Genomic DNA, 115343 nt, shown 5'->3' with positions numbered 1-115343 from the left:
TTTTAGCTGCATTTCATAGTCTTTGATTACTTTGATTGCTAGCTTTGACAGTAGTACCAGAGCAATGATGTTGACAAGAGCCATCATCCCCATAGAGGCATCTGCAAGGTTCCAAACCACTGGCAGGGAAGCAACAGAGCCAAACATTACCATAGCCAGAACAATCAGACGGAATACAAACAAGCCCTTTTTAGTGTTGCCGTTAAGGAACATGATGTTTGTTTCTGCGTAAGTGTAGTTCGCAATGATAGACGAGAAGCAGAATAGCAGAATAGCTGCTGCCATAAAGTAAGTCGTCCAGCCACCAAGCTCATTGGTTAGCGCCTGCTGTAGTAGACCGATACCTGACGCAGCATCTGGCTGGTCCATGACACCTGATAGCATGATCATTGCAGCAGAAGCCGTACAGATCACTAGCGTATCTGCAAATACACCAAGCATCTGAACAAAGCCCTGAGACGCAGGGTGGTTAGGGTTTGGTGTTGCACTTGCTGCTACGTTAGCAGCAGAACCCATGCCGGCTTCGTTTGAGAACAAACCACGTGCAATACCACTCTGCATAGCTTGTGCGATAGTGTATGCCACACCACCTGCCGCAGCTTCCTGCCAGCCAAATGCACTCTTAACAATCAGAGCGACTACTGCTGGTAGTTCAGTAATGTTCATCACTACAATAATCAGAGCGATTGCAAGATAACCAATTGCCATCACTGGAACAATACGTGCTGATGCAGCGGCTACTTTACGTAGGCCACCCATGATGAAGAACGCTGAGGCCGCGACAATGATCACGCCCATTACAGTTTCGTCAAAACCGAAAGAGTGGTTCAGGGCATCCGTGATCGTATTGGCCTGTACAGCGTTGAATACTAGACCAAATGCAATGATCAGGCACACCGAGAATAGAGAACCCATCCAGCGCATACCCAGGCCTTTTTCCATGTAGTATGCCGGGCCGCCACGGTATTGGCCGTCAACGTCTTTGGTTTTGTAGATCTGAGCCAGTGTTGATTCGATAAATGCAGTCGACATACCGAACAGGGCAATAACCCACATCCAGAAGATAGCACCTGGACCACCAACGGTTAGGGCCACGGCGACACCGGCCATGTTACCCGTACCTACGCGGGCAGCCATTGAAGTACAAAATACCTGGTACGAGCTGATGCCGTTATCGACATCTTTGCCGCTTTTAAGAACAGCAACAGCGTGCTTGAACTGGCGGATTTGAATGAAGCCTAGCCGTAAAGTGAAGTATACGCCTACTGCAACCAGTAGGTAAATAAGTAGCCAGCCCCATAAAACACCATTAACTTCGCCGATAACAGCCAACAGGCCATCGTTTAGCGATGTTAACCAAGTTTCGTTAGTAACACTCATAAAATTTTCCTGTATATCAGGCTCAGCCAAGTAGAACAGACTGAGCGAACCGGAACGTCCATTTATGTGACAGTTCTTGAATACGATTCTGGATTTATATTTTTTTTTGCTCACAAATGCATCAGTATCAGTAACTTGTTGCATTCACAATTGTGAAACATAGAATCGGATGTATTGCCCAAAGAAGGCGCTGCAAGTTAGCACGAAATTCTTTGAATGCAGCGTGATCTTGCTCACGTTTTTCAAATGAGATTTGTGACTTAGAAGCTTACAGAATGCCAGTCTATAAAAATTGTCTATAAAATTCATGCAATTATATTTGGTATGGCGATAATAATTATTTGCAATTCTGTACGCTGTTCAATATTGCCGAAATAGAGATTTAACCTAAATTTAACTTAATCTGTAGAAAATTTAACTGATTTGACGTTGCTGGATTTCAAGAAAAATTAACAACTGTTTGATTCTTGTGCGAAAAACACATGGGCTAATCTCCAATTAGGTGCTTTGAGCAAATGAATAGCGAGTTAATAACTATTCTAATGAAGTATTGAAGAGGAAGAATGAGCAGCTCCCGGGCCGGGAGCTGAACTTAAGAAGGGCAGTAAAGCGAGAAAATTAGAAAGGTTGTGTTGTTAGCTTTATATAGGTGCAAATATCAGTGCATGTAAGCAGGCTTTTGCAGGTGTTGGTAATGCTCTTCGGCTGGTTGAAGAACTTGAACACTCTTTATCTCATCAATCTTTGTACACTTGTGACCACAAATACAGATATACACATCATCTTCAGTGATAAGGAACTCATCAGACTGTCCGCACTTACTACAAGTTGGATTGATTTTCATTATTGTCTCCTCAAAGTCTTACCTGGCTATAGTACTTTGATACAGATCAATTGCATATCATATGAAATAGAAAATTGGATTCATCGCAAGTTTTTGACCGCTAGCACATAACTTTCATTTGAAAATCACCTCAGTTTGGTGTTGGTAACAAGCAGGAGATTCGTGTAGTTTTCGGAGAGATGGCTCGAGAGAAGTGATGTTTACAGGATATAAAAAATGGCCCTTTGGTCGGACATACTGGATTCGAACCAGCGACCCCTACTCCCCCAGAGTAGTGCGCTACCAAACTGCGCTAATGTCCGCCAAAAGGCCATTATATTCAAAACCTTACTAACGACGATAAGGTTAACAACAAAGTCCGTTTAAAGCAAAATCAAAATATTGATCGGTATAACAGAAATAAGAAAAGAGTCGCAGTGGTTACAAGTTCGCCATCTTCACTCTATTTATTACCTGCTTCCTCTATATATAGAAGCTTGATGCAATAGCCACGAAATGGTCCCCTAGCTGTGGCTACATTCAGCTTATCAGTAAGGGGGCATATTGTTCGAACTCTTTGCTCAGTTTGAGCCTGATTTTCTGTAGGTAGCGCTCATTACTACATGAAAGCTGAATTTTACTTGTGGCGTTGACTCCTAGTGAACACTATTAATGTGTTGCGAAAAAGCTCGGAACTGATCGCTGAACAATATTCACGGCAGTTTTGAAATAAGCATCATCGCTTCTGGCTTGGCATGTGGCTGCTTTAGCTGAACCCAGTTCTATTTTTCTTTATTTACTGAGATTGCCTTGTAATCTTTACCGGGTTGAACAGATATGTTTCCAAGATTAGTTTTACAGATTGACTGATATGTCTGATAGCCTTTTGTTGCGGAAAATGTGCCTTCAATCTTGATGGAGGCATGTGAAGAAGTGGGGGAGAAACAGGATCACAAGGAAAAGCCATTCCTACCGTCATTTTCCCTAAACTGAGCTCGCTGGTCTCACTCTGAATCCTGCATCTTGAGGTAGCTTGGGTATATCTCGCAATTATATTGCGTTATCGACCATTTGACTCACTGTTGACGAAAGGAAATTGTTACTTTTATTAATAGCAGCTGTTGCTAAATGGCTGCTATTGAACCAAAATATCAATGTCACTCTGAGTAACGACTTCGCGATAGGGCATTTCGCTCGCGGAATTGATGTTTTTGTTTAAAATTGAGTTCACAAGATCGCTTTCTAGAGGTATTATTTGCCTGTTAAACTGTCTTGCGGGCCACATGTGCCGTCAATTTCCATTATAATTAGAGTGTGAATAGATATCGCAATCGTTACTGATGTTAATTGACAGACAGTTGCCGACCTCTACGATTCCTTTGAGGTTGTTTTCTTTTTTGAGCTGAAAGTATCAATTGCCCGGCTATTGCATATAGGCTAAATAAATCTTGTATTGGTTTTCCATACAGAAGCCTGAGTAATAACATGCTGGTATATGATTTAAGAGGTATGTTTCATGGATAGTTTTGCAGCTGCTGAAAAAGCACTGACCGCAATGTTAAAGAACGTTGATTCAACAACGGGTACGATTAAAGAAGAGCGTGTTGATTATCGTCAGATGTTAATTGATTTTGCTGATGAAGTGCCAGGACGCCAGAAAGCCGTTATTAAACGTATTCCACTTCAAAAAATTAATGATCTAATTGCAGTATTGCATGAGTTTAAAGATGAAGCGCGCCAAGTTCGTATGACTGAGATTCTGGCATTGATGGAAAAAGATGGCGTTCATCCAGAAGATTTGGTCGAAAAAGAAGAGTAATGCATAAATAGCATTATATCATTATCAAACTAAACACATAACCGCTCGATATTCGAGTGATGGATAGGTATGACATTCAGGAAGCGCATCATATGTGCTACTGAGTGATAGGATTCTTTTGTCTTAAAAATATAATTGCTTATTAACATCGTGATGCCATGCATTAAGAATCTCTACCTGGTTGGGGAGCATAAACTTTCTTTCGTTTGAATAATGCGATATTTATCATGAATACCATTGCCTTAAACAGAGGTGATCAATAAGCCTTTAGTATTGTTTTCTGAATTTTCAGCTCGAATGAGAAAGCATTGTTAAGCAGTTATTCAGTGTCAAATTTATGTGCCTTGCTTTGAATATGCCAAGTCGGTTCGCCTTGGCTATTGCTTGCCTGTATTCCATTTCTTTAGCTCGTTACCGAATGAAGCGCTAGCTATATCCAAGTCATTCTCACTGCACCCTGTATTTTGAGATAGTTTGGGTATATTCAGTTGGCGCTTATTCTTTCTCCTTTTCGTTTGGTATCATTTCCAAACTGAATACAATCAATCTGCAATAGGTAGATCTCGTGGGAATATTGATCAAAGCTGAACGGCTATATAAGTCATATCAGCAGCATCAGGCGCTACATAATGTTAGCTTTGAGCTCCATACTGGCCAGATATTTGGTTTATTAGGGCATAATGGCGCTGGAAAATCGACGTTAATCAAATCGCTGCTAGGGACACAGGCATTTGACGGAAAGTTATCCGTATTTGGTCTCCATCCGCAAAAGGAACGGGTAAAAGTAGTTAATGATCTGGCCTATATTTCTGACGTGGCTGTATTGCCAAATTGGATGACAGTAAAGCAGATCCTGAAATATATGGCGGGTGTTCACCCTTCATTTGAGCGGTACATTGCTGAACAGTATTTGAATGACACCGATATTCACTTTTCGGCTAAAATTGCAAGCTTATCCAAGGGAATGAAAGTCCAGTTGCACCTGGCTATCGTGATGGCAACAAATGTCAGAGTTCTAATTCTTGATGAACCAACGCTCGGCCTAGACTTGATGTACAGAGAAGTATTCTATCGCAGTTTAATGTCGTGGTTCAGAGAGGGTGAACGGGCATTGATTATTGCGAGCCATGAAGTTGCGGAAATAGAACATTTGCTTACTGATGTTTTGGTACTGCGAAAAGGAAAAACGGTTCTTCAGGCAAAGGTCGATGAGCTTGAGTCTCGTTTTGCAAAGCTGACTGTTATCCCTGAAACATTGGATGCAGCTTTATCATTGGCTCCACTTTATCACAGGCCGGGAAGCAACAAGCATGAATTGATATTCGAAGCTACCGAACGATCAGAGCTTGAGTCTCTGGGTGAAGTATCGTCTGCAAGCCTGGCAGATATATTTATTGCTACTCAGCAGGAGGTCAGACTGTGAGAGCTCTACTACATCTGCTCGAAAAAGAGTTGATAGAATATCGTATCGTCGTAAAGTTACCGCTTTTTATCGCATTGTTTGCCGTATTGAATTTTGCATTGCTAATGAGCGGTGACAACGTTAGTTTCTATATTCAATCTTCGGGAGCCGGGGAGTGGGTGCTAGGGACTGACTCGCTCGGTTTTGCCAGTTATGTCGGAAAACTCAATGAAGTTGTTGCCGGTTGTGTTTATATATTGCTTTTCCTGGTTTATGTTCCCAAAACTTTACGTAAAGAGCGTAATGAAGGCAGCTTAATGTTCTGGCGTGCCGTCCCTGTTTCTGATCATCTGGCCATTGCCGCAAAATTACTGTTTGCGCTTGTGATTATTCCACTCATTACATCCATGCTGCTGCTTTTTTCTGATGTACTTGTTTGGTTACTGGCGAAGCTATGGATGCCTATGGATACGATGGTGTCTTTTGCGATAACTGTTCCTGACATGCTTTGGCACTGGTTTGGTTTTATCGGCAGGGTAACATTGATGAGCTTGTCTTTATTGCCGATAGCTTGCGTATTGTTGGTTGTGTCTCAGCTGATATCTTACCCAATGGTTGCGGTTGTGGTTGCGGTAATAGCGATAAAAGTCATGTCCTATTTAGTATTCGGTACGAGTGAAATTGGTGATTTTTTGAGTGATATTTACTCACTGCCTCTGACTATCCTGACCGATGAGAATCCGTTAGATGCCTATCTGAGTTTAGGTATATTGACCCACTTAGCTCTGTTGCTGGTAAGTGCAGGATTATTTCACCTGTGTAGCAAACAGAGATCAACGGATGAGAGTGCTTTCAGCATGTTGTTCAGTAGCCTGAGTCGGACTAAATAGGTGGGTATAAAAACGGAGAGCAACGCTCTCCGTTTTTGATTACGGTATGTAGAAATGATTACGCAGCAACAATGTTCTTAAGGTAATCGACTTCGTTTTTATACTTTCTGACGTTGCGAGAAAGTGTTCCCTTTGGAACATCGAAGCGCTTCTCAGCTTCATAGCTGGACAAGCCGTCAAAGATCACCGCCTCAACAGCGATGCGCTGATTTTCTGATTTAAAAATCCGCTGAGCAATTATCTTATATTGGGTACGGTTCATTGTAATACTCACTAGGTATATTGCGTTCTCTGCATGAATACCGTGGCAGAGAATATGAAATACTTTATAAAAATGAGATTACCAGCCTATACCCTAACAGAACCTTAATCGATTAGCCGAAGCCCTGTCGGTAATGCATCCCCGAATACTCGCTTGGTTTCAGCCTCTGTAAGTACTTTTACTTCCGAGACCATCTGAATCCAGCTATCCGGAGCCTTGCTTGCCTTTAGTTTGGCGATGACATCGGCACGGTTCTGATCGTCAATATCTAGAGTGCGGTCACCTGTCATTCTGCACATCATAACAGCGGCAAAAGCGATGTTTGGATCTTTGCGCCAGTCGTAATCCATAAGCTCGGGCAAACAGTAGGCGACATGCTGTGGCGTCAGCAGGTTATGCGCACTGCCATAAAACGGACTGCGGCTTGCGATACGCCCGATGGCCCACCAGTGCGCCTGAGAGTATTGGGCCTTTTGCAGACGTCCAAAGATCCACTCGATAAGCTGCAGCTTCTTCTCAAAAGGTAGATGCTCAAGTGTGGCTGCAAGGCGGACCATATCTTCATAGCTACGCTCTTGAAGCTCTTTGTTCAGCTTGCTGTTGCGTGTTGCGCCAGGATTTATGTATTTGGCGATATCCTTAAAAATCACCAGTTGCTGCTCTTGGCTAAGGCCACCGGCTATACGACGCCAGAATGTCCACCAGTCGCTCCACGTCTGCGTTTTGCTGTCAAACTGGAGCCCGTGCTGGTAGAGAGCCCAAACTTGTTCCATTCGCCAGTCATCGGATGGGTAGCCAAAGCCTGGTCGCATCGCAAAACCCGTCAGCTTGAGCCAGTTTCGTTCATGAATATCTGAACGACGACGGCGTTTCTTACTTTCAAGCAGGGCATTAGCCAGTTCGCGCAGACAGGGCGTTTCCCAGTTGTCGCGTTTACCCAGCATTTTTTCAAGACTGTTTCGAAGGGTTTTGATGGCTTTGTCATCGGCATTTTTGGTGCTACCACCGTAAACTTGCTTAATCGCACTGATAGCATCATCCATACGAGCTGGCAGAATAGACTCCGCCATGGTGGCGTCATCGCTACCACGATTAAGCTTGGCTAAATCCTTGCGGATAGCAAATTCTACTTTCCAGCGCTTGCTGTCATCGTTCACACTGACACATTCAATCTGCAGGGTACCCACTTCGGTCAGCTGACAAGCTAGCGTGACTTCTTCGCGGTCCTTTTGGTTGGCAGCCAGTTCGGCACGATCACGATCGCTGTCCAGCGTTGCAATGAATGGGGGGAGGGTAACGAAGCTGTCAGAGTCGATAGCAAACAGTTCACCGGCTTCAGTGTGGCTGTCATCGGTTGATGAAACAAGGTTAAAGCGAACCGGTTCCCCAAGCGTCAGGGCAAACTTGCGATCGGTTAAGTGTATCTCTGTGCCTTCATCGATCCCTTTGGGCAGGATGCAGATCCCTTGTTTGCTTTTTTTCTTGTCTTCAAGCGTCAGGAAGAAAGAGCGGGCAGAACCACCACCGATTTTCAGTTGTGCGCCATGACGTGCCTTGGCATAGGCGACAGCCCCGTATGCCACTGCAAGATCTGGGTGAGGGTTTTGAAGCTCAGTGACGGTGTCACCTCTCCAGTGGGTGAATGTAGAGAGTACACGCTCAGACAATAGCGGGCTGTTGAACACTCCTCCATTAAGCAATACAGCGGAAGGAATTGCCGGAAGGCTTGCCTCGAGATCCGCGCCATTGTTTTCCAGAGCCTCACGGCAGACTGAGTCATGCAGGTCAATAAACTGAGCCAGATGCTTGCTGATTGCCGGATCGGCTGCATAGGGCAGGCCAAACTCGACCACAGCGGCCTGGCGATGACTTGGCTGATCACTGTATTCCGTTTTAGGGAAGAAACCGTCGAGTGCTATGCTGTGAACTTCCTCTCGGGTTAGCTCGATACTTTTCGAGCCACCGATAAGGCGAGATCCGCTACCCAGCAAGGTGACTTTGGCCGACTCCGGGGCATTACCGGAAAGCAGCTGTTCTTTCACTTTGCGAGTTTGCTGTATAAGCTTTGACAAGCCTGCAGCACTAAGCTTCTTGGTGCCACCGTGAAGGCGCTGTTCAGCTTTGTGGGCAAGAGCCAAATCCAGGTTGTCACCACCAAGCATAAGGTGGTCACCAACACCGATACGATCAAGGGTCAGCTTGTCATTTTCTGTGCTGACCTTGATAAGGCTGAGATCAGTGGTACCACCGCCAACATCACACACCATCAGTAGCGGAATATCTTTAAGCTGAGCTTCGGCAGTGTCTTTGTTTTTTGCGTACCAGTCATAACAGACGGCTTGAGGCTCTTCGAGTAGCAGAATCTTTGGTAACCCTGCCATTGCTGCGGCTTCCAGCGTCAGTGCGCGTGCTGCTTCATCAAAGGACGCAGGAACAGTCACCACAACTTCCTGATCGGCAAGTTTGGCATCCTGATGGTGATAGTCCCAAGCTTGTCGAACATGGTTAAGATAGCTGGCACTGGCTACTACCGGCGAGACTTTCTCGACACTGCTATTTGACGACCATGGCAGAATGGCCTCGCTGCGATCAACACCAGTGTGCGAAAGCCAGCTCTTGGCACTGACGACCTGACGGCCTTCAACCTTGGCGCCAAGCTCGCGGGCAAATTCACCGATAATAGCATTGCTGATATCGCCTTTAACCGGTTGGATATCCCATGGCAATACCAGTTCTGACGGGCTTATTTCACCTTCTGCAGGGTGATAGCGAAACGAAGGCAGCAGTGGTTTGCGGGCAACTTCACCCGGTGCGATAAGCTGGTCAATTTCAAAGATGTTGATTGGGCTTGTTTCGAGTTCGTCGGTGATTGGTGTATAAGCGACAACAGTGTGGGTTGTACCTAAATCGATACCGACTAGATAACGAGGGGAAGACATTGGTTACTCCGTTAAAATTACGGCGCATCATGGATGCGCCGTAACAGGGTAGGGATTACTTTTCGCGAACGTCGAATTCGACCTGCCATTTCTGGCCGCCATCGGTAGGGATGGCTTCAAGGCATAGTGTACCAAGTTCGGTAACACGGGACGCAAGACGTACAGGCACAACCTCACCCGCAGTACGACCGTCAGAAACAGGTAGTGTTACCTGAATAGCTGGTAGTTCTTCCAATTCTTCCGGCTGCCACCAGTCAAGGTGGGTGCCGGCCGGGTCTTCACGGCGAACTGTGGAACCAAAGAACTTGAACTGTACCGGTTGGCCGATGACCAGACCAAACTCGCGGCTTGGAACGTCAGCGTGAGTACCTTCTTCCATACCGAATGGTGCGACACACAGTGCCTCCAGAGGCGGTTCCATACCTGGGATTGCCGGCATAGAGCTTTCGATACCCACGTAGTAGCTGCTTGCAATACCACCGCGGATTCGAACGCCTTTACCTTTACGTACTGAACCGTAGTAAGAAGCACCGCTTGCAACAGCCAGATCAAGGTCTAGGCCTTCAAGCAGTTTAGCTTCGTTACTGCCACCCGCCGCTAGCCAGCTGTTAATGATAGACAGCAGACGCTGAGAAAGCAGGTCTGACTTCAGTACACCGCCGTTAAACAAAATTGCTGTCGGACGGATGAAGTCTTCATGTAGCTGGTCGTATTTTTCAAACAGCTCGTCAACAGCTGAAGACTGGCGACTCAGGAAGCCGGCAACATGACGCGACACGGCTGCATCTTGTGCGTATGGCAGGCCCATCTGAGTTAGGGCGCCGCGCTGCATTTCAACAGGGTGCTCTTCAATGCTGTTCTGAGGGAAGAAGCCTTCTACCAGTGTTTGCTGGACTTCTTCTTGTGTCAGTTCGGTCTGCAGCGTGCCGCCAAGAAGCTTGGAGCCACGGCTTGGTACAACAATTGGTACTGCCTGTAGCTCTGCATCACTTAGCAGGGCTTCTTTGGCATCACGGCAAGCGTGAGTAATCGCCTGTATTTGCCATGGCTGAAGCTGTTTACCTTCCTGAGCTAGCTTCATCTTCAAGCGATAAGCCAGCGCCAGATCCATGTTGTCACCACCCAGAAGGATGTGATCACCAACCGCGACGCGGTTCAATGTCAGGTTACCTTCTTCTTCGGTTACCGCAACAAGTGAAAGGTCTGTGGTACCACCACCGATATCAACCACCAGAATCACATCACCGACAGACACTTGGTCGCGCCAGGTGTCATCGTTATTCTTCAGCCAGCTGTATACGGCTGCCTGTGGCTCTTCTAGCAGGGTCATATGCTTGAAGCCAACGCTACGTGCCGCTTCTGCTGTCAGTTCGCGGGCTGCAGGGTCGAAGGAGGCCGGAACCGTGATGGTGACATCCTGATCAAACAGCGGCATTTCAGGGTGCTGGTTGTTCCAGGCTTCTGCCAGATGCTCAAGGTAGTTACGAGTGGCATCGATAGGGGATGCCTTTGCAACTTCTTCAGGGCTGTTTAGCGGCAGGAAAGCATCACGACGGTTTACACCACCGTGGCATAGCCAGCTCTTAGCACTGGCGATAAGGCGGATTGGCGTTTTGCTGCCAAGCGTTCGTGCCATTGCGCCGACAATTGCTTTTGGTTGCGCATTCCATGGCAGGGCGGTATCGCCTTCTGCGAGTTCAGACTCGTGAGCCTGATACATAAATGATGGCAGCTGATCTTTTTCTTCAACATTACCCGGTGTGGTTAGTTGGGCGATCGGCATGACGTTGACTTTTGCTTCTTCATCTTGCAGATCGACATAAGACAGTACGCAGTGAGTGGTACCTAAGTCGATACCAACGCTAAAACGATGTTCTTGTGTATCTTGCATTACAGTTCTACCTCAGCGGCGGCTACAATACTTGCATCATGACCGTCTGCCAGCTTAGGCAGTTTAACGTCGGTCACTTTCCAGCCGCGATGGATAAGGGTTCCAGTGAAAGGTGCTTCGCCAATAACATTACCTGTTAGGCGCACTTCTGAGGCATTGAAGCCTTGTGGCAGGGTAATGCGTGTCTCTTCGTCTTCAGAACGAACAGGGGCAAAGCTGAAGTATTCGTTTAGGACTTTCTGGCCACCTTCGTGAATAACACGAGCGGCAGCGCCGATTTCTGCATCAGCAAAACCTTTCAGGTCTTCCTGCATGAAATCAATAAAACGGGCTTCTTGTTGAAGCAAAGAAAGTAGCTGAAGGGCTGCATCCGGAGTTGCTGTTTTTAGCTTCGGCTCAACTTCAACAATTTTTTCAACGATCTTTTCAACTTCAACGATCTTCTCTACAGGTTTTTCAACCTCAACGATTTTCTCTACTTCGACTTCTTTCTCGACAACTTTCTCGACTTCAACTGGTTTGCCTTTTTTGGCGATATATAAAACCAGTAACACTAATACCAGACCGCCTAACCAAGCGTGTCCCATATCAATTGTTGTCGGCATTGCCGATAAATCCACAGTCATTTTAGAAAAATCAAAAGCCATATCCGTCTTCTCTTTACAGTGAAAAATCGATTCACTATGAACAATTTGGGCTGAATACTAACATACTCATCCTGCATTACATCTAGGGTGGACCTTTTTTTACTTCAAATTATGCAAGAATTGATGCCTTAGATTAATTTGCAACCAATCAAGGGTTTGACATAACTCTGTCATTGTATGTCTATCAAGATGTTATTCTACAACGCCCATATTAATATTGATGAAATCTTTGATTGCTTCCTTTCATTTTTAGTCTATTTTTCACGACTTTGTCAGTATTCTGCTGATCCCTTGGCTAATTTTGTTCAATCAGGCTGAGCCGAGGCTGGCTTCATGGGGCGTTTTGCGTAATTATGCGCCGGAAGTGGTGCGTATCGGTAACCAGAGCCAGTGGAAAATCATTACAATGTGTGTTTTGTCCGGTTATTGCGATGTATTTTGGGTACACTTGCGGTAGATTTAGATAATTGCTTTAACGAACCATCAGGCTGAATTATGTCATCAGATTATTACGGCACTAGTGCCGCTTATGCCCGCAAAGAACAAGGTTACCGTGAAAAAGCGCTGAAGCTTTATCCTTGGGTTTGCGGTCGTTGTACCAGAGAGTTTGTTTACTCCAACCTTCGTGAACTGACGGTACACCATGTCGATCATGATCATACCAATAACCCGGAAGACGGCAGTAACTGGGAGTTGCTATGCCTGTTTTGCCATGATCACGAGCATGAAAAATATACCGAGCATGATCAGCAGACAGGCAGTGTGATCAAAGCAGGTGAAGATGATCATGAAGCGGCGACGTTTAATCCATTTGCTGATTTAAAAGCAATGATGGAGAAAAAGAAGTAGGTTCTTGTTCCCTCTTCTTATGAAGGGGAGGGCTAGGGGGGGTGTTATGTTAACCCCCTCTCAGCTTCCCCCTTGAAAAGAGGGAGGAGTATTCCAATCTAAGATCCCAACACTTTCAGTGGCAGCCCTAGCATGGCGTCGCCTGTGCCTGCGAAATACCAGATTATTCCAACCAATGCACCGACCAGCCCGACATACCACACGAAGGAAACGATTTGCCCATAACGATCAAGCGGGAGAAGGTGGCTATTGTGGCGATATTTCCATTCGATCAGGATCTCGATAGAGCCCATGATGAGCAGAAAGCCGAACAGTGCCAGCCCCAGAGAATAACTCAGACAAACGCCGCCTACTGCCGCCAAGGCACATAAGCTGATTCCCACCTTACTATTCATTGAAAAGCTGATGCTTTTTAACACATGCCCGCCATCTAGCGGCAAGATTGGCAGTAGGTTAAACAAGTTGAGCAGGGCATTAAATACAGCCAGACCAGCAAAAAACATCTCGCCGGTTGTCCAGTAGGCCAGGGTGCAGATGAGAGACATAATAAGGCCAAATAACGGGCCCATGATCGAAATGACCACATCTTGCCATCGCGTATTTATCTTTTCGTCACTCAGTGCCAGTCCGCCAAGAAAAGGTATCAGGTAAATACCTTTGGTTTTCATGCCAAAGTATTTCATTGCCCTGATATGGCCATACTCGTGAAAGACCAAGCAGGCAACCAATGCGAGGGCAAATTGGACGGAAAATAGCCAGGAGTAGGCAGCGAGACTGGCTGCAGCTAATACTCCTTTGATTACCTTGGCACTTTTTAGCAGCTTCATGCCCAGAGACGCCAAGCCGATTAAGCTAAACTTTCGCTCGGGAGACGGTAGGGCTTCCGGCGTCTGTTGCTCAATATCTTTGGTGTTTCTTGAGCCGTCGGCAATGAGTTGTTCGTTGGCACTCAGGCGATATTCCATCAAGAATGGTTGCCAGCTTAATGCCACCTCGACACGACATTGAATCACTTCTTCGTCATTACTCAGTTCGAACTGATGTACATGCTGGTTGGTATGATCAGCATCGGCATTAATTTGGGATACCAGTGTATTATTCCAGAAAAGCTGCTGCCAGCCCGCCATCGACCCTTCCAATCGCAATGGGCGGCCAAGAAAATCAATTGATAGTAGTTCCAAGGAAAATTCCGTTTGTGCAGAGTAACAATAGATCCGGGATTATGCTTTCCGACAACAGACACGTAAAGAGGATAAACATACTTGGTTACGTGTTACTTGAAGGGCAAGCTTATTAGGTGGTTCATGTCTTAGGGGTAGTCGAGGACCAGTTTTATCTCTGTCAGATTATCGATAATCCATTGTTTGTTAATCGCTCCCCAGTCAGTAATCTTATAGTGGCCGCTGCGGTTACGTTCCCCCTTGGTTTGGACGAAGGTACAGATGATATCCAAGTCAGCAAGGCTTTTAATGGTGTCCTGGGCTGTTCGTCTCGGCATGCCGGTGTATTCGAGAATGCCGGGCACTGTCGAGATGCCGCTGTCAATCAGGTGAGCAAGATACAGGCGGCGATAAAAACTGCTTTTCGTTTTGCTGGTAGCCATAGACGTCACATAAATCCTTTTATTTTGTCCTCACCTTCGAGAGTAACATTAAAGGGGGGCTGGCAACAGCCAGCAACTGCGTGTATCTCCGGACTTCAGCTTCCTCTTCAATAGTTTCCGATACGATGTCTGTTTTTCTTACCATTTTTATGACGCCTCCTACTACTGTCAGAGTTATCAATTTCCCAGAAGCTGACTAGAGTTAACATATCGAAATAGTCTTGGAGTAGGCGGATGGAACATGAGAATCAACGCCGAGCTGAGCTCAAAGCTTTCCTGTTTATTACCGTAATCATGTTTCCGATTCTAGCTGTAGCCGTTGTGGGCGGTTATGGCTTTTTGGTGTGGTTTTTACAGGTGCTTACAGGCTAATTACCAGTTAAAACAGGCCGCGTTGTAGAGATGGCCGAAACAGTGAAGTATGCAGAGAGGTCGTAATGAAATGTTCACGACGGAAGTTTATTAAAGCGCAGGCCGTAGCATCTGCAGCGGCAGCGATTGGAATGACGATCCCGGTGAAGGCCAGTAATGTGGTGACGGATGCATCAAAAACTCAGTTGAAATGGCAAAAAGCACCGTGCCGTTTTTGCGGAACAGGGTGCTCGGTAAACGTTGGGGTGAAGGATGATAAAGTTGTTGCGACTCATGGTGATATCAAGTCGCCAGTGAACCGTGGCCTGAATTGCGTGAAGGGTTATTTCCTCTCTAAGATTATGTATGGTGATGATCGCCTGACTCAGCCAATGCTGCGTATGAAAGGAGGTAAGTACGACAAGAACGGAGAGTTCATCCCGGTGAGTTGGGATCAGGCCTTCGACATTATGGCCGAGAAATGGAAAGCGACGCTGAAAGAGAAGGGCCCGGAAGGGATAGGAATGTTTGGCTCGGGCCAGTGGACGGTTTATGAAGGGTATGCCGCATCGAAACTGATGAAAGCAGGGTTCCGTTCCAATAACATTGAACCTAATGCCAGGCACTGTATGGCGTCTGCCGTTGTTGGCTTTATCAGGACGTTTGGTATTGATGAGCCGATGGGGTGTTATGACGATATCGAAGCGGCTGACGCTTTTGTTCTCTGGGGCTCTAATATGGCGGAAATGCACCCCATTTTATGGACCCGGGTAACTGACCGACGTTTGTCGAGTCCGCATGTAAAAGTCTCGGTCCTATCGACTTTTGAGCATCGTAGTTTTGAGCTGGCAGACATCCCTATTGTTTTTACTCCTCAGTCTGATCTTGCCATTCTTAACTTTATTGCCAACTACATCATTACCAACAACAAGGTAAACCAAGATTTTGTCAGCAAGCATGTTAACTTCCGCCGGGGGGCGACAGATATCGGTTACGGACTGCGCCCCGAGCACCCACTGCAGCAAAAAGCGAAGAACCCGGACAGTGGCGCCTCTGATCCAATGACATTTGACGAATTCAAAGAGTTTGTTTCGGAGTATACGGTAGAAAAAGCTAGTGAACTCTCTGGCGTGAAACCGGATAAGCTTATTGAATTGGCAGAGCTTTATGCAAACCCCGATACTAAAGTAGTGTCATTCTGGACCATGGGTTTCAACCAGCATACTCGTGGGGTTTGGTGTAATAACCTGGTCTATAACATTCACCTTCTGACCGGGAAAATTTCCACTCCAGGTAACAGTCCATTTTCATTAACCGGTCAGCCATCGGCTTGTGGTACTGCCCGTGAGGTAGGTACTTTTGCCCACCGTTTGCCTGCAGACTTGGTGGTTGCCAACCCTGAACATCGTAAGACAGCGGAAAAGATCTGGAAACTACCAGACGGGACTATCCCGGGTAAAGTTGGTGCTCATGCGGTATTGCAAAACCGTCTATTACGCGACGGAAAGATCAATGCCTATTGGATCCAGGTGAACAACAATCTCCAGGCGGCGGCCAATATCAACGAGGAGACCCTGCCGGGTTACCGTAATCCGGATAATTTTATTGTTGTTTCCGAGGCGTATCCAACAGTGACGGCTCAGGCTGCCGATTTGATCTTGCCCACTGCGATGTGGGTCGAGAAAGAAGGTGCGTATGGTAATGCAGAGCGTCGAACTCAGCTGTGGTATCAGATGGTCAAGGCGCCCGGCGAATCCAAGTCAGATCTCTGGCAGTTAATGGAGTTTTCAAAACGGTTCAAAACGGAAGAAGTATGGCCGAAAGAACTGCTGGATACGAACCCGAGTTACAAGGGTAAAACGCTATTTGATGTGTTGTTCATCAACGGCCAGGTCAACAAGTTCCCGCTGTCCGATCTGCCGGAAGGACAGATTAATGATGAAGCGACAGAATATGGCTTCTATGTGCAAAAAGGGTTGTTTGAGGAATATGCCGAATTCGGCCGTGGCCACGGCCATGATCTGGCACCGTTTGAGATGTATCACCAGTCTCGCGGGTTACGTTGGCCGGTTGTCGACGGCAAGGAAACCCTATGGCGCTATCGTGAAGGTTCGGATCCGTATGTAAAAAAAGGTGCGGGCTTTGAGTTCTACGGCAAGCCTGACGGTAAAGCGATCATCTTTGCACTGCCTTTTGAGCCGGCGGCTGAAGCGCCGGATAAAGACTATGACCTCTGGCTTGTTACCGGTCGGGTGCTTGAGCACTGGCACTCCGGTTCTATGACGCAACGGGTTCCAGAGTTATTTAAGTCTTATCCGAATGCACAAGTGTTTATGCACCCTGAGGATGCAAAATCCCGCGGATTACGACGCGGCGATGCGGCCAAGGTTGTTTCCCGGCGCGGTGAAATCATCACGCGAGTGGAAACCCGGGGCCGTAATAAGCCGCCGAAAGGTTTGGTGTTTGTACCCTGGTTTGATGCCAGTCAGCTCATTAATAAGGTGACATTGGATGCAACCGATCCGCTGTCCAAGCAGACTGACTTCAAGAAGTGCGCAATTAAAATAATGAAAGCATAGGAGTCTGAATAATGAAGGGTTTAATTTCCGTACTTCTTTTGCTAACGGCCGCTTTGTCACTTTCTGCCGCGGTAGTGGTTGCGGCTACTGCGATTGTTGATGAGGAGTTGGCGACACTGCGTATGTCGGCGCTAGATACTCAGCCCGAGCCTCCGGTGATGAGCCATCCTCTCAATACTGACATTATTCCGAAGCGAAGTTATCCGATGCAGCCGCCAGTTATTCCGCACAAGATTGACAATTACCAAGTCGATCTGAATGTGAATAAGTGTATGTCTTGCCATGCTCGGAGCCGGGTAGAGGAAACGCAGGCCCGCATGATCAGTGTGACTCACTATATGGATCGTGATGGTAACTTCCTAGCAGAGCTTTCTCCGCGAAGGTACTTCTGTCAGCAGTGTCATGTGGTACAAACCGATGCGAAGCAACTGGTCGGTACTGATTTCACAGATCTTGACACCTTAATTGATCAAGAGCAGTGAGGAGGTAGCCAGCATGTGGAACTGGATAAAGAAATGGTGGCAGCTGGTTCGTTCTCCATCGAAATATTTCAGTCTTGGGTTTTTAACCCTGGGTGGATTTATTGCCGGGATCCTTTTCTGGGGTGCCTTCAACACAGGTATGGAATTTACGAATAGTGAGCCATTTTGTGTGAGCTGCCATAGAGATAATGTCTATCAGGAAATTCAAGGCACCATCCACTTTACCAACCGTACCGGTGTGCGGGCTATTTGCTCTGATTGTCATGTTCCTCATGACTGGACAGATAAAATGGCGCGTAAGATGCAGGCTTCAAAAGAGGTGTATGCTTGGGTTACCGGCGCAATTTCGACGCTAGATAAATTCAACGAAAGGCGACGGCATATGGCTGACAGAGAGTGGGCAAGAATGAAGAAAAACGACTCACTGGAATGCCGGAACTGTCATGAGTTTGTTTATATGGATTTTACCCGCCAGTCACAGCGAGCAGCCAATCAGCATTCGACGGCGTTAGCTGGTGGGGAGAAAACCTGTATTGACTGTCATAAAGGTATCGCCCACAAGCTACCTGATATGCATGGCGTTGAAGGGTTTTAACTCTTCTGTCGTGATATAGCCAAAGGGTAACAAGATACTTGTTACCCTTTTTGGTTTCGAGCTGTACAGGCACCTTAAATAGATTTTACTGGTGTAAAAATCGTCAAAAATGGCTACATCTTTCCTTATTTTTTCTGAAAAGGTGACATCAGGTCAATAATTGTTATGAAAAGTAAATATCTCTATTACTTATAAAGCAGAGGTAATAAAATGCTTTGCTTTTTATAGCATGGGTATCCATTGTTTTTACAGTGTGTACATAACAACAATTAGCACTGCGAACAATAAACGCTATGAGCAAATCTGAAGCACCAACTTTTAGTTATAAGTTTCTCCTGCCTCGCTATTGGCCAACATTAGTGATGGTATTGATCATGTACCTGCTTAGCTGGCTGCCATATTTTATCCAGTTTCGCCTAGGGCAATGGATTGGGCAGGCAGTTATGCGGGTTTTGCCGAAACGTCGCCAGACCATTGAGAAGAACCTTTCGCTTTGTTTTCCTGACATGCCAGAACAGGAACGTAATCATCTTGTTGAAATGAATATCAAGAATGCCGGGCTGGCACTGTTTGAAACCGGAATGGCCTGGTTTTGGCCTGATCTGCGTGTTCGCCGCCACGTAACCCTTGAAGGCATGGAGCATATATACAAGCTAGAAAGCGAAGGGAAGGGGATGTTGATGATGGCGGTTCACTCAATGAACCTGGAATTGGGGGCACGTGCGTTTGGGATAACTAAAGCGGGGACGGGGGTTTACCGACCGAATAGCAATCCCTGTTTTGATTATTTCCAGTATCAAGGCCGTTCTCGCTCAAACCGCACCTTGATAGATCGCAGAGATGTAAAAGGGATGATCCATGCATTGCGTACCGGTAAAGTCGTATGGTATGCCCCGGATCATGACTATGGTCGTCGTCGTTCAACCTTTGCTCCGCTTTTTGCCGTTGAAAAAGCGTGTACGACAACGGGAACAAGTTTATTGGCTGATGCATCTGAATGCGCTGTAGTGCCGTTTACAATTGTCAGAAATACAGAATCCGGCCAATACACCCTGAAAATTCATGAGCCTTTGGAAGCCTTTCCTCATAAAGATGAACAGGCTGCGGCAGAGTACATCAACAAAGCCGTTGAGCGTTCCATCATGGAAGCTCCCGAGCAATATATGTGGCTTCACCGTCGCTTTAAGACTCGCCCGGAAGGAGAGACTTGCTTATATGCTAAATCATCGTCCCAGTGAGAGATTTATTGCCTAAGTAGGCCTAACGCGTCCATCTTTCAAAAAGCCCACTGAATGTGGGCTTTTCTTTCCTCGTCAAGCATGTCATTCATTCCTCTTGGGTATTACTCGTTGCTATTTGTTCTCTGTAATGTTGTAAGTTTACAGAGCTAACTATTGGATTTAAGAATAGTTTTCTTAATATAGCCTGTATGGATAGCTAGAAGTCTTGTTACAGTCTTGCATGATTGGTTACTAATTAATAAAATACGATGTTCGATAGGGGTACTCCCTTGCTTTTATTGACCATGATGAAGCCAAAATAATAACCATGGGAATGTTTTTCTGATATGAGTAATTTAACAGCGCCTACGTTTAAAAAAGCGTTTCTTCATCCACGCTATTGGCTAACGTTGACCATGATTGGTGTGATGTATCTAATCAGCTGGTTGCCGTATTTTATCCAGTTCCGCCTCGGCCAGGGGCTTGGGCGCCTTGCAATGGTAATAATGAAAAAGCGCCGCAAGACGATTGAACGTAATCTTGAACTTTGCTTTCCGGATATGTCAGCTGACGAACGCGAGACGTTGACGCAAAAGAACATCGACAATACAGGTTTGGCCATGTTTGAGACGGGCATGGCTTGGTTCTGGCCTGATTTGCGTGTTGAGCGCCACGTGACGTACGAAGGTTTGGAGTATCTTCATCAACTTGAAGAGCAGGGAAAGGGTGTTCTATTGATCGCGGTGCACTCGCTGAATCTTGAACTCGGTGCTCGGGCATTTGGTTTGAAGACTCCGGGCGTAGGTGTCTATCGACCAAATACGAATCCTTGTTTTGATTATTTCCAGTTTAACGGCCGTATTCGCTCGAACAAATACATGGTTGATCGCCGGGATGTCAAAGGAATGCTGCGTGCATTGCGAAGAGGTGAGCGCGTTTGGTATGCACCCGATCATGATTATGGTCGACGCCGTTCGACTTTTGCCCCGCTATTTGCGGTTGAAAAGGCTTGCACCACAACAGGTACGAGTTTGCTGGTGGATGCTTCAGATTGTGCCGTTGTGCCATTCGCGATGGTCCGCAATACGGATACGGGGCGTTATACACTTAAGGTCTTCCCACCTCTGGAAGAGTTTCCTCACAATGATCCTGATGCTGCCGCTGTTTATGTAAACAAGGCCATCGAGCGCTCAATTATGGAAGCGCCGGAACAGTATATGTGGCTTCACCGCCGCTTTAAGACTCGCCCGGAAGGCGAAGAATCGCTTTACTAATCTTGCCCAAGCGCAAATAAAAGAAAGTGTAGGGAAGAGCACGGCGATCGCTTTCCTTACACTTTTTTTTGCCTGTGGCTCATTGATCCAATGAGCTAATCTTCAAATAAATTCGCTTTCCGGCTTTAACCAACCAGCTTACCTTGCTGATAATCAGATATCGCCTGCTCAATCTCTTCCATGCTGTTCATCACAAAAGGACCATAGTGAACAACGGGCTCATCGATGGGCAACCCAGAAAGAAGCAAGATGCCAGTATCCTCTGTTGCTTTGATCGACAGACCTTCACCGCTTTCGAGAATAGCCAGCTGACCTGCCCGGGCTGTGACGCCGGCGATCTCAATAGCCCCTTTGTAAACATACAGCATGGCTTGAAAATCCGGGTTCAGGCAACTGTTGAATGATTCGCCGCTGGCTGCTCGCCAATCGGCAACCGTTGTCGGAACGCCGGTTTTTTGTAAAGGGCCGGTTAATGTCTCACCCTTGATGGTCAAATCGCCGGAGATAACACGGACCAGGCTATTTTCAGAGAGTGATTTTTCCGTGATCACCTCGGGCTGGAAATCATGATACTGTGCCGGCTGCATTTTCTTGGTTGCTGGTAGGTTTATCCATATTTGAAAACCATGCAGGTTGCCATCGGTCATCATGGGCATTTCACTGTGAATGACCCCTCGTCCGGCTGACATCCATTGCGCGCCGCCATCACGCAGTTCACCGGTGTTTCCCATATGATCTTTATGTTGAAAGTGACCTTGCAGCATATAGGTAAGGGTCTCGATGCCTCTGTGCGGATGAGGAGGAAAACCGCCAATATAATCTTCGGGGCTTTCTGATTTTAGCTCGTCTATCATCAGAAATGGTGAGAACTGGCTGTTGTTAAAACCATGTGCTCGTTGAATTTTTACGCCATCGCCATCGGACGATGGGTGAGAATCAATGATTTGCTTAATACGTCTGATAGCCATATGTCCTCCGAATACAAACCCATTCAATGGGGAATGTTGCTAGTGTAGGAGGGTGGCCTGATGGTTAACAGAGGGTAAAGGTGAACAGCTTGTTTGAAAAAACTGAATGACTTTGAGGCGCTATACCTAGAACCTAGAACCTAGTCTTTGCCATGCTTCACAAACTTTACGGAATTGTTCTGCATCACCATTAGGTCTGTCAGGGTGCCAGCGCAGAGCGAGCTTGCGCCATTGACGGCGTATTTGACCAGCCGTCGCATCTGCAGGGAGTTCAAGCAACGCGAGATCCTGATGATTGGCACTGGATAGCGGTGCCGATGAAGCGCCCTGCGAAGAGCCGATGTGGCTCTGATAGCGTCGCCAGAACGAAGATAGCAAGGCCTTAACGGCTTCGGCATCTGTGTTGTAGTTTCGCCAGTCAAGATAGTAATCCCTTAACGGATCATTGATGTCGATTTGATTATGGTCTGATGCCATGTTGTGGGATAGACGAATGTCCATCGCCTGAGCCTGAAGCCATTGTTTTGGCAATAACATCTCCTGAAGTTGATACAAGGCATTCATCAGGAGGAAATTACGTTTAAAAAGGTCTTTTTCGGGATCGTCGTCGAGTGTTTCGAGAAGGTTTTGTTGCCTGAGCGCATCAGCCAGCGTATGGATCATCCAACCGGTAGGTTTTACTTGCAACAGCGATATAATCGGCCAGATCAAAGGATTATCGTATTCGGTGTACTTATCTAGATCCATTTCTCAAATACTTCTCATTGAATATAAAACCAGCCTAGCAGAAAAATGAAGGATGAAGAAGCTAGCTGCTTGATTCTGAGTAGTTTGGGTATAAAAGAGGCCATCAATTGATGGCCAAATATCAGATTGAAACAAGCGTTACTGCGCCAGCGAATAGAAAATGGCAGAGATTGAAATTAGGCCAATTATCATTACGAAAACGTTGCTCAATGCACCGGAGTATTGTCGCATGCTAGGCACTTTCTTGATGGCGTACATCGGCATAATAAAGAGCAGCATAGCGATGATTGGGCCACCAAGGCTTTCGATCATACCCAGAATGCTTGGATTGATAGTTGCAACAGCCCAGGTTGTTACTAGCATGAACAACGCTGTAAATGTATCAAGCGCTTTGGGTTTAATCTTTTTGCCTTGGCTACGAGCGACTTTGATGACTAGACCGTTAAAGCCCTCACTGGCTCCCAGGTAATGACCAAGAAAAGACTTGGTAATTGCAATAATGGCAACGATTGGAGCTACGTAGGCAATTACCGGCGTGTCAAAATAGTTTGCAAGGTAGGTGAGAATTGAAACATTTTGCGCTTTGGCCTCTGCCAGGTTTGCCGGAGAAAGGCTTAGCACGCAGCTGAAAACGAAAAACATAACAGTGGCAACCATCATTACATGGCTACGAATAAGAATACGCGAACACTGCTTTTCGGCATTTTTTCCATACTCTTTTTGTTTGGCTACGGCGAATGAGGAAATAACCGGTGAATGGTTAAATGAGAAAACCATAACAGGAAGGATTAACCATACTGCCATGAAAATTGTATAAGCACCGCCTTCAGCCGGTATTACCTGATCGAAAATTGCACCGTTCCAGTGGGGAACTAGGTATAAAGCCAGCATCAGCAGTACAGCAACGAAAGGAAAGACTAATACACTCATTGCTTTGATAATTAGCTGCTCACCAAGACGCACGATAGCCATCAGGCCAACAATGAGAGCTAATGCTAAAACGGCACGAGAGGGAGGAGCGACATTTAATTGGTGTTCCATAAAGCTTTCTACCGTATTGGTGAGTGCAACACTATAAACCAGCAATATTGGGTAGATGGCAAAGAAATACAGCAGAGTAATGACCTTACCCATCCCTGTACCAAAGTGCTCCTCAACAACCTCGGTGATATCTGCACCGGGATTAGAGCTGGAAAGTACAAAGCGAGTCATGCCTCGGTGAGCAAAGAAAGTCATTGGCAGAGCTAAGATTGCCATAACGACAAGAGGGATCAGGCCACCAACACCGGCGTTAATGGGTAGAAATAATGTACCTGCACCCACAGCCGTACCATAAAGCCCCAGAGCCCAAACAGTATCGTTTTTACTCCAGCCCATTTTGGCTGATTTTCTTGCAGAATGATTAGCAGTATTGTTTTTCACAGTGTCCATAATGGACATCTCCTTTTAGGTATAATGTCTATAGCCTTCAAAGGGTTCAAGTCGTATATCTTCCATGCTTCGCGAAACGCGAAGGAATATAGGCAGAGCGCAGTTAGTTCTCTTTACCCTTTATTGGGGTATTTAAAGAGAGCGATTCAAATTAGTTCGAATGAACAAAGAAATTAAGCTGAATGATATCAGTGTCTGCTATATCGCTAAATTAATAAAACCTTATAAATACTTTGGAACCCTAGACGACGAAAGGAGTATAGGGGATTATTTGTGGTACAACTATTTTTTTAATCTTGTGGTTGTTTGTTTGGGTAAAGAATATGCATTTGTATCAATACCTAAAAAGAGTAGTTATGAAATAGCGTGAGCGATGGTGAAGAGTTGTTACAAGTTAGAATAATTAAATTAGTAGTTGCTGTATTCTTGAGTCATTAATTATTGGTGTTGCGAATATAACAAATACACCGATACCGTCTCAAGCAGAGGAGGAACGGTGTATAATAAGAAAAATTCAGTGTGGAAAATTAATTATCTTTAACCGAAAGAATAAATTTCCCTGGATTACGAGCACCAATACTTTTTAGGATCTTTCCGTCCATTTGCATATGTGCAAACCAATATGGGGCTTGATCGGTTAGAAATGCGTTACTCTTTTTCATCATATCGTAGATAGCATAGGATCTTGCCTGACCAAGTGCGACTCCATGCAGGCTACGGTCATAGATAGAGACATCATTGATATCTTCAAGTAGGGCATTTTTCAAATGCAAGTTTCTAGGGCCCCAATCGATATAGTCAACAATACGCTGAGTAAGTCTTTTTTCCCACTTTTCAAGTACAGCAGGCAGAAATCCCATGGAGTAGCTAACATCGGCGCAGGCAAAATACTCCTCACGTTGCTCATTTTCTCGGAACCTTGTCATGACCAGCTCCAAAGCGTCATCATAGCAGCTTGTATAGTGGTTACATATGGCGAATTGGCTGATGCCGCGTAACATTCCCAGCAATACCCCTTCGTCAGGCTCTTTATAACCGGCGTCACTTAAACGCATACGAGTCACGTTGGCCATTGTGATCGCATGCTGCCACATTTTCGGGGCGATAAGCTTTGTATTGCTGTCTGCCCACTTAAGGAGTGGCTTTGTCATCAGAACAGGGTAGAGCATCCGGCAGTTATCAACTCCGATAAAGCCGATGGCTGTCTTGGGATCGGATATTTTTCTCGGCGTCTTCCCCATTTGCTTACAGAACTGTGTGTTATTCACAAGTTCAAGAATGTTCGTGCCCAGGGAATTGTAGAGAATCGCAAGTGAGCCAAGTTTTTGAAAGTTAAGTGTGGGTGTATATGCAAACGAGGCAAAATCGGCAAAGCCAGAGTGAAGGTTCAGCAGTCGTTCAATTTCCATTTTTTCAAAGCGGGATTCCATGACATTTTCCGCTGTTTTCTGAACCAGTTCGAGGATCTTTTGGTGGCGCTGCTGTTTGACGATATTTTCAGCTCGGCGCTCTAGAACTTTATCGGTTTCACAGTTAAGCAAAAGACGTTGGTTATCTGTAACACGTTCTTTTTCGTAGAGAATAATGGTCTCACAAAATTCGCTCTCGCGGCTTAATACATGATCAACATCATCTTGGTTGACCAAATATTGTAAGCTCACCATCCACTTAGCGTGTCGGCTATTTACCTGGCGACTAATTTCTGATGCTGCGGCTTGTGCTTCTTTGGTGTAGCGCTTGTCAGAAAAAACCGACTCTATCACGTATTCCCCCTAGATGGTGCTATATCTACAACGCTAGAAAATCATTTCTTATAAGTATGGCGCTACTATATGCCATAGCCAAGAAATATGGAATATTGGTTCATCGTTATTGTTCGATATATCAGCACCTGCAAAGAGAGGATGATTAATGATTGACCAGTCAAGGGCCAGCCAGGTAATAACCATAAAAAAAGGAAGGCTTATTGCCTTCCTTCATGAGGTCGTAAACTTAGCTGTTGGTTTAGTCGCGGAAGTTATCAAACTGGAAAGGCTGGTCGAGTTCAGCACCGCGAACAAGTGCCATCGTTGCCTGAAGATCATCACGCTTCTTGGCTGTGACGCGGACTTTGTCACCCTGGATTGAAGCTTGTACTTTCAGCTTTGAATCCTTGATGAGTTTAACCAGTTTTTTCGCAACGGCAGTTTCAATACCTTGTTTGAAAGCAACACTACAGGTGAAAAATTTGCCCGAACGAACTGTTTCTTTCTGCTCCATTGACTGTGCATCAACATAGCGCTTGGCAAGGTTGCTACGGAGAATTGAAACGAGCTGAGTGATTTGAAAGTCAGACTCAGACGTGACTTTTACAACTTCTTTATCCAGCTCGAAGCTAGCTTCGACACCTCGGAAGTCAAAACGGGTATCGAGTTCACGTGACGAGTTGTCTACTGCATTTCGTACTTCAACTAAATCGACTTCAGAAATAATATCAAAAGATGGCATTTGCTCAATCCTAATCCGTAATTGTCATATTCACCGGCGAGTATATCAAAATTTAGTCATCAGTGACGGATTCGCCGATATATCCGGTCACTGTACTTGTTAAGTTATAGCTTAGTTGCGCGCTTTGATAGCGTCTGCCAGCATATCAAGCATGGTGACGGTATCCGTCCAGTTTATGCATGGGTCTGTAATTGATTGACCGTATGTCAGTTTATCAAGATGCTTGATATCGACTGCCTGCGTACCTTCTTCGATAAAGCTTTCGGCCATGATGCCGGCGATGAAGTTGCTGCCAGACTTTATCTGCTCACAAATATCGGCAGCAACATCAAGCTGGCGCTTGTGTTGTTTCTGGCAGTTGCCGTGGCTGAAATCAACAACAAGCCGAGTCGGCAGGTCAAAGGAGGCCAGTGTTTCACACGAGGCACTAATATCTTCTTGATGGTAGTTTGGCATTTTACCGCCCCGAAGGATGACGTGGCCGTATGGGTTACCCGATGTGCGATAGATAGTCATCTCGCCATTCTTGGCCGGCGAGCAGAAAACGTGAGGCTCTCGGGTGGCACGGATAGCATCAACTGCAATTTTGATATTACCGTCGGTACCATTCTTAAAGCCGACCGGACAAGAAAGGGCAGAGGCCATTTCTCGGTGAATCTGAGATTCGGTAGTACGGGCTCCAATTGCACCCCACGAAATTAGATCTGCCAGGTATTGTCCGGTGATCATATCCAGAAACTCAGTGGCTGTTGGCATGCCGAGCTTGTTGATATCGACCAACAGTTTACGGGCAGTATGTAAACCTGTTACCAGATCCAGACTACCATCCAGATGCGGATCGGAAACCAGCCCTTTCCATCCAACCACAGTGCGTGGCTTTTCAAAGTAGGTGCGCATTACGATACACAGTTCGTCTTTGTATTTGTCTTGAATACGCATTAGACGCTGTGCATAGTCGAGAGCTGCTTCAGGATCATGTACCGAGCAAGGACCAACGATTACCAGCAGCTTAGAATCTTGTCCCGTTAAAATCGCTTCGACCTGGCGGCGAGAGTTCGCGACATGCTCTGCAATTTCATCTGTAATCGGGTAAGCGGCTTCAACCTCTGCAGGAGTTGGCATTAGCCCTAGGCTAACCGTGCGGAGTTCATCTGTTTTCATTGGCATAATACGTTTGCCTATCTCGGTAACTCAAAAAATAACGACGCGTAAAGATAGCCCAAAAGACAGCAGGAATAAACCAAACTTGTGATATGACTTAAGTTTTTATCTCATTTGACTGCGCTTTTGTAAGCATAGAGGGTGTCATGCTGTGTGATCGTTACCAAGCTGAGAAGAATTGGTCGAAATAATGTGTCTCACCCCTTGAACCGGGATGTAACAGGAGTGAGAAGTGGTTTGATATAACTTATGCAGTTTTAGTAAATATCTTTTCAGTTTTTTGTGTTTCTACTTGCCATGCAGAGAATGAAAAAGTAATGTCGAACATGACACAAGGAAGATTGTTAACAGGCACTTAGTGGTGGTTATGTTGATTGGCCAGTATTAGCTTGCATAATTTGGCTGGGCTGGCTTTTTAGTTATTCATTCACTGCAGGCAGTATTGTTTGAGCCTGCGCGTATTTGATACAACTTCCTGACTTTGGCGTAATTTTGTAGTAGTGGTGCCGTATGACAAACAATAATCAGTCTGGATTTTCTTTCACCGAATTATTATTAGATCCCGCTCAGCTGGAGCAGTCGACTGCTACCATTGGCTTAGTGTCGATGGATGGCCTTATTAATAGCGCGATTTGTATTCACCCCTATGCTGTTGCAGAAACAACCAAGCTTACTGAGCAACTGCAGCAAGTCGTGTTGGAAGCGGCAGGTGATTATGAATCACCGGCTGAATGGTATGTGACAACATTGACGAACATATTGGTCGAGGCAGCCAAGAAAGCAGATAACAAACCACTGCGAGTTAGGTTGTCAGGCGCGGATTCCCATTATCGACGAACACTGCCTGGCAGTGAGCTGGAAGCAATGGAAGTGAACCCTTTAATTGGGCTGCGTGGCGTTTCCCGGTTTGCTGATCTGTCGCACCGAAAAAGTTTTAATCTCGAATGCGAAGTGATTAAGCGAGCAAGAAACTCGGAAGGGATGGCCAATATCGAGCTGGTGGTGCCTTTTGTTCGAACGTGCAGTGAGGCTGCAACTGCGATTGACTTGCTGGCAGAGCAGGGTCTGTGCCGCGGAGCAAATGGCCTAAAGGTTCACCTGATGTGTGAACTGCCAGCCAATGCCTTGATGAGCGATAAATTCCTGCCGTATTTTGATGGTTTAGTGATCGATATTGATCAGCTGGGCCAGTTTGCCTTAGGACTCGATCAAGAGCATGACTCTTTGAACTATTTACATGATGATCAGAATGAAGCGGTATTGCAGCTAGTTAAACACGCCCTTAAAACGGCAGAAAGTGCCGGTAAAGTGTGTGAGGTTGTTAGCCATTACATTCATAAGGCACCGAAGTTGCAAAAATGGCTGCTAGAGCATGAGGTGAAATCGGTGATCAGCCAGTAGGGGCATGTCATTGTCGATAGTAAGTCGATATTAATACGTAACATCAAGCCGGCATTTTCTCTGCCGGCTTTTTCGTATTGTTAGGTTGGTTATGAAGAGCAGCTCACTTCAAGCTCTTTTCCCCACTGTGGCGGCAGTGCTGCGAAGTTCTCATACTCAGGATGTTCAGAAAACGGGTTACCCAACACCAACAAGAGTTGGTCAACCATACTGAAATCACCTTTGTCAGCAAGCTCAATGGCTTGCTGGGCCAAGTAGTTTCTCAAGATATATTTAGGGTTCGCTGCTTGCATCTGATTGAGCCTGGTCTGATCGCCTGCTGACTCAAGCTCCAGGCGCTCTGCATAATGCTGCAACCATTGTGATAAGGCTGCTGTACAAGTAAATAGCTCTTCAAACTGCGTGATGCTGCTGGTCAACGCATCTTTTGGGATCGTTGAAAGCGTTCTGAAAAACAAGGTGTAATCGACCGCCTGGCTGGTCAACAGGCTAAACATTTCACTGTACAACGCAGAGTCCTGCTCAAGCTTTTCCGCCAACCCGAGTTTGCTACGCATTTTTTGACTGTAATATTGCTGGAGCTGTGGTTGATAGGTATTCAGTGCTTCATCAATCAGAGCTTTGTCGATGAGCGGTGATAAGGCATAACCTAATGCCGACAGGTTCCATAGTGCAATGGAGGGCTGCTGGTTGAAGGCGTATCTGCCGGTATAATCAGAGTGGTTACAAATAAAGCCCGGGTTATAGTCGTCGAGAAATCCGTATGGACCGTAATCAAAGGTCAGTCCCAGCACCGACATATTATCGGTATTCATTACTCCGTGAGCAAACCCAACGGACTGCCAGTCAGCAATCATTTCGGCGGTCAGGCTGACAATTCGGTCGAACATCGCCGCATAACGGTTCGGCGTGCTGATGTCGTCCTGCTGAAGATCTGGAAAGTGGTGCTTGATCAGATAATCGGCCAGAAGTTTCAGTTCGGCATGTTGGTTGGTGTAAAACAGGTATTCAAAGTGGCCAAATCTCAGGTGACTCTCGGCTACCCGGATCAAGGTCGAGCCACGTTCGATATGCTCTCGATAGACAGGAGTTGCGCTGCTGAGTATGGCAAGGGCATGAGTTGTTCTGATACCAAGTCCATGCATAGCGGCACTGGCTAGGTACTCGCGTATACTTGAACGCAATACGGCCCGTCCGTCACCTTGTCGAGAGTAGGGGGTAGTGCCCGAACCTTTAAGGTGGATATCCCACTTGCTGCCCTGGCTGGTCATTACTTCCCCCATGAGAAGGCCCCGTCCATCACCGAGGTCCGGGTTGTATTGACCAAACTGGTGTCCGGTATACTTCATGGCGATGGGGCAGAAGCCGGGGAGTTCATCATTACCGGTAAACAGGTTAACAAAGAAATCAGTACTTGCCTCGCTGACATCAAGTTCAAGTAAGTCGCAAATTCCCGGATTGACACTAACAATAAACGGGTCAGCCAGCGGTTGCGGGTTGACCTGGGTGCCGAAAACTGAAGGTAGTTCACTGTAGGTATTGTTGAACTTAAGTTCGGTAAGAGTTCGCATCGAGCCAGCCTAGTCTTGTGATTTATTACTGACAGACTAGCAACTTGCCCGTCGGTAACAAGAGACAAAAAGTAGGGCTATTCGAAATGGCCCAGGTAACAACCAAGGGCGTTGTATCAGCTGACCAACGTTAATCGCGATCTCATCGACTAGCCCTGTATCATTTTAAGAATAGTCCGGCGAGATATAAGTGGACAGTTAGGTGATTGCTTCAATATCAACCACTTTTGAGCGGTTCATGATGATCTTCCAGCGCTGGATCCGTACGGTTTTATCTTCATCCGTTTCTCGTGTGATCAGGTTGATCAGGTGGCGTTTTTCCACGGATTCTTTCGAGACCTGGCCGTCTTTTAGCTGATAGATTTTTTGTGAGCCTCGCTCCATCAGTTTGGTCACCACTCTGAGGTCGAGAATAATCGACTCACGGCTTTGTTCGTAACCTGTCATAAACTTGGTGGTCGACATACGGGTAGTACTTTTGTAATGCAGGATGGTTTCTTCCCGTTGCGATACCTTGTGTTTTCTGACTTTCTTTATTTCGTCATCAATCTTGCTGTAATTAATGTATTCCAGCCACTCGAGCTGACGTCCAATTAACCGGTTTGAGTTAGCGTCAAAAAACTGCTTACGCCATTTGGGTTTTCCTTTTCGCACCCAGCGCCAAAGCATGACCTTGAGATCGTCCTTAAATACTTCGCGGGCAGCGTAGATAAAGGCCAGTACAAGAATGAACGACGCTGTAATGTCGCCCAGTACACCACGAGCCTGGATCAACATCAGGGTGACAAAGATCATCACAAAGCCTGCAGCAAACCCTGTCACAACTTTTTTGGTGTTTTTACCCAGCTCAATTGTTTTCTCTTTCATCGTTACCGGATATTCAATCAGGCGTCTTAACAAGCGCATTTTATTGGACATCCGGGTTTGGTCTTTGGTTGCCTTGCTAGAATTGTAATTATTGCCGATGCGGTGTTGGGTTTCCTTCTCGCAAATTGCAATCAGCATTGCTTTAATCTCCGAGTAGTCGCTAGTGCGAGGCAGGTGGGAGATCAACGACAGGCAGCGTTGTTCGGTAAACCACGACAGGTAGTTATCAATGTTCTCGTAGTATTTCAGCAACTTTTTATCGCTAGGTACGTTACGTCGTAACCTTTTCAGAATGCGCACCGCAAGCTCGGCAACCTCTTCGACTTCGCCGAGTGTTCGTTCCTGTTTTTCTTCCAGTAGCTGGTGGGCAGTTTGCTCAAGAGCCAAAGCATACTGGTAAGCATATAAACTTAGACTTAGGCGGTATTGTTCCGTCGAGAGCTTGCCGCGGCTGGCAAGCCGGCTATGTACCAGAGGAAGGTGGTTCACATCACTGTAATAGGTACGTTTGCCGAGAATGGCATTATGGTAGAACTCATCTTCCGAAATAATATTGGAGTTCAGGCCTAATTCGCCAGGCACAAAAATGTAGAGATCAAGCTGTCGATTGGTTGTTTCTTGAATCACATGGGAAATTTTAACTTTATGCCCGTCTTTCTTTTCAACAGTGATCACTATGTTTTAATACCTCGAGGAGAAAATAATCTTGTGGTTTGGGTTAACTGGTCGCTGAGTACCACTCATGTTTGACAATGATATCAGCGATGAGACTAATTTTAGATGAATTAACAATTTATTAGCAGAGCTAATAACGAATTACCACGTTGAAAGGATGAAAAGTAGTCAATTTAGTGAAGATAGGTCAGGCGTGATGAACCAACATCACGTATAATGCGCGGCCTAAAGAATATGAAGATAGCGATTACCGTGTATTGGCAACATGTGGGCCAGAGATGCGGATTTGATAATCGAGTTTTATTTACCCAGAGAGTGTCGAAGAAATGATTAAAGTAGGACAATACAACACGTTAGAGGTCGTCAAGCGAGTAGATTTTGGCGTTTTCCTTGATGGTGGTGAAGACTTTGGCAATATCTTGTTGCCGAAATCCTCTGTTCCGGCAGGCACTGAACTGGGAGATAAACTGGAAGTCTTCATTTATTTTGATTCGGAAGATGACGTTATCGCGACGACTGAACAGCCATTGGCACAGGTGGGTGATTTTGCATTGTTGCGTGTTGTTGGCATCTGTGGCGTTGGTGCATTTGTTGACTGGGGTCTGAACAAAGATTTGCTGGTACCATTCAGCGAACAGCGTCGCCGCCTTGAAGTCGGTCAGGACATCATGGTCCGTATTTATACCGACAAGGCATCCGGCCGCATTGTGGGTTCGACAAAGTTCAACCGCTTCCTGGACAAAACGCCGGCAAACTACAAGGTTGGTCAGGAAGTGCAGGTGATGATTGCTGAAGTGACCGATCTTGGCTACAAGGCCGTGATTGAGGAAGCGCACTGGGGCCTGATCTTCAAAACTGAAGCATTCGGTAAACTGTTCCCGGGCAAGAAACTGAAGGCCTACATCAAAGAAATCCGTCCGGATGGTAAAATTAACCTTTCTCTGCAGAAAGCAGGTAAAGGCAAGGTTGACGATTTGGCCGATAAGATCCTGACGACGCTAGAGCGCAAAGGCGGTTTTGTTCCGTTAAGCGACAAGTCTTCACCGGACGCTATTTTCAAAGAATTCCGTACCAGTAAGGCTACTTTCAAGAAAACGATCGGAGGCTTGTACAAGCAAGGTCTGATCGTTATCGAGAAAGAAGGTATTCGATTGAACGACAACTAAAGTTATTTCTAAGCCGGTGATATTCACCGGCTTTTTTGTGACTACTGGCGTATTATACTGCCAATTATGCATGTATGTTTGTAGCAACTAATAGAAGCCTACAAACGAGGGCATAATATGCAAGGAAGTAGATTGTCAAAGCTCGCAGCTTTGATGGCGTTATCGGTTGCAGCGCCGGCGATGGCGGCAGATGTGCCTGCTGGTGTGACCTTAGCAAAAGTACAAGAAATTGTTCGTGGTAACGGTGACGAGGTACCGACACTCGATCCTGCATACTCTTCAGATAACGCCAGTTCCCGAGTCATTCAGGACATGTTTGAAGGCTTGGTGACACAGGATCTCAATGGCGACATTGTTCCTGCGCTGGCAACCCGTTGGCAGGCTTCAGACGATCGTAAAGTCTTCACGTTTGAGTTGCGTGACGATATTAAGTGGTCAAACGGCGAGCCGATTACGGCTCATGACTTTGAGTACAGCTTTAAGCGAGTTATCGATCCGAAAACAGCTGCACCGTATGCCTGGTATTATTCAACCGCGCATATCGCCAATGCGGACGCTATTAGTAGTGGCGAGAAGGCTGTAGAGAGCCTAGGTGTCAAAGCCATTGATGACAGAACGTTACAAATTACCCTCGATAAGCCGGTGCCGCATTTCACGAAAATGCTGGTTCATGAGTCGATGTTTCCGGTAAACCGTAAGGCAGTTGAGGCCTATGGAGACAGGTGGACCAAGCCTGAAAATATCGTCACCAGTAGCGCTTACAAGCTCTCGAACTGGGTGGTTAACGAAAAGCTTGTTCTGGAGCGAAGCCCGTCTTACTGGAATGATACTAAAACGGTCATTAATAAAGTCACTTACCTGCCAATCCAGGATCTCAAATCAGAATACAACCGTTACCTCACCGGCGAAATTGATATTACCTCTGCCTTCCCGTTGGAATTGTACAATACCATCAAGAAACAGCGTCCGGATGAGCTGCTGACGGTACCTTCCTTAGGCACCTATTATTACTTATTCAATATCGATCAAGCGCCGTTTGATGATGCGCGAGTACGTAAAGCGCTTGCCTATGCCCTTGATCGTGATGTGATCACGCAAGTTATTCTCGGTCAGGGCCAGCCTCCTGCCTATGGTGTGACGCCTGGTTCGGTCGCCGGTTTTGATGCTCCTGAATTAGCATGGAGTGAGATGAACCAGAAAGAGCGAATTATTAAAGCTCAGCAGTTAATGGCAGAAGCCGGCTATGACAAGACGAACCCGCTTAAGTTTGAGTTAGCGTATAACACTAACGAGTCACATAAAAAGCTGGCAATAGTAATGGCTTCTATGTGGAAGAAGACTTTGGGGGTAGAGGTAGAACTGGCCAATCAGGAGTGGAAGACATTCTTGCAGAAGCTTAGCCAGAAAGACTTTACCGTTGCTCGTTATGCCTGGATGGGGGATTACAATGAAGCCTCGACATTCCTGTCTTACTTTGAAACAAGCGGCATGAATTATTCGAAGTGGAGTAATGAGGCCTTTGACAAAGCGATGCAGCAGGCATCGACAGCCTCTTCTGATAAGGAACGTAACAGCTATTATCAGCAGGCCGAAAAAGTCTTTGCTCAGGAGATGCCGGCAATACCTGTTTATCACTACACACGGACAGTGCTCAAGCAACCTGAGGTTGGTGGTTATTCGTTGAAGAATGCCTCGGAAAGTCGATACACCCGTGATTTGTATATCACGAAGTAACGCTTTTGCTGTTTAACAAGCGATGAAAAGCTGGGTATCACTGCTCAGCTTTTTTCTTTGTCTTTTCCTCTCTATTTTACTTATAACAATGTCAGCGGCCGCTTAGTTGGGTACATTATCGATTCTTCTGAAACTCTTGCGTTATTAACGACATATGTTGTGAAGTATCTCCATGATAACTGTTTCTGACCACGAAGGATCTTTGCGATTTGATAGAGTTGCCAGTGAATAAGTTGGATAGGGTTAGGTTCATGCATAAAGCGAAAATTGCCATTTTGTTTTTGATGTCGGCACTGCTGGTTGGCTGTGCGTCGAGTGGACAAAATGAAGTATCCCAAAGAAAAGTTGATGCCTTTTTGAATAAGACTCAGGAGCAGCTTGAGGACTTTATTACGGCCGAAGAAGGTAAAGTAAATAGAGAAGAGCAACAAGTGATTGTAATTCTCAGCGGTGATAAGAGTTTTCGTCATGGAAGTTCAGAGGTAAGGACTAACGGATTGGCCGTACTGGAAAAGATCTCGAACTATTTGTCGGAGAACCAAAAGTCTACCATCTTTGTTGTCGGCCATACTGACAGTACGGGGTCGGCTGAGTTTAACCAGCAGTTGTCAGAGGACAGGGCACTTGCGGTGACTGAGTTTTTTATCTCGCAGGGAATTGATTCAAAGAGGGTTAACAGTTTCGGCGTAGGTGAGTGGAGCCCAATAGCAAGCAATGAGCAGGCATCGGGACGACAGGAGAACCGTCGTATCGAAGTACGAATCACACCAAAATTTGACTTGTTCAAGTAGTCAAACAATAAAACGCTAACCGTATAAATGAAAAAGGAAGCCATCTCATCGGCTTCCTTTTCATTATGCGGCTATTCACTACATACAGAACAGTGAGGTTGTCTGCTGAGCTTCATTTCCCGCCAGCTCATACTCATAGCGTCGAGCATCAGAATTTTCCCGCTGAGCGGCTGACCCATGTTCGAGACGACCTTTATTGCTTCCATCGCCTGAACAGCGCCGACAATGCCGACAACAGGCGACATAATACCGGCTTCCACACAGCTCAGAGCCTGCTCGCCGAAGAGGGCGCTCAGACACTGATAGCAAGGCTCGTCAGTGTGATAGGTGTAGACACTGATCTGGCCTTCCATACGAATCGCTGCACCAGAGACAAGAGGTGTTTTGCTCTGAAAGCACAGACGATTGAGTTGGTTGCGAGTGGCTACGTTGTCGCTGCAGTCGAGAACAATAGAATGTTGCTCAATCAGGGCTAGTAGTTCCTCATCATCGAGACGTTTTGCAATTGTATCAATCTGAGTATTAGGGTTGATAGTTGCCAGCGCCTGCTTGGCAGATTCGACCTTCAAGCAACCCACTGTACTGTCGTTATGTAGTACCTGGCGCTGAAGGTTCGATACCTCGACCTTGTCGTCGTCGATCAAGGTCAGCTTCCCGACACCGGCGGCGGCCAGGTATTGGGTAGAGGCACAGCCGAGGCCGCCAGCACCAAGGATCAACATCGATGAAGCTTTTAAAGCTTCCTGACCGTCAAAATCAAACTGCTTGAGAATGATTTGACGGTTGTAACGCAGCATTTCTGCATCGGTTAGTTCTACCACCGTGTGTTCCTGTTCGGTAAAGGTTAATACATAGTGTGGTTGAATAGCTCGATTGTTACCTCTTCGCCAGGCATGACGCGACCGCGTTCCTGCTCGAGAACAACAAAACAGTTAGCCTGATGCATCGAGCTGAAAGCCCCCGAACCTTGGTTACCCGTTGTGGCAACTTCAATCTGGCCCTCAGGGCTGATTTGGTAAATACCACGTTGAAAATCAGTTCGGCCTGGGCGTTTTTTGAATACTGTTGTCGCTTTGGCTTTCAGGCGCTGAGGAGGCTGATACTGGCTGTGGCCAGCAAGCTTGGCGATCATTGGCTGGACTAGCTGATAGAGCGTCAGCATAGCTGAAACCGGGTTACCCGGCAGTCCGCAGAACCAAGTGCCTTTAATAGTGCCGAAGGCGAAAGGTTTACCCGGTTTCATGGCAATTTTCCAGAAACCAATTTCACCTTGCTCGTCGAGGATATCTTTGGTGTAGTCAGCTTCACCCACACTTACGCCACCAGAAGTAACCAGTACATCGGCTTTGGTTGCTTCATCAAAGGCTTCACGCAGTTTTTCCGGGTTATCCGGAATGATGCCAAGATCAATGACATCGCAGCCAAACTTTTCTAGCAGCGCACGGATACCATAGCGGTTGCTGTCATAGATCTGACCGGCTTCAAGCGGCTCACCGACAGAACGCAATTCGTCACCGGTTGAAAAGAACGCAACGCTAGGGCGACGGTAAACACTGACAGTAGCAATGCCCAGTGAAGCCAGCAATGGCATTTCGCGAGCAGTTACGCGATTACCCTTGGACACAACCACATCACCTAAACGGACGTCATCACCGATAGGGCGGACGTTATCGTTGGCTGGTGGCTTAATCAGAAATCGAATGGAGTCACCGTCACCGTCGACTTCGGTTTCTTCCTGCATGATAACCGTATCGGCACCTTCAGGCATTTGGGCACCCGTCATGATGCGGATACATTGCCCTTCGCCGCAAACACCCTCAAACGGGATACCGGCAAAAGATTTACCCGTCATCGTCAAAGTGTCAGACTTTTCGAGGTCAGCACTGCGTAGCGCATAGCCGTCCATTGCTGAGTTAGCAAAAGGCGGTACGTTGATTGGAGAGAGAATATCTTCGGCGATCACCTGTCCCATCGCTTCAGACAACGAAACAGTTTGTACTGTTTCCAGTGGCTTAACTTCTGCCAAAATCTTGGTCAGAGCAGTTTCAATAGGCATCAAGCCTGGCGCGTCACAACATCCCATAAGTGGTATCCGTTATAAGTCATTAGCTTATTATGATTTGCATAAGGAATTATTATGACAAAAAAAACGGTTCATCACTAATACCTTAGTAAATTCGTAGTGTATTTTGTGTCATTTACAGGTATCCTGCGGGCTGAATTATCGCTGGCAGTTGATTTCGGGCATTTAAACAGCATTACGCCCAGGCCGGTTGGAGGGAAAGAATGACAGCATTAAGTGAATCTGCACTGAAGGTGCGCCAGGCACTTGAAGAACGCGGACTTGAGACACCTATGACTGACAAGGTGGTAAGTCGCGAGGAGAAGAAAGAGCGAATTGAGTATCACATGCGTGAGATCCTGGAGCTGCTTTCGTTAGACTTATCAGATGACAGCCTGATGGAAACGCCGCAGCGCATCGCCAAGATGTATGTGGATGAAGTCTTCTCGGGTCTGGATTATGCCAATTTCCCTAAAATCACCGTTATCGAAAACAAGATGAACTGTGATGAGATGGTTCGAGTTAAAGATATTACGCTGACCAGTACCTGCGAGCACCATCTGGTAACTATCGACGGCAAGGCGACAGTGGCCTATATTCCTCGCGGAAAGATCATCGGCCTATCGAAGATCAATCGTATTGTCCGCTTCTTTGCCCAGCGTCCGCAGGTACAGGAGCGTATGACGCAACAGATTCTGGTTGCTCTTCAGACATTGCTGGAAAGTGATGATGTGGCGATTACCATGGACGCAACGCATTATTGCGTGAAAGCACGCGGTGTTATGGACGCAACCAGTTCGACCACTACGACTGCGCTAGGTGGTATTTTCAAGCGCAACCCAGCGACTCGTGCGGAATTTCTGAACGGCCTTCGTTAGAGTTAGACATGACCGTCTAGCATGAATTTACTAAATGCCAGCTGGGTTACCAGCTGGCTTTTTTGTCTCTGAGCCTTGTTTATCTATGGATTTGATTAAGCTTTCCCGAATCAGTATGAAACACCTGGTCACGCTGCATGTAATGTTGGATACGCTGAGCGTAACAGCCAGTGCAGAACGTCTGTGCCTGAGTCCTTCCTCCGTGAGCAAAACCTTGACGCAGCTCCGGGAAAGTCTCAATGACGAGCTCTTTTATCGCCATGGTAATCAGCTTGTGGCCACGCCGCTGGCGCGTCGGTTAGGGCCAACAGTCCATCAGATGATCAACGAGATGAACCAGATGCTGACTCAGGAAGCGTTTGATCCGTCCCGTTACGAAGGGCGCTTTTCTCTTGCGATGCGGGAAAGTACCTTTGAGCTGCTTGCTGCCAAGCTGAGTGCCAGAGTGCTGGCACAGGCTCCGGAACTACGGTTGGAAATCTGGTCGAAGGACAGCATGGGGTTTGAGGGGCTGACAAAAGGCCAGCTTGATTTCATTATGTTGCCGCATGATCGCAGTCAGCCGCCAAGCTCCCAGAATAACCTGGTGTGGGAAACCTTGATCGATGATGAGATGGTTTGCCTGATGAACCCGGCGCACCCGTTGGCGGAGCAGGTATTAACGATTGATGACTACCTCAGCTATGGTCATGTCAGCATCATGGATCATGATTTGAGTGTCCCTTTCTTTGAAATGCAACTGGCGCAGCAGCACCGCAAGCGCCGGGTAGCCATTACCGTTGCCGATTTCGGTAATGCGGCCCTAATGTGCCATCATAGCGATCTGTTGTTCACATGTTCAAAGCGGTGGGCGAGTTCTGCGATGCAGGCAAAAGGCCTGATCACCAAACCTCTTCCGTTCAATTATGGCGAGGTGTCATATAGTTTGGTGTGGCACCAGCCCAGTATGAATGATCCCGCTCATCGCTGGCTGTATGAACAAATCCTGGAGTGCTGCCGGGAGGTGGAGGGTGAGTGATGCCACTTTTGCTTACAAGATAAAGTGTTTGATCAAGGCAGCATAAGCTGCCTTTTTTATATCTTTTTGTAGAACACTGATATCAATCATGGTTATATGAGCGTGGTTTGCTATACCATTGGCTGACAGTGATACTCGAACAATGTTTGCCGAGTGTAATGTTCAATCAATGATTATGGAATAAAAGGATTTTATTCAGTGAAACGTATAACCGCATCTTTGATTTGGCTGTTGCTATTAGGGTGTAACTCTTCTGGTAGTAATCATCAAGAAAGTAAGAGTGACATTTCATTGTCGAAGTGGAATGAAGCATCAGTGTCATCATATAGTTTTCATTATGAGGAAAGAGGCTTTTCACCACTAAAAGGACTATGGGAAATTCAAGTCCAAGATAGCAAAGTCATATATGTTAACTATATTGGTGATCAAAACCCAATAGCACTCTTAGATCTAGAAAGTGCACCTTCAATAGATACATTATATAAAAAGCTGGCAGCCTGTGAGGCTAACAGTTCATGCACGATAGTCGAGCTAGATTTTGATGATAAATACTCATTTCCTAATAACTATTATCAGACGACAGGCGAAGAAGGATCCGGATTTGCGCTGACCAATTTTGTTGTGCGATAAATTAAGAAAGGCAACATGGCTTTTTGTTTCGTTCTCTTTTCTTGAACCAGTCTTATGTTTTGGATAAGACAAAGGATGAGAACATTCGTACATCATACTAGATGACAAATGTTTGATGTTATTGACAAGAATTAACTAAATTCAAACTTGTGTATATGGCCCAGTGTATGATGTATTTCATATGGTCGAGTGATGGTTCCGCTAGGGGTATGTTGGTGAGGTTATGTCTGACTTTAGTTTAAATGTTAGAATTTGTACAAGGAAGAAAGATGCGTAAGATATCTTTAATATCACTGCTTTGCTTAGGCTTGTTTGGTTGTAATGGCGATAATGGCGATGAGCTCCCCTCTACAGAGTTTTCAGGAAGTTATAAGCTTTCAGATTTTACCTTAAATGAAAACTATGCTTACTGGGAGGTTCGACAAGGTAACATGTCACACCAGGAAAGTAGTGAAGATATAGTATTAAATAAATTTGACGATGATATATACAGTAATTTATCCACTGAACAAGTTAATTTACTAGCAGAGGCTGACACCAATTATGGGTTTGACAGTCGATGTGCTCCTATGTACTGCCCGATTTACGGTGTTGCTATTTTAGGTACTCAAGTTACTCTTATTGAGTCAAACACTGATCTTATCAGTTTCTTTGGTGAAGTTGATACTGAAGCTGAGTTATCTTATTTACTGTCAGTTGGATACGCTAATGCTAAATACTATGAGAAAAATGAAATTGGTTATAAAGTCATTATTGAGTGGGATAATTTGTGTGGTACACGTGGTGAAAACTTAATCCAAGTACATAAAAACGGCACTGTAGAGCTACTCAAAGAACTAAGCACTGAAGAATATCAGGGGTGTGTGTGAAGTTAACAATAAACCAACTATAAGGCATTACTGAGCTGAAAAAATACACGGATATTTGTTTGTTACACTTAGCAAGCTTATCTCAAGTAGTTGGTATTTATTGAGTCAACTTTCATGCAAGGTGCTATATCTAAGGATTATTTATGTACAGAAATATTATTGCAATTATGCTGTTGATTGGTATTTGTAGCTGTTCTTCAGAAAGTTCTCAGGGAACGGAAAAAGTGCTTACCATAGATTCTTATCAAAGTACTTGCCAGAGCATGTTTCAGCAATTATGTATGAGAACAAAGGCATTAGGTAGCGATGTGTTCGAGTTGTTTTATGATGACATTGCAGGCTTCTCTTATAGTTGGGGCACCTTGTACGAGGTTAAAGTAAAAATTACAAATATTGATAATCCGCCAGCGGATGCCTCTTCTCAAAAATACCAGCATATTGAGATTCTATCTTCAACTGAAGATCAGGTAGGTACGTCTTATGAGTTTAACGGAATAGAAATGTTGAACTCAACGTTTACAAAAACTGATGGAAACTATTACTTCTTGGGTAAGAATTTCGAGTGTGGGTCTGGAACAGACTGTGATGCACTAGTCGCTCTTAACAATTCAGGTGGCTTAGTTAACGTAACCTTTAAGTATCTAGGAAATACCAAGATTCAATTGGTTAGTTGGAGCTAGGCCTCAGGAGTAGATAAGTTTATTGTTATTTGTGGATATTAAATAAATCAGAATTATATATGCCAACAATTGTTGGCATTGCATAGTCAATTCCGAATAGCTTTATGTGCCCATCAGCGGTGGCAAAACCACATTTCTCACGCTTAACTGGGTAAGTTGCTCGGCAAATGCAGTTATCTCTTCTTTGCTACATGTGGGCCAACTTAGTGCTTCGCCCGTTACGCCATGATGCTGGAAGGCATTGAGGCGGATGCGGGTATTCTCATCAGGTAACATAACGAGATAGTCAGCCAGCGCAGCAATTTCTGATTCGAAGTCGGTAATTGTCGGAATGACTAATAACCGAAGCTCGTGCAGTTTGTTGTGATGACTAAGCAAGTGGATGGACTGAAATACCCTGTGATTATCACGGCCGGTTATCCAGCGGTGAGTCTCTTCCTGCCAGGCCTTCAAGTCGATCATCGCACCATCAATATATGGGATAACTTTTTTCCACCCGGTTTCGCTCAGGCTGCCATTACTGTCAATCATGCAGCTTAGATGCTGAAGATCCGAATTCGATTTTATCGCCTGAAAAAGCTCAATGATGAAATTAAGCTGTAAGGTCGCCTCGCCGCCTGTAACCGTAATACCGGTAATGAACAGGCTATTTTTGCGGATGACCGCCAGCATATCATCAACGGTATACTGCTGTGTTTTCGGGCTCGACTGGTTAGGGCAGACAGCAAGGCAGGTATCACAATGGGTGCAGGCATAGGCATTCCAGCGAATTTGGTTTTTACCTTTTGCGCCTGCAACCATGCTAAGCGCATTGGCTGGGCAATGCTCGATACAGTCGCCGCAATGGTCACACAGCCCGATAGTATGCGGGTTATGGCAATTCTTGCAATCGAAGTTACAGCCCTGCAGGAAAATGACGAGCCTGTTGCCAGGCCCGTCAACGCAAGAGAAGGGTAGTATTTTACTGACCGTTGCAGTAGTAAGGCGACTGTTCATGCGAAACAACTCTTGGTTTTCGGTTTAAGATGCCAGTATTGCTGGCTGCCTCTGCGCCAAGACCGGTGGTGTTGGTGCGCGAGCCGTTTTCTTTGAACTTGGCAATATCCGAAAGTTTGATCATATAGCCTGTTACTCGAATTAAATCGTTCGAATCAACGTTGGCGGTAAACTCACGCATCCCCAGGCCAAGTGCGCCCTTACAAAGTTGGTACATTGCCTCGGGGTTGGACTTCACCGTTTCATCGATAGTGATAATATCGCTGATACCGGATGTGTAATACTGGTGGTGTTCGGCCAGAGCCTGAATATGGCTGACAGGATCCGGCTCTGTGCCGTAAGGTATGCGGACTCCCGGTGTGACATCAAGATCCAAACTGATCCCACCTTGAGCGTGTAGCAGCGCGCGATCATTGTAGCCGTATGTCACTGGCGTTGTTTTGACGATCTTATTCAGTGCTGATGAAATCTGATAACCAAGCTGGTTGGCCACTTCGTCATGGCCATAGCTCGCCTGTGCCTGTTCTTTCTCTAGTAAAATATTAACGGCCTCGGCCATACCGTATATTCCGAACATAGGGGTGAATCGGGATTCATCGATTAGCTGCTCTTCGACCAGGAAACTGTCAAAGAAGTGAGAGTCTTGGTGCAAGAATGTCGAGCGGGCCTCAATCAGCTCATACATAAGAGAAGCGTAGTGAGGCAGCACTTCTGAGAAAAAGTCTTCTTTGCTCTGCGCTTTGAGGGCGATTTCTTTCAAGTTCATTCGAACGAGAGTATTGGCACCACCAGCCAGCGGGAGCGAGTTGTAGCAGCTTACAATGCCAAACCCTTTATCGTCATAGGCATTGGCATGTACCGGATAATTAGCGATATGTGGCTTGCTGCATTCGCAGATATTCTTTGTTGCAATTCGCAGTAGCTCGTCAGGTGTAACTGACGGGTCGTACATAAAGGTTAAATTCGGGGCTACCTGTTTTAGCTCGGCATCAATGCGCAGAATAGTCCGGCAAACGATATTGTCTGTGGGGCCGATATTTACATGCATGAAGGCATCGGGTAGGGTGCGATCGAGCATGATCCAAAATAGCTTTAGTTTCCGATAAAGGGTGTCTTCATCGACTCCCTCGGCAAAGGGCATCAATATGTCATCAAGTTGCCCGAGGTAAACCGGAATGTTGGTCACTGATGGAACATGGTGGTAGAGAATTGTCAGGGCATTGAGTGCTTCATCGAGATCTTTAGGTGCCGATAGCTCTAAATATCGAGAACCTTGTTGAAGGAACTTAGCATAATCAGGCAAAACATAACGAGGTTTGAACGGCGCGTTGCCTTCGAACATATCACAGATGATGCCTTCATCCATTGCGGCCTTAACTGCGTAAGTAACTGGAACATTGGGAAGACTGGCATCGGCCTCCAAAGCCAGATAGGAAGATTTCTGCTTTGGTGTCAGTGTAGGATCGGTAACGATTTGGTGGAGTTTTGCCTGAATGGTCATAACATATACCCATTTGAAACTTATGGTTACCACACTACCGTTTTTGAGTTATTTCCTGAAGTGAAAGTCTGAAAAGTTTGTTTTTGCAAAATGGAAATCCGCGTTCAATGGTCACAAATTAACTTATACCCAAGCTACCTCGTACTGGTTGTTATTTTTTAAATGAACAGGGAAAAATAAATAAAAAATCTGTGTCATATAAACCGTATTTAATACTAATGAGCCTTTTTGTAACAGAAATGAATGGCAATAATTAGTTAAAAATTACTATTGGTCATATGAGTAATAATAAAATAGTGCTAGTAATCAAAGTAAATCAATAAAGTCGTCTTTCATGGTAAATTATTGATATTTAATAGAAATAATTATTAATCTCGAAGGTGGGAACACTATAAACTTGTCATGATGTGATTTTATTGACTAAATTTTAACATACAGGCTAATTATATAGGATGTCGTAATTAGACTGGTGATATAAATGATTAAAGCAATCATGGACTGAGAGCATTAAGCGCATTCTTCCTTAAACTAAGGACTGTATATAATGTTCAAAATGATTCGGACAGCTCGACTTGGATTTAGCTTGCTTTCCCTTATGATGGTAACCAGCCCAGTGGTGATGGCCGTTCAAAGCCAAGCAGGCGAAAGTCTAACCGGTCAAACTCAGGCTTCTCGCAGTCAGTTAGATTGGCAGCTGCTTAATAAGTACGAATTAACCAGTCAAAATCAGCTATGTCGGGATTCCATCCAGTCTAATCATTATGCCTACAACGTCTGCTTCCCTGCTGCTGTTGCAACAATCTATGAGGAAAATGACTACTTTCCAATTTGGGCAGACGACGCATCACGTCAAGAACTCTTGGTTCAGTTAAAGTCATTGGTTTATGCCGACCTGGTTCCGGGGCTGGATAAGCGTCTTTACGAACTTGAAAGTCTTGCTCAACGCCGTGAACTACGAAGCTTTGATCTTCTTGCCACGGATTCTCTGTTGATCTATCAGGCAATCATTGCCCAGATACAAGCTAACCCTGGTTTGCTGTTCAAGCACCATTACTTAACGGTTCCTACGGGCATATCTATTGAGCGACATCATTCACTATCTGCTGCATCGATAAAGGGTGAGCTCAATCGTCTTCGTCCTCAAATCAAGCGCTTCGAACGCTCGGTTGCACTTGCTGAGCGGCTTCGTAGCCAGACTCCTCACCAATTGAATTTCACCGGGAACAAGCGTTTGATCAAAGAGGATCAACCCATCATTCAAGGTCATTTGTTGCTTGATGTGCTCTATAGCTATGGCGATATTAGCCAAATTGATTATGAGGTACTGAGTGATCATGAGGAGGTCAGGAATACAGGAGAGGTCACCTATGCTATTAAAGCGTTCCAGCGTCGGAATGGGCTCGAAGATGATGGTGTTATCGGTCCGGCGACAGCGAGACAGCTTGCCTTGCCTTATTCAGAGGTTGCCCGGGTAATTGCCTTGAATTTACAGCGAAGCCGTTTCGGAACCAAAGCGGCGGACAAGCCGTTAATTCAAGTTAATATACCGGACTATATGTTAAGGATGACTCAGCAAGACCAGGTGCTTTTCGAATCCAAGGTGATCGTAGGCAGAACAAGTCGGCCAACATATTTGTTTTCATCCTCGCTTAATACCATGGTCGTTAACCCTTACTGGAATGTGCCCACGACCATTAAGCAGGAAGATGTCATTCCGAAGGTGAAAGAATCAGTCAATTACCTGGCTGAGAAGAACTTAAAGATAGTCAAAAGCTGGCGAGATCGCAGCGTTATCTTGCCAGAGCAGATCGAGTGGAGCACGGTGGATCCTGAAACCTTCCCCTACGAGTTTCAGCAAGGGCCAGGACCGGCCAATGCATTGGGAAAGGTGAAATTTCTGATGCCTAATGACTACTCCGTGTTTTTGCATGATACGCCCGCACGAAGCCTGTTTAACAAGAAAAGGCGCAATTTTAGTTCCGGTTGCGTAAGAGTAGAGAAAGCCGATGAACTGGCAGAGTTAATCTTGCAGCATCAACGTCGTGAAGGAATTGCGCCTTACCACCAGATGGTTAGCGATGAACAACAAGACACGGTGAGTCTGGCACGAAGGGTAAATGTTGACTTCATGTATCTGACAGCCTGGGTTGATGAAAATGAGCAGCTCCAGTTACGTGAGGATATTTATGGCTATGATCGTCCCGGAGAGAAGAGTGTCGAGCCGCAATATATCACCTTGAAAGACTTCAGGTATTAGTTAGCCTGAGTTGACCAGGGAAAAGTAAGGAAAAAGCCTGACCCCTTATTGAGTTCAGGCTTTATTGTGTGCCCTAGCTAGTCTCTTATTACGAAGCCGTCGCGGTTCGTGTTTTCCATAGCGAGCCAATTATCGCTGTTGATATTGTCAGAATGATGACAAACAACGAAACAGGTGTTGGGATAGCCCAGCTTGTTTCCATCAACAGCATTTTGATACCAATAAAGCTGAGGATGAAAGCAAGCGCCGGACGCAGGTAACAAAACCGTGTCAGCATACCTTCTAGAACAAAGTACAATGAACGCAGGCCGAGCAGGGCAAACACGTTTGCAGTTAATACCAGAAATGGCTCCTTGGTTACCGCAAAGATCGCCGGGATCGAATCCAGAGCAAACATAACATCTGTCAGTGCAATAACGGCGATAACAATCATTAGCGGTGTCGCTATCCAACCTTTGTTATCCCTGACAAGGATTTTCGTACCCTGATAGTTATCACTTACCCGGAAGCATTTCTTAACCAGCCTAACTGGTGCCGAATCCGAGAAGTCTTCTTGCTCGTCGTCATCTTCGCGCCATAATTTATAGCCCGTATATAGCAGGAATGCAGCAAACACATAGAGTACCCAGTGGAACTGGGTTAATAGCTCGGCACCGACTGCAATCATGATCCCGCGAAGGATTAGTGCGCCGACCACGCCAAGCATCAGTACCCGGGGACGAATCGCTTCAGGGACGGCAAACTGACCGAAGATCAGGGCAAATACGAACAGGTTGTCGACACTGAGCGACTTTTCCAATAGATAGCCTGTCAGAAAAGCCGTTGCAGCCTCACTGTTGGTATAACTACTGTTTGGGGCCATTTGCTGCCAATACAGATAGAGCACAACATTAAAGGCCAAAGCGAGTGCAACCCAGAATAGGCTCCAGATAGCGGCCTTTTTGATAGTGACCTTACCGCCACGGGTTTGGTACAAGTCCAGCGCCAGCATGATGACAGTTAGAACAGCGAACCCTTCATAGCTAAAAAGGCTCATGGTTTTCTCCTTCCGAATGCGCGCGGAAGGATCGGGTGACGTAAGAAAAGCCTGACCTTCCGCGCATTACAACACAGCACAAGTGTGCATAAATAATGGCGTTGGTCTCGTCAGAATGGTGCTAAATGTCATGAAATAACAAGCAAATCCATTCTCGACTGCCGGAAGCATGATGCTTCGGGATGACGACAGGCGAACAATTGGTGACTACTCCCCAAACAGGGGCATTTTATGAGAACTTCGGTGTGAGCGCTATCATTATTTCTCCTCTATCACACGTTTTCTTAGCGGCAGAAAGAACAAACTGAATGTGCATAGGAAAGCATTCCAATGCGTCAGGAAAAGCTGATAAATAACTGTGACATTATTGTTCGTGATGTTGATCATAATTTCAATAAATAAGCACTCATTCTTATTCGGATAGCTAATTGGTATTTATGGATTTACTGTTAGTATTCTTTGTAATTGTTAGGGGATTAATAATTACATATCTTCAACCTTTTCCCTAACAATTATACGCGGCATGCTCCTTAGATGTTTTTCGGCTATTTATTTTGAAGGTGAAGGCTTAGAAATGGCAAGTTTATCTCTTGTTAAGAAAATAATAACGGGTGTTTCGTTGTTGGTCTTACTCATTGCATCAATTGGTACCTGGATGGCGGTGAATAAAATTTCAGACTTAACACAAACAAATATTCGCAACGGGCTGGCGACACAAGTGAGTGAGAAAGCTCAGTTTGCAAAAGGTTATATCCTTAAATATCAAGCTATTGTAGATACATTTCTTAATGGTCCAGATTTGCAGAATTTTATTGAGCAAAGAAATGACCATGAAGAATTATTGGATTCAAAGGAATACAGTTCAATCTTGAAATACATAAACAGGATGAATGAAGTTGACTCTAATTTATTCAGCTTGTTTTTCTCTTTGGATAAAACGGGAGAGTATTTTGATTCCTCTGGGCGATATTTTGATCCAAGTGTTGATTTAAAACAGCGGCCATGGTGGAAAACAACGCTAAATAATAAAGGTCCCTGGTTGACAACGGCGATCGATGTGCGAAACGGTAATCTAAATGGTGCTATTTATATGCCTATTTATGATGAGTCAGGTGAATTAAAATTCATTGGTGGTGCCGATATAAAGATTACCGCTTTGCAAAAAGCCCTGTTGGATGAAACGCGTTATTTAGGTCAAGGAACGCCTTTCCTGTTTAACGGAAATGGCGATGTGCTGCTTTTCTCCGGTATGGACACAGAGCAAATTAAGGAACTCACGTTAGAAAAGCTTGATCGAGAAAATGCAGGGTTCTCACAGTTGCGCCTGGCTGAACACAATACGTCCACCTGGTTCTCGGAAGTCGAGTGGCAGGGACACAAGCAGCTGGTGGCCATTCAGGATATTGCTCTTGACTACCCGAAAATGGACTGGAAACTTGCTCTGATGGTGCCTATGTCTATGGTCGAAGAACCGGTCAGTGCCGCCAGAATGCAAGCAATTATATTCGCAGTATTGGGCGTAGTGGTGCTGGCGGGTGCGTTGGGCTTGTTCTGCATGAAATCTTTGGCTCCACTGAATCAAGCGGCGATGGCTATGCGGGATATAGCTCATGGTGACGGTGACTTAACCCAGCGTCTGAGCATGGAGCGTGAAGATGAAATTGGCCGCGTTGCTGTGGCATTTAATGATTTTGCCAGCAAGATCCAAGGTTTGATTAAACATAGCCGTGAATTAGCCGGTCATGTAGAGCAGAACAGTCGCGGGATGGAACAGACTATCAAGGCAACCAATGATGCTGTTCAGGTGCAAAAAGATGAGTTGGACCAGATTGCTACCGCCGCTACTGAAATGGGGCACGCCGTTCGTGAGATTTCCGCAAACGCCGAGCAAACGCGTACCATGACCCAAGATGCTGAAGGGCTGGTCTCTACAAGCCATAGCACAGTGCTGTCGGCTATCAGGAATGTAGAACTGTTGTCGGAAGAGATCTTCAATGCCGAAGAACTCGTACTGAATCTTCGTCATGACGCTGATCAAATTGGTCAGGTTCTAGGTGTTATCAGTGATATTGCCGACCAGACGAATTTGCTGGCGTTGAACGCGGCGATTGAGGCGGCCCGTGCGGGTGAATATGGCCGGGGTTTTGCCGTTGTTGCCGATGAGGTACGCAGCCTTGCCAGCAAGACGCAGCAGTCGACGGTTGATATTCGGAAAATCATCGAGCAATTGCAGTCTAATACTCAAAACGTGGCTTCTGTGATGGGGCGTAATCGAACTCAGGCTGAGCAGACAACCACGGAGTCACGAAACGTCGGTGAGGTACTGGATCAAATTATGAGCGCCATTTCAAACATCCAGGCACAGACAGAGCAAATTGCCTGCGCGACCTCCGAACAGACCGAAGTGGTCCAGGAAATCGGTCGCAATGTGAATCGTGTTAATGATATGGCCGATGAAACCAGTGCCCAGATGGAGGTTGCCGTGAGTGAAACTCAGCAGCTTAATCATAATAACGGTGAGCTACAGAAGGCGATAAACCAATTCAAGGTGTAGGTTACTTGTTCCTCTGCGTATAGAAAACCTATAAACGGAAAGCCCGTGACTGTCATCGTTGCGGGTTTTTATCTTTCTGGGAAAGGTGTTTTAAACTGGCAAAATTTCAAATTGATACAATACTTAACCGATACTGAATGCTAGTTTTTTAATCAGTGCAAAAAAAGATTCTTGAATAGATAGCCGCGTTTTGATCCATTCAAATTGATATTGTCATAATGAGCCTAATTTCATAGGGAATAGATTATGGAAAGAAAAATGCTGATTCGGAATATTTCTTATATGGAGCGCGAGCTATCTCAAATGAAAAAGGAGCTGGCATCGCTTGATGCAAGGTGGGAGCAGCAGGAGAAAGGTGACTACCGGCATATTGAAGATGATGTAATGTCGGATGACCGACGATAGAGCTCAGCACAGGTTGAATTAACGTAAAGGGGATGGTCAAAGCCATCCCCTTTGCTTGTGAGGAACAAGTCAGCAGCCTGGTGAGCGGTGAACGTCCATAAGCGCCACGGTACCAATACCAACTCAAATTCAGCCTCTGGATCATCATGATGCAAAGAGCTTTGCTCTATCTTACTCAACTCATAGCGCTCCAATTAAGTGCAATGCACTATTGTCATCCCAGTAATGGTGCAAAGTAATAACGTGCTTGTTTGCCGTGTATCCGCCATAAACGGAACTGGAGCAGGAGGGGAGAAAGGTTGTGGTTAAGTCGAGGAGGATTCAAATACTGGCTTGATCCTTGCTGATAATGTTTCAAGCCAAACTAAAAAGGGGATATCCGATGAAAGATGAGACCATAACAGTTATTCTGGCTGGTGGAGAAGGGAAACGCTTGTCACCGCTTACAGATAATCACGCAAAACCTGCGGTACCTTTTGGCGGTAAGTATCGGATTATCGACTTTACCCTGGCGAACTGTCTGCATTCGGGGCTAAGGCAGATTCTGGTTCTGACACAATACAAGTCCCATTCACTTCAAAAACACCTCCGTGATGGTTGGTCAATTTTCAATCCTGAGCTGGGTGAGTATATTACTGCAGTGCCGCCACAGATGCGCACCGGTGATAGCTGGTATCAGGGGACAGCCGATGCTATTTACCAGAACTTGTACTTGCTTTCGCGAAGTGCTGCCAAGTATGTTGTTGTGCTCTCCGGTGATCATATCTATCGCATGGACTATGCCCCAATGCTGAAGCACCATAAAGAATCAGGCGCCGAGCTGACAGTCGCCTGTATGGAAGTACCCAAAGAAGAGGCGAGTGCTTTCGGCGTGATGGCGGTGGATGAACAATACCAGGTAACACAGTTTTCCGAGAAACCTGAGACTCCGGCAGCCATTCCTAATAAACCGGATTCCAGCCTAGTTTCTATGGGGATTTATATCTTTTCGATTGATGCTCTGATCAGTACGTTAGAGAGTGATGCTATCAACCCGCATTCTAGTCATGATTTTGGTAAAGATATCATTCCGGGGCTAATCGACAATCAAAGTGTCTTTGCATATCAGTTTGGTGGGGAAGAGGGACGTGTAAGCCAGGACGCCTACTGGCGTGATGTCGGCACTATAGATGCGTATTATCAATCAAATATGGATCTGCTAAAGGTACAGCCTCCATTGCAGTTGTATCAGCAAGACTGGCCGATCCGCACTTACGAGCCTCAGCTACCTCCGGCACGTACCGTTTCATCGGCGGCTGGTAACGAGGGTATTTTTATTAATTCGATTATCTCTAGTGGCGTCGTTATATCCGGCGGTTCAGCACAAAATTCAATATTATTTCCAAAGGTTACAATCGAAAATTCAGCAGTGGTGATAAACAGTATTTTATTTGAAGGCGTTACCATTGGGGCTGACTCACACCTTGAAAATTGTATTATAGACAAAAATGTTAATATTCCTCCAGGTACCATAATTGGTGTAAATAAAAAGCAAGATAAAGAACGATTTCACGTGTCAGAAAATGGTGTGGTTGTTATTTCTGCGCCTCAACAATTTTCCTAGATAACACAACTATATGGATGCTTGCAGGGAATAAACTCTTGTTAGCATCAAATTATATTAAGCAAAGTAATAATAGACAGAACATTAATTGTTAATCATATGTTTTGTCTGTGTTGCTTTGTTTGTGCTTGTTATGCGGTTTCGCGAAAGAAAGTGAAGAAAATTGTAGGTTAGGTCAATATTTCAGCAACGTGAAGCATGTGTTTTGAAAGTTTTGTTGATGTTAATCAATTGTTTGATAGGTATTTTAATATTGGTTTTTAGGCTATAAAAGTAAGATCAGACGCAAATTTTGAAAAATAAACAATTCCTCAGAAACAAGTTAGTCGTATAGTTGAATACGGTTACAAGTAGATGCCAATCGTCACACTGAGTCGTAACAACAGTGGTTATGTTTCTTTTAAGGATGATTATGGAAACATCAGTTGAAATCTCAAAAAATAGTAACGTCGTGTTTGATTACACATCGTTTTTATCTGCATCTTGTAAACATAGGATGACTTTTAGTGATGCATTAAAGGCGTTAATTCCGGCATTTGAAATTTCATGGACATCTTCATTGCCAAAAGAATTAACCGAGTCAGAAAAATTACAGATGCAGGCATTAAAAGTGCTGTCAACCAATACCAGTGATTCGAATAATTTGATCCGTTTGCTGCGCTTGGCACGAGCTGAACAGATTGATGAATTATTGATTACTTTGCCGTATGCCCTGGAAAGTGAGCAGCTTGATCAGATTGAAAGCAGAGCCAGTTGTAGGATTACCATGGCGTCTGATAACGGTGAGGAACTGAGAGTCCACATGGTTGAGCCTTAAATGCCGAGTCGTTTGAAATCCAATAAAAAGCCAGCTGTTAAGCTGGCTTTTTTCTTGATTGGTGATAACTCAGATCATTCCCTGCCATAGCATGCCCACTGCAAGGCATGCTGCGACGGTCAGGAGGCTGGCTGCTGCTTTCTCAGAGCCGACAAAGATATCTGTGTTTTGTTCTCGCTTAGCCTTGATATAGAAATATAATCCAGGCAAGTACAGCAACGCGGACAGTAGCAGGTAGTTCAGGCCAGACGCGTAGAGTAACCAAATACCGTAAAGGCTTGCACCCAAACCGACCCAAAACAGTGAGCCTCGATCCTTGCGCTCGATAGCCAGTTTCAGCGTATAGGCACCAACGAGGAAGTAAGGAACCAGAATCATTTCAGATGCGATTGCCAGCAGCATATCGTAGGTACTACCCGCAAAAACAACAAAAAACAATGAAATCTGAACGCAGCCGTTTGTCAGCAGCAGGGCATTCACCGGGCTGCCGGCTTTGTTTTGCCGGGCTAGGCTTTTCGGGAACATGTTGTCTTTTGCGCCCAGGTAAGGGGCTTCAGAAGCCAATACTGTCCAGCTCAAGAAGGCGCCACAAACAGAAATCAATAGCCCACAGCCAATGATGACTGAACCCCAGGGGCCTAAAATTTCTGTCAGTACTCGCGCCATGGACGGGTTCTGATAGGTAGCCAGCTGTTCGGTACTGATCACGCCCATAGAAAGCAATGTTACCAGCACATAGATAGTAAGGGCGGTCAGTAAACCTAATATTGTTGCACGGCCAATATCTTTGCGGCTCTTAGCTCGGCCTGAAACAACAACCGCACCCTCGATACCGATAAATACCCACACTGTTATGAGCATGGTGCTTTTAACCTGAGACAGCAAATCATGCTGCTCGCCAAAATGCATGCCGGTGAAGTCAAAAACAAAGGTATCCCATTGGAAGGCAATCAGAGCACAGAAAATGAAAAGAAATAGCGGGATCAGTTTGGCTATGGTTGTGATCATATTGATCGCCGCGGCTGTTTGGACACCGCGTTGTACGAGAGCGTGAACTACCCACAGCAGCACAGATGCTCCAGCGACGGCTAGCCAGGTATTGCCATCACCGAATAATATCATGTCTGGCTGGTCAAACAGCATTCCGAGCGTACTGAATACAATGACTAGGTAGGAGACATTGGCAAGCATGGCGCTCAACCAGTAACCCCATGCTGAACAAAAGCCAATGAAGTCACCGAAACCGGCTTGAGCATAGCCAAATACGCCACTTTCTATTTCTGGTTTAAGTCTGGATAAATGTTGAAAGGAGAGTGCGAGAAAAATCATTCCGATTCCCGTGATTGTCCATCCAATCATCACGGCAGCAGGGCTGGCCACGTTGGCCATATTTTGGGGAAGGCTGAAGACTCCGGCTCCAATCATTGAACCGATAACGAGCGCTGTTAATGCACCCAACCCTAGTTTCTTTTCCATTTTATAGATCCGGTTTAAATGACTAACATTTTGTACGTGCTAGGCATTTTATTATGCTTTTACTTCTTATTGCACAAGAATTGCGACGCACATTGTGCAAAATGTAGTTAAAAGCACTGTTTTTTGTACTGGATCAAAAAAGCCACCAATAATAATTATTTAGTGGCTCCTTACTGGTTGGATTTTGCACAGGTTAACTAATGTATGGTCACTTTAGATTTGCTGTGGCGATTGATGACAAAAGCATAAGATGAACCAACTTCTGCTGCATGACGGATGTCCTCGCACTCGAAATCTTCAACATCACCTGTTGCAATAACAGCACTGCAATTTCCTGTATGTAGTGCCTTTTCCATCAATGCCTGATCAGACAATCCTTTTTTATTTTTTAACAGCAGCACTTTGTTCAAATCGACACCAGCGCTTTGAAGCAGGTTTTTGTCAAGCATGGCTTCATCACCGATAAACATGATCCAACGGCTTTGTTGACTGGCCTGCTTCAAAATACGGAGGAAGTAGGCCAGTTGGGTCTGTTTTTCATCAGAGAAGCAAACCTCTATAGGACACTTAACCGGTTGGACAAGCGTTGGTGAACTAGTAAGGGTTGCAAAAGAAGATTTATAGACTTGTGATGCAGAAACCGATTGTAGGTTGTCAAATAGTGCTGTCATTGTTCGTCATCCTTACTAGTGGTTATTTATACATGCTGTATGTCTATACAGTAGTTTTATTCAGACAGGGTTGCAAGCACTTTTTGTCGTTAAAGTCGCAATCAATGGATAAGAAAGTTTCGCCCTAAGACTGGTTTTTAATATAAGTCACTGTTTATTAATGAATATTAGCACTAGCTCAAATTGAGTAGGTGTCTAAGTGAAAATGGGCCGGTTATGTATTGAGTTGAAAATATTGAGGTATGTCACACTAATGACAGTGGTTTATACAGTGGTTTATACAGTGGTTTATACAGTGGTAATTGGTTTTATATCTGTTACGGGGCGCTTGTCTATGCTTGCAGTAAGCAGAGGGTGTCAAACATCACAATTGCTGACTGATAATTCGGCTTTTTTGACTGATAAATTAGACTCAAATCAAGTTGCATATTGAGACTATTGGTATTATTAACATACTTATTTTTAGCATGAATGCGTGGTAAGCAGTTGGCAATAGCCGAGTGATGTCATTTGGAGTGCAGGACTCTTGTGAATACCAGAGTGATTTTGATATCGCATTATATTTACGGAACGTCGTTATGTATGTACTGCAGCATGTTTAGATTGAGAAAAACACAAGCACTAATAGTTAGTGTTCGCTCAATGATCAATAACAAGGAGTTTTTTAGGTGGAAAAAGCAAGAATGAATGTTGGTATTCCTGAAGGAATGACCATTAATTCGGGCTATGATGGACTAACAATTGAGCGTAGGTGGTATACAAGTAAAACGTTATTTTATGCGGGATTTGCGGTTATTTGGAATGCTTTTCTGTTTAATTGGTACAGAGAGTTTCCGGGATTTGACGCGTTGACTGAAGATAATATAATTACTTATCTATTTCCTGTGGGTCATGTGGCAGTTGGCGTTGGCTTAATATATTACGTTGTTGCAGGTTTTTTGAACAAAACAACTGTTACTGTTAGCCACAGTAATGTTGAGTCGAAAATATCACCAATACCTTTTGGTTTAAAAAAAGTTATACCAGCACCTTCAATTGAGCAGGTTTACTGTAAAGAGGTGACGAAAAGCTCTAAGAACGGTGAGAGTGTGACATTTGAGGTCAGAGTAATACAAAAGGACCGTAAGAATACGTGTTTAGTCTCAGGGCTGGAGACAAGTGAACAAGCGCTTTTTTTAGAGCACGAGATAGAGTCATACCTTGGAATAAAAGATGTAAGTGTAAAAGGTGAATTGGGATAATCACAGAAATGGAGCAAGTGTCGGATTATTATCCGGCACCTATCTAGAGTTATTTAGGATTTATAGTTTTAATATCAACTAACTCTTCTCTCTTTAAGTAAATATGTAGAGTAGGATAAATTATTCAGTTTGCTGGTGACCAAACTATAACTCTATTTTTTGTCTTTATCTTATCACTATTAATCCCTCCTTTGTAAAATCACTTGTGTAATAATGTGTAATGGTTTTTTGTCGCAGACTGTTTATTATTTTCATAAGCAATGATATTTGACGGCGAATCAATTTGCTTTTTATATCAATATGTTGATGGTCTTACAAAATACTAAGGTGTACATAATGAGCAGAATATCAAAGATGGAAAAGTCGGAGATTTTAAATAATATAGGTGTCTCTGAAGGCTATAAGTCAACGACGCAAGATACACTTTATTCTAGCGTAATTTCAAGTGCTAAGTTTGGTGAGAAAGCTGACGATGATTATGGGCATGGTATTAGTGTTATTGGTGTGATTGCCAATATATCGGCAAAGCACTTTTTGACAAGAATTGCGATGAAGCATCAATCAGGCAAGGCTTGGTCGGATAGTGCGTGTATTCCGCCTAATCCTGAAATGGCACCACTACAAACCACACCTTTTTTTCATGCTAAGTCGGACGGAGCAGCTACGGGCACGCGTGGAGGGTTTACATATCAAGTTGAAGATGCTGAGGGTTATATAAAAGGCTATGTTCATATCGCGTGGGAAAACCCATATAGTTCTAAGTTTGTAACTGCAATTATTGTATCAAAAGATGACGACGATAGTTTGTCGAAAGCTATGAAGCACTGTGCAAATAATAGTGATCCGTTACTAGATGTTAAAGGTGGTCGCCAGGAGCTCAAACATGGCCTAAAACAAATTATAAATGTTTCAACTTATGCTAAAAATGGTTACGCTGCACAATTTTTAGTTGGGGTAAAACTATCCGATCTTGTTAAGAAAGTATTGGATGAAATATAGCATTACAATAAAGCTTTGATGATGGCATAGTGAAGATTTATATGCGCTAATTATCATTTTGCTTTTATATATCAAATACCTCGGTAGTTAAGTTGGTAAAATAGCTGGCAGTCATTGAATAAGCAAGTTGATTGTCAGCTATAATTTACTACCTTTAGTTAAATTGAGGCAATTTTATGCTTGCTTTGAAAATTGCTCTTCAATCTTCAACAGATGGCAAACGATACTCTCGACGAGCTTTTGCACTTCATACTCGTTGGTCAGAGAAAGCAGTACAGGATCGGTATCAAAAGCGTCTCCAAATTCTGCGAACTTAACGATGGGTTGTGTTGTTTGCTCATCATTGTAGTAACAGGTAATCCAGTCATCTTTCTTGCTGTTAACAGCGTTTCCAGTAGGGAGGAGAGGAGCGATATCGTTTTTGATGTCGCGTCTGCTGACAGCATTTCCATGTTCGTCACAAACACGCAGCCCATAATGAACCCAGCTATATAGATTGATATACATGTATACGTTCATATCGGCGTATTGCCCAACAGGGTACTTGAGTCCGATATTTTTGTTACCTTTGCTATTTTGATAGTAGTTCTTCGATATATCCTTTATCGATTTACCACCATAGACTGCTACGATTTTTTCCTGACTCTCCAAGGCTTGCTTGAGCGTTGTCCAGAAACGCTCCTGAAGCATTATCTTACTTTTTACAATTGCATGTTCGATGGCAAGAGCTGCTTGTAAGTCATTAGGGTTTGATGCCAGTTGTTTAGCCAATTCCATCTTAAATTCCTGTCGTTGCCCGGTTAATTTCTCAATGAGAAGTTTGTATTGAACTAATGCTTCCCTAAGGACTGGCTTCATTGCCGCCTCTTTAATACAAGCCGTGAGCCAGTCGACGATGTGGCTGCTAAATGCAATAAGCTCATATTGTTTATCAGTAAGGCTATTGAGGCTGCCTGTACTTGGTTGAGTACCGAAGAGGGTGAGATAATAAAGACGCACTTCTTTATTGGTTGCTCTTTTCTTTAGCTCTAGAAAGTAGTCATACAATTGGTTGTGTTGATCGGCAGCATCAATCTTCATCTCAATGCCAATCATTGAGTCTGCTGACTCAATGGTAAAGTCAATTCTGCGGCCTTCATCAGTACCGTCTTCACGTTTTACCGTGTACATACCACGCTGATTGTCTAGAGAGAGGGCATCTGTGATAAACAATTCCAGAAAAGTTGTCCCCATTCCGTGGCGCCCATGAGGGTTGAGTAACTCATAGATAAATCTCGAATGGGTTTCAACTTCTTTTCGTTCCATTTTTAATATACTGAAGATATTAAAACGCTCTCCTTGCTGATTAGAAAATGCTCGATGTTGTTCAAGCAATAGGTGAGTGCGATGCAGTAGATTGGTTTTGTTAATTGGGCTGTTAGCGTTGTTCTGCAAGTTCGGAAGTTCCTTTTTGTTTACATAACAGGCAGGTGTCAGTTCTTGTGAGCTTCATTGAATGGTTGCCCATGCTGGTAGATTTTATGCCTGAACATTTAATAGAGTCTTTGTCGTGCATCACAAAGTTACAGGTGCGAGCTTTAGAGTATAAGGGTGAGGAATGGACTTGAATGAGAAACAATCAAAATTGCTGAAAGAAGTGAAATGTTTGCTTAAGGATATTGATGGTGAATTACACTTTTGCTTGCCTCATTCCTCCAAGCGAACTGATATTCGGGATATGCTGGAATGGCTGGAGACCGGCGAGCCTGTCGGCAGCTTTGAGGTTCTGTACGATAATGAACAAGAAAGTGAGAACACAGAGGGTGCAGATAATAGAGAAGGGTTTTGGAGCTCTCCGCTAGAGAGTATCTTGGATCAACCTGACATGGTGACTCAGACTATGCTGAAGCTGGATCAGCATCATGGTGAAGAGTTGATTTACGAGCCCTTAATCTGCGAAGTGGGCAAGCCTTTTTACTTCACTCTCCCCAAACATCGGTGCCAGGGCGAATTCGAAGCCTTTGTGATTCTGTTCTGCCATTATCTCAGGTATATGGAGGAATTGAGCTGGGAGGAGATACGTCCTGAAACTGTAGATAATTTGATTGACGACAAGCTTATCTATTCAGTGGCAATGTGCTGCGAAAGTATCGTTCCGGCAGAAGCTGTAAAGAGTGAAACTCATTGGCATATAAACGTTGCATTAGACGATATTTTAATAAACTCTGGCAACCCAGATGTTGGGATCATACATAATGGAATAAGGCTTGAGATTGATGAAAATTATGAGCCTCCCATTAGTCCCTTAATCCATAATGCTCTTCAGCTCGAGCTGGACAATGATAACCCGTTGTTCTTTTTCGAGACCGAGAATGAATATGTGCTTTTTGGGAGTTAACGGATGAATCGATGCACATTGACCCTGATATCTTTGATGCTAGTTAGCCGAACCATGCCAGTACTAGCTTCAGACAGTCAGATTTTACGGCACATTGAAGCCCTTAGCCGAGATTATTACTACGTGCATATCGAAAAGCCTGCACGGCCGTTTCAGGTTAAGGATATAGTCGGAGGCGAGCATGAGAATAAGTACCATATCCTAGGTTTTAAAGGTGATTCCTTTATTATTTCGCTCGAGTCAGCAGAAGGTGAGGCAGGGTACTCGTTGTATGGCGATGGGTTTGAAAGAGTAAGGGAAAAGCACGGTGATAGGGTAACCGTTCAGGGCACCCAAATCTGGATTAGTATTGGTGTGTCAGCAACGCCTTATGCGGAATATATATTAACGGTAAAAAAGCATGAGCAATAAAATCGTTCACCAACAACACACATTTCGAGTTCAAACAAAAGCCTTGCTTGATTTATTGCCAACACTTAAGGCTGAACTGTATTTTGCGGGATGTGATGAGAAGTCTCGTCTCCTGCAGCGTATCGATCAGGTATACGGTGAATTAACCCAGTTTCAGGCATTACAGCCAGAGATACTGGGCTCAGATTCATGTAATGGTGATGATCCCATCCACTTACTGCAGCAATATGAGTTTAGCGAACCGGTTTATCACTCTGATGGGGTGGGGCATATTCAGGTACAGGAAAGCGCCCCGCCATATCCTTTGGAAGCGTTATTACAACAAATAGAAGAAAGGAAAGAATGGGATGTTTGTTTCTTGATGTTCGAATCTCAGTCAAAGAAGTGGTTGTTGGATTTTGCGGAGCACCTGGAAAATACTGCGTCATATCATACCGATTGCAACATTGTAATTAGTCAGATTTTAACGGATAGAAATGATGTCATTACTTTGCTGCAAAATGCCGATAGATGGTATTGGGATAATGCAAACAGGCACTTAATCCCTGCTTTGACTAAATCTGTCGATGCATTGCTAAGCTACCATGAGTCAGATGTTCTACAACGGGAAATTGATAACAGCATTTTAACTGGATTGAAGAGCCGTTTAGATAGGCTCTACATGAAGGAGAATCCTTAATTATTCCCATAAACACCTTGAGGTTGCTTGGGTATAAAGGATTACGATGGTGTTATTGTGACCTCTGTTGCTTATCATTTGGATAGTGATGTAGTAGGCTAATTGTTACGATATTGTTTTAACAGGGAAAGGTATTGTGAATGACCTGAGTTTAACAAGTATTGCAGCCAGCCACCTCTTAACCCGTCTCACCGATGGGGTGCTTATCATGACAATGAACCGACCAAAGAAACTCAATGGTTGGACATTGGATATGATGGATGCACTTGGTGAAGCCTTTGTAAAGGCGAATACTAGCGAGGCCGTCAAAGCCGTTGTTCTGACTGGCTCCGGCAATTATTATTCCGCCGGAGTTAACCTGGGGGGCTCTCTTAAGCTCATGCACCCCAAAAAATTGCGCGAGTTAATCGTAAAAAATAATAAGGCTCTATTTGAGCTTTTCCTTAACTGTGAAAAGCCTCTGTTAATTGCTGTGAATGGCCCGGCAATTGGTGCCAGTGTTACTGCATCCACCTTGGCAAATAGTATCATTGCGTCCGAAAATGCGACTTTCTCAACACCATTTGCGGCACTGGGTATCACACCGGAAGGGTGCTCAAGTGTTCATTTTCCCCGTCTAATGGGAGAAAAGAATGCACAGCGCATGTTGGGAAGCGAAGGCTGGAAACCTAAGGCCACGGAAGCGTTAGAAGCCGGTTTGGTTCAAAAGGTTGTACCCCATGAGCAATTAATGAACGAAGCTGAACGCATTGCACGAGGCTGGGTGACTAACCAAGAACCGCGACAATTTATGGCTGGAAGTCAGTTGGACGAGCTGAAAAAAGCTAACGCTCGGGAATCTGAGCAACTTGCTGATGCTTTTCTCGGTGCAGACTTTCTAAGAGAGCAATCACGTTTTTTATGGAGCAAGAAAAAGTATGCCCCGTCGGTGATGTTCTTTTCGCTATGGAGCTTAAGACCCTTTTGGGCCCGTTTAATATAGCTTTCCATTAACGATTGGCGGCCAGATAGTGCCGCCAGCGCTTGATTTCGTTATTGAAATCAAATTTTTCTCTTTCTATTTCACCAGTTTGTAAGACTAATAAGAGCTTCGTCAAATTAATATTCAACTAGCTTGATATTATGATGAGCCTTCAAATGTAGAAGGTAATAATAGATTGGTAAATAAGGGAGCTGCGTAATGAAATTTGTCGCTTGTTTCGTGCATATATTGCTTTGGCTGAAAGTCGCGGTATCGCCAGCCTTATTAGGGGCGTTTTTGGGTGGGATGATTTGTTTTGCACTGAATGAAATAGTTCTCCCCGTCATTGCTATCTGTACCGGATTTGGTGTCGTATTGGGTATTATTTGGGCAGAGAAAACACGCCGAACGGTAGGGTTGTCTAAGTTCCATGGTCGGTTAATTGGCCATCCTGAAATTGATGGTTCAAAAAGCAAATAAAGTCGCTGTTTGCTGGCTTGGTTGTTACGTTTAATTAATGCTTGAAATAAAGTATTACAATTGTCGCCTATCGTATAGGTTGCGTTCACATTATTGGTTGATGTTAGACTTTTTTATTCGCTAGTGTTGCAGTATTGATTTAGTATTTGCACGTGAAAAGTTTCAGATCTTAAATAGACTCCCAATTAAATTCAGTCTTTTATGGTGTAAATTCCTCCAGAGACCGATGATTTATCGGCTAGAGCAATTTATAGCTCTGATTGGGCGAATATTGGGTTTAATCGTATTTAATTTGGCGAGTGTATTCTTCGCATCGCTCATGCTGGCGATAAAAGCTATAGGGTAAACGGTGAGTAAGCGAATAATAGAAGTAGTTGACTATGATCCTAAGTGGGTTGAGTTGTATGAATTAGAAGCGACGGCGATTAAAGATGTACTAGGAAATGCGGCTGTCAACGTTCACCACATTGGTAGTACGGCGGTAAAGGGGTTAGCGGCTAAACCCATTATCGATATTCTTGTAGAAGTGACTGATTTGAATTATGTGGATTTACTTACTTCAGAGTTGGTTTCACTTGGTTATGAAGCTATGGGTGAATTTGGGATAGCTGAGCGCCGTTTTTTCCAAAAGGGTGGAAATAATCGTACCCATCATATCCATGTCTTTAAGGCTGGTGATGAAAACGGCAAGTTGCACATTACGTTCAGGGATTACCTGATTGCTCACCCTGAGATAGCAATCGAATATGGTGAACTAAAGAAGAAGGTTGCACTTGAGTGTGATAATAATCCTGATCGCTATAGTGCAGGGAAAAACTATTTCGTGAAGTATCATTTGCTACAGCTGCTTAAACTCCGTAAATAGCGTTAAGGGTAGCAAACTAAAAAGACGAAGCCACCTTCAGCGAAGGTGGCCTGTAACGATTACCAAATCTTTAGATCACACCTTTTTCCAAGGTCCTGAAGCGCTGCTGGTTTCGGGGTTGTCACCTTGCGTCCACCACTTGGCTTCGTAGGTCACACCATTCACAACCACGCGATCGCCGGTATTGTAGACTTTATTTGAATCCCAGGCATTGCCTATAGGATCTGTCGGATCTGTGCCAGGATCTGTTGGCGGCATGGTATCGACGACACGTACCTGAGGCCAGTTGGCATGGGACTCATAGAAGTTGGTAATACACTTCTCGTAGTCGCCGGGAACCAGCGCCGAATAGGCCGTTTGATACCCAACCAGTTCACACTCGAAAGAAACCCCTTCAGGGCGATCCGGGTAGTATTTCCAGTTAGCCTCCCAGTTAGTGTAAAGCACATCTGTTGAGCCATTCAGGTTCAGGCTGCCATAAGGCGTCTGTTGCCAGCAGGTGTTGCTTTCATCCGCTTCGATAGGAATATTGTAGTGTGCAGATAAGCCTTCCCAGTAACGGATCCGGTTTACAGGCTGGCCTTTATATCTGTTTTGCTCGCCACACTCGATACCGCCGTTAATGATATTGATTGTGGTACCAAACCCGTAGCCAATTCCGGCTTCTTTCTCGGCTTTGGATGGTACCCAGGTACGGTCGATAACGTGCAGCATTGCAGGTTTAGGGGCCTGAGGAGTAAGGAAGAACCAGATAGCAGAAGAGAGGTTGAGCCAGGTATCAGCAACGAGAGCGGGGTTATTCAACAGTACCGTGGCATCGCCGTCGTACATGACTTCAGAGAAGGGCCCATAGTTGAAGTGGTAGGATAGCTGCTTGGCACCGCGACCAAAGTATCCCTGTCCTGGTGAGCAAGGCCAGCGCTTATTTTGCCAGTCATTCTGGCCGCAGCCTGTGGTATAGCCCGGTTGGCCTTCCTGCCAGCCCATTTCACGAACGTGAACCAGCGCTTGTTGCCACTCCTCAAGTCCAAGTGGGTTGTCCCAATAGTTGTCCTTCGCTATGTGACCACCCGTTTCCTGTGCGAAGTGGGCAAATGCAGTGATAATTGACTTCTTACAGATCGCGTCAGAATCACGGCCATCGGTATACTCACCACAGAATGCCGGGAACTTACCTATAGCGCGCAGGAAGCGGGTATAGGTGTATTCGGGCGCTGCCATATGAGTCAGGAAGTCCCAATCTGATTGGGGGAAAACGCGTTCAACGCGTTTGACATTTTCAGGGTTGCTGGCAAGACCGGGTTCAATGGCTTCTACTATTGTGTTCGGACGGGTCGCAAGCGCCTTAGCCCAGACTTTATACATAGGATCTGCCGTTTTAGCTTGTTCTGCGGCTACGACATCAGCTTTCGATACAATATAGCCAGTGGGGTTTTGCGGGTCGGGTTGGGGACTCATGGCATAACTGCTTGCCGCTATACTGCAGCCGATTAAGGTAGACAGAAGCTTTAGCTTTAACATGTGAAACTCCTTGTAAGGGACAGATATTGGATGTGTTATTACTACGATTGACAGCAGTACCTATACCTGAGGAGAGGATGAGTTTGTGACACACAGTAAACCAAGGATTAAAAGCATTTCCTTTTATTCATCATGTTCGCCTTTGGTAAAGAGACTGAATATCACTCACAGCTTTCAGTCTTAATTACTGTCTAACCACGCAGCGACTTCACTATAGAACTTAAAATTGAATATTCTCAATATTTTGTTCTTCATTAAAATCATCTTCAAAGGACCAAGTTAAAAGTTTATTTGTCTAAATGTTATAAGCATGAAAAGAAAGAGTAGTGTGAAATTTAATCCGTTCTAATAATTCAGATTAATATTCTGATGGGGTGAAGGTGTGCTTGTTTCTGTATCTGCGAGTGAATTCAAATGAATAATTGGGAAGTTGTATTGTTTTTATAGGTGAATGTTATTTGTGTTGATTTTTTGCTTAAGAGAAAAGCTTGAAAGCTATCAATGTTCAGTGGTTTGCGGTGGGGGAACTATATAGCGTGTGATAGTTTGTCTCTAATATAGGCTGAAAATGAAGCCGCTTAATGAGCTGGTAGAATACTTTATTGTCAAAAGGCATTGCAATAGTGCTGAAACAATGCCTTTCTGTTATATCGCTTAGTTAGCTATTTGCTGATTAAGCTGGATGTATTGATTGGATAGTTTGTCTTCTTCGGCGCAGACACTTAACAGATCGTCGATAAAGTGGTTAAGCGCTCGTTGTTCAATCTGTCTGATCTTCTCTTGCTGTGTTTCAGTGAGCATGTGGTACATGGTCGCGGCACCGAAATCTCCAAAAATGATGTTGGCTTCTTCGTCAAAAAGCGTGTTGTGCGCGTACAAGTCGCCATGACTCACCTTATTGATGTGCAAATGGTCAAAGAGATCCTTCATTTGAGCAACGATCTTATCTATCTCGTTTATAGACAGCGTAAAGCCGGGAGGGAAAGTATCACGGGTGCAACTGTCCAGGCATGGCGGAAAACCCAAGTTGCTGTAATGCGACGGGATCAGCCCCATAATCAGTGCCGAGTAGTCTTCTTCGTTGACCTGAGCCAAAGACTGGACCAAATTAGGGTGTCTGCCTACTTTCAGGCAAGCTTTTAGTTCATCCTCAGGGTAACCGTCACTAGTGACCTCACCCTTAAAGACTTTTACGGCTATCTCGCTTGGGAATTCGGCTTGAGGCTGGCTCCACACGGCTTTGGAAATAACACCGGATGCACCTTGACCGAGCACTTCTTGCAAGTTATAGCTGGATGAAGCCACTTCAGGGACTGAGTGCATATCGAGATCTGATTGGCTGAACGGGTTCCCCGAAAAAGCAAGCCAGGCAAGCTTCGGCAGGTTTAGTAGATGCTCAGGGCATTCAACCAGTTGGTTTGCCGAGATACGAACCAGTTCGAGGTTGGTTAACTGAGCCATGGTCTGTGGTAATTCTGTTAACCGGTTACCGGCAAGGGCCAGCTTCTGCAGTCGAGGGCGCTCGCCCAGTGAATCGGGCAGTGTCTCGACACAGTTATCCGTCAGGATAAGCCAGCGCAGTTTTTCCGGCAGGGCGTTTGCCGGAACGTTAGAGATTTTGTTTGCCTTGAAACCAACCATTTCGAGGTTAGGGCATTTGCCGAGTACTTCGGGCAGAGTTTCAAACTGGTTGTTCGAGGCAAAAATAATTTTAAGCTTCTGAAACTTGGCCAATTCATCAGGTAATGATGTTAATTGGTTACCCGATAAATCAAGGATTTCTAAACTGTCAGCCAAAGAGAATATTTCTTCTGGGAAAGTTGTTAGGTTTTCTGATAGTTTTAAGTGCTGAGTGCCTGATAATTCACCAGATTTTAGCTGAGATAGAGTATGCAAAATGATGGACCATGAATGAGAGGGACATAAAACGGCTCGTAGTCTACAAGAAAGTAAAGCAAATGGTAAGTTGGTGTTGCTAACTTGCCATGAATTCAATACTTAATTACCTGTAAATGATAAGGAGTGGACTGTATATGCAGAGTGAGAGAATCAAACTAGTACCACCTTCAATGGATTTGGCCCAGCCAATGTTAGAAGCTATTCGAGCAAGCCAACACGAGCTTAGCGAGTATTTGCCTTGGGTACCACATGCGCTAACTGAATCCGAGTCTATCAAAAACATGCAAGAAGCGATTGATAAGTATGAGCGCTTTGATGGTGAGCTTCGGTTATCCATTCTGCGAAATAGTGATTCGAAGTTTCTTGGTGCGATTGGGCTAATTATTCGCGATAAATCGGTGCCATTTTTTGAAATTGGCTACTGGCTAAATACCAAAGAAACAGGCAAGGGGTATATTACTGAAGCGGTTTCCCTGATAGAAGACTATGCATTTAACGAGCTGAAAGCGTTGCGTTTGGAGATTCGGGCTGCTGAAACCAACAGTAATAGCCGTGCGGTTGCCGAAAGGTGTGGTTATCATCTTGATGCCACTTTGGTAAATGATCGTCGGCTGCCTTCCGGAGAGCTGTCCAGTACGGTTATCTACAGTAAATTGGCTCGGTAAAAAGTCTGATTTGGCAGTTAGATAAAGACAAGTTCAGTAATTTGACGAAATTATATCTTGAAGCCAGGTTTATTGCTTGATAGATTCGAGCAATGAACTTAAATCATACGTATCTAATCATTTCAATTTCTTGGTGGCGCTCTATTAAATAGAGCGGCGCTGAATCACATCTATTCATTGCCGTCGGAAGACTGACAATGAATACCTTCACTATGTCTCCGGCGGTCTATTTAGGAGACAATTATGCAAAATCAATTTCAATCTAACTTACAGTCTGATGATCCGGTAGATAAAATACTGACCGGCGATCGTGCAACAGGACAACTTCACATTGGTCATTATATTGGTTCGCTGCAACAACGGGTCGAGTTACAGCACAAATATCAACAGACTATATTAGTAGCCGATCTTCAGGGGCTCACAGACAACGGTAATAACCCGCGTAAAGTCTCTTCCAATATATTGAATGTCGTAGCGGATTATCTGGCGGTTGGTATAGATCCGTCGAAAACTACTATTTGCCTGCAATCTGCGATCCCGGCACTGGCGGAGCTGACCATGTATTATTCAAATCTGGTATCAGTAGCGAGGTTACAAAGAAACCCGACGGTGAAAAATGAAATTGCCAGCAAATCTTTCGGTAGCTCTATCCCGACAGGTTTTTTAATGTATCCCATTAGCCAGGCGGCTGATATAACAGCATTTATGGCAACACTAATTCCTGTGGGCGATGATCAGTTACCGATGATTGAGCAAACGAATGAGATAGTCAGAAAGCTCAACAGTATTGCCCAGGAAGAAATACTGGTGGAGTGTCGCCCGCTATTAAGCAAGGTACCACGACTTCCTAGTACAGACGGCAAAAGTAAAATGTCTAAATCAATGGGAAATTGCATCTTGCTGAGCTCAAGCGAAAAGGAGATATCGAAAGCGGTAAAATCTATGTATACCGATCCTAATCACCTCAGAATTGAAGATCCCGGCCAGGTAGAAGGAAATGTTGTTTTCACTTACCTAGATGCTTTTCACCCGGATATAAACTATGTCAATGAGTTAAAGGCTAAATACCAGCAGGGTGGTTTGGGCGACGGGACGACGAAAAAAATATTGGAAGAGTGCCTTCAGGAAATTCTAAAACCGATAAGAGAGCGCCGGGAGATGTTTATTGCTGACAAAGCACAGTTAATTGACATTTTGCGACAAGGCAGCGAGAAATCACAGGACGAATCGAATCAGGTACTAAACAGCGTAAAGAAAGCCTTTGGATTAAACCTGTTCGGATAATGATCTTTAGTAATTTTAAACAGAGATCTTAAATGCTAGTGCTAACCTCCACCAAATAAGAACTCCTGATGGCTATCTGCCCACTGTGGATACTGGGTCATTGCGATTGAATAGATTGGGTTCTGATAGTGGGTGTTTAGCCACCGGTGTAGGTTTGGATAGGGGGCGTTGATAAACCACTTGCGGTCGACACGTGAAAATTGGCGAAGAAAGGGAAGGAGGGCGTAGTCGGCCAAACTCGGACGCGCGCCCATTAGGTAGTCGTATTTGTTGAGGCTTTGTTCTAGCGGGGAAATAAGGTCTTCACATTGCTGGCGATAAGCCCTCTCGGCGCTATCATGATAGCGAGCAGCCGTTTTGTATTTTTCCAGGGCATCGACAAAATCGATGTCGTTGCGCTTGATTATGGCCAGCATTGACGCTAGGGCTTCAGGTTGCTTGCTATTTAACAAGTTGTTGGGGTCATTTTGCTGTAAAGCCCAGAGCATTATATCCAGGCTTTCGTCAATGACACGGGAGTCCTCAAAAACCAATACCGGCACGGTGCCTTTGGGGGAAGCCGCCAGTAGTTCTGCAGGTATGTTTTTCATTACAACATCACGCAGCCTGACCGTCTGCCTGGCAAGCAGCAACGCTATTCGTGCGCGCATGGCATAGGGGCACCTCCGTAAAGAGTAGAGTATTGGCCGCGACATGTGTGTCCCCTTGAAATTATCCAGCTAAATTTATAGTAGATTGAATTTGATGAAGTTCCTACTGTAAGTACAGACAATGAAGAGTGCCGATATTCTTGAATGGTCGGATGAGTTGAACCATACTGGTTTAATTGAGCGATTTATTTTCAAGGATGAAAACACAGCGCATATGAGACTACATAAACTGGAAGGCTACATTCAGTCGATATATTTGGCTGAGTATCAAGACAAGTTGTTGTTACTTGATGGGTGTAGCCGTGCTGATATACACCAGATCAAACATTTTATTGTCGGAAAACTGCATCGGCCATTTAGTGATTTAAAACTGGTTGTTGTTACGCATATGCATCCGGATCATGCTGGAGCTGCCAACACACTGCGTGATTTAACGGGCTGTAAAATTGCAGCCGCGAATGTGCCGGGTCAGTGGTATGCCGGTATTGACGGGAGGCTAATGCACTTTACTGATATGTTACTGGCAAAGTGGGTAGCCAAACGAATGAGGAAGCCCCGCCGTAATATATGGTACTCGTGTAGGTTAGAGCCTGATTACAGGTTGGATGACGGCGAGCCGTTGCCTGGTTTCCCGGAATGGGTGGCGCTTTTTACTCAGGGCCATACCGATCGGGATTTGTCATTGCATCATTTGCCCACAAATTGTATCTATGTCGCCGATCTGATGGTCAAAGTGAAAGGCCGTTTTATTCCCCCGTTTCCTGTCTTCTATCCTAATCGATACCGAAACTCGATAAAGAAGGTTATCGATTTAGCGCCTTCATCCATTATTCTCGCTCATGGTGGTGAAGTTTATCCATCCGAGCAAGAGTTCCAACATCTGCTCGACCGTGCACCGACGGTTCCTATGACTCATTGGCGATCAGTTAAGTCAAAATTTAAAAAAGCTATTCGGAAAGCAGCTTGAACAAACATCGCGAAATAGATTAAACAGCCTAGTCTATCGAGCTTGTGCTCCTTAAACATGCTCCGAAACCAGCAATTTCGTATCTAGATCTCAATTACAAATGAAAGTGCAATAGTGATGTGCCATTTGTTTAATATTGAGATCTGATCATGAAATTATGTTTCACATTGTGTTAGCTTTTGTGGTGCATAATGTTGAAGGAGTATTATATGCAAGATGCAAACGCTAGGTTTCCTCTTACGGCCAGGATATTAATCCTTAGGCAATTCCTTTGGGGAGCCGCTTTCTATGGTACGTATGTCTTATTAACGAAATTCTTTCTGGTTGAGCTAAATTATAGTGAAGCCGACACGATTATGATGCTGGGGGCATTTGGTGCGGTTGGCCCTGTATTCTCAGCTGTCGGCGGTTTTGTCGCCGACCGATATATTGGTGCATTCCGGGCGGTGTATATCGGTTATACCGCTTATACAATCGGCTTCTTTACGCTTGGCCTTGGCGCTTCCCAACTCAATATTCCGATGAGTATTTTCGCCATTGCTTTAATTGGCTATGCCCGAGGGCTGTCAGCAACTTGTCCGACAGTGCTGTTTGGTAACTCCTATTCGGCGACGAATCGAGAGTCGTTCCAGCAGGGTCTAACCATTAACTATTCGATAAACAACCTGGGCTCATTTTTATCGCAATATTTATTCCCGTTTATGGTTGCGTATCTTGCCTATCAGGGTAACTTCTTTATTTCATCATTCCTGATGATGTTAACGCTGGTTTTATTTTTTACTTTCAGAAAACGATTTGTTGTTGCCGGTAACGATTTAGACAAACGTCCCGTTAGCATGAAGGTGTGGGCTGGTTTCATTATCGGCTCGGCGATCATGCTTCGCTTGGTGTACTTTATCTTCGATAACCTGGAAGTCGGCAAATACTTTCTGTATTCGCTAGGTGTCGTAGTTATCTTGTATTTCATCTATGAGATAACACGCGCAACTGTCGCCTATCGTTATAAGATGTGCTGCGTACTCATCATGATTTTTGTTTTCATGGTGTTCTACTTCTACTATGGCCAAATGCTGACGTCGATGAACATCTACGCCATTAACCTAATGGGTGATCAGCTATTGGGCTTCATTCCAATTAGACCTGAATCAAACGTCGCGTTTAACCCGCTCTGGTGTTTTGTATTGGGTGGACCGGTTATTTTTCTTTATGACTGGTTGGAGAGAAAAGGGTTTTCACCAACAATTCCGACCAAGTTTGTGGCTGCATTCGGTCTGACTGCAATTGCATTTGCGCTATTGGGTCTATCGACCAGCTTTGTCGGCGAAGACGGAAAAATCTCTGCCGACTGGATTTTATGGGTGAACTTCTTCCAGTCGTTTGCCGAGCTGATTGTGGGTGCGCTGGGCGCCGGCTTCATTTTTGAAATGGTACCGCGCTACTTGTCTGCGTTCTCGATGGGGCTTCGTGCTGTAGCGCTGTCATTGAGTGGCATCGTCGCGGCGGTGATATCGACCAAGATTGCCTTGCCCAAGGATCAGGTGTTGACGCCTGAAATTATCGAGGGTGTCTATGCCAGTTATTTCTATAACCTGGCTATTCTTGCGGTTGTAATGGCCGTTGTCACCTTGGGCCTGTCTAAAGTGATCGCCAAACTGATCCGCAAAGGTGAGGAATTGGAACAACAGGAAGCTGGGAAAGATATTGCAACTGATCATTAATAACGACGTTTAAATAGGTCGAGCGCCAGCCAGAAGGCTGGCGCTTTCTATTGGCACTATCCAGCCTTGCCTGGTGTCAGATTCCCTTTGAGTATCCTTTCTTTGCGATATGTGTCATTTGTTTCCTAAGCCTTTCATCCGCTATTGACACTTTTCATATCAAGATCTCATAAATGCAAGAAAGCGCATATCCGATATGCCATTAATCTAATAACAACGTTTCGATCATGAAACGATATCTTGCATTATGCTACTTTTCGCAGCGTATAATATTAAAGGAGTTTAGGATGCAAGATGCAAACGCTAGATTTCCGTTTATGGCTAGAGTTTTAATCCTACGTCAATTTTTGTGGGGTGCGGCTTTTTACGGAACTTATGTACTACTAACAAAGTTTTTTCTTGAAGAGTTAAATTACAGTGAAGCAGATACCATCATGATGATGGGTGCTTTTGGTGCCGTGGGACCGGTCTTTTCAGCTGTCGGCGGTTTTGTTGCTGACAGATATATTGGCTCGTTCAGGGCGGTCTACATTGGTTATACGACTTACACCATCGGCTTTTTCCTCCTTGGGTTAGGGGCCAGCGATCTGAATGTTCCTCTGAGTATTTTCTCCATAGCTTTAATTGGTTATGCCCGTGGCCTTTCGGCAACCAGCCCAACCGTCTTGCTCGGGAACTCTTACTCGGAAACTAACCGTGAATCATTCCAGCAGGGTTTAACGGTTAACTATTCAATCAATAACCTGGGGTCGTTCTCATCCAAGTATCTGTTCCCGTTTTTGGTTGCCTTCCTTGCCTATCAAGGTAACTTCTATATTGCATCCGGCTTAATGTCGCTGACACTGGTGCTGTTCGTTATCTTCCGTAAGCAATTTGCGGCGGTGGGCAACGATATTGACCGTCGTCCGGTTGACCTTAAAACATGGGTTTGTTTCGTAGTAGGCTCGGCGGCAATGCTAGGCTTGGTATTCTGGGTGTTCTCAAATCTGGATGCTGGTAAATACCTACTGTACGCCCTGGGTGCGTGTGCGATCTTGTATTTCATTTATGAAATTACCCGTGCAACCGCAGCCTACAAATACAAGATGTGTGGCGTTCTGATCACTATCTTTATTCTGATTGTTTTCTATTTCTATTATGGCCAGATGCTCACTTCAATGAACATCTATGCGATAAATTTGATGGGCGATCAGCTACTGGGCTTCATTCCAATCCGTCCGGAATCTAATGCGGCGTTCAACCCGCTATGGTGCTTCATTCTGGGTGCGCCTGTGATTTACATTTATGCTTGGCTGGAGAGAAAAGGGTTTTCACCAACAATTCCAACCAAGTTCGCGGCTGCCTTTGTATTTAGTGCCATGGCTTTTGCTCTGTTGGGTCTTTCTACCCACTTTGTCGGAGATGATGGCAAGATCTCAGCAGACTGGATCCTTTGGGTTCATTTCTTCCAGTCGCTGGCTGAACTGATTGTTGGCGCGCTAGGTGTCGGTTTCATCTTTGAGATGGTGCCACGTTACCTGTCGGCGTTTGCTATTGGTCTACGCTCTGTTGCGCTGTCGCTCAGTGGCATTCTGGCGGCTGTGATCTCGACAAGGATTGCACTGCCGAAAGATCAGGTGTTGACTCAAGAGATCATTGAAGGCGTGTATACCAGCTACTTCTATAATCTAGCGATTCTTGCTGTAGTGATGGCATTTGTAACCTTGCTGTTGTCTAAAGTGATTGCGAAACTGATCCGTAAGGGTGAAGAGTTGGAGCAGCAGGCCTCAGGCAATGATGTTGCGACTGATCACTAATACCCGGTAATAAGCTTCAAACGCCAGCCATTGGGCTGGCGTTTGTGTTTTCAGCCCAGATTAAGTTACTGATTCATTGCTACTGCACTATTGGTGTCCTTAGCCTCAACCGATATGGTGGCTTTGGTTGATGTCATGTCGACGATATCGACTTTCAGTTTTCCTTTCCCGAGTAACTCATCGACCAGTTTCTGCGGGAATGGCCAGTACTTCAGGTTGGCATTAAGGGTGATATCGCCTGTCACTTCTTCCGGAACAAGGAAGGTGTAGTCAACGACCGAGTATCCGTTAGGCAGAATTCGAGTGTCCGACAGTATTCGGTCCACTTCCCAGACATTGAGATCCACCACATTGCCGTTGGCATCGCCTAGAGTGACTTTAAAGTTTTGTGTTCCTGCTTCGGTGTGTCCGTCTACGATGGCCCCAGAACGATAGATTGAAACCTGGTTTTCAGCTTTGGCATCGAAATCTACCCACACTTCTCGTCCTTCAGGAAAGCCGGTAGGCAATTTGTGCCCGGCACCGACATTGGCCACTTTGACCTTGATGGTCGCCAACTGGCCGGGAGTGAGTGACTCAGGGAGTTCGATAAACTCGATAGTTGCAGCGGAGCGAAGCATTTCGCGAGCAAGCTCGGCGCTGTCGGGATTTCCAAAATACTGATGCAGAGTAGAGTTACCGCCGGTAAATTCATGAGAATAAATGTGATCGCGTTCTTTGCCCATAATGGCAGAGCGGCCTGGGTTGTCTTTAATGCCAGGCCCAGGTGTCATGTGGCAGTCCTGACAGTGAATACCTTTTTCGTTGTACGCACTTTCTTGCCATTCGTCGTAGGTGCGCTCGATGGGCGTACTATTGAAAGGGTGAGAGACGTTATGGCAGACCGAACAAAATTCCGATTTGGTATGAAGATCGGAGAACTCGGTCTTATGATAAGGCGATACCGCATCGGTGCGCGGCCCTAACTTCACGTGCTTCTCTTTGTTGGGAGAGAGGATGTAGGCGCCGTTATCATTACCGCTGATGCCTACAATGTTATGGCATACCTCGCAGTTGACGCCGGGAAGGTGTTCATCGCTATCAAGCATTTCTGCCGTTGCCTGCATGCTGGTCATTCCGATTGGGCTATGACAGGCAATACAGAAATTATCAACTTGTCCATCTGTGGCTTTGCTGGCTCGCCTGAATAACGCTTTGTAGATAGGATCCTCCCACGAGTTTGCCATCACAGAACGTTCCCACTGCTGGTAAATCTCATTGTGACAGCCTTTACAGATTTCAGGGTTTTCGAACATATCTGGGGTGAGTTGCTTGCCATTCGTTGTTGCTCGCGACGGATAGAATGGCATTTGCTGTTCTATCTGCTGCTGAGTTTCTGGCTTGTGAGGTTTCAGCCACTTTTGCATATCTGATGTGGCATGGGAATTAAACGAACTAAGGATGAACAGGCAACAGATAACTATTGCGCCCGTCATTAGGTGTGGTGATACCAGCTTGTTTCGCTGATTATTTTGATAATACTGAGTAAGCCAACTAATCGTTGTTTGGATATTGCCCATAGGAGTACCCGCTGAATGTTTCTATGTGATACCTAATAAAACTGATGCCTAATAAAACAGACTTAGTTTAGGCCGGGTAAAAAGGAGAAAATGTCCCGAAACTGCAATAACCTCACTAGTGAAATGGTTTATTGATTGAGAGTGACTTGAAGTCTGTTGTAGCGCAGTTGAGCAATAATTATTTAGAATGAAGCACATAAAAACGCGATATGATTTGGATAGGCGAGTCATTTGTTCCTTATATCAGGAGATGAAAGTGAAGAGAGCTTTTGCAATTGGTATGTACATGTCTGGTTTTATGTTGTCTGCCTTGGCGCTGACGGGCTGCGGCGAGGAGTTGAAGCTAACGGTTACCCCCGTTAAGAATGTCGAGAATGTGCAGGTTACCAACCTTAATCAGCTTGATGTGTATTGCCAAACCGGGATCTGTCAATTCGATGTCACGGCCAACCAGCAGGCTAACATCACCGTCAACATGCACTACAGCGAGTCCCGGGTTTTCGAAAAAATTGAGGGTGTCAGCGTAACTGGCAAGCTGGGCTCATCTGTAGTGATGGTCGATGAGAATACATTTACATTGGATGTTTCCGGAGAGCCTGAACCATCAAAACTGCTGGTTGTTGATTACTATCGTAATTAGGCCAAGAATGTAGCCAAGACATCACTCTAACTCGTCTTGGCTAATAGTGTTATTGCGGCTTGTATTTGGGTTAGTGATTCTCTGTTTTTTCTGCTTGCTTTCGCTTGTGTCGGTTGGATGCATTGGCTGCCGGTTTGTCAGGGATCGGTCGTTTTTCCGCGATAAGGTGACGTATGGCTAACACAGGATGCTTCAATAACATTCTCGGTCCTGAATAGCGCATGATTTCCCGTGACAACTGTCTATAGTCGGTTTTGTAACAATGGATAGGGCAGAGACGGCATGTTGGCTTTTCTTCGCCATACGGGCATCTATCCAGCCGCGTATGGGCATACTGGAGAAAATCCTCACATTCTTCACAAATCCCGGCGGTGTTGTGGTGATCTTTACAGTAGATTTTAACCATTGCCTCGATGGTTTTATATTCGGTTTGAAGGCTTCCGAATAGAATAATTGTTTGGTCTGCTTGAGTCATAATGGTTTCTCTACAGCATAAATCTTACTGAGATGCACTAAACATATATTTATAATATACCTACAACTATACGCCGAAAACATGATCTAAATCGTGATTTATATGACAAGAATGCTGAATGTTGTTATGAACATGAAAAAATTATGGCTTTTATCGCACTAAATCACCATGCATGGGTTGATTTCATTGGGTTTGAGCAGTAGTATCCGCTCCTCTTTTTTTGTGGTGGTGTATATGAGCAGATTTGAGTGCCTTGAAAGAATTGTCGACGAATACCGTAAGAAAGTTCGTGACGCGGAGTTTAATAAACAGAATGACAGTGAAGTCGCTAAAGTCCTAGTTCTGCTTGTCGGAAACTCTATGTTCAACTTGGCAGATGAATTTGCAGATTGGGTAAACCGTGGTGGCGATCGCAGCTACGGTGGTAAGTTCTTTGTCTCTAAGCAGCTAATGACGTTGCTTGAGCCTGTGACTTTCCGCGGTGTAACTGTACGCCGTGATTCGATCAAGCTGTTCAGAATTTCCTAATTGTCCGGTTTGTATCGTTTGTTCAATGACTCTCATAAAAGAAAAATTGAAGAACAAATTTATAATCTCGCCTAGCGCAGTCTAAGCCAGATTAGTAGAAAAGGATGCTTCGGCATCCTTTTTTGCATCTGAACGCTGAGAAACGAACACTTTCCGTAATACTTATTGATAATAGCTTTATTTGTGCCTGTGATTGATTATAGAGCGATTTGGTGGTGTTTTGTGCGCATTGTTGTTGTGATTCGTTTGAGGCGCTCAGAAGGCGCCTGAGGCGTTTATGGGCGGTGGCAGTGTTTCCGGTTAGCTGAGGGCGTACCGAATGCTGGATCAGAGCAACAAACTATGGTCAGATAGCGGCCATAGAGATAAATACAAACGTAAGTAAAGTCAGTTAAGAGATTCTAATAAGATGGATGCAGAATTTTGGCATAGCCGCTGGGCGGAGAACCGTATCGGTTTTCATTTAAGTGACATTAATCCAGTACTAACGAAGTATTGGCCTAGGCTAAACACGACACGTACCGATACCGTGTTGGTGCCTATGTGCGGTAAATCAGTTGATTTGGCCTGGCTGGCTGAAAAACATGATAATGTTGTCGGTATTGAGCTCAGTGATATTGCGGTACGGGCGTTTTTCTCCGAGCACTTTTATACGCCGATGGTGACATCGATAGGTAATGGTCAGACGCTCTATGAGTTCGATGAAATTACCATTCATTGTGGCGACTTTTTTGCCACTCGTGTTGAGCCTGTCGATGTGGTTTATGATCGTGCGGCATTGATTGCGATGCCTGAGAACATGCGCAAAATGTATACGGAGCACTTGCTTTCGATGGTGAAGGCTGGTGGACGTATTTTGCTGGTTACTCTGGATTATCCGCAGCCAGAAATGGATGGCCCTCCGTTCAGTGTCACCAAAGATGAAGTTGAGCAGCTGTTCGCTGGTTGTAAGATCACCCACCTTGATCGCGACGATGCCGATGAATCACACCCACGCCGTCAGCGTGGACTGTCACGTTTTGCAGAAGAAGTGTGGCTGATCGAGCTGTAGTTAGCCAAGCTATACCCGTAAACAAAAACAAAAAGGAGCCAGTGGCTCCTTTTTTCATGCTTGGCGTATTTGTATTTTTGTTAAAAAACGACTTTGATATCCGAAGCTGTTTCAACCGCGTCGCTGATTGCCTGATCTGTAGTGTCTCGGCGAGTCAGGGCAACGCCTAAACGACGGCGACCGTTAATTTCTGGCTTGGCAAACAGGCGAACCTGCGTTTGCGGACGGGCCAGTGCAGTTGCCAGGTCATCAAACCGGATGTTGTCGGAAACACCTTCAGACAACACAACAGCCGATGCTGACGGGCCGTAGTGGGTGATAGCGTGAATCGGCAAGCCAAGGAAAGCGCGAACATGCAGGGCGAACTCAGATTGATCCTGAGAGATCAGGGTGACCATGCCGGTGTCATGCGGGCGAGGGGAGACTTCGCTGAACAGAACCTCATCCCCTTTGACGAATAGCTCAACACCAAATAAACCATAGCCACCCAGTGCGTTCACTACTTTTTCGGCAACTTCCTGAGCGGCCTTAAGAGCGTCAGCTGACATTTGCTGTGGCTGCCAAGACTCGCGGTAGTCGCCGTCTTCCTGACGGTGACCGATAGGATCGCAGAAATGCACGCCATCAATGGCACGAACGGTCAGCAAGGTAATTTCGTAATCAAACTCGACAAAGCCTTCGACGATGACACGTCCGGCTCCTGCACGTCCGCCTTCCTGTGCATAGTGCCAGGCTGATTCGATGTCTGCCGGTGTTTTGATCACGCTCTGTCCCTTGCCGGAAGAGCTCATGATTGGCTTGACGACACAAGGTGTACCGATGCGCTCAACTGATGCGGCGAAATCATCATACTGATCTGAAAATTCATAAGGGGAGGTTGGAATAGCCAATGTTTCTGCCGCAAGGCGACGAATGCCCTCACGGTTCATAGTAAGCTTGGTCGCATTGGCAGTTGGTACAACATTCAGCCCATCGGCTTCTAGCTCAACCAGCGTATCGGTGGCAATTGCTTCGATTTCCGGCACCACATAGTGAGGCTGTTCCTTGGCAATAACTTGTTTGAGCGCTTTGCTATCGAGCATATCGATAACATGGCTGCGATGGGCAACCTGCATCGCCGGGGCATTGGCGTAGCGATCAACAGCGATAACTTCAAGACCTAAACGCTGACATTCAATTGCAACTTCTTTTCCTAGTTCGCCGGATCCTAGCAGTAGAACACGGGTTGCATCTGTGCGAGTCGCTGAACCTAACATCGAATTTCCTTACGATAAGTATTGATACTGAGCGCGATCATACAGGAATTTAATCATCACGCAATCGTTTGCGTTGTTTGTTTTTGCTTGGTTTTTGCCTTGTTGTTCCAAGGCTATACTTAGAGGTTTCTTTGTAAAAGTTTTGTCATGATTACTGCGGGGCTATCGAGTCTTAGGGGGTTTTTGGTTAACGTAGGCCCATTATTCGTTACCGACAGTATGATTACGATGAAAAAAGTTTTACTAGGCTTGGCGCTTGCTCTTTCCGTTTCAGCACACGCTTCACAAAGCGTCGGGGTGTTTTTTGGTAGCCCGATGAGTGGTATTCAGTACAAGACGAACGATCTTCGATTTTCTCTTGGCCTGGATGATTTTGGTGTAGCGGTAGACAAGACGTTTAACTTAGGTTCACTCGTCAATGACCCTGATCTAAATAGCATGTACACCTTCGTTGGTGCTCAGTACGTCGATAACAAGTATGACAAACTGGGTGTGCGTTCAGGAGTAGGATTCCAGGTGCCGGTAAGCCAGTTTGAACTCTACGGTGAAGTTGGCCCGACACTGTATGTCGTAGAAGACGTTGATCTGGAGCTAGAAGGCGCACTGGGCGTTCGCTATCGCTTCTAAGTGGATTTGAGTTAGTTGCAAACTAAAAAGGCTGGATACTCCAGCCTTTTGTCATTTGTATTGCTTGTGCCGGGAATGCTTGTGGTGTGTAAGTCGCATTCTGTGACGCTGTCACAAGCGTTGTTCTATTGCTAACCCTATTAACTCTATTTTATGAGTTTTGCTTCCTGGTAGTACTGTTTGGCACCATCATGAAGCGGCGCAGACAAGCCATCTTTAACCATTTCTTCTTTCTTCAGATTGGCAAAGGCTGGGTGAAGTTTGCGGAAGGTATCAAAGTTGGTAAACACGGATTTGACGACCTGATAGATCAACGCTTTGTCTGTTTGGGCCGATGAAACAAACGTGGCACCGACACCAAAGGTTTTCACGTCGCTGGCTGAGCCTTTGTACATCCCACCGGGTACTGTTGCGACACGATAAAAGTCATTCTCGGCAATCAGTTTGTCGACCACAGGCCCTGCCACCTCGACAATCACGCTGTCACAGGATGTAGTGGCTTCCTTGATCGCACCGCTAGGGTGGCCAACGGTATAGATCATCGCATCGATTTTGTTGTCACAAAGGGCTTTAGATTGCTCGGATGCCTTCAACTCGGAAACCAGCGCGAAGTCTTTATTCGTCCAGCCAAGGGCTTTCATCAGTACTTCCATCGTTCCTCGCTGGCCGGAGCCCGGATTGCCGATGTTAACGCGTTTCCCCTTTAAGTCTGTGAAGGTCTTAATGCCAGAGTCGGCTCTGGCGACAACGGTAAAGGGTTCAGGGTGAATAGAAAAAACCGCACGAAGTGATTTGAAAGGGCCTTTGTCGGCAAATTTGCTGGTTCCATTATAGGCGTGGTATTGCCAGTCTGACTGGGCGATCCCCAGATCAAGCTCACCAGCCCGAATTGTATTGATGTTATAAATTGACCCGCCGGTACTTTCTACCGAGCAACGGATGCCGTGAGCGTCACGGTCTTTGTTGACCAGACGGCAAATCGCACCGCCAGTTGGATAATACACACCTGTAACGCCACCAGTACCAATGGTGATGAATGATTCTGCGCGTACCGTGATTGAGAAGAGCAAAGAAAAAAGGCTAATGAAAAGAGACGCTAAACCAAGTTGCTTCATATCAGGTTCCTCTGAGTAACAAATTTCTCCGTACGATTGAAAAGTATAGAAGAGATACCGTAACTCACTCAGTTTCTTCGTAATAATGAGCAGTTGTTCTAATTGGCTAGCAAGAAAAAGAAAATCCCCGGCAGGCGGGGATTTTGGGGAGAAGTGATGGGTTAGGCTGCTTCGCTTTTAACGGTTGCCTTTTTATTTTCCCACTGGGTGATAAAGGCGACGGAAGCGATAATAATGGCAGCGCCAAGCCATAGACGGCCCGGCGGTACCCAGCCAAAGACAACCCAGCCAGCCAGTACGTTCAAAGGAAGCTTGGCATGGTCAAACGGCTGAACGAATGAGGCATCGGCAACCGCGTAGGCTTTGGCAATCGACCATTGTGCCAATGCTGTCAGCAATCCGGCTCCGGCAAGCAGTACCCATGTCAGCCCGCTTGCAGGCATAGTGAAGTCCGGCACCGCAAGAAACAGGTTGAATGGCGTGATCAGAATCAGCAGGTAGACAACCATCGTCGTTGGCGAGTCATCGACAGACATCTTTTTCACCATCAGTGAATAGCAGGCCCAGAAGAATGCAGCACCAACAGGCAGTAATGCTGCCCAACTGAACGAGTCGGCCCATGGCTCAAGAATGATCATCGCACCAACAAAACCTGCCAATGTTGCCGCCCAGCGTGCAATACCGACTTTCTCTTTCAGGAACAACCCAGACCCGATAGTGGCAAACAATGGTGAGGTCATAAGCAGCGCAATACCCTGCCAGATAGGCACCGGATAGGCGAGTGCCCACAGCCAGAGCTGAATACCAATTACTGAAAGGAACACACGTAAACAGTGCATGCCAAAGTGTTTGGTTTGCAGTGCCTGCCTTAGACCCAGGCTTCTTAACCAAGGGAAGATAGCGATAAGGGCAATGAAATATTGAATAAGTGCAACAGTGGTTGAGGGCAGGTGAAGCATGACACTCAGGTATTGAGCCAGGCTGTTGACGATAGCAAATGCAAGCCCTGCGGTTAGCATCCAGCTGGCGCCCTGGAGCGGATTGTGGTGATGAGACATGGGTAATATTATCAGTACAGGTAATAAAATCTTACGGCATCATACCCCTGCATAAGAGAGGATGAAACTGATTTAAAAAGAAAAACCGCCATTCGGCGGTTTTTAAATAGTCAGATTATGCTGCGCTACTGTTAAGCCGCTACATAAGTAAGAGGTACATCTGGGTTCAGCGCTTCCAAGGTGTTTTGGGTATCTGCCAGGTGGCTGATAGTGCTGTCTGATTTTTCTACCAGTGCCGCTTCTTCAATGTCTGAAAGCGGGTAGCCAGCCATGTTCATGTTAACCAGTGCAACCTGAAGCGGTGGCAGGCTTGGGTTGAACGCTGCGTTCTCGGCATACTTACCAATGAAGGTTTTACCGTCTTTGGCTTTTAGTGCAACACCACTGAAGTTCTTGGTGTATGGCGCGTGAGAGCCGTTGGCTGCCGCACATGCTTCTTTAATCAGTGCTTCGGTCGCATCGGTTTTCAAACCATGGTCAACGCTCGCCAACAGGGCATCAGTAATGTTCAGATCAGCAGGACCGAATGACTCAGGCAAGTATTCCTGAAGCTTTTTCGCTGCGCGTTCAGGTAGCTGGACAACCAGGCTCTGTGCTGTAGTCAGCTCGTTCATGAACTGGCGACAGTGGCCGCAAGGGCTGTAGTTAATGGTGATATCGGAAATTCCTCTTTCACCCTTCACCCAGGCATGGCTGATTGCAGACTGTTCGGCGTGAATGGTTTGCGACAGAGAAGCACCGACGAATTCCATGTTAGCGCCAAAGTAAAGGCGACCAGATTCACCGCGCACAATAGCACCGACGAAGAAGTTGGAAATCGGAGCAACGGAATAGGCTGCAGCAAGAGGAAGCAGAGCAACACGCAGTTCACTGTCCGTCATCTGTGTCTTAGCGAGCAGCTGTTCGAATACTTCTGGGCTCAAAGTTGCATCAAAGTTTGCATCTTCTAAAACAGGCTTAATTGCAGTCGCCAGATCAGAGGGTAAAGTGCCTAAAGCATCCATCACTTTAGTATGCATGAGTGTTACTCCGTATTGTGTATGGAGAAACATTGTAGGCGCAGTGATTAATTTCATGTGTGATCTTTGTCACAGATACCTAATCGCCGTTACACGCATTACATAAATGAGAGTGGTGTCACACAGATTTTAATTTTCGCGCCTTTATTTATCAATAAGTTAACGATGTATTCGATTACCTGCATATATTGTGAATACTAATGTCTTAGCTGAATAACTTTAAGATTAGTGGAAAAATAGCCGGTGCAAGGATAGATGTCATTACACCGCAGATAACAAGCGCCAGTGAACTGAATGCGCCATCCTGATAGTTTTCTTCCGCCGCTTTTGCCGTTCCAAGGGCATGAGATACCGTCCCCATGGTTAGTCCTTTTGCGATAGGGGCTTCAATCCCCACTAACCGAAATAGCGGGTAACCCAATACCGCGCCGAACAAACCCGCAATAATCACCATGATGGCCGCAATTGCCGGAACACCGCCAATCTGTTCAGAAACCGCCATTGCGATAGGTGTAGTAACAGATTTAGGCAAAATGCTTGCCGTTAGCTGAGGATCGGCACCAAGCGACAAAGCGATGCCGGCTCCGGTTAGCATCGACAGAACACTGCCAGCCAGACACGCGGTGAAGATGACTTTCCATTTTTGTCTGATTTGGGACAGCTGTTCATAGAGGGGAAACGCCAATGCGACGACAGCAGGCTCAAGCAGCGCGTTTAGCCATTTGTTTTGTTCGAAATAGGTCTCATATGGCACGTTCAACCATACCAGCAGAGGAATAATGACAAGCAGGCAGATCAAAAGTGGGTTGACGATAGGGTGCTGAATGTACTTTGAAATATACCGGGCAATATAGAAAACAATTAATGTTGTAGCCAACCAGATCATCATTTTTCCTTGTAGTGAGTCGCCACGCCAATAACCAGAAAAACAATCAGGCTGCTGCCAATGGTGCTGAGTAAAATCGGTAAGGTGTTTGCGGAGAGTAAATCAAGATAGTTCATCAGGCCGACGCCAACAGGAACGAAGAGCAATGCCATGTGGCGAATGAGCAGATGGCAGCCTTCTTTTGCCCAACTGGAAGGGATGAGCCCCATTGAGAGCACGATGAATAGAAGCAACATGCCGATGATGCTACCGGGAATAGCCAGCTGGGTAAGGTGCTGTATCGCCTTGCCGATAAACAGACAAATGAGAATGACAGAAAAGGAACGGAGATATGCCATGAGCCTTGATTCCTAACGAAGAGACTCATTCATCATACAAAACAAATGTGATCTAAGCCACAAAAAATTTGAACGCAAAAATACCGGTTGCTAGAAGTTTGAAACAACCACAATCGCAACCCCGGCAGCAGCTAGTAACAGCACTGAAATCTTATGCAATAGGCTGTATTTAACAATGTGCTCGGTGGCTGACTCTAGCTTTGGTTCCTGGTTACTTTCGGCAGGAAGTCTCGGTTGTTTATCAAAGGTATGGACAAGACGGCATGTTTTGTCTGGGAGGGGAACGCGAAAGCCAAAGTGAGGAATAACTTCAATCGGAATGGACATCTCGCCATTGTATTCGAGCTTTTTTGTCAGCGAGATCAATAGAGTATTTAGATCATAGTGGCTGTTGCTTTCGTGGCTGTAGGGATCGACCTGAGTGAATGTCTTATCAAACAGCGACTGGGCACTGATCACCTCACCGGCGAAATAGCACAGGGTTTCCAACAGGCGAGACTCATGGACCGTGAGCACGGTTTCGGTGTTGTCTTGCCATACCAACAGACGCAGATCGGGCTCAAAATCCACACTTTCAAAGCGATAGCAACGCGTTAATGCTTTAGTCGTCATATCAACCACTTAAATACCAATGAATACTAAATTCGATACTTGCGACGTAATCTCCATTGCAGCGCAGGTGCGCTTAATGGCGATTTCGTCTGATCAAAAAAACTTGGACTCAGACTGCAAGGCTGAATGAGTAAAATCTGACTTTCGTTCAGATACCTTCGTTATAAGTGTTGATGGCAATCGCACTAAGTTCAAATCTCGAAAATGGGATAATGTCTTAATAAAAAGCCCTCCGGCTTTGCAAGCCGGAGGGCTTAGATAAAATAACAAGGTATTACGGTGAGTTAGCCAGCTAAACAGCAAAGTGTAACGGCTTACATAATCACTGCATTGTTATACGAGGCTGTCTACATATTCATACACYGCTTTGAGTATCGCCATTTTGGCTTCATCCGCCTGGTGAGTCATGGCAGTTGCCTCGAGGTTTTCCATATAGGCAGGCAGATTGGATTCAAAGTAATCCTGACAATGGTGCTTCCATTGCTGCTGTTCTTTGTAGTCCAGCGTCATCGGGAAGTTTCTGGCACGGTAACGGAACAGCAATGGCTTGATGCGTTTGTCGTCGACATTCAGCTCGAGATTCGCCAGCTCTTCCGGTGCTGTTTCACGGATAATGTCGATCGTTGAGCGATCAGCATTAGAGAAGAAACCATCGTACAGCATGGCATCGACATTGGTGTTGGCTTCATATTCACGTTCAACGCTGTAGATAGCCAGCAGTTTCTCACGAATTTCAGGGTGAGACTTTAATAGCTGCAAGTTCTCCAGACACTTCTGGCGGTCGATTCCGATCCGATCTGCATCCTCGGCCTTGAGCGTTTTGGCAGGCGCCAGAACCGGACACTTGTTTAGATGCACCAGCTTAAGCGGAACTGGCAACTCATCAGGGCCAAGGTCAATGCGCTTCGTGTACAGCCTTTCACGCAACGTATCGGCATCAAGCTCGATCAACGGGGTAGGATCCATTGCTAGGTTAACCGTGATCACAGCATTCTTGTTATCCGGATGCCAGGCCATTGGCACAATCCAGCTGGTATTGCCGCACTCGACACCAAACATACCGGAGACATGCACCAGCGGCGTCATTTCAACAATATCAACCAGCTCCTGCAGCTTGCGCTTGTGACGCAGGCTGAATAGGTAGTTAAATAGCTTAGGCTGGTTTTGCTTTAAGATCTTCGCCAGCTCAATTGTCGCGTAGACATCAGCCATCGCATCGTGGGCATTGGCGTGTTCGATACCGTTGGCAACGGATAAGTGTTCAAGCTTAAAGCTTGGCAGGCCATCTTCGTTATCCGGCCAGTTGATCCCTTCCGGTCTTAATGCATAGCAAGTACGCATGATGTCGAGCAGATCCCAGCGCGAGTTACCGCTTTTCCACGCCCATGCGTACGGGTCGTAGAAGTTACGGTAAAGGGTATAACGGGTAACCTCGTCATCGAAGCGAACGTTGTTATAACCAATCACACAGGTATTCGGCTTCGAAAGCTCGGCGTGAATACGGGCAATAAACTCCGGCTCCGATAAACCCTTCTCATGCGCTTCCTGAGGCGTGATCCCAGTAATCAGGCACGCTTCAGGCGTTGGCAGATAGTCCACCGGCGGTTTGCAGTAAATAACCAGCGGCTCACCGATAATGTTGAGATCCATATCGGTACGCACACCCGCAAACTGACACGGACGATCAGTCGAAGGGGTAGCGCCAAAAGTTTCATAATCTAGCCAAAACAAAGTTGGCTCATTTGTATTGTTCATAGTGTTTTCCAGAAACCATTGCATTCGTATTAAGTGCTTGTTCTAACAATGGCTTTTCAATGCTATACTGTTCATACATACAGTAGTTAATTCTTGCACAGTTAGGTTTGGGATTTGCATTTGCGTCCAAATCTGCGTCCAAAATTTTGCGCCGTGCGTCCAAAACTAGTGTCCATTCAGGGAACGAAAACAAGGTGTTAGTATGAGCATACTCGATCGACAACTTAAACTGATTTCCAAGCAAGAAACCTATGATGGTCCATCAGAATTAAACGATGGTGAAGGCCTCATAGCTCGCATCACATCTTCTGCGGTTATCACCTTTCAGTATCGCTGCCGATTCAACGGTACAAACCTTAGAGTCAAGATTGGTAAGTATCCCGCAACTAGCCTGAAAGAGGCAAGGCGGAAACATAAAATCATGATGGAATTGAGGGAATCAGGCCGAAATCCCGAGATTGCGAATGGGGTTGGTGGTAGTGGTGAACAAGATTTCGTCACTTTAGACGACTGCGTGAACTACTGGCTGAAACACTTTGTCCCCACCTTGAAGAAGGGGATACAAGCACTTTACCGATCCTTTGCCAATAACTACTTCCTTGGCACCTTCCCCGACAGAAACGTCGAAACCATACCCGCCCGAGAATGGATGCAATGGCTAGAGGCTATACCCAAACTACTCCTAGGTGCTAGTTTCAGCGAGAATTACTTGGCTTATAGGCTAGGCACCGATTTGAAAATCTAGTGTTTCTAAATTAATAATCGGTAACAACGCATAGAAGCCAAGTAAACTCGCCCTATGGGAGTGAGCCAGCGCACCTATTTCTGTGTCAAATAACATTGAAAGGGAGCGCCATTCCTAACGTTATTTTCCTTGAACTGAGCACGCTGGACTCACTCTGAATTCTGCACCTAGGAGTAGCTTGGGTATATAGCGCTGAAAAGCCCAAAACTGCCAATTCCATCTTCACCACGCTCCGCGCCTGCCTCAACTTCTGCAAAAGCAAATTCATTATTGAAAGAACCGACCTGGACCGAATCAAAAAACAGAATGTCGGTATGCGGCCAGAAAACGGAAGCCGTGTTCCTACCTGGTCTGAACTTGCCCAAATCTGGTTAGCCATAGAACGCAGCAGGGCTAGTACTGCCAATAAAACCCTTCACCAACTCACCATGCTATGGGGCAACCGGCTATCAGAGCTGCGCCTTGCCCGCCGTTCCCACTTCGACATGAAAGCGGGCATTTGGACCGTGCCCAAAGAGCTCAGCAAAACCAACAAGCCCATTCGAAGGCCGATCCCCACCAAAGTTAGATCTATTTTAGAACGCGTTATGGCGACATATGACGACGTGTTGTTCCCAGGGCAAGACGTCAACACTCCAATTAGCATTGCTGCTGCAAACCGCTATATACGCCGCATACGCGAGAGCCTGCCACTAGAGCATTGGCGAACGCACGATTTCAGGCGTTCATTGTCTACAGGCGCCTCTGAGCTGGGTGTAATGCCACACGTAGTAGAGAAAATGCTAGGCCACGAGCTGGGCGGCGTACTGGCCGTTTACAACAAGCATGATTGGTTAGAGGACCAGCTTAAGGCTTATGAGTTATATGCCGACAAACTGTCAGATTTTCTGGGCACTAATGACTGACAACCTGTTTACACCTTAGTTTTCATATGGTTTCATACTTAAATATTCGGTTGGGGAATATGTGTGGCAGTAGTCAGCGGGTGGTGAGATTTGCGAACGCTGAATGTTAATCTTCTGCGGTTATCTTGGACCTAAGGAAGATATATGAACAGAGTTCGTAGAATATAATATTAGGCATTTGAAGAGGATCGTTATGAGTTTACAAGAGTTATTTAGCGTATCTGCTGTAATAGTCAGTTCTGTCGGAAGTGCAGGTGCAATTATATTTGGTTTGTCATCTTGGTTAGGAAAGGTGTGGGCAAATAGATTAATGGAGACTGAAAAGTTCAAGCATCAGCAAGAACTAGTTACCATTACTGAAGATATTAAAAATAAAAACAATGTGGAGTTAGAAAAACTAAAAGCTAAAATTGAAGCAAATTCTCATGTGGAAAAGCTAAATAAAACACATGAACATGAACAACGAAAAAAAATCAAAGAAGTTATATCGAAAAACAAAATTAATATTATTGATTCCGCTGAAGCATTAAATCATAGAATGTGGAACTTCAACGAGAACTATTCGGAAGGATGGCATGTTAAAAATAACAAAGAAATTGATTCTCAATATTATCTATACTCTTTTTCATATAGGCTACTAGTATTCTTCTCTTGGTGTAATAAAGTAGAAAAGGAAATGATCTATTTAGATTCAACAATAGCAGAAGAGAAAGACCTTGATTTTGTAAAGTTTCTCAAACTATTTTCACAATTAATGTGTGACGCATCGTTGTTTAGAGGCTTTGAATACGACTATAGTCGTGACACGGATCATTTCTTTAAGAACGATTTTCAATCATTTGTTAGTCAAATTTCCTTAGAAAATGGTGTAATTTCTTTTGATGAGTTTAAAAATAAGGTAGAAAACAGAGAAATTAATGTTGATAAGATGGTGAACTTTTTATCTGGAATAAACCCAAATGAACAGCGGCTCAGGTGGTTTCGCTTAGAGTGTTTGCACTTAGTCTTGTTGATGTTTATTAACACGTTTGGCTATGATTTTCAGTATACAGACACAAAAAAAATCAATGGGTTAATTACTAAGAATAAGAAAAAACCAAAATTTTCTAATTTGAAGACCATGATAAGTGACTTTAAATTGCAAAATAATTCAGAGGTAGAGCAGATTTCATCAAGACTAAATTCCTAACAAGGCAATCAAGGTGATGCGTTACACTCGGCGGTTTTGGTATAAAACTCGGTGCGCTTTGCTGGTTCGGTGGGGTATACCTTATTGCAGGCGTTAGATGCTCAAGCAAAAAGTATATTTATCACCAGATGTAATTGAGAATACATAGCCAATGTTTATTGAAATTAAAATCCAAGAAAATAGAGAGGAATCAAAATGTGTGCAGAAATATTCACTGCAAATACTCAATACGATGATCACTTAGGTACAGCTGCCGCAGATGATGCTGACAACGATAGCCTCATCGAATGGTTAAGAGAGGAAGGGCATGCTGAAGATTACGAGCACCTAACTGGCGTCGAAATGTACGTAAGCGATTCTGCGTTGGGGGACGATAATCCGGTTTGGGTTGGAGTTTTGTTAGAAGATGAAAATGACGACTCAATAAGAAAGATTAGAGTTAACATGTCATTCGAGGGCTTCTTCTCTTCTTTTAAAAGGTTCAATGTCAAGATATCTCGCAGTGGTGATTTGACTGGTGAAGAAGTGTTAGTTGATAGCACCACTGAGTTAGACTGACGCATCTAACAAATTGCTCAAGCAGGACAGCTAACCTATGGCATTTTTGGTTCGGTTGAGTTTAGTGATTACGGTGGCTTTTCTTAAGTGTAGTGGTGTTAGCTGCTACTTAGCAAGTCGCTATGTCCATGAAAGGAGTTATTAAAATGGGTAGTACTAAAGAATATTGGTTTGACCATATTGAAGCGCAAAAGAATTACCGATTAGCTAACCTCTTAGGGATTACTTCGGATGAATTAGATCAGATTGTTTATGAGATCGACGGGGACTACAGCAACGATGGTTTACTTTATGGTTACATTGTTCAATTCGGCGATGATAACGATCCTTCAATTATGAAGAAAATAAATGGTTTAACGTCAGGTTCATACGTAAGTCTATCTCCATGGGAGTTGGATAATCCCGAGGAAGATGAACTTGAATGGGAGGTCATTCATTCAGAACAACTAGAAATGTTTAATAAGCAGTTGGTAGAGCTACCAGAGATACTTAAAATAGAAATTACTGACAGTGCGGAATTTAGCCTGTTAGTAATGCTACACGCTCATATTGTTTCTGCGTTAGAGCATTTCCTCGCAACTACATTTATTTATCGCGTTACAAATTCTGATAAATTAACAAGAAAATTGATCGAAACTGATCCGAAATTTGGGAGTCGAAAGTTTACAGTTAATGAAATTTACGCTCAGCATAGTAATATTAAATTAACAGTTGCCACATATTTAAAAAATATTATCTTTCATGATATGCGAAAGGTTAAACCAATGTATGTAGAAGTACTTTCTTATGATTTTGGTGATGTATCTTGGTTATTTAAAGCTGTTGTAGTTAGGCACGATTGTGTTCATAGAGCGGGATATGATAAGCAAGGTTCTCCAGTGTTAATATCTAGAGAAAGTCTTAATGAATTAATCAATAATTGCCGAGATTTGGCGGAAAAAATCGATATTCATGTTCAAGATCTCGAATAATAAAGACATAACAAACTGTTTAATAGTGATTCGCAACACGTGGCATTTTCAGTTCAAGGTTGGGTTTCGCGTTTACGGTGCAATGTTTAGGTTAGGTGGTAGCGTTGCTCACACCTTAATGCGGCTACATGGACTCCCCAGGTTGTCAACAACAGCGTCAGGTAATATAAGGTTTGGGACTGCCGCTCTACATTCGGTCTGTTTACTGGCTTTTGATGCCATGACCCTGATGACACTACGCGGTTGCGGTTCCTCATTCGTTAGAAGGCATTTTTATTGCCCGCCGCATTATCAGGTTTTCCCGCAAAAGGTCTGAACCTTACATCATCATTGGCTATTGCAATGACCCGGTGAAGCTATTTATTCCTTAAGAAAACAGTTTGTCTTTATATTGGTTGGTACTCGGTGTCGTTGTTCAGTAGCGACCAGATTATCCGCGCATTCTTGGCTGCCAGTGCCACAATAGCCCGTTTGAAGCCTCGCCGTTCGACCAAGCTTTTACACCATAAACTCAAGCGGTCAGTCTTGTTACCGATGGCTGAGATAACAGCCCTGGCACCATGAACCAATAATGTCCTGAGGTACTTATCGCCTTTTTTGGTTATTCGGCCGAGCCGAGGCTTCCCTCCGGTTGAATATTGTGACGGCACTAATCCGAGCCAAGCAGCAAAGTCGCGCCCTTTGTCGAACTGCTCACCTTTACCGATACTTGCTATGACGGCGGTGGCGGTAATAGGGCCAATGCCAGCAACTTTCATGATTTTCTTTGCATTATGACTGCGAGATACCAGCATATCAAAGCAGCGTTCTTGGTCAGCGATTCGGTGATTGATATTGAGTAAGTGCTCGTAACTATCGGAGAGGATAGCTCTTGCTAAGTCGGGCAGTTGGTTTTCAGCATCTTCAAGTGCTTCGGGAATGGCTTTTTGTATAGCATGACGACCCTTTGGGGCGATAATACCAAACTCGGCCAGCATTGCTCGTATTTGGTTAAGTAAGGCTGTTCGCTCATGAACCCAGTTATCACGGGCTCGATGTAGCAGCAAAATAGCTTGCTGGTCAGGTGATTTGATTTTAACGAAGCGCGTTGAAGGGCGGGTGACAGCCACGCAGATAGCGACGGCATCGTTGAGGTCATTTTTGGCCCCCGTCCTGAAAGGCGCCACATATTTTGACGCCATTATCCTAACGGTATGCCCAAGTTTAGTGAGCTCTCGAGCTCAATAGTGAGAGGCTCCACAGGCTTCCATCCCGACAATGGCTGGCGGGATATTGGCAAAGGTCGAAAGGACTTTAGACCGAGTTATTGTTTTGTGGATCAATAGCTTGCCTTGATGATCCTCGCCGTGGATACTGAAAGAATGTTTGGCTAAATCAATGCCATAAATTGATTGTGACATGGTGGCCTCCAGTGATAAGACTCAGACTTACCAAGTGTGGCAAAGTCTGATGAGGGGGAGTCCATGTCATTCGTTATTTGTTTCTGATCTAACAATTTGTATGAGCTTTTGTTGTGAGATTGAAATGCAAGTTGACCTGTTGTTATTGTCTTTGTAAATGGCTACTAGGAATTGAATTGTGGACGGAAGAGTACTGAAATTAAAGACAGTTGAGTCGTGTGAGAAGTTTAAATCTAATGCTCTAAGGCTTGGCGAAAGTGAATTGGCAAAACAAGCAACATTGAGAGCAGTGGCGATCCGGGCTGAACAATACGGTTGTGAGACGGAAGCTGAAAGATTAGCTATCGAAGCGGTTTATGCTTACGAGGAAGTTCTTTCAAATCGTAATGGGAAAAAAACTAGAGCCTCGAGAACTTGGCAGATGATTGAGCGTCGTGGTGTAATAGATGCAGTTGAGAGAGCGGTAAACCGTGAAGATGTTACTCAAGGGTACAAATCTTTAGCTGAAATGGGTTTAGAAGAATTTGCTTTCGAAGCAGTAATTTTGAAATTCCCTGAGTTATTTTCACAAGAAGTGGTCAAAAAGTCTAAAGAACGCTTGTCAAATTGGAAGCGTACATAACAGAGCATTTAAGAGTGTTTCCCAACGCTTAGCATTCTTAGTTCAAGGTTGGGGTTCGTGCTTAGGTAGTAATGGCTTAGGATAGGTGGTGGCGTTGTTCACACCTTAACGCGCCTTTTCACTGATCTTAATGAGGCTTGTCATGAACAGCGATTTCAGGCGATGCCTAACTTTTGGTGTACTCAGTTGTGGTTTACAGTAGATTGTCGTTCAGGACGGTCAAAAAGTGGTTGAACGCTATTTGACTAAAGATAGAATGAGCAAAAACCCTTAACATAAGTCTATGAAAAAGCAGAAACTAGATGCTATGATCTAATCACTATGTCTTTTTTTAGGTTAAAACAGCAATGCTCATTCGGAATGCGTCATGAACATCTCTGAAAGGATACTTGTTTCGAGGTTGTTTTCGCGAAAGTCGATGTTAATGTTGGCTCAAGAAGACGGTCATAAAAAAATTAGAGATGAAATTCTCGCTCCTCTTGGTGAAGAGGTCGAGACGCTGAGGAATGCATTTGATTCTATATATTCGAATTTGCTTAGTGAATACCGAAATGAGTATGTATACAAAAATGCAATAGCTGAGAAAATTGTGAAGGGGCGGCATCGCTTAGCCAACGTATCATACTTTACAGAATTTAGAGTACGTAAAGTTATTGCTGATTGTGTTGTTGTTAATGGTTCTTCTACAGCATACGAGATAAAAACAGAATATGATTCGTTTTCTCGATTAATTAACCAAATAAACACTTATAAACAGGTGTTTGAAGTGGTTAATGTTGTAATACCTGAAAGTAAATTGGATAAGCTATTACCAATTCTACCAAATGATATTGGTATCGTTATTTTGACCGAGCGTTATACCTTTAGTGATGTTCAAAATTCAGCTATACATACTAATTCTTTAGATCACGACTTAGTTTTTGACTGTTTAAATAAATCTGAAGTATTCGATATAATATTAAGAAACTTTGAAGAGCTCCCTGATGCAAAGCCCGCTTTTGTTAGGGAAGCATGTAAAGAGATGTTTAGTTATCTTTCTAAAGATCAAGCCTGTCGAGAGTTTAAATTAGCGCTAAAGCAACGAGCGGCTATCGAGAAAAATAAAAAAACTCTGGTTGGTTTTCCTAACTCATTGTTATCTTTGTTATGTGTGTCCAATTTTTCAGATAAGAGCTATGGCATCATGTTGCATAACCTAGACCAAAAATTGACCTAAAGAGGTGTGGTTATGTACTTTCCTTTACTTCGAGGGAAACAGAATGAACTTTTAGCTTTAAGAGAATGTAAGGAACAGTTGGCGAAGTCCGGGAAAGTTATCCCAATTATTGAGCCTGTAACTAAAGGCCATTCTAATTTAATAAAATGCTTGAATGAACTCGGTAAAGAAAAAGTTGATCATATAGTAATTTACAATTCAAATAACGGTGACGTTGGAAAAGACCAGGACTTGTGTGATGAGATAATTTGTGAAGTTAGAGAAAACACAGAAACGAATCATTTCGCATTAGTTATATCAAGTACTACTCATCAAGAAGAAATCAAAAATTTTATAAAAAACATCGGAAATTGCCGATTTTCTTTCATTCATGAGTCCTCATTTTCCACCCCTGAGTTTCTAATAGAAACATCAAAAAGTTCAAACTTTCAGTACCATATCTTTACGGATTCAAAGGTCAGTAGGCTTTATAAGAAGAAGTTCTCTAGTTTTAAAATAGTAAATATTAATTGCTGCTTTAGAGCAGTTAGCAAGAATGCAGATTTTGCAGAACCAAATCTAGAACTATTTAGTGATGCTCATTTGACATATATAGATGATGGGTATTATGGCTTTGGTGACTTTACTGTTTTACCTGAAAAATTCAAATCAAACGGATTTCAACCATATACAGCTGCGTTGCACTTAACGTATGAGGTTAGGAATACATATGAAGTCTGGGTTCGTCATTTCTTGTCAGAGATTTATGATTATCCAACTTCAGATCAGGCGAAATTGATTCATGAAGCTTTACCTGAGTTAGTAACTTTTATAAATAAGTTCAGTGACTACTTTGAATTTTCAAGTGCTGTCAAAGAGCTATTGAAGATTCACGATGAAGGTAAGTCTACAAATTTGGGGTACATTAAAAAATTATCAATAAAGCATCACCTAGAGCTTATGATGAAAGTACTAAGCAGCCAGTGAAAATAATGCTGGCATGCTAAAAGCGGCCCCTCGGCCGCTTTTAATCCTCACCGCCCACAGCCACCAATACCTTCTTTCCATTCTTCAACTGCAGAACGTAACCACCGTAGCGGCATAAGTGTAACCGGATCTGGGAAGCCGCGGTTTTGGCGCCATTTGTAGATGGTGGCTTTGCTGGAGATTTGGAACATCTCCAACACTTCTTTATGGCTGATCAATTGCGGTGATGACTGTTCATCTAAGGTTGTAACTGGTTGAGATTGCTCGGGTGAATGTTCCTGATTCTTTTCAGAATTCAACTGTGACGGTGTCACGTTAATGTCTGATTTAACACTATAAGAGACATCAACAGTAGGGTAGTTAGTGTAATTGTACATTTTGCTGCTCCTCATCGGCTTCGAACCAGGCATCTACGCCGTCAGTTTCAATTTCACCAGTGGCGCAGCAGTTGAGGCACTTTGCTTTATCGCCGTCATATAGCCATTCGTCATTGCCAAGTTCGCTATTTTTCTCGAGAAAGCCACTTCGATTTTGTTACTGTCGCAAACTGTGCAGTTTAGCCACGTTATTCTTAGTTTCTTACTCATCACGATTTCCTTAATTCGGGTTGTTACTGGTCTAAAGCGAATAACCGACATAAAAAGCAGCACAGCCGATGGCGTAAATGATTACTGGTAAATATTCCATCATGAATCCTCCGTTGAATTTGGTAGTAGCTGCGGATCGAAAATCCTTACCTGATTTGTTGTGTGCCAGCATGGTAACAACGCTCGAAGAGACGGCATAAGAAGATGAAAATTGAAAAGTTGCTAGGTAAATTCGGAATGAAGGGGATCACCTACGGCCCCCGAACTGGCGGAAAAGCATTGCTCAGCCTCGACGAGCAGCTGGCAGTAGTAGGCATTACATGGAAGGAGTCACCGGTTGGCTTCCACATCCTATTTGTAGAATGCCTATCCGACAGGGATTCAGCCAAAGAGCTATACCAACTAACCTGGTTAGAAGCCGCCAAGGCCATGCAAAAATGGCGCGGCGTCTACCCACCCAAAGCTATCGAAGCTCTGTGCCTAACCGCCATGGCAGAAGCCACCCAACAACTCGGCCAACTCTGCCCCGAGTGCAACGGGGCGGGGAAGCTAGCCAACAAGCACCGCGTCACCCGCAAGTGCCCATGCTGCAAAGAAGGCCGCATAGAGTGGACAACAGAAACCCGCTTCGCGCTCTTCTGTCAGAAACTACCGATCACCTATTCACGATTCAAAAGGTACTCAACAGTATTAGAAAAGCTGGTTGAATGGCTGGTAGGGCAGAGAACTGCTGCTATGTTGGCGCTACAGGGTAGGGTGGAGAGGGAAGAGGCTGAGGTGTTGGAGGTGGCATAGGGGGAGTGTGAGGTAAGAGAAAGGCGACGGGAGTCGCCTTTATTGCTGATAGGTAGATAATAGAATTAGATTCTAAATCTGTTTCTTAGGCCTAAACCTATAAGAAATATAAAAGTTAAGCTAAGAATGCTTTGCAGCCCTATAATAGAATATATCCAATACCCGTATTCACCGTTTCCCCCAAAGAGTATTTCAAGTCCAGTGTTACGAGCTCCACGTGAAATAGGTATAAATGAAAAGCTGTTACTGGCTGAAAAAATAAGAGCATCCCAAAATGATGATGACTTTATTTTTGGTAGGTGACTATATATTAAGGAAAAAAGAAATATGTTAGCTATTAAGGCAATAAATGGTCGAGAGATATTAGAGCCATAATCACAAATGGCTGAAAATGACTTATCTAATAGAGATGGGAAGAAACCAATTTCATGCCATCTTTTCGCTTTCATTTCTTGCGCATGGAAATACAGAGCTTTTTCATGGTTCTTGTTTGAGTCTGATATTTCTTTCAACCTTCTAAATCGGGTTGCATCAACTGGGTCTATTGCTTTTCGACATATACCATTAGTTCGATTCAGTTTACATTTGAGGTTTGCAACAGATACTTGATTGGTGATTTTTATGTTAGTGAGATCGATAACAAAGTTAAAGTTCCCTGAAATATCTAATGACTTCTCAAAGTTTGAGTATTTAAAAGATAACTGTTCTAATGACTCGGTATTTGATAATCCTGAAAATGAGACTCTGTTTTTAAAATCTGTTTTCTCAAAGTTGTAAGAACCGACTCCAACTGTAACATTCGTAAAATCAAATGAACCATCAACAGTAGATTTTTGAAAGCTAAAATTTCCGTTTCCTAGAAAAGTTCGATCAAAGTCTACTGAACAATTTGTAAAGGTTGTTCTTTCGAAGTCAATTTTACCATTACAGAATATGGACCTCGCAAACACCATACGCCCATCTGAGAGTATTGCATTATTGAATGAGATATCACCATTACCGAATTTGCAGTCTTGAAAAAAGACACTTCCTTTTCCAAAATCAGTGTGTTCAAAGTCTATATCGCCATTATTAAACTCTGATTTATTGAAGAATACGTTGCCTGTGCCAAAAGATGGTTCACTAAAAGATAGGTTGCCAGGCAATAGTTTTACATTTCTAAAATGAAAACCTCCATCTCCAAAGTTGGTCTCACAAAAATCGACATCACCACCAAAATTAGCTCGAAAAAAATTTATAGTTCCATGACCAAAAGAAGAAAAGTTGAATGAGGTGTAACCTTTTCCAAAATTAGCTTTTTTGAAGTTTACATTACCTTTATTTAATTTTAGATCTTCAAAAGAAACATCTCCATCACCAAACTCTGTTTGTTCAAAATTAAGGTGGCAATGGTTTAATGTACAGTGCTCGAAGAGGAAATTACCTTCGGAGATTAATACTTTATCAAAGTTAAAATTTCCACAATCAAAATTTGAATAATTAAAGGTAATACTTGAATTATCGAAATTAGATGATGTGAAAAAATTTTCCCTTTGCCAAAATTAGATTCAATAAATATTATATTTCCATTTTCAAGATTGAAGTTGTTAAACTCAATTAAGCCATCGCTAAAGTCAGTATTTTCAAAGTCTAAATCGCCATTAAGTAATTTTCTATTTTTGAAGCTAATGTCTCCATCTCCGAACTGGGCTTCATAAAATGAAATATTACCTTCACCAAAATCAATGTCACTAAATAAAGTTAAGCCATCGCCAAAATTTGCATTTACGAAGTTTATTTGGTAACTGCCAAATTTCGCTAGGCGAAAGGTAGTAGTTCCTGAAGGGAAGTTAAACCCTTCAAAAGAAATACAATTACCCATGGAGTTTAGAACGTATTTCGTAAAATCAACCTCAAAAAAACTAACTTCAGCTTCAGGGTTTGCTTCTACCCAGTCATTCCACTCATCCTGGCCTTTTAGCCATAAGTTAATTGCCTCTTCCCCTTGTAAAATTGTGAGCTTTCCTTTGGGCTTAGATAGTGAATAATCGACGTCCGTCATTTAGAAACAAGCCTATATTATTTTTATCTGTGATTTCCATATTTTGCCTTACTAAGGTGTTCAATATGTTTATCTAAATCAAAAATTATTGAATTGATTAATCGATGAATAAAAATTTTATATAGTGAGCTTATATAAGATGTGTTGGATTAGTCGTTAATTAAGTTGGTTCTTGATCAAAGCCCTAGCTACGCCAACCAAAGTCATCGCTTCTGTGACAGCACAACGACGATTATCAGTTTGAACGAACCAACGCCTATGATGCCAGTGCAAAACGGCTAAAAACGTCTCACCTTGGAATTCAACCAAGCCAACACATCCGTTATGCGGATTCCTTCCAATTTCAATAGTTAGCGCATCACCTTTATGGATACTTCTGAGCTGGAGCTCACTCTCAACAAGCATGGCGTGAATGGCTGACTTCTTCGGCCTTAGGTAGTCATCTATTGTTTCCGCCATCGGAGCTTCAACATGAGCGTGAGTTGGTGGTGGGAATGCCATAGGTGTACCTGATAGTGATACTGTTTAAACATACAGTATATCGGTTTTGGTGGATTTTGGATGGGTGGAATAGGAAGGCGACGAAAAGTCGCCTTTAGTGTTAGGCTCGTTTGATGGAAAATAATTCTGGCTCAATTTGATTTAGTTGAGCATTTTTCTTTTGAAGTTTACTCTATTCGTTTCCAAGTTCATTTTTTTGAATTTATATCGCATATAGCTTGACATATTATCTTCATGAGTGGATATAAATATTTTTCTATCATCAAATTCATTTCTAAGCAGATCAACAAACCCTGAGATGTTTATTTCATCTAATGTTTGAACTGGGTCATCAATGAGCAGTAAGTTGTTTTTCGCATAACGTTTATTTAATGCAAGAGTGAATGATATAACTAGTGCAGAAAGCTGACCTGAACTCATTGAAAAAATAACATCATGTTCAGTTTTAGGGTTTTCTCGGAATGATATAGAGTTCCCTTTATTCTCAATGAAAATACCAAGACCTTGTTGGTAACTTTGTAGTAAACGTCCTGAGTATATATGAAAGAGTATTTCAATATCTTTAGATATTGTACGTAAATAATCTTTCATGCTATCTTTGTATATTTTTAATAATGTCGATAGTTTACTTTCAATGAATTTTGCATTTTCATATTTTATACTTTTGTTTTTAAATTCATCTTCTTTTGCATTAATACTCAACACAATGGATTGGGTATATTGTTGTTGTATGTATTTCTTTTTATTGTTTAAATCTTCTTGATTAGTGTTGTAAACGTTGATTTCTTTACCAGAAAAAACCGATTGAAAAATTTCATCATAGTAATCGTAAATTTTTTCATAATTGACGGTTTTATAAAGTTTAGATACTTCTTGATTAAATTGTTCCGTTTTTAAAATTTCTTCTTGGTTAAATGTTTTATTTAGGAGTGGTGTTATATCAATGTCAAATTTGGCAAGATTWGTTAGGTGTGATTCTAAGTAACCTAAATTCTCCTTTCCTAAATTCATAATTTCTCGCTTGTATTTAATGCTATTTTTGTTAGCATCAATATAATCATTTAGTTTTAATTTTATTACACCAATATGTGACTTGTTGAACTTGTCAATTTTTGATGAGATTTCTTTGCTGGTATCTGTAGCTAACGTATTAAAAATATTAGTTTGAACCTCAATGTTATCAATGAGTTCTTGTTTTGATTCCCACTCAAAACCACAAGTAGGACAAGCTTTATCATTTTCTGAATGGTCATGATATTCGTTAAATACTTCTAGAAAAGAATCTCTTATATTCTTTAGTTTTATTATGTTCGCAGTTATATCATTTGACTTGAAAATTAAATTCTTTATCTCATCTTTATCGATATTATAAGTATTAATGTCGAAGTCATTGCCAAGCAGTTTTAATAAAAATGGAGATAAATTTAGCTTTGACTCACTTATTGACTTAATTAAGTCAACAATTGTTTCATCTAAAATGAAACTGGCTTGATCATAGTTTTGAATATCTTCTTTATAATTGTTTAAAAATTTCAGATGATATCCATATTTTAGTAGATCTTCAACTGCTTGAGGTTTTGGTTTAAGGTTTTGTTGAATACTTCTATTATGTAAGAGAGCAGTATAGTCTGGAAAATTAGCGACGAAAGTGATTATTTTATTAATGATTCCATTTTGACTAATCCAATTTGCATATGTATCAGCATCAAAGTGAATTCTTTCCTTATCCCAAGGATGTTCAGAATAAGAGATTATTCGTTGATATTCTATTTTTTCGTCAGAACGGTTTAAATTTTCCTTTAATTGGTCAATTTCTGCCTTTAAGTTATCTATTTCTTCTTTTCTGTCTTTATTCTTTAGTTTTGATATTGTCTTTTTTACAGTATCAATTTTGGTGATTATGTCTTTTATATCACCAACATCAAAGAGGTGAGCAATTTTTTCTTGCTTATTTTTCCCTTTGTCTTTTAATAAGGCTGTATTTTCTTCTTGTTCTAAGTAGTGAAAAAGGTGAAAGTTGTTAATGTGATTTTTACCGAGTATTTTTTCAATGAATTCAGTTTCATTATATATGTCGTAATAACGTCTTTTTAAATCTGACGTAAATATTTTACGCAATTTGAAATTTGCTGAGTTCAGTCCTTTACACTCATTTAGTTTAGAAATTAATGCATATCTTTCTAAAATAAATCTTTCATTTTCTAACTCAATTTCAGCTTTTATTGATAGTGATTCACCATTTCCAGCTTTATCATAAACAAAAGGGCAACCACAGACTTGATTTCGCTTGTCGATAGCTTTTGTTTCTAATTCAATGTAGCGCTTAATTTTTCCAGTGAATAATAACTCTACAGCGTCATAAAAAGAGGTTTTACCAAAGCCATTAGGACCGTCTAATATTGTAAGGGTAGAGCCATTTATAGCGATGTCTGCATGCTTGAAAACTTTGAAATTATCGATGGTTAAACGGTTTATTTTAAAATTCATGACCATTCTCTTTTAGATTTTTGATGATTTCATCCAAGATGCTTGTAGGGTTTGGAACTTCATTTACATTAGTGTCCAATATTATTTGATTTAGATCGGATATTAGTTCGCTATCATTCCTTATAGAGTTTATTTTATTATAGATGTCAGTTTTAAGATTGGATATATCTCCTAAGTTTTTCGTGTTTGTCCTGATGAAGGAGGCTTTTATTGCGATGCGGTATAATAATGATTGCCATGTCTCTCTATCATAATATTCTTTATATCTATCAAAAACTTCTGGAGAGGTTAGTTGTTCATCCAGTAAATGTTGTAAGGTGTTTTTACTTACTTCATAATTTAGTTCGCTAAGCTCTTTTTGGGTGTAGCAAAGGACATGCTTTTTGAAGAAATATGGATCTTCCTCTAGTTCTTGAATTGATTTGTTAATATCATCATTAAATGAATTGATTTTCCAAAGGCATAGAATGTTAATGTTCTTTTCAACCGCACGGTCTTTAGTCTCTTTGACACAAAGATCTATTAGTTCACTCTGTATTTCCATTACATGTTCAGGATTACTTTCTAGCACTAACCAGTAGTTTTTAACCTTGGGGTCACAATTCGAATATAGACTTAAATCACTAATTGGTTGTTCTATAAATCTATTTAAGATGAATGTATTATGAATTAGAGCTTTCATGTAATAGTTCCTGTGGTACATCATAAACTGAAATTAGTGAAATCTTCTTGAAGTGGTTAAATTTATTATGTAATTGTTGGTTATTCTCATGGTTGGCATTTGGTCCATTTGAGATATCACTAAAAATATTATTACTTGTTATTTCAGCTGTCACCAAGTTGCCACTTTCGTAGAGAAATTCGACGTCATTATTAATTGCCGACTCAACTATTTTTCTACAGATGTTTCTTCTAGATCTACGTGCGTTAGATACGGCGGTTGGATAATATTCTTTATCATTAGAAACCCATGAGAACAAATTTGGTTTATCATCAAAATAATTAAAGTTTGCTTCAACGAGTTGGTCTAAAATATAGAACAAACCTTGCTTTAATTCATCTTGTGTGAAAGTTTCATCTTTATAATCTTGTAATGTTTTAAAGGTGCCTTTTTTATGAGGTAGAATTGAGCGGATAAATTTACTCATCTCAGCTATATTTAAACCATTTACTCTATCTAGGTAATTTCCTAATTTTTTCAGGTCTCCAATATCACCATTTTCTTGGTCTAGTTCATCATAAAATTCTTGATAATACCTACCGATATCCTTCTTTAATGCATAAAGAAAGTATTCATCATTGAGTAGCACTTCCGTAATGTTTTTTTCTAATATTTCAAACAACTCAATAAAGCCAATATATTCTTCGGCTGCGATTTTTCTTACGACATTACCTGGTGTTGTTTGGATTTTATGATGAACAAGTATAACCTTGTTTAATACAATGTTTTCTAATATGTTCCGTGAGTGATCTATATATGTGTCAGTTATTTTGTGAGTTTGCTCGCTATAATGTTTAATATAAATATCTTTTATTGTATCGTTTAAAAGATTATCTATTTCATTTAAACCACAATATCTTTGTCTTTTATTATCTATACAGTACTCATAGAGCTTAACTGAAGGGTAAAGTTGAGGAAAATTCCCGGGAGTATTTTCTATTTCTCGCGATACATGAAAAAATGCTCTAACATTAGGGTATTTCAGAGATTCTTTTGCTTGTTTTTCTATAGCTACTTGGTAAGAATTAAATTTAGTGCTTTTATATGCTTTAACTTGGTGCATTGATAAGCATGCGTTGTTGTAATGTATTGCAAAATCATCAACATTTTCAAGTTTTAACTGATACTTGGTTACTTGTTTGTTAAAGTCGTGTATGAGATTTAAGCAATGGAGCAGTGCTACTTTCCCTTGATACACGAAACCACTCCATGTTGTTATAGCTGTATGGGGTAATTCTTCTTGATTGTTATTCACATCGTCTTCTCAAAAAACTTCGATATACGTAATTGTCTAGAGACTATATTTCGAACATGGTTGTTGTAATTGAGTATGCTACTGTTCTTGAGTAACAGACTCAAAGCTAATTGCTTATACCATTAAATGCAATGAATTATGCCTTAAAACACGGCATCTTTCATCTGTTGCTGGCATAAGTGCTACTAAAACATATGTTTGCAGTTATAGTTAAAAAACTCTTTGTCCAGTTATCTTTGCAAATTTCAACATGAACGTTGACACTCACCCTGAAACGATGCTTGATTACCTCGTCGGAAAACTTCGCCTGATGGCGGGGTTTTTTCGTTTTAGCCTTATCAACATAAATTGGCGCTTCTGGCTTTTGGTCGGCGGCGCTTTTTTGTATGGGTGGAAGCATGCTGGAAAAGCTATCTTCGGCGTTGTCTTACCTTTGTTTCCGGCTGTTGTTATCGTTGGTCTGTTATCGGTTCTGCCTTCCGGCACACTGAAAACCAGTGATGCCGGGCTGAAGCTGATCATGGACTATGAAGGGTGTCAGTTAAACGCCTATAAATGCTCTGCTAATGTCTGGACTAACGGTTATGGCCACACGGTTGGTGTTACGCCGAATTCGGAAGTTACCCATGAAGAGGTTTTTATTGTCGGGGCAGGGAATTTTTAGCGGTCTACGTTGCTGAAAAAGCTCAAGGCTTCACTACTCACAGTTGATTCTCTAACTGCCAAGAACCATGCACTGGATAACCAACTGCAGGGGGTGGTGCCTCGCTATGTTTCTTTCAGCGTAACCAGGAAGCAAGAGAACGACAGCAGAAGCCTCCGCAATATGGCCGGCCGCTATCCACCCAGCTACTCGCTGCTGCTCAGAAGGTTATCAAACCCAGCCGAGCTAAGTCTGCCGTTTATGGCAGCTATCCAGCCCACAGAGAGAGGTAATACCATTCATCAAAAGGTGGCCTGCCGCGACTACAATCTTTTACCTTGGAGTTATCTTTCTATGGCAACGACTACAGAACCCGTGAGGGGGTATGATTGATGCTATCCGAATCCGGCGACATCAAAGAGGTATCAACAGGCACTGGAGAGCCTGAGTTTAAAATCGTCTTTAAATATCCGAGCTATGAAGAAGCAAAGGCCGCAGTAGTTGCTCGTGCAAAAAGCGTGAAGTCGGGGAGTGATACGCTGGATATTACGATGCCTGCTCGATCATCACTAATGGCACTGGTTGCCGAAGGCCACCTGAACTTGGAAGGCTTCGGTGATGTGGAAGATGGTAAGTGGCGCTTAAAAGCGGTGGAATGGTCACTCAGCGAATCGGGCTTGCAGCTGCGGCTGTCTGGTGACCATGGGGTGGTTGTAACAGGTTAAATTGTTGTCGAAACTGGCTATTACCTATTTCGATTTCTAAGGTAATCCTTCACAAAGATTGTCTCAGATTGCTATTAAGTCTTAATTTCTATTGGGTTTGATACTCAATTTTCATCATTTTCTATTTTGTATTGGCCCAGATGCTACTAATATCGTTTCAATCAAATTTTACTATTTATAATTCCAATATGCGCTTTAATTTCAAACTTATAACAATAAATCTTATAGCATTATTTCTATTCACTGCTTGCTCCACTACTTCAGAAAATACCAAGAAGCTATTCTTGCTAGCGCAGCAGGGCCATGAAAGGTCGCAGTTTATACTCGGCCATATGTATGATGAAGGGGAGGAAGTAGATCAAGATTTCAAAGAAGCGGTGAAGTGGTACCGATTGGCTGCCGAGCAAGGCTTTGCGGTTGCGCAAAACAATCTTGGTGTTAAGTACCAGAAGGGACAGGGCGTAGGGCAAAATGATCAAAAAGCGGTGAAGTGGTACCGACTGGCTGCCAAGAAAGGCTATGTGCATGCGCAATACAATCTTGGCTATATGTACGACATCGGTAAGGGTGTAGAGCAAGATTATAAAGAAGCGGTGAAGTGGTATCGACTGGCAGCAGAGAAAGGCTCTGAGCAGGCGCAATACAATCTTGCCATTTTGTATCATTACGGTAGAGGGGTAGAGCAAGATGAGCAAAAGGAGGAGAAGTGGCAGCGACTGTCTGCCGAACAAGGCTATGCGCAGGCGCAACACCATCTTGGGCTTATGTATGTGACTGGCAAGGTTGTCGGGCAAGATTACAAAGAAGCGGTTACGTGGTTCCGGCTGTCTGCTGAGCAAGGCTATGCAAATGCGCAAGCCAGTCTTGGCTTGATGTACCAGTACGGCTGGGGAGTAGGGGAAGATTATCAAGAAGCTATGAAATGGACCCGACTGGCAGCCGACCAAGGATATCTGGATGCGCAACACAATCTTGGCTATATGTACGACATCGGTAAGGGTGTAGAGCAAGATTATAAAGAAGCGGTGAAATGGTATCGGCTGGCTGCCGAGCAAGGCTATGCGGATGCGCAATACAATCTTGGCAATATGTACAGTCACGGGAGGGGCGTAGAGCAAGATGACCACGAAGCGGTAAAGTGGTATCGGCTGGCTGCCGAGCAAGGCTTAGCTTGGGCGCAAATCAATCTTGGTTCTGCGTACCATCGTGGTAGGGGGGCAGGGCAAGATGATCAGGAAGCTGTGAAGTGGTATCGGCTGGCTGCCGAACAAGGCTATGCGGGGGCGCAATACACTCTTGGCAATATGTACCTCAACGGTTGGGGTACAGAGCAAGATGATCAGGAAGCGGCGAAGTGGTATCGACTGGCTGCCGAGCAAGGTTTCGCAAGGGCGCAAGTGAATCTTGGACATATGTATAAGCACGGCCGAGGCATAGAGAAAGATTATAAAGAAGCGGTGAAGTGGTATCGACTGGCAGCCGAGCAAGGGGTATCGAAGGCGCAAGTGAATCTTGCTTGGATGTATGCCAGTGGTCGTGGTTTGCCAAAAAGCAATTTCAACGGTTACATGTGGTTGTTCTTGGCTAAGCAAGAAGGTTTGAATAAAGAAATAAAAGCTGAATTTGATAAGTTAACAAAAATAATGTCTAGTGATGAAATTTCCAAAGCCGAACAGAAAGCTCAAGCCTGCTTCAACTCTAATTATAAAGACTGTGGTTAATCCTGCGTATTATTGAAACAAACATTAATAGCTCCCTACGCTCGCTTCATCTTGAGGCGAGCATTAATCTGTCAGATCTAGTGATACCTGATGGCACTGGTTTCCGAAAGCAACCTTAATCTGGAAGGCTTCGGGGATGTGGAAGATGGCAAGTGGCGCCTGAAAGCGGTGGAATGGTCACTCAGTGAGTCGGGCTTGCAGCTGCGGCTTTCTGGTGACCATGGGGTGGTTAATAATTAACGATGTATTAAAAAGTAACCCTCGATTTGTTCACCGGCGTTTGCATGGATCCTGTTGGTAGCCGTAATACGTGTAACTTACTAATTCATAGCTAGTTGTACTTATGATTTATGTTTATTCATTTTGTGAATAAGTATAGAGTCATTAGTCTATATTTTGATATGCTATTGGGTTAAATGGCTGAGTTATCTCAAGTTAATAACGCATCCACCAATAACTGATAATTTATAGATCTAGTGGAAATTGTTCATGAAATTAACAAAGTTCATCCCTCTTTTGGTAACTACTGCTTTATTATCCGCCTGCGGAGGCGGCGGGGGTTCTAGTGCCACCCCTGGAGGTGGAGATTCTGAGGTAACCCCTGAAACTAGAACTGTCGTATTCTCAATTGAGAACCTATCAAGTGAGACTCAGCAAGAAAATGTACCGTTCACACCACAGACAGCGACCACTGCAGGTGATAGACCTGTAGGTAAACTTAGTTGGACTGTGGATGATGATAATAATTGGACTATAAGTGCTGAAGGTGTATTGACTTACATCGGAGAACTGGATTTTGAAACGATCCCCAATACGCATACGGTTAAGGTGACGGCGGCTGATGAGAATGGTAACTCGGCTACGAAAAGTGTAACAATAACCTTAACAGATGTAGTTGATGAAGATGAACCAAGTAGCGATACAAATCTTATTGTCAATGCTTCATTTAAAATGAAAACATTTATATTTCAATGGAGTAGTGTTGAGAAAGCAACACGTTATCAGCTCTGCCTTAAAGACATAACAAAACCAAATAATTGTGAGCCACTTGGAGATGCTACTTCTAGCCTCACCGCAGAGTATACGGCTCCCTCTTTGATTGATGTTGAATCGCAAGTCTTTTTTGTCATGCCTCAAAATGACAATGGTTTTACGTTGAGCAATGAAGTAACGGTGAGCAAATCTGATATCAGTGCAGCCATCGGTTACCTTAAAGCCAGCAATGCAGATGTAAAGGATTGGTTTGGATGGAGAGTGTCTCTTAGTGAGGATGGCAACACATTAGCAGTAGGGGCATATCTTGAAGATTCTAACACCACTGGCATCAATAGTACGCCAAATAAATTAGCCTCATATTCTGGGGCTGTCTATGTCTTTACCCGCTCAGAAACGAAATGGGAACAAGAAGCATATATTAAAGCTAGTAATACTGATTCAGATGATTTCTTCGCATATTCAATTTCTCTGAGCGCTGATGGTAATCGTCTCGCTGTGGGGGCCCCAAAAGAAGACTCTGGCAAGCACGACATCCCTTCAGATAATACTAAAACCAACTCAGGCGCAGCCTATATCTTTACACGCGTAGGAAGAACATGGTCTCAAAGTGCTTATATCAAAGCTTCCAATAGCGATGTTGAAGATCTTTTTGGAATGTCTCTTTCTTTAAGCGCCGATGGGAGCACGTTGGCGGTAGGAAGTGGGTGGGAAGACTCAAGTACAACTGGCATTAATAGTACGCCAAACAACGATGCAAGTAGTGCCGGTGCTGTTTATGTATTTACATATTCAGGTACCAAGTGGGAACAAGAGGCTTATATAAAAGCAAGCAACACACAAAATAGGGACTTTTTTGGGGATTCAGTTTCTATCAGCGCTAATGGCGACACGTTAGCAGTAGGGGCAATGTACGAAGATTCCGGCACAACTGGAGTTAACAGTATTCCAAATGAGGCTATCGGTGCATCAGGTGCTGTCTATGTTTTTCAACGTACAGGAACTGTATGGGCGCAACAAGCATACATCAAAGCCAGTAATCCTGGTGAAAACGATTGGTTTGGAGGAGATGTCACTATAAGTGGTGATGGTAATACTCTTGCGGTGGGAGCAACATGGGAGGACTCAAATACAACAGGTATAAATAGTACTCCTAATGATGCTGGGCATAATGCTGGTGCTGTATATGTATATGTGCGAACTGGAGATGACTGGGTGCAGCAAGCATTCGTTAAGGCTCATAACACTGAAGATTCAGATTGGTTTGGAAGGGCTGTTGCTTTAAGTGGCGATGGCAATACACTTGCAGTTGGCGCAGATCTTGAAGACTCAAGTACTACAGGTATTAATAGCAATCCAGATAATTTGACTGAAGATGCTGGTGCTGTCTATGTCTACAAGCGAGTGGGAAATTTATGGTCTGGTAAAGCTTATATCAAACCCACGGTTATTAGGCCTTATGATAAATTCGGGCAATCCGTATCTCTAAGTTCAGATGGTAATACACTTGCAGTTGGTGCTTATCATGAAAATTCAAGCTCTACAGGTGTCAACAGTTTGCCAGATGATAACGCTGCTGATGCAGGCGCAGTTTATGTGTATTAATCCTTAAGTAGCCAAAACTTTTCAAAGGTATAATTTCTTACCAGAAGCCACTCATTTAAGAGTGGCTTTTTGTTAGGTTCTTCTGAGAGCATAAACACTACATACGTGGGGGCATCGCAGGCTAAATAGTTCTTGGTCATCCCCGACGGCAACGCTGCCATTAACGGTGCCCAATAGCCTGAATATTGCTCTGTGCTGCTTCGGTTATTTTGGCCATGGCTAGGTCAGTAATACGTTTTAGATCTTGGATAGAAAATAGGCCTGGCTCTTTGATGAGTTCTGGAATTTCTGAGCGACCGAATACCATGCAATCGTTAGGTACAATCTGAGTGCTAACTACCTGGCCTTGTTCCATGACCATTAATAAGCGCATGCTTTTGGGCGGAATAACTTGGGGGTGGGCTGCGAGTGTTGTTGGTTCCAGTATTGCCAGAGAACGTCGTCACATTCGTTTTGGTATTGGATTACGAGGTTGCGGATTTCAGGTTTGACTTTGTTGGGGGAGATAGTTTGAAGCCAGCCAAAGAGTTTGCGGAGGGGGAGGCAAATCATTGCGTTGTGTTTGTCTATTGAGGGTATCAAGATTTCCTTTATACCCCATCTCTGAGGGTATTTTTTACCTTTTGATGTTGTCCCTGCCAAGAGACACCCATGCCTTCAACAATAGGCATCATAGGAGTAAATGGCTGACTTTCGTGCTCAACTATGACGAGATTTGAACCGTGGAACGGAACGGTGATTTGATTAGACATAATCGTCTCCTGTGCAATGAGATTTTATCACCACGCAAAGGGACCAATCTTTGGGTGGTGAACTGACCGGGGTTGGTCCTACCGTTGCACAGGAAACGGCCAGCCGAAGCTGCCCCGATCAGCCCACCATAATTTGGGTGTGCTGATTCGCACTCATAAAAAACCAGCAGGAAGCTGGCGTCTATGCGCCTGTACATTAAAACGGGGGACCAATCCTTAACCATTTTAAGACGTGTCACGATAGCCAATGATGGCGTGTAATTAGTTGCTCAATGGGATGCAGAAAAATTGACTGCTTTACTAGGCATTTATGACGCGAAACTATTTACACCTTCTGGTATGTATGGTTTCATGCCAAACCATTTAGTGTGTGGATGTGTGTGGTTAAGGCGTCGGGTGGTGAGCTGTGCGAATTCGGTACGTTAATCCTTTTCGGGTATCCGGAAGATAGATGAACTGAACTCCTAGAATACAATGTTATATTAGTACATAGATACATGAGTATAATTATGAATGGAAATAATAATAAGATAATTTTAGCGGCAACACTGCTGGTTCTGAGTTCAAGCTCTGCCGCATCAACAAGAGTGGACGATTTAGTCTACCCAATTTTGAAACCACATTCTTGGAATGCAAAAAAACATGTGATATATAATACCTTTCTAGGTATAGACCAAGATCCTATTCCAATTATATCTTATGGGTATGAGTACGATGATAGTTATCAGTTCATAACCAAATATGATGTAAAGGAACCCTTAGAAGTCACTCAAGAGAAAGCTTTAAAAAACTTATGTAAAAAAGATGTAAAGCTGGAAAGTGTAACATCAACGGGTCATTTTGCAGTAACTGGTTCAGGTAGCCCTTTTTCGTCTGAATTAATACTGTGTCCAAATTTCATTCAAAAGGCACAAAAGGTGTTGAATGATGAAACACTAATAATTGCTATTCCTCGAAGGACTGTAATATACATAGGGAAGGGTTCGATGACAGAAGAAGAAAAAGGAAAATTCTTCTATCTGGCAAGAGATACTTATATGGACGATAGTTTTGGGAATGCACTAATCACAAACTTAGCTTTTGAGTTTGTGAATGGAGAGGCTACGTCAATAATTCAATACATGAATTAATATAACAAAGATATCAAAGTGACGCGTTTGACTCGACAGTTTTGGTATGGAGCCTAGTGTGCTTTGTTGGTTTTGTGGAGAACACCTTATTACAGGTGTTATGCATTATAGTATTTAGGTAAATATCTGTCAGAAAATTGTTTTATAGTAAAGGAGGTATAAGTGAAAAAAATTATTACGATAATCCTATTGAGTTCACTGGTTGGGTGCGTGAGTAATTCAATTGAGACAGAAGCGGCAAATAATACCGTTTCTACAAGTAATAAAGTTGAAAAAGAAGTAGTAAAAGAAACTTCTGATCCTTTGTCAAAAATTCAGTACTTTGAGGTGACTGATTATTTAACAAATGTTTTCCCTTCATTAAGGTCAATGCTGGTTGATAAATACTCAAACGATATCTATATAAGTAAGCCACAAGCTTATGTGGTTGATTCAGAAATTCTCGCTATAGCTCCATGGTTTCCAACACCGACAGAGTATACGGTTTTCCCAACAGCTCATTATGCAATAGTTACGAAACAAAATGGTTCAGATTTTGAAGGATTACAATATGACATGAAAGATATGATAAACCTCTTATCAGAAAAATATGATGTTAAAGAATCTTCACAACCATTTTTCCATTATGTTTTACACTTAACACCTCAGCAAAGAGACACTTTCGAAGAAGATATTTATGTCGCTCTTTCTGAGCTAACAGAAGTTCAATAAGTAAGTAAAGGCACTTTATGTGCAGCTTCAAGAGGGGTTCGCGTTGATTTTTGTGTTTTTTTTGCTTTGTTTACCCCTTAATGCGGCGTTATGCTATCTGAAATCCACAAGGGAGGCTAAAGCCTCCCTTGTTCTTTTTAACGTGAGTTCTATTAAGGTGATGACTTTTAAAAATGTAAAAACTGGGTTTGATTAAATCAGAATGTTGCTCATAAACCAGTTAAATTAGTCACACATGTAATGCTATTTAAGAGGTATTCTACAATCTCTAAAATCTAGGATTTTAAAGCTGCTTGGCACATCACCTGTGCTTACTTCTGTGAGATCAAACCGATTCAGGTTATATTCTTTTTTCTCATTAGGGATAAACTCAAAACATCTTCCATCAAGCCTTAATACACCGTTAATTTTTTTTGAACTTGAGGCCGCAACTATCACTTTATTACCTGCTTTTATAGGCGTTTTGATATCTACGTTAGTACCCAAAAAAAATGATTCAATTGTCGTTAGGAATACAAACTCTCCTTCACCCTCTTTAAGAAAGTAGTCCATACGGTCACCACGCTTGTAAAAACCACTAATATTAAGTGTTGGGCTACCCCCATCATAATCGTTATAAATAACCTCAGGTTCCTTTGCACATCCACTCAATACAATTAAAAAAAGTAAAACAACAAAATTTTTCATTAATTCTTCTCAGTTTTAATATTAAGGTATACATAAATTCAGCATGCAATATTAAATCATAATAACTCTTAATGAAACACCTGTTTAATATGCCCGTATCGTTAACTAGTATGCTAAATCACGAACAATGACAGCTATAACAACTTACTTTGGTTGTAGACTGTCTATTAGGTTAAGTTTTTCATTAAAACTTGCTTGAGCAAGTATGGGTCGGTACATCCGACTACTTATGAACCCATTTAATTTACGAACAAGCACAATATAAATGCAGTGCTCGACTGCGGATTTTTACTAATGTGTCAGCTGCTTATTTTCAAAAAGAGGTAGGTTCTCCTTGACCAGCCCACTATTTTTAGAAAAATTTGAGTTATTAGTTACTTGAGTTGTGTTCCACCTCTTAAGGTCTTGGTTGAAGTCTTTGGCGTATTCGAACATCTGAAGCATATCTGTAACCTTTGAGGTATCCCATTGTCCGATATCTTGGTTAAAAATTTCTGCGCTATCGAACATAAGAGCCATATCGGTGACATTTGAGGTATCCCATTGACCAATGTTTTGGTTGAAACGTTTGGCTCCAGAAAACATTCCAAGCATACTGGTGACTTTTGAAGTATCCCATCGTCCGATATCTTGGTTAAAAATTTTTGCGCTATCGAACATCATAGACATTTCAGTGACCTCCGAGGTATCCCACTGTCCAATGTTTTGGTTGAAACGAACTGCTTTATAAAACATTCCACCCATATTAGTAACTTGAGAAGTGTCCCATTGTCCAATATTTTGGTTGAAGCGCTTGGCTTTATCGAACATCAAAGTCATTATAGTGACCTTTGAGGTATCCCATTGCCCGATAGCTCGGTTGAAATGTTGAGCGTTAGAAAACATTCCACCCATATTAGTAACTTGAGCAGTATCCCATTGTCCAATGTCTTGGTTGAAACTAATGGCCAGATTAAACATCTCAGACATGTCGGTGACTTGTGAGGTATCCCAGTCTCCTATTGGTTGGTTAAACCTAAAGTCTTTATAGAATACCTTGCTCATGTTAGTGACGTGAGATGTGCAATATCTAATTTGACTAGTCCTAAGCGCGTTGAGATTCTTTATTTCCCTTATACTATCATTATCTACTACTAGGTATTGGCGACCATTTTGGGAGAACAGGCTACCGATTTTTTGATCTGAACACTCTACAGTAGAAGTAGTGCTGTTAGAAGAAGGGGTGGTACAACCAGTTAAAGTGAACATCAACGAAAGTGCAGATACTAGCATGCGTTGATTTGTGTTGGGGCTCATCTAATAAAACCTCTAGGACATGTCAAATCATTAGCGATTTGTTTTCTTAATTAGTAATTGGCAGCCAATAGGCTAGAGAGTCTTGATTGTGAATAATAGAATAAGTTAGTGTTTCGCTCTTCACTAACACAAGAGAGTCTCTAAAAATACATAATATCATGCACTTAAGCATTGTACATCATGCCAATAATTAAGTGTATTCGCTACATGAAGAGGAGAGTTGCAATATGACCTAGTAGTTTGTTGGTGATTTAGCCCTCGAAGTTGTGTCCAACTAGCGTCCTTAAAGATGAACCTAACGTTAATTTATGAATTAGAACAATAGCTTATAGTGATGATCTCATAATCAAGCCAAAGCAAAGTTGGCTCATTTGTATTGTTCATAGTGTTTTCCAAAAAAACATTGCATTCGTATTATGTGCTTGTTCAAAAAATGGCATTTTCAATGCGTGCTCTGTGCAGAACAACAATAGACGACTTCATTCATTCCTGTTGTCGATTTAGTGCAAAGAGTCTCAAAATTCAATGTTGTTAAGTACCCGCAATTTGCCGCAAAGAGGCAAGGCTCAAACATAGAATCATAATGGAATTGTGGGAATCGGGCCGAAATTCTGAGCTAGCAAATGGGGTTGGTGGTTGTAGTGAACAAATTTTGTCACTTTAGACGACTGCGTGAACTATTGGTTGAAACACTTTGCCCCCACTTTAAAGAAAAGGGTACAAGAGTTTTACCAAACCTTCACTAACTTACCATCCTAAAACACGTTATAGCGACCAACGACGATGTTTATTCCCAGAACAAGAGCTTAACACTCCAATCAGCATTGCAACAGCAAACCACAATAAACACCACATACGCGAAAGCCTCCCACTAGAGCACTGGCGAACACACATAGTAGAGAAGAAGCCACGAGCTAGGTGGCGGGTGGTGAGGTTTGTGAAGTCGATACGTTAATCTTTTTGTAGTGGTCAACTAATTCCGGACAGTAAGTTAAGTCGATTTTCTACTTCAGCTGGTGCGATACCACCACTATAGCTGTGTGGTCGTTGCCAGTTGTAATAGTCCATCAGATAAAAACTGATATCCTTCATTGCTTCGGACACAGAGCGGTAACCCGCTGTGGGCACCCATTCTGACTTCAAGCTCCGGAACAGCCTTTCCATAGGCGCATTATCCCAACAGTTGCCACGGCGGCTCATGCTCTGCTCCATGCGGTAGCGCCACAAGTAC

107 protein-coding genes, 1 tRNA gene and 2 pseudogenes (1 of these 110 running past the window's edge) are annotated in these 115343 nt (G+C 43.8%); 57 read left to right on the top strand and 53 right to left on the bottom strand.

Going from position 1 to position 115343, the window contains the following annotated elements:
• The 3 genes from L4D19_RS22085 to L4D19_RS22075 all read right to left on the bottom strand — a co-directional run.
• Positions 1–1380 carry the 5' portion of an alanine/glycine:cation symporter family protein gene (locus tag L4D19_RS22085; protein WP_428454269.1) on the bottom strand. It extends 111 nt beyond the left edge of the window, so only the first 1380 of its 1491 coding nucleotides appear in the window; its start codon is at positions 1378–1380; its stop codon lies beyond the left edge, outside the window.
• 658 nt (positions 1381–2038) lie between these two features.
• On the bottom strand, positions 2039–2224 hold the full coding sequence (locus L4D19_RS22080) for a hypothetical protein (protein WP_160654590.1): 186 nt from the start codon (positions 2222–2224) through the stop codon (positions 2039–2041).
• A 225-nt stretch (positions 2225–2449) separates the two neighbouring features.
• Positions 2450–2526, bottom strand: a tRNA-Pro gene (locus L4D19_RS22075).
• 1193 nt (positions 2527–3719) lie between these two features.
• Between L4D19_RS22075 and L4D19_RS22070 the strand changes: the two genes are divergently transcribed.
• From L4D19_RS22070 to L4D19_RS22060, 3 genes are all read left to right on the top strand, one after another.
• A complete protein-coding gene (locus L4D19_RS22070; protein ID WP_075762069.1) occupies positions 3720–4022 on the top strand; it encodes a hypothetical protein in 303 nt (100 codons plus the stop codon).
• A gap of 565 nt (positions 4023–4587) precedes the next feature.
• Complete coding sequence (locus L4D19_RS22065; protein WP_428454268.1) at positions 4588–5445, top strand: ABC transporter ATP-binding protein; 858 nt, start codon at positions 4588–4590, stop codon at positions 5443–5445.
• Positions 5442–6314: an ABC transporter gene (locus L4D19_RS22060; RefSeq protein ID WP_428454267.1), complete on the top strand. Its 873-nt coding sequence runs from the start codon at positions 5442–5444 to the stop codon at positions 6312–6314. The genes L4D19_RS22065 and L4D19_RS22060 overlap by 4 nt, the downstream gene beginning before the upstream one ends.
• 58 nt (positions 6315–6372) lie before the next feature.
• Here L4D19_RS22060 and L4D19_RS22055 read toward each other — a convergent pair whose 3' ends face one another.
• The 4 genes from L4D19_RS22055 to L4D19_RS22040 form a co-directional block, all read right to left on the bottom strand.
• Positions 6373–6576, bottom strand: a complete 204-nt coding sequence (locus L4D19_RS22055) for a helix-turn-helix domain-containing protein (protein WP_075762066.1) — start codon at positions 6574–6576, stop codon at positions 6373–6375.
• A gap of 104 nt (positions 6577–6680) precedes the next feature.
• The gene (locus L4D19_RS22050; RefSeq protein ID WP_428454266.1) at positions 6681–9515 is read right to left on the bottom strand and encodes an Hsp70 family protein; all 2835 of its coding nucleotides are present in this window, start codon (positions 9513–9515) and stop codon (positions 6681–6683) included.
• A 55-nt stretch (positions 9516–9570) separates the two neighbouring features.
• Complete coding sequence (locus tag L4D19_RS22045; RefSeq protein ID WP_428454265.1) at positions 9571–11406, bottom strand: Hsp70 family protein; 1836 nt, start codon at positions 11404–11406, stop codon at positions 9571–9573.
• Entirely contained in the window at positions 11406–12032 is a 627-nt protein-coding gene (locus tag L4D19_RS22040; protein WP_075762114.1) for a DUF2760 domain-containing protein, read from the bottom strand. Before L4D19_RS22040 ends, L4D19_RS22045 begins: the two co-directional genes overlap by 1 nt.
• A gap of 516 nt (positions 12033–12548) precedes the next feature.
• On the opposite strand from L4D19_RS22040, the gene L4D19_RS22035 reads away from it, so the two are divergent.
• Positions 12549–12902: a YajD family HNH nuclease gene (locus L4D19_RS22035; protein WP_075762063.1), complete on the top strand. Its 354-nt coding sequence runs from the start codon at positions 12549–12551 to the stop codon at positions 12900–12902.
• A 98-nt stretch (positions 12903–13000) separates the two neighbouring features.
• On the opposite strand, the gene L4D19_RS22030 is transcribed toward L4D19_RS22035, so the two are convergent.
• Both L4D19_RS22030 and L4D19_RS22025 read right to left on the bottom strand, forming a co-directional pair.
• A complete protein-coding gene (locus L4D19_RS22030; protein ID WP_428454264.1) occupies positions 13001–14083 on the bottom strand; it encodes a site-2 protease family protein in 1083 nt (360 codons plus the stop codon).
• 128 nt (positions 14084–14211) lie between these two features.
• A complete protein-coding gene (locus L4D19_RS22025) occupies positions 14212–14505 on the bottom strand; it encodes a winged helix-turn-helix domain-containing protein (protein ID WP_075762061.1) in 294 nt (97 codons plus the stop codon).
• Between the two features lie 234 nt (positions 14506–14739).
• On the opposite strand from L4D19_RS22025, the gene L4D19_RS22020 reads away from it, so the two are divergent.
• From L4D19_RS22020 to lpxL (L4D19_RS21995), 6 genes are all read left to right on the top strand, one after another.
• A complete protein-coding gene (locus L4D19_RS22020) occupies positions 14740–14877 on the top strand; it encodes a periplasmic nitrate reductase, NapE protein (RefSeq protein WP_428454263.1) in 138 nt (45 codons plus the stop codon).
• Between the two features lie 65 nt (positions 14878–14942).
• The gene (gene napA / locus L4D19_RS22015; protein WP_428454262.1) at positions 14943–17435 is read left to right on the top strand and encodes a nitrate reductase catalytic subunit NapA; all 2493 of its coding nucleotides are present in this window, start codon (positions 14943–14945) and stop codon (positions 17433–17435) included.
• Between the two features lie 11 nt (positions 17436–17446).
• Positions 17447–17917, top strand: a complete 471-nt coding sequence (locus L4D19_RS22010; protein WP_075762059.1) for a nitrate reductase cytochrome c-type subunit — start codon at positions 17447–17449, stop codon at positions 17915–17917.
• 13 nt (positions 17918–17930) lie between these two features.
• Entirely contained in the window at positions 17931–18512 is a 582-nt protein-coding gene (locus L4D19_RS22005; protein ID WP_160654606.1) for a NapC/NirT family cytochrome c, read from the top strand.
• Positions 18513–18805: 293 nt separating this feature from the next.
• Positions 18806–19750 carry an LpxL/LpxP family Kdo(2)-lipid IV(A) lauroyl/palmitoleoyl acyltransferase gene (lpxL, locus tag L4D19_RS22000; protein WP_428454261.1) on the top strand — a complete coding sequence of 315 codons (945 nt, stop codon included), beginning with the start codon at positions 18806–18808 and terminating at the stop codon, positions 19748–19750.
• A gap of 329 nt (positions 19751–20079) precedes the next feature.
• Positions 20080–21006, top strand: a complete 927-nt coding sequence (lpxL, locus tag L4D19_RS21995) for an LpxL/LpxP family Kdo(2)-lipid IV(A) lauroyl/palmitoleoyl acyltransferase (protein WP_428454260.1) — start codon at positions 20080–20082, stop codon at positions 21004–21006.
• A 125-nt stretch (positions 21007–21131) separates the two neighbouring features.
• Here lpxL (L4D19_RS21995) and L4D19_RS21990 read toward each other — a convergent pair whose 3' ends face one another.
• From L4D19_RS21990 to L4D19_RS21965, 6 genes are all read right to left on the bottom strand, one after another.
• A complete protein-coding gene (locus L4D19_RS21990; protein WP_428454259.1) occupies positions 21132–21974 on the bottom strand; it encodes a pirin family protein in 843 nt (280 codons plus the stop codon).
• Between the two features lie 126 nt (positions 21975–22100).
• Positions 22101–22721, bottom strand: a complete 621-nt coding sequence (locus L4D19_RS21985) for a DNA-J related domain-containing protein (protein ID WP_428454258.1) — start codon at positions 22719–22721, stop codon at positions 22101–22103.
• Positions 22722–22859: 138 nt separating this feature from the next.
• Positions 22860–24152 (bottom strand): HAAAP family serine/threonine permease, encoded by a 1293-nt coding sequence (locus L4D19_RS21980; RefSeq protein ID WP_428454257.1) that lies wholly within the window; start codon positions 24150–24152, stop codon positions 22860–22862.
• A 527-nt stretch (positions 24153–24679) separates the two neighbouring features.
• The gene (locus L4D19_RS21975; protein WP_428454256.1) at positions 24680–25915 is read right to left on the bottom strand and encodes an HDOD domain-containing protein; all 1236 of its coding nucleotides are present in this window, start codon (positions 25913–25915) and stop codon (positions 24680–24682) included.
• Between the two features lie 241 nt (positions 25916–26156).
• Positions 26157–26639 (bottom strand): YajQ family cyclic di-GMP-binding protein, encoded by a 483-nt coding sequence (locus L4D19_RS21970; protein ID WP_428454255.1) that lies wholly within the window; start codon positions 26637–26639, stop codon positions 26157–26159.
• A 111-nt stretch (positions 26640–26750) separates the two neighbouring features.
• Positions 26751–27806 (bottom strand): 3-deoxy-7-phosphoheptulonate synthase, encoded by a 1056-nt coding sequence (locus tag L4D19_RS21965; protein ID WP_428454254.1) that lies wholly within the window; start codon positions 27804–27806, stop codon positions 26751–26753.
• A gap of 504 nt (positions 27807–28310) precedes the next feature.
• On the opposite strand from L4D19_RS21965, the gene L4D19_RS21960 reads away from it, so the two are divergent.
• On the top strand, positions 28311–29201 hold the full coding sequence (locus L4D19_RS21960) for a putative PEP-binding protein (RefSeq protein WP_428454253.1): 891 nt from the start codon (positions 28311–28313) through the stop codon (positions 29199–29201).
• A gap of 89 nt (positions 29202–29290) precedes the next feature.
• Here L4D19_RS21960 and L4D19_RS21955 read toward each other — a convergent pair whose 3' ends face one another.
• A complete protein-coding gene (locus tag L4D19_RS21955; RefSeq protein ID WP_428454252.1) occupies positions 29291–30772 on the bottom strand; it encodes a protein adenylyltransferase SelO in 1482 nt (493 codons plus the stop codon).
• Between the two features lie 198 nt (positions 30773–30970).
• On the bottom strand, positions 30971–32314 hold the full coding sequence (locus L4D19_RS21950; protein ID WP_428454251.1) for a hypothetical protein: 1344 nt from the start codon (positions 32312–32314) through the stop codon (positions 30971–30973).
• A 326-nt stretch (positions 32315–32640) separates the two neighbouring features.
• Here L4D19_RS21950 and L4D19_RS21945 point away from each other — a divergent pair, with 326 nt between their 5' ends.
• From L4D19_RS21945 to L4D19_RS21935, 3 genes are all read left to right on the top strand, one after another.
• Positions 32641–33480, top strand: a complete 840-nt coding sequence (locus tag L4D19_RS21945) for a CvfB family protein (RefSeq protein WP_160654704.1) — start codon at positions 32641–32643, stop codon at positions 33478–33480.
• Positions 33481–33597: 117 nt separating this feature from the next.
• Positions 33598–35214 carry a peptide ABC transporter substrate-binding protein gene (locus tag L4D19_RS21940; protein WP_428454250.1) on the top strand — a complete coding sequence of 539 codons (1617 nt, stop codon included), beginning with the start codon at positions 33598–33600 and terminating at the stop codon, positions 35212–35214.
• A 251-nt stretch (positions 35215–35465) separates the two neighbouring features.
• Positions 35466–36005, top strand: a complete 540-nt coding sequence (locus tag L4D19_RS21935) for an OmpA family protein (protein WP_428454249.1) — start codon at positions 35466–35468, stop codon at positions 36003–36005.
• A gap of 71 nt (positions 36006–36076) precedes the next feature.
• Here the strand turns inward: L4D19_RS21935 and moeB are convergent, their stop codons facing one another.
• Together moeB and moeA are read right to left on the bottom strand one after the other, a co-directional pair.
• Positions 36077–36826: a molybdopterin-synthase adenylyltransferase MoeB gene (moeB, locus tag L4D19_RS21930; protein WP_428454248.1), complete on the bottom strand. Its 750-nt coding sequence runs from the start codon at positions 36824–36826 to the stop codon at positions 36077–36079.
• 23 nt (positions 36827–36849) lie between these two features.
• Positions 36850–38088 (bottom strand): molybdopterin molybdotransferase MoeA, encoded by a 1239-nt coding sequence (gene moeA, locus L4D19_RS21925; RefSeq protein ID WP_428454247.1) that lies wholly within the window; start codon positions 38086–38088, stop codon positions 36850–36852.
• A gap of 203 nt (positions 38089–38291) precedes the next feature.
• On the opposite strand from moeA, the gene folE reads away from it, so the two are divergent.
• The 5 genes from folE (at position 38292) to L4D19_RS21900 (ending at position 42142) form a co-directional block, all read left to right on the top strand.
• Positions 38292–38945 (top strand): GTP cyclohydrolase I FolE, encoded by a 654-nt coding sequence (gene folE, locus L4D19_RS21920; RefSeq protein ID WP_160654719.1) that lies wholly within the window; start codon positions 38292–38294, stop codon positions 38943–38945.
• Between the two features lie 85 nt (positions 38946–39030).
• Positions 39031–39963: a LysR family transcriptional regulator gene (locus tag L4D19_RS21915; protein ID WP_428454246.1), complete on the top strand. Its 933-nt coding sequence runs from the start codon at positions 39031–39033 to the stop codon at positions 39961–39963.
• A 198-nt stretch (positions 39964–40161) separates the two neighbouring features.
• Positions 40162–40593, top strand: coding sequence for a DUF6174 domain-containing protein (locus L4D19_RS21910; RefSeq protein ID WP_428454245.1), 432 nt, complete (start codon positions 40162–40164; stop codon positions 40591–40593).
• Positions 40594–40862: 269 nt separating this feature from the next.
• The gene (locus L4D19_RS21905; protein ID WP_428454244.1) at positions 40863–41462 is read left to right on the top strand and encodes a hypothetical protein; all 600 of its coding nucleotides are present in this window, start codon (positions 40863–40865) and stop codon (positions 41460–41462) included.
• 143 nt (positions 41463–41605) lie between these two features.
• Positions 41606–42142 (top strand): DUF4377 domain-containing protein, encoded by a 537-nt coding sequence (locus L4D19_RS21900; RefSeq protein WP_428454243.1) that lies wholly within the window; start codon positions 41606–41608, stop codon positions 42140–42142.
• Positions 42143–42244: 102 nt separating this feature from the next.
• On the opposite strand, the gene L4D19_RS21895 is transcribed toward L4D19_RS21900, so the two are convergent.
• Together L4D19_RS21895 and L4D19_RS21890 are read right to left on the bottom strand one after the other, a co-directional pair.
• A complete protein-coding gene (locus tag L4D19_RS21895; RefSeq protein ID WP_428454242.1) occupies positions 42245–43138 on the bottom strand; it encodes a YjjW family glycine radical enzyme activase in 894 nt (297 codons plus the stop codon).
• Positions 43104–44639 carry a YjjI family glycine radical enzyme gene (locus tag L4D19_RS21890; protein WP_428454241.1) on the bottom strand — a complete coding sequence of 512 codons (1536 nt, stop codon included), beginning with the start codon at positions 44637–44639 and terminating at the stop codon, positions 43104–43106. Before L4D19_RS21890 ends, L4D19_RS21895 begins: the two co-directional genes overlap by 35 nt.
• A gap of 544 nt (positions 44640–45183) precedes the next feature.
• Between L4D19_RS21890 and L4D19_RS21885 the strand changes: the two genes are divergently transcribed.
• Positions 45184–46896, top strand: coding sequence for a L,D-transpeptidase family protein (locus L4D19_RS21885; protein WP_428454240.1), 1713 nt, complete (start codon positions 45184–45186; stop codon positions 46894–46896).
• 88 nt (positions 46897–46984) lie between these two features.
• Here the strand turns inward: L4D19_RS21885 and L4D19_RS21880 are convergent, their stop codons facing one another.
• Positions 46985–47932, bottom strand: a complete 948-nt coding sequence (locus L4D19_RS21880) for a TerC family protein (protein ID WP_428454239.1) — start codon at positions 47930–47932, stop codon at positions 46985–46987.
• A gap of 574 nt (positions 47933–48506) precedes the next feature.
• Here L4D19_RS21880 and L4D19_RS21875 point away from each other — a divergent pair.
• The 4 genes from L4D19_RS21875 to L4D19_RS21860 all read left to right on the top strand — a co-directional run bounded on the left by L4D19_RS21875 (position 48507) and on the right by L4D19_RS21860 (position 53311).
• Entirely contained in the window at positions 48507–50486 is a 1980-nt protein-coding gene (locus tag L4D19_RS21875) for a methyl-accepting chemotaxis protein (protein WP_428454238.1), read from the top strand.
• Between the two features lie 246 nt (positions 50487–50732).
• On the top strand, positions 50733–50891 hold the full coding sequence (locus tag L4D19_RS21870; protein ID WP_160654743.1) for a hypothetical protein: 159 nt from the start codon (positions 50733–50735) through the stop codon (positions 50889–50891).
• A gap of 382 nt (positions 50892–51273) precedes the next feature.
• On the top strand, positions 51274–52494 hold the full coding sequence (glgC, locus tag L4D19_RS21865) for a glucose-1-phosphate adenylyltransferase (protein WP_428454237.1): 1221 nt from the start codon (positions 51274–51276) through the stop codon (positions 52492–52494).
• 412 nt (positions 52495–52906) lie between these two features.
• Positions 52907–53311 carry a hypothetical protein gene (locus L4D19_RS21860; RefSeq protein ID WP_075767333.1) on the top strand — a complete coding sequence of 135 codons (405 nt, stop codon included), beginning with the start codon at positions 52907–52909 and terminating at the stop codon, positions 53309–53311.
• Positions 53312–53380: 69 nt separating this feature from the next.
• On the opposite strand, the gene L4D19_RS21855 is transcribed toward L4D19_RS21860, so the two are convergent.
• Positions 53381–54787 (bottom strand): basic amino acid/polyamine antiporter, encoded by a 1407-nt coding sequence (locus L4D19_RS21855; protein ID WP_428454236.1) that lies wholly within the window; start codon positions 54785–54787, stop codon positions 53381–53383.
• Positions 54788–54984: 197 nt separating this feature from the next.
• The gene (locus L4D19_RS21850) at positions 54985–55458 is read right to left on the bottom strand and encodes a cell division inhibitor SulA (RefSeq protein WP_428454235.1); all 474 of its coding nucleotides are present in this window, start codon (positions 55456–55458) and stop codon (positions 54985–54987) included.
• A gap of 668 nt (positions 55459–56126) precedes the next feature.
• Between L4D19_RS21850 and L4D19_RS21845 the strand changes: the two genes are divergently transcribed.
• Together L4D19_RS21845 and L4D19_RS21840 are read left to right on the top strand one after the other, a co-directional pair.
• Positions 56127–56699: a hypothetical protein gene (locus L4D19_RS21845; RefSeq protein ID WP_428454234.1), complete on the top strand. Its 573-nt coding sequence runs from the start codon at positions 56127–56129 to the stop codon at positions 56697–56699.
• Between the two features lie 336 nt (positions 56700–57035).
• The gene (locus L4D19_RS21840; RefSeq protein WP_428454233.1) at positions 57036–57698 is read left to right on the top strand and encodes a hypothetical protein; all 663 of its coding nucleotides are present in this window, start codon (positions 57036–57038) and stop codon (positions 57696–57698) included.
• A 174-nt stretch (positions 57699–57872) separates the two neighbouring features.
• Here L4D19_RS21840 and L4D19_RS21835 read toward each other — a convergent pair whose 3' ends face one another.
• Positions 57873–59132 (bottom strand): PDDEXK-like family protein, encoded by a 1260-nt coding sequence (locus tag L4D19_RS21835; RefSeq protein ID WP_428454232.1) that lies wholly within the window; start codon positions 59130–59132, stop codon positions 57873–57875.
• A gap of 163 nt (positions 59133–59295) precedes the next feature.
• Here L4D19_RS21835 and L4D19_RS21830 point away from each other — a divergent pair, with 163 nt between their 5' ends.
• The 6 genes from L4D19_RS21830 to L4D19_RS21805 all read left to right on the top strand — a co-directional run bounded on the left by L4D19_RS21830 (position 59296) and on the right by L4D19_RS21805 (position 63471).
• Positions 59296–60075, top strand: coding sequence for a hypothetical protein (locus L4D19_RS21830; protein WP_428454231.1), 780 nt, complete (start codon positions 59296–59298; stop codon positions 60073–60075).
• A 3-nt stretch (positions 60076–60078) separates the two neighbouring features.
• On the top strand, positions 60079–60486 hold the full coding sequence (locus tag L4D19_RS21825; RefSeq protein WP_428454230.1) for a hypothetical protein: 408 nt from the start codon (positions 60079–60081) through the stop codon (positions 60484–60486).
• Positions 60476–61165, top strand: a complete 690-nt coding sequence (locus tag L4D19_RS21820; RefSeq protein ID WP_428454229.1) for a hypothetical protein — start codon at positions 60476–60478, stop codon at positions 61163–61165. Before L4D19_RS21825 ends, L4D19_RS21820 begins: the two co-directional genes overlap by 11 nt.
• Positions 61166–61301: 136 nt before the next feature.
• The gene (locus L4D19_RS21815) at positions 61302–62147 is read left to right on the top strand and encodes an enoyl-CoA hydratase/isomerase family protein (RefSeq protein ID WP_428454228.1); all 846 of its coding nucleotides are present in this window, start codon (positions 61302–61304) and stop codon (positions 62145–62147) included.
• Positions 62148–62345: 198 nt separating this feature from the next.
• Positions 62346–62606, top strand: a complete 261-nt coding sequence (locus L4D19_RS21810) for a hypothetical protein (RefSeq protein WP_428454227.1) — start codon at positions 62346–62348, stop codon at positions 62604–62606.
• Between the two features lie 349 nt (positions 62607–62955).
• Complete coding sequence (locus tag L4D19_RS21805) at positions 62956–63471, top strand: GrpB family protein (RefSeq protein ID WP_428454226.1); 516 nt, start codon at positions 62956–62958, stop codon at positions 63469–63471.
• 78 nt (positions 63472–63549) lie between these two features.
• Here L4D19_RS21805 and L4D19_RS21800 read toward each other — a convergent pair.
• Together L4D19_RS21800 and L4D19_RS21795 are read right to left on the bottom strand one after the other, a co-directional pair.
• A pseudogene (locus L4D19_RS21800) lies at positions 63550–64992 on the bottom strand (chitinase); the annotation flags it as partial.
• Positions 64993–65646: 654 nt separating this feature from the next.
• Positions 65647–66888 carry a leucine-rich repeat-containing protein kinase family protein gene (locus tag L4D19_RS21795; protein WP_428454225.1) on the bottom strand — a complete coding sequence of 414 codons (1242 nt, stop codon included), beginning with the start codon at positions 66886–66888 and terminating at the stop codon, positions 65647–65649.
• A gap of 137 nt (positions 66889–67025) precedes the next feature.
• On the opposite strand from L4D19_RS21795, the gene L4D19_RS21790 reads away from it, so the two are divergent.
• Together L4D19_RS21790 and trpS are read left to right on the top strand one after the other, a co-directional pair.
• Positions 67026–67556, top strand: a complete 531-nt coding sequence (locus L4D19_RS21790) for a GNAT family N-acetyltransferase (RefSeq protein ID WP_160655052.1) — start codon at positions 67026–67028, stop codon at positions 67554–67556.
• A 243-nt stretch (positions 67557–67799) separates the two neighbouring features.
• On the top strand, positions 67800–68840 hold the full coding sequence (trpS, locus tag L4D19_RS21785; protein WP_428454224.1) for a tryptophan--tRNA ligase: 1041 nt from the start codon (positions 67800–67802) through the stop codon (positions 68838–68840).
• Positions 68841–68881: 41 nt separating this feature from the next.
• On the opposite strand, the gene L4D19_RS21780 is transcribed toward trpS, so the two are convergent.
• The gene (locus L4D19_RS21780; protein ID WP_428454223.1) at positions 68882–69535 is read right to left on the bottom strand and encodes a glutathione S-transferase; all 654 of its coding nucleotides are present in this window, start codon (positions 69533–69535) and stop codon (positions 68882–68884) included.
• Positions 69536–69704: 169 nt separating this feature from the next.
• Here L4D19_RS21780 and L4D19_RS21775 point away from each other — a divergent pair, with 169 nt between their 5' ends.
• From L4D19_RS21775 to L4D19_RS21765, 3 genes are all read left to right on the top strand, one after another.
• Positions 69705–70457: an MBL fold metallo-hydrolase gene (locus tag L4D19_RS21775; protein WP_428454294.1), complete on the top strand. Its 753-nt coding sequence runs from the start codon at positions 69705–69707 to the stop codon at positions 70455–70457.
• A gap of 209 nt (positions 70458–70666) precedes the next feature.
• Positions 70667–72175: a peptide MFS transporter gene (locus tag L4D19_RS21770; protein WP_428454222.1), complete on the top strand. Its 1509-nt coding sequence runs from the start codon at positions 70667–70669 to the stop codon at positions 72173–72175.
• 287 nt (positions 72176–72462) lie between these two features.
• Complete coding sequence (locus tag L4D19_RS21765) at positions 72463–73971, top strand: peptide MFS transporter (protein WP_428454221.1); 1509 nt, start codon at positions 72463–72465, stop codon at positions 73969–73971.
• A 65-nt stretch (positions 73972–74036) separates the two neighbouring features.
• On the opposite strand, the gene L4D19_RS21760 is transcribed toward L4D19_RS21765, so the two are convergent.
• The gene (locus tag L4D19_RS21760) at positions 74037–75530 is read right to left on the bottom strand and encodes a multiheme c-type cytochrome (protein WP_428454220.1); all 1494 of its coding nucleotides are present in this window, start codon (positions 75528–75530) and stop codon (positions 74037–74039) included.
• A 256-nt stretch (positions 75531–75786) separates the two neighbouring features.
• Between L4D19_RS21760 and L4D19_RS21755 the strand changes: the two genes are divergently transcribed.
• The gene (locus L4D19_RS21755) at positions 75787–76170 is read left to right on the top strand and encodes a spore gernimation protein (protein WP_428454219.1); all 384 of its coding nucleotides are present in this window, start codon (positions 75787–75789) and stop codon (positions 76168–76170) included.
• 70 nt (positions 76171–76240) lie between these two features.
• Here L4D19_RS21755 and L4D19_RS21750 read toward each other — a convergent pair whose 3' ends face one another.
• Positions 76241–76645: a nitrous oxide-stimulated promoter family protein gene (locus L4D19_RS21750; RefSeq protein ID WP_428454218.1), complete on the bottom strand. Its 405-nt coding sequence runs from the start codon at positions 76643–76645 to the stop codon at positions 76241–76243.
• Between the two features lie 234 nt (positions 76646–76879).
• On the opposite strand from L4D19_RS21750, the gene L4D19_RS21745 reads away from it, so the two are divergent.
• Complete coding sequence (locus tag L4D19_RS21745) at positions 76880–77173, top strand: hypothetical protein (protein ID WP_036826689.1); 294 nt, start codon at positions 76880–76882, stop codon at positions 77171–77173.
• A 409-nt stretch (positions 77174–77582) separates the two neighbouring features.
• Positions 77583–78224, top strand: coding sequence for a thiopurine S-methyltransferase (locus L4D19_RS21740; RefSeq protein ID WP_428454217.1), 642 nt, complete (start codon positions 77583–77585; stop codon positions 78222–78224).
• Positions 78225–78304: 80 nt separating this feature from the next.
• On the opposite strand, the gene purT is transcribed toward L4D19_RS21740, so the two are convergent.
• Positions 78305–79480: a formate-dependent phosphoribosylglycinamide formyltransferase gene (gene purT / locus L4D19_RS21735; RefSeq protein ID WP_428454216.1), complete on the bottom strand. Its 1176-nt coding sequence runs from the start codon at positions 79478–79480 to the stop codon at positions 78305–78307.
• A 228-nt stretch (positions 79481–79708) separates the two neighbouring features.
• On the opposite strand from purT, the gene L4D19_RS21730 reads away from it, so the two are divergent.
• Positions 79709–80107 (top strand): hypothetical protein, encoded by a 399-nt coding sequence (locus tag L4D19_RS21730; protein ID WP_428454215.1) that lies wholly within the window; start codon positions 79709–79711, stop codon positions 80105–80107.
• Between the two features lie 146 nt (positions 80108–80253).
• Here the strand turns inward: L4D19_RS21730 and L4D19_RS21725 are convergent, their stop codons facing one another.
• From L4D19_RS21725 to sbcB, 7 genes are all read right to left on the bottom strand, one after another.
• Positions 80254–81222: a TAXI family TRAP transporter solute-binding subunit gene (locus tag L4D19_RS21725; RefSeq protein ID WP_428454214.1), complete on the bottom strand. Its 969-nt coding sequence runs from the start codon at positions 81220–81222 to the stop codon at positions 80254–80256.
• A 161-nt stretch (positions 81223–81383) separates the two neighbouring features.
• Entirely contained in the window at positions 81384–82280 is an 897-nt protein-coding gene (locus L4D19_RS21720; RefSeq protein ID WP_428454213.1) for a DMT family transporter, read from the bottom strand.
• A 131-nt stretch (positions 82281–82411) separates the two neighbouring features.
• Positions 82412–83299 (bottom strand): cytidine deaminase, encoded by an 888-nt coding sequence (cdd, locus tag L4D19_RS21715; RefSeq protein ID WP_428454212.1) that lies wholly within the window; start codon positions 83297–83299, stop codon positions 82412–82414.
• A 205-nt stretch (positions 83300–83504) separates the two neighbouring features.
• Positions 83505–84182 (bottom strand): CidB/LrgB family autolysis modulator, encoded by a 678-nt coding sequence (locus L4D19_RS21710; protein WP_428454293.1) that lies wholly within the window; start codon positions 84180–84182, stop codon positions 83505–83507.
• A gap of 2 nt (positions 84183–84184) precedes the next feature.
• Complete coding sequence (locus L4D19_RS21705) at positions 84185–84523, bottom strand: CidA/LrgA family protein (RefSeq protein ID WP_160655010.1); 339 nt, start codon at positions 84521–84523, stop codon at positions 84185–84187.
• 90 nt (positions 84524–84613) lie between these two features.
• Positions 84614–85135, bottom strand: coding sequence for a winged helix-turn-helix domain-containing protein (locus L4D19_RS21700; protein ID WP_428454211.1), 522 nt, complete (start codon positions 85133–85135; stop codon positions 84614–84616).
• A gap of 333 nt (positions 85136–85468) precedes the next feature.
• On the bottom strand, positions 85469–86890 hold the full coding sequence (gene sbcB / locus L4D19_RS21695; protein WP_428454210.1) for an exodeoxyribonuclease I: 1422 nt from the start codon (positions 86888–86890) through the stop codon (positions 85469–85471).
• A 202-nt stretch (positions 86891–87092) separates the two neighbouring features.
• Here sbcB and L4D19_RS21690 point away from each other — a divergent pair, with 202 nt between their 5' ends.
• From L4D19_RS21690 to L4D19_RS21670, 5 genes are all read left to right on the top strand, one after another.
• Positions 87093–87635, top strand: a complete 543-nt coding sequence (locus tag L4D19_RS21690; RefSeq protein ID WP_428454209.1) for an Arm DNA-binding domain-containing protein — start codon at positions 87093–87095, stop codon at positions 87633–87635.
• Between the two features lie 314 nt (positions 87636–87949).
• A complete protein-coding gene (locus L4D19_RS21685; RefSeq protein ID WP_428454208.1) occupies positions 87950–88540 on the top strand; it encodes a tyrosine-type recombinase/integrase in 591 nt (196 codons plus the stop codon).
• A 193-nt stretch (positions 88541–88733) separates the two neighbouring features.
• Positions 88734–89729, top strand: coding sequence for a hypothetical protein (locus tag L4D19_RS21680; protein ID WP_428454207.1), 996 nt, complete (start codon positions 88734–88736; stop codon positions 89727–89729).
• Positions 89730–89924: 195 nt separating this feature from the next.
• Positions 89925–90287 carry a hypothetical protein gene (locus L4D19_RS21675; RefSeq protein WP_428454206.1) on the top strand — a complete coding sequence of 121 codons (363 nt, stop codon included), beginning with the start codon at positions 89925–89927 and terminating at the stop codon, positions 90285–90287.
• Between the two features lie 146 nt (positions 90288–90433).
• Positions 90434–91258: a hypothetical protein gene (locus tag L4D19_RS21670; RefSeq protein WP_428454205.1), complete on the top strand. Its 825-nt coding sequence runs from the start codon at positions 90434–90436 to the stop codon at positions 91256–91258.
• Between the two features lie 386 nt (positions 91259–91644).
• Here L4D19_RS21670 and L4D19_RS21665 read toward each other — a convergent pair.
• A pseudogene (locus L4D19_RS21665) lies at positions 91645–92658 on the bottom strand (IS110 family RNA-guided transposase).
• Between the two features lie 178 nt (positions 92659–92836).
• On the opposite strand from L4D19_RS21665, the gene L4D19_RS21660 reads away from it, so the two are divergent.
• The 3 genes from L4D19_RS21660 (at position 92837) to L4D19_RS21650 (ending at position 95462) form a co-directional block, all read left to right on the top strand.
• Positions 92837–93280: a hypothetical protein gene (locus L4D19_RS21660; RefSeq protein WP_428454204.1), complete on the top strand. Its 444-nt coding sequence runs from the start codon at positions 92837–92839 to the stop codon at positions 93278–93280.
• 367 nt (positions 93281–93647) lie between these two features.
• Complete coding sequence (locus L4D19_RS21655) at positions 93648–94496, top strand: sce7726 family protein (protein ID WP_428454203.1); 849 nt, start codon at positions 93648–93650, stop codon at positions 94494–94496.
• A gap of 12 nt (positions 94497–94508) precedes the next feature.
• Entirely contained in the window at positions 94509–95462 is a 954-nt protein-coding gene (locus L4D19_RS21650; protein WP_428454202.1) for a sce7725 family protein, read from the top strand.
• 47 nt (positions 95463–95509) lie between these two features.
• Here the strand turns inward: L4D19_RS21650 and L4D19_RS21645 are convergent, their stop codons facing one another.
• Both L4D19_RS21645 and L4D19_RS21640 read right to left on the bottom strand, forming a co-directional pair.
• Positions 95510–95839 (bottom strand): helix-turn-helix transcriptional regulator, encoded by a 330-nt coding sequence (locus tag L4D19_RS21645; RefSeq protein WP_428454201.1) that lies wholly within the window; start codon positions 95837–95839, stop codon positions 95510–95512.
• Between the two features lie 33 nt (positions 95840–95872).
• Entirely contained in the window at positions 95873–96049 is a 177-nt protein-coding gene (locus tag L4D19_RS21640; protein WP_428454200.1) for a hypothetical protein, read from the bottom strand.
• 204 nt (positions 96050–96253) lie between these two features.
• Here L4D19_RS21640 and L4D19_RS21635 point away from each other — a divergent pair, with 204 nt between their 5' ends.
• On the top strand, positions 96254–96844 hold the full coding sequence (locus L4D19_RS21635) for a hypothetical protein (RefSeq protein WP_428454199.1): 591 nt from the start codon (positions 96254–96256) through the stop codon (positions 96842–96844).
• A 65-nt stretch (positions 96845–96909) separates the two neighbouring features.
• On the opposite strand, the gene L4D19_RS21630 is transcribed toward L4D19_RS21635, so the two are convergent.
• The 6 genes from L4D19_RS21630 to L4D19_RS21605 form a co-directional block, all read right to left on the bottom strand.
• Positions 96910–97989, bottom strand: coding sequence for a hypothetical protein (locus L4D19_RS21630; RefSeq protein ID WP_428454198.1), 1080 nt, complete (start codon positions 97987–97989; stop codon positions 96910–96912).
• 287 nt (positions 97990–98276) lie between these two features.
• Positions 98277–98885, bottom strand: coding sequence for a hypothetical protein (locus tag L4D19_RS21625; RefSeq protein WP_428454197.1), 609 nt, complete (start codon positions 98883–98885; stop codon positions 98277–98279).
• Between the two features lie 156 nt (positions 98886–99041).
• A complete protein-coding gene (locus L4D19_RS21620) occupies positions 99042–99386 on the bottom strand; it encodes a hypothetical protein (RefSeq protein WP_428454196.1) in 345 nt (114 codons plus the stop codon).
• 141 nt (positions 99387–99527) lie between these two features.
• Entirely contained in the window at positions 99528–101873 is a 2346-nt protein-coding gene (locus tag L4D19_RS21615; RefSeq protein WP_428454195.1) for an AAA family ATPase, read from the bottom strand.
• Entirely contained in the window at positions 101863–102555 is a 693-nt protein-coding gene (locus L4D19_RS21610) for an ABC-three component system middle component 1 (protein ID WP_428454194.1), read from the bottom strand. The genes L4D19_RS21615 and L4D19_RS21610 overlap by 11 nt, the downstream gene beginning before the upstream one ends.
• Positions 102536–103849, bottom strand: coding sequence for an ABC-three component system protein (locus tag L4D19_RS21605; RefSeq protein ID WP_428454193.1), 1314 nt, complete (start codon positions 103847–103849; stop codon positions 102536–102538). The genes L4D19_RS21610 and L4D19_RS21605 overlap by 20 nt, the downstream gene beginning before the upstream one ends.
• Before the next feature lie 250 nt (positions 103850–104099).
• Here L4D19_RS21605 and L4D19_RS21600 point away from each other — a divergent pair, with 250 nt between their 5' ends.
• The 5 genes from L4D19_RS21600 (at position 104100) to L4D19_RS21580 (ending at position 109536) form a co-directional block, all read left to right on the top strand.
• Positions 104100–104513, top strand: coding sequence for a glycoside hydrolase family protein (locus L4D19_RS21600; RefSeq protein WP_428454192.1), 414 nt, complete (start codon positions 104100–104102; stop codon positions 104511–104513).
• 371 nt (positions 104514–104884) lie between these two features.
• Positions 104885–105217, top strand: a complete 333-nt coding sequence (locus L4D19_RS21595) for a hypothetical protein (RefSeq protein WP_428454191.1) — start codon at positions 104885–104887, stop codon at positions 105215–105217.
• A 284-nt stretch (positions 105218–105501) separates the two neighbouring features.
• Positions 105502–106938 carry a tetratricopeptide repeat protein gene (locus L4D19_RS21590; RefSeq protein WP_428454190.1) on the top strand — a complete coding sequence of 479 codons (1437 nt, stop codon included), beginning with the start codon at positions 105502–105504 and terminating at the stop codon, positions 106936–106938.
• Positions 106939–107028: 90 nt separating this feature from the next.
• Positions 107029–107178: a hypothetical protein gene (locus L4D19_RS21585; RefSeq protein ID WP_428454189.1), complete on the top strand. Its 150-nt coding sequence runs from the start codon at positions 107029–107031 to the stop codon at positions 107176–107178.
• Between the two features lie 249 nt (positions 107179–107427).
• A complete protein-coding gene (locus L4D19_RS21580) occupies positions 107428–109536 on the top strand; it encodes an FG-GAP repeat protein (protein ID WP_428454188.1) in 2109 nt (702 codons plus the stop codon).
• Positions 109537–109696: 160 nt separating this feature from the next.
• Here L4D19_RS21580 and L4D19_RS21575 read toward each other — a convergent pair whose 3' ends face one another.
• The 3 genes from L4D19_RS21575 to L4D19_RS21565 are packed head-to-tail and all read right to left on the bottom strand — an operon-like array spanning position 109697 to position 110288.
• A complete protein-coding gene (locus L4D19_RS21575) occupies positions 109697–109897 on the bottom strand; it encodes a hypothetical protein (protein ID WP_428454187.1) in 201 nt (66 codons plus the stop codon).
• The gene (locus L4D19_RS21570) at positions 109897–110088 is read right to left on the bottom strand and encodes a phage antirepressor N-terminal domain-containing protein (protein ID WP_428454186.1); all 192 of its coding nucleotides are present in this window, start codon (positions 110086–110088) and stop codon (positions 109897–109899) included. The genes L4D19_RS21575 and L4D19_RS21570 overlap by 1 nt, the downstream gene beginning before the upstream one ends.
• 38 nt (positions 110089–110126) lie before the next feature.
• Positions 110127–110288 carry a phage antirepressor N-terminal domain-containing protein gene (locus tag L4D19_RS21565; RefSeq protein ID WP_428454185.1) on the bottom strand — a complete coding sequence of 54 codons (162 nt, stop codon included), beginning with the start codon at positions 110286–110288 and terminating at the stop codon, positions 110127–110129.
• Positions 110289–110797: 509 nt separating this feature from the next.
• Between L4D19_RS21565 and L4D19_RS21560 the strand changes: the two genes are divergently transcribed.
• Both L4D19_RS21560 and L4D19_RS21555 read left to right on the top strand, forming a co-directional pair.
• The gene (locus L4D19_RS21560; RefSeq protein WP_428454184.1) at positions 110798–111418 is read left to right on the top strand and encodes a hypothetical protein; all 621 of its coding nucleotides are present in this window, start codon (positions 110798–110800) and stop codon (positions 111416–111418) included.
• A gap of 162 nt (positions 111419–111580) precedes the next feature.
• Positions 111581–112129, top strand: coding sequence for a hypothetical protein (locus L4D19_RS21555; RefSeq protein WP_428454183.1), 549 nt, complete (start codon positions 111581–111583; stop codon positions 112127–112129).
• A 243-nt stretch (positions 112130–112372) separates the two neighbouring features.
• On the opposite strand, the gene L4D19_RS21550 is transcribed toward L4D19_RS21555, so the two are convergent.
• The 3 genes from L4D19_RS21550 to L4D19_RS21540 form a co-directional block, all read right to left on the bottom strand.
• Entirely contained in the window at positions 112373–112816 is a 444-nt protein-coding gene (locus L4D19_RS21550) for a hypothetical protein (RefSeq protein ID WP_428454182.1), read from the bottom strand.
• Positions 112817–113107: 291 nt separating this feature from the next.
• Positions 113108–114112, bottom strand: coding sequence for a BspA family leucine-rich repeat surface protein (locus L4D19_RS21545; protein WP_428454181.1), 1005 nt, complete (start codon positions 114110–114112; stop codon positions 113108–113110).
• 969 nt (positions 114113–115081) lie between these two features.
• Positions 115082–115343 (bottom strand): integrase core domain-containing protein (locus tag L4D19_RS21540; RefSeq protein WP_428454180.1); only part of this gene is annotated, 262 nt, incomplete at its 5' end.

It is taken from the genome of Photobacterium kasasachensis, from assembly GCF_050336885.1.
Lineage (GTDB): Bacteria > Pseudomonadota > Gammaproteobacteria > Enterobacterales > Vibrionaceae > Photobacterium > Photobacterium kasasachensis.
The sequence above is the reverse complement of the archived record's forward strand: the minus strand, read 5'-3'. Positions and strand labels throughout refer to the sequence as shown.

Excerpts from the sequence above, each read along its gene's own strand:
- L4D19_RS22080 (WP_160654590.1), bottom strand. The coding sequence starts at position 2,224 with ATGAAAATCAATCCAACTTGTAGTAAGTGCGGACAGTCTGATGAGTTC.
- L4D19_RS22070 (WP_075762069.1), top strand. The coding sequence starts at position 3,720 with ATGGATAGTTTTGCAGCTGCTGAAAAAGCACTGACCGCAATGTTAAAG.
- L4D19_RS22055 (WP_075762066.1), bottom strand. The coding sequence starts at position 6,576 with ATGAACCGTACCCAATATAAGATAATTGCTCAGCGGATTTTTAAATCA.
- L4D19_RS22050 (WP_428454266.1), bottom strand. The coding sequence starts at position 9,515 with ATGTCTTCCCCTCGTTATCTAGTCGGTATCGATTTAGGTACAACCCAC.
- L4D19_RS22045 (WP_428454265.1), bottom strand. The coding sequence starts at position 11,406 with ATGCAAGATACACAAGAACATCGTTTTAGCGTTGGTATCGACTTAGGT.
- L4D19_RS22040 (WP_075762114.1), bottom strand. The coding sequence starts at position 12,032 with ATGACTGTGGATTTATCGGCAATGCCGACAACAATTGATATGGGACAC.
- L4D19_RS22035 (WP_075762063.1), top strand. The coding sequence starts at position 12,549 with ATGTCATCAGATTATTACGGCACTAGTGCCGCTTATGCCCGCAAAGAA.
- L4D19_RS22025 (WP_075762061.1), bottom strand. The coding sequence starts at position 14,505 with ATGGCTACCAGCAAAACGAAAAGCAGTTTTTATCGCCGCCTGTATCTT.
- L4D19_RS22020 (WP_428454263.1), top strand. The coding sequence starts at position 14,740 with ATGGAACATGAGAATCAACGCCGAGCTGAGCTCAAAGCTTTCCTGTTT.
- napA (WP_428454262.1), top strand. The coding sequence starts at position 14,943 with ATGAAATGTTCACGACGGAAGTTTATTAAAGCGCAGGCCGTAGCATCT.
- L4D19_RS22010 (WP_075762059.1), top strand. The coding sequence starts at position 17,447 with ATGAAGGGTTTAATTTCCGTACTTCTTTTGCTAACGGCCGCTTTGTCA.
- L4D19_RS22005 (WP_160654606.1), top strand. The coding sequence starts at position 17,931 with ATGTGGAACTGGATAAAGAAATGGTGGCAGCTGGTTCGTTCTCCATCG.
- lpxL (WP_428454261.1), top strand. The coding sequence starts at position 18,806 with ATGAGCAAATCTGAAGCACCAACTTTTAGTTATAAGTTTCTCCTGCCT.
- lpxL (WP_428454260.1), top strand. The coding sequence starts at position 20,080 with ATGAGTAATTTAACAGCGCCTACGTTTAAAAAAGCGTTTCTTCATCCA.
- L4D19_RS21990 (WP_428454259.1), bottom strand. The coding sequence starts at position 21,974 with ATGGCTATCAGACGTATTAAGCAAATCATTGATTCTCACCCATCGTCC.
- L4D19_RS21985 (WP_428454258.1), bottom strand. The coding sequence starts at position 22,721 with ATGGATCTAGATAAGTACACCGAATACGATAATCCTTTGATCTGGCCG.
- L4D19_RS21980 (WP_428454257.1), bottom strand. The coding sequence starts at position 24,152 with ATGGACACTGTGAAAAACAATACTGCTAATCATTCTGCAAGAAAATCA.
- L4D19_RS21970 (WP_428454255.1), bottom strand. The coding sequence starts at position 26,639 with ATGCCATCTTTTGATATTATTTCTGAAGTCGATTTAGTTGAAGTACGA.
- L4D19_RS21965 (WP_428454254.1), bottom strand. The coding sequence starts at position 27,806 with ATGCCAATGAAAACAGATGAACTCCGCACGGTTAGCCTAGGGCTAATG.
- L4D19_RS21960 (WP_428454253.1), top strand. The coding sequence starts at position 28,311 with ATGACAAACAATAATCAGTCTGGATTTTCTTTCACCGAATTATTATTA.
- L4D19_RS21955 (WP_428454252.1), bottom strand. The coding sequence starts at position 30,772 with ATGCGAACTCTTACCGAACTTAAGTTCAACAATACCTACAGTGAACTA.
- L4D19_RS21945 (WP_160654704.1), top strand. The coding sequence starts at position 32,641 with ATGATTAAAGTAGGACAATACAACACGTTAGAGGTCGTCAAGCGAGTA.
- L4D19_RS21940 (WP_428454250.1), top strand. The coding sequence starts at position 33,598 with ATGCAAGGAAGTAGATTGTCAAAGCTCGCAGCTTTGATGGCGTTATCG.
- L4D19_RS21935 (WP_428454249.1), top strand. The coding sequence starts at position 35,466 with ATGCATAAAGCGAAAATTGCCATTTTGTTTTTGATGTCGGCACTGCTG.
- moeA (WP_428454247.1), bottom strand. The coding sequence starts at position 38,088 with ATGGGATGTTGTGACGCGCCAGGCTTGATGCCTATTGAAACTGCTCTG.
- folE (WP_160654719.1), top strand. The coding sequence starts at position 38,292 with ATGACAGCATTAAGTGAATCTGCACTGAAGGTGCGCCAGGCACTTGAA.
- L4D19_RS21915 (WP_428454246.1), top strand. The coding sequence starts at position 39,031 with ATGGATTTGATTAAGCTTTCCCGAATCAGTATGAAACACCTGGTCACG.
- L4D19_RS21905 (WP_428454244.1), top strand. The coding sequence starts at position 40,863 with ATGCGTAAGATATCTTTAATATCACTGCTTTGCTTAGGCTTGTTTGGT.
- L4D19_RS21900 (WP_428454243.1), top strand. The coding sequence starts at position 41,606 with ATGTACAGAAATATTATTGCAATTATGCTGTTGATTGGTATTTGTAGC.
- L4D19_RS21895 (WP_428454242.1), bottom strand. The coding sequence starts at position 43,138 with ATGAACAGTCGCCTTACTACTGCAACGGTCAGTAAAATACTACCCTTC.
- L4D19_RS21890 (WP_428454241.1), bottom strand. The coding sequence starts at position 44,639 with ATGACCATTCAGGCAAAACTCCACCAAATCGTTACCGATCCTACACTG.
- L4D19_RS21885 (WP_428454240.1), top strand. The coding sequence starts at position 45,184 with ATGTTCAAAATGATTCGGACAGCTCGACTTGGATTTAGCTTGCTTTCC.
- L4D19_RS21880 (WP_428454239.1), bottom strand. The coding sequence starts at position 47,932 with ATGAGCCTTTTTAGCTATGAAGGGTTCGCTGTTCTAACTGTCATCATG.
- L4D19_RS21875 (WP_428454238.1), top strand. The coding sequence starts at position 48,507 with ATGGCAAGTTTATCTCTTGTTAAGAAAATAATAACGGGTGTTTCGTTG.
- L4D19_RS21870 (WP_160654743.1), top strand. The coding sequence starts at position 50,733 with ATGGAAAGAAAAATGCTGATTCGGAATATTTCTTATATGGAGCGCGAG.
- glgC (WP_428454237.1), top strand. The coding sequence starts at position 51,274 with ATGAAAGATGAGACCATAACAGTTATTCTGGCTGGTGGAGAAGGGAAA.
- L4D19_RS21860 (WP_075767333.1), top strand. The coding sequence starts at position 52,907 with ATGGAAACATCAGTTGAAATCTCAAAAAATAGTAACGTCGTGTTTGAT.
- L4D19_RS21855 (WP_428454236.1), bottom strand. The coding sequence starts at position 54,787 with ATGGAAAAGAAACTAGGGTTGGGTGCATTAACAGCGCTCGTTATCGGT.
- L4D19_RS21850 (WP_428454235.1), bottom strand. The coding sequence starts at position 55,458 with ATGACAGCACTATTTGACAACCTACAATCGGTTTCTGCATCACAAGTC.
- L4D19_RS21840 (WP_428454233.1), top strand. The coding sequence starts at position 57,036 with ATGAGCAGAATATCAAAGATGGAAAAGTCGGAGATTTTAAATAATATA.
- L4D19_RS21830 (WP_428454231.1), top strand. The coding sequence starts at position 59,296 with ATGGACTTGAATGAGAAACAATCAAAATTGCTGAAAGAAGTGAAATGT.
- L4D19_RS21825 (WP_428454230.1), top strand. The coding sequence starts at position 60,079 with ATGAATCGATGCACATTGACCCTGATATCTTTGATGCTAGTTAGCCGA.
- L4D19_RS21820 (WP_428454229.1), top strand. The coding sequence starts at position 60,476 with ATGAGCAATAAAATCGTTCACCAACAACACACATTTCGAGTTCAAACA.
- L4D19_RS21810 (WP_428454227.1), top strand. The coding sequence starts at position 62,346 with ATGAAATTTGTCGCTTGTTTCGTGCATATATTGCTTTGGCTGAAAGTC.
- L4D19_RS21790 (WP_160655052.1), top strand. The coding sequence starts at position 67,026 with ATGCAGAGTGAGAGAATCAAACTAGTACCACCTTCAATGGATTTGGCC.
- trpS (WP_428454224.1), top strand. The coding sequence starts at position 67,800 with ATGCAAAATCAATTTCAATCTAACTTACAGTCTGATGATCCGGTAGAT.
- L4D19_RS21780 (WP_428454223.1), bottom strand. The coding sequence starts at position 69,535 with ATGTCGCGGCCAATACTCTACTCTTTACGGAGGTGCCCCTATGCCATG.
- L4D19_RS21775 (WP_428454294.1), top strand. The coding sequence starts at position 69,705 with ATGAGACTACATAAACTGGAAGGCTACATTCAGTCGATATATTTGGCT.
- L4D19_RS21770 (WP_428454222.1), top strand. The coding sequence starts at position 70,667 with ATGCAAGATGCAAACGCTAGGTTTCCTCTTACGGCCAGGATATTAATC.
- L4D19_RS21765 (WP_428454221.1), top strand. The coding sequence starts at position 72,463 with ATGCAAGATGCAAACGCTAGATTTCCGTTTATGGCTAGAGTTTTAATC.
- L4D19_RS21760 (WP_428454220.1), bottom strand. The coding sequence starts at position 75,530 with ATGGGCAATATCCAAACAACGATTAGTTGGCTTACTCAGTATTATCAA.
- L4D19_RS21750 (WP_428454218.1), bottom strand. The coding sequence starts at position 76,645 with ATGACTCAAGCAGACCAAACAATTATTCTATTCGGAAGCCTTCAAACC.
- L4D19_RS21745 (WP_036826689.1), top strand. The coding sequence starts at position 76,880 with ATGAGCAGATTTGAGTGCCTTGAAAGAATTGTCGACGAATACCGTAAG.
- L4D19_RS21740 (WP_428454217.1), top strand. The coding sequence starts at position 77,583 with ATGGATGCAGAATTTTGGCATAGCCGCTGGGCGGAGAACCGTATCGGT.
- purT (WP_428454216.1), bottom strand. The coding sequence starts at position 79,480 with ATGTTAGGTTCAGCGACTCGCACAGATGCAACCCGTGTTCTACTGCTA.
- L4D19_RS21730 (WP_428454215.1), top strand. The coding sequence starts at position 79,709 with ATGAAAAAAGTTTTACTAGGCTTGGCGCTTGCTCTTTCCGTTTCAGCA.
- L4D19_RS21725 (WP_428454214.1), bottom strand. The coding sequence starts at position 81,222 with ATGAAGCAACTTGGTTTAGCGTCTCTTTTCATTAGCCTTTTTTCTTTG.
- L4D19_RS21720 (WP_428454213.1), bottom strand. The coding sequence starts at position 82,280 with ATGTCTCATCACCACAATCCGCTCCAGGGCGCCAGCTGGATGCTAACC.
- cdd (WP_428454212.1), bottom strand. The coding sequence starts at position 83,299 with ATGCATACTAAAGTGATGGATGCTTTAGGCACTTTACCCTCTGATCTG.
- L4D19_RS21705 (WP_160655010.1), bottom strand. The coding sequence starts at position 84,523 with ATGGCATATCTCCGTTCCTTTTCTGTCATTCTCATTTGTCTGTTTATC.
- L4D19_RS21700 (WP_428454211.1), bottom strand. The coding sequence starts at position 85,135 with ATGACGACTAAAGCATTAACGCGTTGCTATCGCTTTGAAAGTGTGGAT.
- L4D19_RS21690 (WP_428454209.1), top strand. The coding sequence starts at position 87,093 with ATGAGCATACTCGATCGACAACTTAAACTGATTTCCAAGCAAGAAACC.
- L4D19_RS21685 (WP_428454208.1), top strand. The coding sequence starts at position 87,950 with ATGCGGCCAGAAAACGGAAGCCGTGTTCCTACCTGGTCTGAACTTGCC.
- L4D19_RS21680 (WP_428454207.1), top strand. The coding sequence starts at position 88,734 with ATGAGTTTACAAGAGTTATTTAGCGTATCTGCTGTAATAGTCAGTTCT.
- L4D19_RS21675 (WP_428454206.1), top strand. The coding sequence starts at position 89,925 with ATGTGTGCAGAAATATTCACTGCAAATACTCAATACGATGATCACTTA.
- L4D19_RS21670 (WP_428454205.1), top strand. The coding sequence starts at position 90,434 with ATGGGTAGTACTAAAGAATATTGGTTTGACCATATTGAAGCGCAAAAG.
- L4D19_RS21655 (WP_428454203.1), top strand. The coding sequence starts at position 93,648 with ATGAACATCTCTGAAAGGATACTTGTTTCGAGGTTGTTTTCGCGAAAG.
- L4D19_RS21650 (WP_428454202.1), top strand. The coding sequence starts at position 94,509 with ATGTACTTTCCTTTACTTCGAGGGAAACAGAATGAACTTTTAGCTTTA.
- L4D19_RS21645 (WP_428454201.1), bottom strand. The coding sequence starts at position 95,839 with ATGTACAATTACACTAACTACCCTACTGTTGATGTCTCTTATAGTGTT.
- L4D19_RS21640 (WP_428454200.1), bottom strand. The coding sequence starts at position 96,049 with ATGAGTAAGAAACTAAGAATAACGTGGCTAAACTGCACAGTTTGCGAC.
- L4D19_RS21635 (WP_428454199.1), top strand. The coding sequence starts at position 96,254 with ATGAAAATTGAAAAGTTGCTAGGTAAATTCGGAATGAAGGGGATCACC.
- L4D19_RS21625 (WP_428454197.1), bottom strand. The coding sequence starts at position 98,885 with ATGACGGACGTCGATTATTCACTATCTAAGCCCAAAGGAAAGCTCACA.
- L4D19_RS21620 (WP_428454196.1), bottom strand. The coding sequence starts at position 99,386 with ATGGCATTCCCACCACCAACTCACGCTCATGTTGAAGCTCCGATGGCG.
- L4D19_RS21610 (WP_428454194.1), bottom strand. The coding sequence starts at position 102,555 with ATGAAAGCTCTAATTCATAATACATTCATCTTAAATAGATTTATAGAA.
- L4D19_RS21600 (WP_428454192.1), top strand. The coding sequence starts at position 104,100 with ATGAACGTTGACACTCACCCTGAAACGATGCTTGATTACCTCGTCGGA.
- L4D19_RS21595 (WP_428454191.1), top strand. The coding sequence starts at position 104,885 with ATGCTATCCGAATCCGGCGACATCAAAGAGGTATCAACAGGCACTGGA.
- L4D19_RS21585 (WP_428454189.1), top strand. The coding sequence starts at position 107,029 with ATGGCACTGGTTTCCGAAAGCAACCTTAATCTGGAAGGCTTCGGGGAT.
- L4D19_RS21580 (WP_428454188.1), top strand. The coding sequence starts at position 107,428 with ATGAAATTAACAAAGTTCATCCCTCTTTTGGTAACTACTGCTTTATTA.
- L4D19_RS21575 (WP_428454187.1), bottom strand. The coding sequence starts at position 109,897 with ATGGTCATGGAACAAGGCCAGGTAGTTAGCACTCAGATTGTACCTAAC.
- L4D19_RS21570 (WP_428454186.1), bottom strand. The coding sequence starts at position 110,088 with ATGATTTGCCTCCCCCTCCGCAAACTCTTTGGCTGGCTTCAAACTATC.
- L4D19_RS21565 (WP_428454185.1), bottom strand. The coding sequence starts at position 110,288 with ATGTCTAATCAAATCACCGTTCCGTTCCACGGTTCAAATCTCGTCATA.
- L4D19_RS21560 (WP_428454184.1), top strand. The coding sequence starts at position 110,798 with ATGAATGGAAATAATAATAAGATAATTTTAGCGGCAACACTGCTGGTT.
- L4D19_RS21550 (WP_428454182.1), bottom strand. The coding sequence starts at position 112,816 with ATGAAAAATTTTGTTGTTTTACTTTTTTTAATTGTATTGAGTGGATGT.
- L4D19_RS21545 (WP_428454181.1), bottom strand. The coding sequence starts at position 114,112 with ATGAGCCCCAACACAAATCAACGCATGCTAGTATCTGCACTTTCGTTG.